Origin of the sequence: Fictibacillus sp. S7, from assembly GCF_004127935.1 — a bacterium.
In the GTDB taxonomy this organism is placed as follows: Bacteria; Bacillota; Bacilli; order Bacillales; family Fictibacillaceae; genus Fictibacillus_C; species Fictibacillus_C enclensis.
Genome location: NZ_QJKL01000001.1, coordinates 4,412,954 through 4,525,109, shown reverse-complemented (window position 1 = coordinate 4,525,109; position 112,156 = coordinate 4,412,954). Strand labels below are relative to the sequence as shown.

Genomic DNA, 112,156 nt, shown 5'->3' with positions numbered 1-112,156 from the left:
AATGGCTTTTATGTCAATAACCGCGTTTGTTTCCACCAGATTCAGGCGGCCCAGGGTAATAATTTCGGTTCCTCCAGAATAATAGACCGGAATCTTTCCTTCACGTTCGAGCTGCTGAAAGAGCCGGACCCCTTCCTCCACCGTTTTGGGCAGGTAATAATCAAAATCATAAGGAAGCATGGGAATGTCCTTCTTTTTGTTTCATTTTCCAGATCTGTTCCGGAATAAGAGGCAATTCGTTCAATTTTACACCCGCGGCCAGGGAAAGGGCGTTTCCAAGAGCAGCAGGCATCCCCATCAGACCATGTTCTCCGGCTCCTCTGGCGCCGTAGGCCGCATCAAGTTGTGGAGTTACAACAAATTCCACGTGATACTCTGGATGTTCCCCATACCGGAGCGGCCGGTAGGTTCTTAATTGCGGATTCAAAACTCTGCCCCATTCATCAAAAACAAAGGTTTCCCTTCCACCAAAGGCAAGCCCCATACTCATCGCCCCCATCACCTGGCCACGTGCTGCTTTTTCATTTAAAACCGTCCCAATATCAACCGCTGAAAATGCACGGACGATTCTGTAGGTGAGATGTTTTTTGTCATATTCAATTTCGACCGCCTGGGCACCGACCGACCATTCCGGCCCCGGCTTTCCTGCTCCCGTCTCTTTATCAAGGTACGTGAGCCTTCTGAGATTGTAATGACCTCTTCCGATGATCTGACCGCCAATTCCATTTCCGTTCGGATAAACATAGCCATAGGCCACATCTTTAATATCAAGGTGAGTTTCCGGTTCATCACGCAAAAATACTTTTCCGTACCCTACCTCCAAATCAGCGGCATGGACCCGCAACACACACGAAGCGATGCTTTTTAACTGCTCAATCAAATCTTCAGCTGCCGCCAGTACAGCACGACCCGCCATAAAGGTGCCCCGGCTGGCCACCGTTTTCCAATGTTCGGGGGTACTTTGTGTGTTTACTTTCATTTGGACATGAACCATCCGTATATCCATTTTTAGCCGTTCGGCCAAAATTTGTGCCAGGATCGTTTTTGTTCCTGTGCCAATTTCGATGACACCAGAAATGAGGTTGATGCTTCCGTCAGGATTGAAGCTCAAGGTCACTCCGGAGCCTGCATCTGATTCAATCGTGGAGGTTTTCCATATACAGCTGACCCCTTTAACCCTTAGTTTATCGTTGCCGAGGTCCTGAATCATGCCCATATCCCAGTCAATCATTTTCTTTAACCGAACAATGCATTCCGGTAAATTTCCTACATTGCTTTTATTCAGCTTCACTTGTGTCGGAGTGGTATCTCCCGGCCGGATCGCATTAATGTATCTAAGCTGTAATCGATCCATTCCGAGCTTGTCGGCGAGCACATCCATGGTCCGTTCCACGGCGAACAGGAGCTCTGAATGGCTGAACCCTCGAAAGGGTGCTGCATACGGATGATTCGTATAAACACAGAGTGAATCACACCATACATGATCAATATCATAGGGACCCGTACAGTCGACTGCTGCAGCCCGGTTTAAATCAGCACCTTTGTCAGAATACGCTCCTCCATCAAACAAAAAAAGAAGCTCTGCCGCCTGAATTTTTCCGTCCCTGGTACTTCCGAGCTTCACGGTGGCATCCAGGCCGATGTGGCATGGCGAAGTCAGCATATCTTGTTCCCTGATATTTAAAATCCGGACTTTTCGCCCTCCCACCGCAATGGACGCGATAAAGGCAAGAAGTTCGAGCTGAATGGACGCCTTACCTCCGTATGCACCTCCTACCAAGGGTGTTTCTACAACGATCTTTCCAATGTCCACGCCAAAATAATCATGGATTAACCGTTTCACCATGAATGGCGCTTGTGACGAGGTCATGATGTATACATTGCCATCGGGATGGATTTCAGCGGTTGAACACCTTGTTTCCATGGCCGCATGATCGGATGGAGAAAATGAAAAGCGCTCTTCCACCACTACCTCTGACAGATTCCATCCTTTCTCCATGCTGCCTTTGCGTATCTTGGTCCGGTTGGCAACGTTGGTTCCTGGCTCAGGATATACCCGATCCTCCTTTTTATAACTGCCGAGCTGTTCATGAACGAGTGGCGCGTTTGGCTTTAAGGCCTCTGTCGGCGAATGTACGACCGGCAATTGTTCGTATTCCACTTCTATCAGTTCGGCTGCCCGTTTGGCCTGTTGCGGAGTATCGGCCACCACAAGAGCAACCGCTTCGCCGTGGTGTCTCACTTTATTTTTCGCCAGCACCGGACGGTCCCTGATTTCTTCACCGGTTAACGGAAAGTGCTCGCCTGTTATAACCGCACGCACACCAAACACCTCTTTGGCTTTTGCTATATGGATGCTCTTGATTACAGCATGAGCATAGGGGCTTACAACAATTTTGGTATGGAGCGAGTCAGTTGCCGGATAATCTGCTGTATATCTGGCCGTACCGGTTACTTTTTCCCAGGCTTCTTTCCGAAACACACTTTTTCCGATCAACCCCAATGCTACCCTCCCCCTTACCTTTTGCTTATATCTGCCGCCTGGTTCCTTGTACGGAAAACGTTGATCATTTCCGCAAGTATGCTTATGGCAATTTCTTGAGGACCTCTCGAACCGATAGAAAGTCCCACCGGCGAATGAATAAAATCCGGCAGTTCTTTTGTTTCCAAAAGCCGTTCTGTACGCTCCCTCGGCCCCAGCACACCAACATAACGAAGCTGGTCCTCCGGCAGACATGACAAAAATTCTTTATCTTTTTGAAAGTTATGAGACATCACGACGATAAAATCTCGTTCATTTACCATACATACCTTACTTAACCCCCCCGATTCACAACAAAATGTCTCTACCGGAAATGAATAGTCCTCTTTGGACAAGAGAGCCGGCCGCCAGTCACACACCATGACCATCCACCCTGTTTTATATGCCAGCTCAGCCACTGTTCTTCCATCAAATCCCGCCCCAAATACGATCAGGCGCGGTTTAGGTTCATAGAGATGGGTATAGACCATTCCTTCATGGTCCATAAACTGAACACCGCTTGAAAACAAAGAAGCGTGGTCCGTATCCTCCACTTTTATAAATTCATTGACTGTTGTGGGGTAAGGCATGAGAGAAATTTCTTTCCGGTGCAAAATCGATTTTCCCTTTTCCAGCATGGACTTCGTATAAAGGAGCTGACGTCTTAATTTATCATCCACCACCTCCAACCAGACATGCAGCACCCCATTGCAGCCGGCTCCCTGTCCCCAGGAAAGATCATCTTCCTCCTTCAGGTTGTATGTAACATATTGGGGGATACTATCTTCCGCAACTCTGCGGGCTCTTTCCATGAGATCAGCCTCTGCGCAGCCGGCACTGATCATTCCTGCCTGTTTCTCCTCCCAGAAAAGCATCATCGCCCCTTCTTTCAAATAGGACGAACCTTCGACTTTAATTAACGTCGCTGCCACACAACCTGCCTGCAACTCTTCCATCTTATGAACCAATTCATAAAAACCAATCATCATGCCCACCCCCAGATGGTCCCGAGCCCATCCCTTCTTTCCGTCAACGGAAATCGCCCATTATCACAATGTATTCAGAGGATGCCTCTGGTTAGAATACCGGATTTCACATGGTCATAAAAAGTTAACAATTGCTTATGAAAAAGTGTGTTGACATCACTAATCCATGCGTATACAATGGGTATCGAATCGATGAAGTGATGAACCAAACGACTATAAAATTGATATAAATTGACTCCAAAGGGGAGTAGCTGACAGTTACGTCGACATCCCGTGATTCCTTGATCATCGGCTTAACTGGCAACATCTAGTTGTAGCGACACCTTTGCCACCTGGTAAAGGTCTTTGTAGATGTTAAAACCTTTACCAGGACAATACAGGTAAAGGTTTTTTACTTGAACAATCACTTTCTTCAATTGGCTATTATCAACTGGAGGTCTGATCACCGTGTTAAAAAAATGTATGAGCTTCTTCAAGCTAGGACAGGCAAGTATAGATTTAGTTTTGGACTCAAACGAGCTGAAGCCCGGTCAAAATGTAAATGGCTATTTCCGCTTGAAAGGCAAATGGATGAAGCAGATTATAAAAAGGCTCGAGTGTGACCTTATCCTTCATAACACTGAAGATAAAACCGAACACATGATTGAGTCTGTAACCACCATCTACATGTCCAAAGAGCTCGCCTCCGATGGCAGTATCGAAATTCCACTAACGTACCAACTGCCGCAAGATCTTCTATCATCCTCATCAACGGTCTCCTACCGTTTTCAAACAAGACTCATCTGTGACAACATGCGTTGTGTGGATCACGATGAAATTACAATATGCAGCTAAACAAAAAACCCAATCGGCATCCGATTGGGTTTTCGTTTCGTTTATCTTCTTTTCATTCTCATTCCGCATTTGCAGCGGACACTGTGTTTTAATTGTTTAATTTCACAGTGGCATCGTGGACATTCAACAGGAACAGGTACATTCATGCTAAAACCTCACTTTATTCGTTATTTTTCTTTTTGCATTCCTGGCAAAGGCCATAAAACTCGAGCGTGTGGCGGTGAACTTTAAATTGTGCCACCTGGGCAGCAGCGTACTCCACTTCATTCAGTAAAGGATAATTAAAATCTGCAATTTGCTGGCACGATTCACAGATCACATGGTAATGACTGGTATCGGCCAATTCATATTTACTGCATGAACTTCCAAACGAAAGCTCGTTGATGAGATTAAGCTCTGCAAAATATTTCAAATTATTATAGACGGTAGCCAGAGTAATGAATGACGGAAGTTCCCTGTGAATCTCCTCAGCGGTTAAATGGCCGTTCATCGCTATAATGTTTTTCAGGATCAGTACACGCTGAGGGGTGATCCGCATTCCGATTTCTTTCAGCCTGGTTTTTGCTGCTTGTTCCGCATCCACGATCAACATCCCTTTTAAACATTTTTTTAAAATACACACTCAGTACGTATTAGTTGCAATACGCACTCAGTACGTATTAGTTGCAATACACACTCTTGCCTATCAATTGAGAAAATTACTTGTAAATGAGAATTAACGAGTTTCTTGAGGAAGCGGTAAGGCTAGACCTTCAGCCACCTTTCTTCCATATTCCGGATCCGCTTTAAAGAAATGCTGAATCTGGCGAAGCTTGATTTCTTCTTTTTCCACAGGCTTCATGGCTCCTACAATATTATTGACAAGCCGTGTACGTTCTTCTTCGGTCATGAGACGATACAGGTCTCCTGCTTGAGTGTAGTGATCGTTGTGATCATAAGCCACACTGTCGGCCACTCCATAAACTGGGTAAGCAGCCTGCTTATTCTCTGGAGACTCTTGCGGTCCTCCAAAACTGTTTGGCTCATAATACACGGACCCACCGCCATTGTTGTCAAATCGCATCTGCCCGTCTCTCTGATAATTCTTCACTTCATTGCGCGGACGGTTGATCGGCAGTGCCTGATGATTGGCGCCTACACGATAGCGGTGTGCGTCAGAGTAGGCAAACAGGCGTCCCTGAAGCATCTTGTCAGGAGAAACGTCAATTCCCGGTACAAGGGTACCTGGTGAGAATGTCGCCTGCTCCACTTCAGCAAAATAGTTTTCAGGATTTCTGTCCAATATCATTTTGCCCACCTCAATTAGCGGATAATCCTTTTGGGACCACACTTTCGTTACATCAAACGGGTCAAAACGATAGGTGTTTGCATCTTCAAGCGGCATGATCTGAACATATAGCTTCCATGCCGGGAAGTCACCCTCTTCAATGGCATTGAACAGATCCTCTGTATGATAATCCGGATTTTCCCCAGCCATTTTAGCGGCCGCATCAGGAGCAAGATTGGCTACGCCTTGTTCTGTTTTAAAGTGATATTTAACCCAGACCCCTTCTCCTTCTTTGTTCACCCACTTGAAAGTGTGGCTTCCAAACCCGTGCATATGACGGAGTGTGGCCGGAATCCCGCGGTCTGACATCAGAATGGTTACCTGATGAAGAGATTCTGGAGAAAGTGACCAGAAGTCCCAAACAGCGGTTGGATTTTTGAGATGAGTTTTCGGATCTCTTTTCTGTGTATGGATAAAATCAGGAAACTTGATGGCATCTCTGATAAAGAACACCGGTGTGTTGTTGCCCACAAGGTCATAGTTTCCTTCTTCGGTGTAAAATTTCACGGCAAACCCACGAGGGTCCCGAACGGTATCTGCAGAGCCGTTTTCTCCTGCAACCGTTGAAAAACGGACAAAAAGCGGTGTACGTTTTCCGACTTCAGATAAAAAATCGGCCTTTGTGTAGTTGGAAACATCATTGGTGACTTCAAAATACCCGTGAGCTCCTGCTCCTTTCGCATGAACAACTCGCTCAGGCACCCGTTCCCGGTTAAAATGTGCGAGTTTATCCAATAGGTGCACATCCTGGATGAGCGTTGGTCCTCTTGAACCTGCAGTCATTGAATTTTGGTTATCTCCAACTGGAGCGCCCCAGCTTGTTGTTAAACGATTCTTGTTCGTCATTCGAATCACCTCGTAAGTTATTTAGAATTATTATAAATATAATGATAACAGCTATTACTATAAAATCAATACTTTTTTATAATAATTATAATTAAATAATTCAACTAGATAACTGAAGTCAACAATTGAAAACCATAATGTTTTCTCCTTTCGCTCATAAACTATATAGAATCGGTCAATTTTGAGAGGATGGAGGAAAGGTTGATGGGGAAAAAAGTGAATTTCGACTGGGCTTCCATTCAAGAAAAAGTGGATGGCGTACTGGGTCATGATTTTTGGCAGGATCTAAACCGGGTTGTCCCCAAACGGACCGCATGCAGCGATTTTTATGAAACAGAAACCGAAGGCCATATTATCGTTGAGCTTCCCGGTTTACACTCCCAGGAAGATCTTCAAATCGAGCTAGAAGCCAACCAGTTGATCCTGCAGGGAAATATCCCTTATCTATATCCTGTTGAAAAAGAAGCGCTCAAAATCAACGAACGGCTGTCCGGCCCCTTTAAAAAGGTCATTTCCATTCCATTCGCATACTTACCGGATGATATAAAAGCAGAATACAAGCACGGCTTGCTGCTAATTACGTTGACAAAAATAAAAAAAACGAAACCGATTACGATTTCGTTTACTGAGGAAGCTAAGCCTGATCCATCATGATTGGGGTTTCTCTTAATTATTCCTGCCGCTAAACAACGAAACAGCTCTGTCCATTCAAGGATAGATTATTCGTAAAAATAAACTTATGCCTTTTTAAAAAAGATATTTACGAACACTTGTTCCTGTGTTATTCTTTAAAAGAAGGCGCGGATGGTAGCCGCACCTCCCCCGAATAACTCTCTTTGGCCAGTTGTTACCTAGCTGGCCGCTTTTTTTACCTTTAATCTGCCACTTTGTGTAGACATTCTACAACCTCATTAAGAAAGCTAATATAAAAAAGCACTGCATGAGCAATGCTTTTAAATAGAAATATCATTTGTTCAAATATCTAAAATTTATGTAATGAACAAGATTTCCTAGCGCTGAGGATTAGCAGTAAACAATTGAGATAAGTAATCATTCAAGTCGAACTTTTCACCTTTAACGAATTCATTGATTTCAACTTTGTTATAATTTAACATCTCGTTCATCTCCTTTAAAGGTATTATGAACTTAATATACCCCGACTATTAAATTTATAATCTATCATTTTTTAAATCCACAATTTAACCTTAACGTTCGCCTTTTCCTCATGTGCAGATTCTTTCACTCCCTCATTAAACAAATTGTATTTGATAAAACAAAAATCCCCTCTCCATGGTGGAGAGGGGGCATAAACGGTTACTTGCTAAATACTTCAGATACAATTTCATAAGAACGAAGCCGGTCTTGATGATCAAATATTTGCGCGTTAATGATCATTTCATCTGCCTTTGTCTCATCCAGGAATTCCTGCAGTTTTGCTTTAACCGTTTCCGGTGTACCGATCATCGTTGTGCGAAGCTGCTGGTCAATGGAAGCTTTTTCGTAAGGAGACCAGATACCTTCCATGCTTTGAACCGGCGGCTTCAGCTTAGAAGGAATTCCGCGCACGAGGTTCAAGAACTGCTGCTGCATGGACGTTGCAAGATAAGCAGCTTTTTCCTCAGTATCCGCCGCAATAACGTTTACGCCGACCATCGCATATGGCTTATCAAGGACCTCTGACGGTTTAAAATTACGTCGGTACACATCCAGCGCAGGCAACGTGTTATCCGGTGAAAAGTGGCTGGCAAACGAGAACGGCAAACCAAGCTGTGCAGAAAGCCTTGCACTAAATCCGCTAGAGCCAAGAAGCCAAATTGGAATATCGAGCCCTTCTCCAGGAATGGCACGAACTCTGTTTCCGCCACCGTCTGCTTTTAAGTACGCACGGAGCTCATCGACCTGTTCAGGGAAATCTTCCCCGTTGCTCATGTTCTCGCTGCGTAAGGCATGAGCCGTGACCTGATCGGTTCCCGGCGCTCTTCCCAGACCGAGATCGATTCTGCCCGGATACAGGGATTCCAGTGTGCCGAACTGCTCGGCAATGACAAGAGGTGCATGGTTTGGCAGCATGATCCCGCCTGAACCCACACGGATTCGTTCGGTTCCGCCTGCCACATGCCCAATTACAACAGAAGTTGCTGAACTGGCGATGCCGGGCATGCTATGATGTTCTGCCAGCCAATAGCGGTTATATCCCCACTTCTCCGCATGCTGGGCCAAGTCCAATGTTTTCTTTAATGAATCTGCAGGAGTTTCCCCCACAATGACTGGAGAAAGATCCAGTACAGAGTAAGGAATTTCATGAAGTTGCTTATTGGACAATTGAATAGTCCCCTTTCTGTATATCACGAAAAATTAGATTATTTTTTACCTTCTTTTTGATTGTAACAAGTAAATGTAAAGCTTCTAAATTTTTTGCTCATGATGGATCCAAGCAAACATTTGAAAGAAGCTCGTAGGAATGAATGCGGTCACGGTTATCATGCGCAATAGTTACAATCATTAATTCATCTGCCCCATAAAGAGATTGCAGCTCCTCGAGACGTCGCTTCACTTCTCCCGGACTGCCCGTAATGGTTCTATTTTTCATCCGCGCAAGGAGTTCCTTTTCCTCTTCGGTCAACGGATAGTCTTTCGCTTCTTGCAATGAAGGAACGCCTTTGCTTCCCTCTCCCTTTTGCAGCTGCAGCTTCCATATATGATTTGGAAGAGCCAGTTCTTCTGCTCTGTCCGCTGTTTCTGCACAAAAGACAGATACAGTTACGATCGTGTACGGATCAGCCATCCAGGAACCGGCTTTATATGTCGAACGGTACTGTTGAAGTATTTCCGAACCTTCTTGATCGCTCATAAACTGCCCGAAAACATAAGGCAATCCATGCTTCGCCGCGAGTAGAGCACTCTTTTTACTCGTTCCCAGCATCCAGGGCAATGGCGCCATTTTCGGAACTGGAGAAGGAGATATCTTTGAAAACATATGGTCTTTCGGAAAATCATTTTTGAAGAAATGAAGCAGCTCTTCAACAGATTCCGGCATCCGGCGAACCTGTTCCAAATAGTTATCCGATAAAGCCATGGTCGCTTCGGCAGAGCCACCCGGAGCACGTCCGATCCCTACATCAATCCTGCCCGGAAACAACGTGGCCAGCAGATTATACGTTTCCGCCACTTTATACGGTTTGTAATGAGGCAGCAAAACAGCACCAGATCCGATTCGGATGGATTCTGTCTGACCTCCGATATACCCCAGCATCACTTCAGGAGCAGGACACGACAACCCCGGAAAATCATGATGTTCAGCAATCCAGTATCGCTCATAGCAGAGCCGATCACCGGCCTGTGCCAGAGCCAGTGAATTTTCCAATGCCTGTTTGGCCGTTCCCCCGCTTGATGCCGGTGACTGGTCAAGAATGCTTAATTTCATATAATGCCTTCTTTCTCTACACTCTTTTTTTACTATCATACCTCTCCCGTAGCAAACCTAAAAAAAAATTGCCTGTTATGATGGCAATTTTTTCAATGAACATATTCCAATTGTAAACTTATTCAAAATAATTACCTTAAAAAACTGCCCTCCATTTGCATGTAACAATGGGAAGGCAGTTTTGACTTTAAGCGTGTTTCTTTTCCGTATGTTCTTTTCGTTCTTTTAGCTTCGGATATCCGATCAAAATGGCAATCACGCCGCAAACGGCGATTAAAATCGGATAAAAAGAGTAAGCGAGCAGGCTCACTGGTGAAATCGAGCCGATTTTGGCCGCCGTCAGCAGTTGGGCACCGTAGGGAATCAAGCCTTGAATAGCGCACGAAAAGATATCAAGAAGACTTGCTGATTTACGCTTATCGATGCCATATCGATCGGATATCTGCTTGGCAAGAGGACCTGCTGTAATAATGGAAATCGTATTGTTGGCGGTGGATTAGTTTTTGGAAAGACGATTTTTGTCCTTCTAATGCCGGACTACTTCTCTCCTGTAAACTTAATGCCTTTCACAAAATAGCGGTTAAAGAAGGCATACAGTATCAAAATCGGCAGAGTAAAGACCATAGAAGCTGCCATAATGTAATTCCAGTAGCTGATAAACTGTCCTTTGAATGAATTTAGCCCTAACGGAAGAGTGAACATGCTTTCATCAGACAGGATGATCAGCGGCCGCATGAAATCATTCCAGAAGGCCATAAAGACAAAGATGGTTTGTGCTGCTAATGCCGGCTTTGCAAGCGGAAGAACAATCCGGAAAAAGGTGCCGAATTTGCCCAGTCCATCTATAGCTGCCGCTTCCTCTACTTCTTTTGGAAAGTTAATAAAGAACTGGCGCATCATGAATATGAAGGTGGCATTGACCGCTCCGGGGATGATCATGCCTTGATACGTATTCAGCCATCCGAATGCTTTTAAAATCAAGAAGTTAGGGATGAGCGTTACCTGAAACGGAATCATCAGCACCGCCAAAATGATAATAAAGATACTTTTTTTGCCCGGAAAGCTGAGACGGGCAAGAGCATAACCGGCCATCGAATTGAAAATCAAATTCAAAAAGGTGCCGACCACCGCAATAAACAAGCTGTTAAACAACCAGCGACCAAAAAGAGGCTCCCTCGTAAAGATCTCCTTATAGTTATCGATGGTAAAGTTTTTTGGTATAAAGTTAATGCTTCCGCTTACGATTTCTCCCAAAGATTTAAAAGAGGATGAAAGAGCCCATAAAAACGGAACAAGGGTGATCACCGCATAGACAATCAAGATTACATACAGAATGGTTTTTCCAATCGGTCGTTTTTTCATGGTACCCTCCTCAATATAGTGATTCTTCCTTGGAAAATTTCCGTTGCAGAAGTGTTGCGATCAAAATAATGATGGCAAGCATGAACGCGAGTGCTGTCGCATAGCCCATGGTGCCTAGTGATTTAAAGGCATATTGATAGATCAGAAGAACAACCGTCAACGTCGAGTTGTTCGGTCCACCCGATCCTCCTGAGAAGATATAGGACTGATCAAACAGCTGGAAGGTTCCAATGAGACCCATGATCACCACAAAGGAAGTCACCGGCCTCAAATTGGGAACCGTAATGTGCCAGAACTTCTGAAGTCCGGTTGCGCCATCGAGTTCCGCAGCTTCATAGTGGCTGTCTGGAATATCCTGAAGGGCCGCCAAGTAAATCACCATAAAAAACGGTGCGGTCGCCCAAATGTTCATAATCATGATGGCCAATAAAGCAACGCTCGGGTCACCAATCCAGTTATAGGTAGGCAGGTGCAGCATGTCCAAAATGTGGTTGATCAGACCGTTTTGATTGTACATCCACATGAAAATCAAAGTAAGCACTGCTGATGAAGTCAGTGTCGGCAAAAAATAAACGATCCGGAAAAACTTCTGACCCTTCATGCCTGCATTCAGGGACGCCGCCAATACAAGCGCAAGCAGCGTCTGGAGCGGCACAACAATCACCACGTAAATGAAGGTATTTTTTAGAGCAATATGCGCCCGGTCATCAAACGTGATCTTCATAAAGTTATCCAGTCCCCTAAATTCCAGGTTCGTGCCGCCAAGCAACTCTACTTTATGAAAAGAAAGGTAGATTGCACAAAGGATGGGAGTGATTACAAAGATTCCAAGAATGATCAGGACCGGTGCCATGAACAGGTACCCCTGCCCCGCTTCCCTTCTCAATTTTTTGGAAGAACTGCTTTTTACCATGTTTCTTCACCTCTCTTTTTTGTTATTCCGCTACCTTAATCTCTTTGTTGGCCTGTTTTTGCGCGTCTTTCAAAGCATCCTTCAGCGGCCGTTCTCCAAGATAGGCACTTAAAAATTGGTTGTTGAAGTTATTCATCACGATCGGCAGCATCGGACCGTCCTGCCAAACAGTCGCATATTTGGCTCCTTTAACAAGGGGTCTACGCAGTGGATCCTTGTCAAAGCCGAGTTCTGCAGCTACTGACTTACGCGTAGGCAAGGCAAAGCCTTTGCTTGTCCATGTTTTCATGCCTTCTTTTCCGGTCAGGTACTTGATTAGTTCCCATGACGCTTTCTTATGCTTGGATTCTGCATTCATGGCATAACCGACGGTAAAGGACATGGTTCCCTTCTTGCCGTTAACCGTTGGCAGCTCGGCGGTTCCATAATCTATTTTAGGAAACGTATCTTCCATGAACGGAATGTTCCAGTTTCCTTCCATCACCATGGCAGCCCTTCCCTGGCCAAACATTTCTCCCCCGGAACCTGATCCAACCTCTGAAGCTTGAGCTGCGGTTTTATCTTTTAGATGCATATCCAATATCGGCTGCAGTGCACGCGCCACACGGTCTTCTGCAAAAGTCGCACGGTCATTTGTGATGACCTGGCCGCCCTGGGACTCAGCCATGTAATACAAACGCTCGATCTGAGGCATTACACCGAATCCATAGACTTTGTTGCCTTTGGTGAGTTTTTTCGCATCTTTCTCCAGCTCTTCCCATGTTTTTGGCGGACCTTCTATCCCCGCTTCCCGAAACATTTTTTTGTTGTAGAAAAGGGCAAGCGTGGAATAGTCCTTTGGAAAGCCGTAAATTTTACCGTTGTCTTTAAACGCATCTAACATCGGCTTTTCAAAATCATTCACATCAAAATCTTTGGTTACATACTTGTCCAGCGGTTCAATTGCACCTGTTTCGATCAGGCCGGGTGCTTCAAACGCATCCAGGTAAAAAACATCGGCTGCTGTTCCCCCAATCAGCCTGGTTTTCAAAACGTCCATGTACTGATCACTGATCTGATTAAACTTTACATCGATGTTCGGGTGGGATTTTTCAAAGTCGTCCAGCACTTCCTCCAAAAGTTTTTTCTCGACCGGATTTCCTCCCCAGCCGCTCAGTGTAATGACCGTTTTGCTGCTGCTTTCTGATTCATCCGGCTGGCTGCATCCTGCAAGCAGAGAAGTAGCCAGCAGGGCAGTTAGCCCCGCTGCTGAAACATATTTTTTCAACTTCATAGAAACCTCTCCCTTCCTATGCGTATTTTACTTATCGGTATGGATCGTATAGCCCGTTGTATTTTCATTTACGGTTAAGAAACTCTTTCCATTTTCCTTGCGAACGCTGACAGACAAGTAGCCGTTTCCAATCTTGATCGATTGTACGGTCAGTTCATTCACTCCTTCCGGAAGCTCAGGAGATACGGAAATCACTTCGTTCAAAGCATCTGGAAACAATCCGAGAACCGTTTGTATAAAGACAAGCGGTGTACCGGCAGCCCATGCCTGAGGTGAACAAGCGACCGGATACTTTACCGCAGGTCCGCCAGAGGCACCATAACCGCAAAACAGTTCCGGCAGCCGGTCATATTCAAAATGCTGAGCTGCGTCCATCAAGCCGTTAATCACCTGGTTGGCCTGCTTCTGATGGTTCAGCTTGCTCATGCCCAGTAAAATCATGCTGTTATCATGCGGCCAAATGCTGCCATCATGGTAGCTCATTGGGTTATAGCCGGCCTCTCCTTCTGCCATCGTGCGTATGCCATAACCGGAAAAGAAAGCCGGTGATACGAGCTTGGACACCGTCTGCTTCGCCTGTTCTTCCTCCAGCATGCCGGAAAACAACACATGACCTGGATTGGAGGTTAACGTTCCCACTTTCTTTTTTTCTTTATCAAGCGCAATGGCATAGAAGGATTGATCCTCCATCCAAAATTGCTCGTGAAACTTGGATTTCAGCTCTTCTGCTTCCTTTAGCAGTCTCACCGCTTCCTCTGCCTTGCCCTGTTTTTCATAGATCGCAGCAATCCCTGTTTTGGCCTGATACACATAGCCTTGAACTTCCGATAGCGCAATCGGGGTATCGGCATAATCGCCGTTTCTGTGCACAACTGAATCTGCGGAGTCCTTCCAGCCCTGGTTGGCGATGCCCTTGCTGGATTCCTGATGATATTCCACAAATCCGTCGCCGTCCCGGTCACCATACTCGTCGATCCATATGAGAGCATTTTCGATCGTTTGCTGAAGCTCTTCTGCCAGACTCAAATCACCGGTCCATTTGGTGTATTCGGTTAAAAGCATTAAAAATAACGGAGTGGCATCAATCGTTCCGTAATAAGGAGTGAACGGTATTTGCCCGGTCCCTGCCAGCTCTCCATAACGGATTTCATGCATGATTTTACCTGGCTGTTCATCGCGCCAAGGATCCACTTTTGTTCCTTGTTGAGAAGCGAGAGTCCGTAGCGTGCCTTTTGCAATCTCCGCATTAAACGGAAGCAGCTGCAGCGCGGCAATCAGGCTGTCTCTGCCAAACGGAACCCCGAACCAGGGAAGGCCTGCCACTGGAAACTGTCCGTACCCGATATCTGTCATTAACACCCTGAGGTCAAGGATTCCTCGGTCAACGAGGCGCTGTAAGCGGGAGGAATCGGTTTGAACACGGGCTGTATTCTTTTCCCAGTTTTCATAAGAGGCCTTAAGGTTCTCAAGAGCTTGTTCTGGTGCCATAATTTCACCGGATACTCCATCCACTTCTGGAGCAATCGTAAAGGTGACTGATTGGATTTCCTCATGATCCAATGAAAAGTGAAAAGCAACCTCGGAATCTGAAGTGTTTATTGCCTCACGGTCCCAGCTTACTCGTGTGGACCGTTTGACTCCGTCGGCTCCTTCGTAATGGTAAGTCAAGCTCTTGTCTGTATGATCGATGCCCGTTCGTTTGCCGGTTTCTCCGGATTGAAAACCGCGGACGATAAACATATCCGTAAAGTCCACATCCAGCTGCATGCTGATATCAAACTCAACTGGCTTAGGATAAAAGCTTTTCACCTGAACAGTTTCATACAACACGCCATCATAGATTAAGCGCTTTCTTTGAATCTCTACTGACTCCCTCCAGAGAATCAATTCTCCGTCCTTTTCCATATGAGGATTCGTCATCAATATGTTGGCGCTGTAATTTTCGTCGGCGGACGAAGAAAGCAGGATCGGGTCTTCATTATTAATTTTTAAATCAAACTTGCTTAAAAACCGTGTATCCTTTGTATATAGTCCCAGTCCGTAATCATTGTTCAAAGGAATGTTTCCTTTATCATCCGTTAATAAAAACAAATCATTTTCCTTAATTACTCGATAATCCAATTTTCTTCCTCCCCATAATTCCGAAACGTTTTGGAAGATGATAAAAAAATATATATTCCAAGATCCGAAACGTTTTCGGTTTTTCTTAAATTAAAACCAACAATCGTTTTATCAAAACGATCAAGTCGTTTTCGTTGAAAACGACCTTGTCGGTTTTAATTTGGTTGATTCACGTTTGACTAATGAGGTTTTCAGCACTTTTTTGTGCGTTCCTTCTTTTCCCTCTAGCATATCAATCAGCAAAATGGCTGATTCAAAGCCGATCTGGTATCGGTCCTGAGCAATGGTTGTCAGGGTTGGTGATGAATAGGATGCTAGCATGATGTTATCAAAGCCGGCCACGGAGAGATCGTCAGGAATTCTTTTGCCCATACGGCGTGCTGCCTTCATCGCACCGAGCGCCATGAGGTCACTTGCACAAAAAACAGCCGTAATCTCCGGATGTGCATGGAGCAGCTTTTCAGCTTGCACTTCCGCCTCTGATTCCAAAAAAGAACCATTAACCACGTATTGCTCCTGATAGTCGATCTTCGCTTGACCCAGTGCTTCCTGATATCCCTGAAGGCGCTGTTTGCTGACAAAGGCTTGCTCGTGCCCATTGATCATGCCGATCTGCCGATGCCCAAGCTCGATGAGATGATCCACCGCCATCTTTGCCCCTTGTTTGTTGTTGGTCGTAACATAACCCACACTGTCGCTTTCGATGGGAATATCGACAAGAACACAGGGAATATCGCTTTCCACAACTTCTTTTAAATAAGGGTCATCTGTTTTAATCCCCTGCAGAATTACACCGTCAACTTTCCGCTCCTGACAAAGCTGATTGTACGTTTTTTGCTGCTGCTGCTCGGAATTGGTGCTGAAGAGAATAAGATCATATCCCCTCTCTCCCGCACAGTCATTGATTCCGCAAAGCACTTCATACGTAAAATTATCCTTGCTGCCTTCGATCCGCATCCCTGAAACAAGCAAACCAATCGTTTTTGTTTTTTTCATGACCAGGCTTCGGGCCAGCAAATTCGGGCTGTACTGAAGTTCCCGGGCCACAGCTTTAATTTTTTCTCTTGTTTTCTCATTCACATCAGAGTATCCGTTTAATGCCCTTGAAACTGTGGTAACAGAGACTCCGGCATGTTTTGCAATATCTTTGATTGTCGCCACATTCAATCCTCCAAAACGTTTCGGAACGTAATGCTTATACTATACTCTTCTGGGAAGGCGCTTTCAACCCCTTTTTTCGTTCGTTTCCCTAAAGTACCCCGAACTCTTCATCCGTCCAATCCGTGATAAACATATGTCCGGGTGAATGGGTAATCACGAGTTTGGGCTTAACGTTCATTACGACTGCCTGAGGAGTTACGCCACAAGCCCAAAAAACAGGTACTTCTCCCTCTTTGATGGTTACTGCATCGCCAAAATCCGGTGTATCAATAGACTCGATCCCAATTGAACGTGGATCACCGATGTGTACAGGCGCTCCGTGCACCGATGGAAATCTGGAGGTCACCTGTACGGCACGTACCACATCTTTTTCGGGAATGGGACGCATGCTCACAACCATCGGACCTTCAAAACGTCCGGCTTTTGTACAGCTTATTGATGTTTTGTACATAGGGACATTGCGGTTCTCTTCGATATGCCTTACAGGAATTTTATTTTGCATAAGAGCTTGTTCAAATGAAAAGCTGCAGCCAATGAGAAAACCCGTCATATCATCCGTCCAGTATGAATGAATATCCTGTACTTCATCGGTAAGGATGCCATTGCGGTATATCCGGTAGCTTGGCAGATCACTTCGCAGATCTGCTGAAGGAGCAGCAAGTGCAGGAACTGAGCAGCCTGGCTCAGTTACATCCAAAACCGGACAAGACTTGGGGTTGCGCTGGCAGAACAATAAAAACTCGAACGCAAGATCCTTGGGAAGGATAACCAGGTTCGCCTGTGTATAGCCGTTGCACATACCCGCGGTAGGACCGTTCCATTGATTTTTCCGGATCATTTTACGTGCTTCTTCGGGGTGTATCAGACTGTTGTTCAGCAAGCTGTTTCCTCCTCATTTTTTTATTCTTCACAAATATTCTAACACTTTTCTCGTTTGGTGCATGTCAGGATAAAAAAGAGACCTTCATGGCCACATGCCATAAAAGTCTCCTTTTTGTTATTTCGCTTTTCTTACATTGAACTGGTCTTCAAGCATGCTCCAGTTTTGCGGGAACGGCTCGCCGAGTACCCAATACGCGATGCCGCGAAGATTATAGTACTTGACTTGATTGAATTTCGCTTGTGCACTTTCTTCATTCTCAAACCAGACAACGTGTTTCTTGCCATGATCATCACTGTAGTTGAAGTACGGAGAGTGTGATTTATTGTCATATTTAATTTCAGCGCCTTCTTTAATCGCCAGTTCGGTTGCTTCCTGTGGCGCAATGCGCTTGGCAAAAGGATTTCCTTTTTTATAGGGCAGAATCCAGTCATACCCGTACAACGGCGCACCCATTACAATTTTTTTGCGCGGAATCACAGATACCGCATAGTCGATGACGTTGCGCACTTGAGGAACAGGTGAAACAGCCATCGGAGGACCGCCAGACCATCCCCACTCATACGTCATGAGAATAACAAAATCAGCAAGCTCTCCATGCCGTTTGTAATCATGGGCGCCATGCCACGGGCCCGATTGCTCATCGCTCGTTTTGGGGGCAAGAGCAGTAGATGTAATGAATCCTTCTTTTTTCACTTTTGGTAAAATCGTTTCAAGGAATCCATTATAAAGATCCCGGTCTTTTGCACGAATATGTTCAAAATCAATATTTAATGCTTTGTAGCCTTTTGCTTTCATGGTCTTGATCACATTATTGATCAGACGATTGGATACGGTTTTATCCGTAAAAATGGTATGTGCCACCTCAGGAGAAAAGTTCCCCTCCGTAAAGTTTGTGAGAACGAGCATCGGGACTGCACCCTGTTTTCTGGCTGCTGCGAGCGCCTGATCATCTTTAATGCCGATCAACGTACCATCCGGTTTTACACGATAGCTAAAAAAAGCAACATACGATAAATGCCGGCCTACATCCTTTACTTCTTTTACAGCCGCCTGGGGATCAACCGGCTCTAAAAACCCAATCGACGTAATTTTGGTTTTCTTATGTTTGGTCTGAGACGGTGTTACTTCCTTCTGTTTGCTGCCATTATACTTTACCTGCTGCAGTCTCGGATGCTCGCTGCCATTTTTCCCGGCATCTGCTGTTCCTTCCTGCTGTCCTTTTACATTTCCGCAACCGGAGAGTACAAGGGAAAACGTGAATAGTAGTGCAAAAATAGTTCTCAACATTCGGTCCCTCCTTTTTTCCTTATGTTTCCTTGCCCCTCATCCCGTTATACAGGAGAGAAACGAGCAAAATTTGGAAGACAAGGCCCCGCGTTTGAGAACTTGTTGATTGTAAGATACGCTAGGAGAGTCTGAACGCTATGGAGGTGTATTTGCTTGAAATGGCCTTATCTTTGGATTGCCGGGGGAGCAGCCTTGTGGGGAACGATCGGCATCTTTATCAAAGAACTATCTTCTATGGGATTCACTCCGATCCAAATTGTTGTTTTACGCGCTTTGAGCGCTGCAGTTTCCTTTTTGATCCTTACTTTCTTTCTAAACCGGTCACTTCTTAAAATACACTTCAGGGACAGCTATTATTTTATCGGTACCGGGCTGCTCAGCATCGCCTTTTTCAATTGGTGTTATTTCAAAACCATGAATGAAGTATCTCTGTCGGTTGCGGCCGTTCTGCTGTATACAGCGCCCGCCTTTGTCCTGATTTTATCGAGGATCTTCTTCCGTGATCTTATTACAAAAAAGAAAGTGGCCGCTCTTTTGGTCACATTTCTCGGGTGTGTGTTTGTCGTGGGCTATTTGCCAGCCTCTAACGGTGGTATAACGTGGACCGGATTGCTCACGGGGCTGGGATCAGGATTCGGCTACTCGTTATACAGCATTTTCGGTAAGGCAGCCTCCGCCAAATACAAAACGTTAACCATCACGACGTATACGTTTGTTTTTGCCGGGTGCGCTCTCTTTCCGATCAGCGGATTATCTCATTCTGCTCACCTTTTTGAAGACACGGAAGTCTGGCTTTATATCATTGGATTGGGTATAGTCCCCACTGTGCTTGCTTATATTTTATATACGGTTGGATTACGCCAGGTAGAGCCCAGCAAGGCAGCGATTGTCGCAACGGTCGAGCCGGTGGTAGCGACTCTGGCCGGTTTTTTTCTTTTTCACGAAAAGCTTACACTTTGGCAATGTGCAGGAATCCTGCTCATCATCTTTTCTGCTGTCCTTGTCCAGGACAAACAAAAGAAGACTCACCTCAACAAAGGGGCTTCACTTACTTAGCGCTCATCAAAAAAGAGGCCCTATTCATAAAACAGGTGCCTCTTTTCCACTTATTTTTTACTGGCCAGCCATACAGCCACATTCTCTGCTTCATCACCATTAATCAAACCGGCAGGCATGCCGCCTCCGCCATTTTTAATTTGCTTTAAAATTTCATCTTTACTGTGCTCTTTTCCAATCTCTTTTAAAGCAGGCCCTGTTCCGCCTTCCAAGTTGTTTCCGTGGCAGCTTGCACAATTTTGCTTAAAAGACTTTTCTGCCGCAGCGGAATCTACCGTGCCTCCGCCCTTTCCGCCTCCGCTGTCGCCTCCTGAAGAACATCCTGCAAGCAGAAAAACCATACCCGTCGCAATTACAATATTTTTTAGCATTATAAAATGCCTCCCATCCAAGATATAAACCGTTTCCACAACGATTAAACCATTAAACCTTTTTCTGATTTAATCACCATTCTAGTGAAATCCATTCATTTTGTATACAATGAATGAGGATACGACATTTGAAGTAAGGAGCATAAAAATGAAAGCACTGACCTTCCATACATTTGGAGGACCTGAAGTCCTTCAGTATCAGGATGTTCCAACTCCGGAACTGAATGCGAATGAAATTTTGGTTGAAATGAAGGCTATTGGACTTAATTTTGCCGACATTTACCGAAGAAAAGGAAACTATCACTTACTGGGGAATCCTCCCTATATTGCAGGCTATGAAGGAGCTGGAGTGGTAAAAAGCGTGGGTTCTTCCGTACAGAATGTGAAAGAAGGCGACCGTGTCGCATTTGCGGATGTTCCATATGCCAATGCCGAATACGTTGCCGTGCCCGAGGATCATCTTATCCCCTTGCCAGAGAAAATATCCTTTGAAACTGCTGCTTCCATCCTTTTGCAAGGCTTGACTGCACAGTTTTTAACAAGGGACAGTTATGCAGTTGGGCAAGGAACCCTTCTTGCCCTTCATGCGGCAGCAGGCGGTGTGGGCCAGCTTCTGATCCAGATTTCCAAAGCGCTCGGAGCAGAAGTCATCGGGCTTGCCTCATCAGAGTCAAAAAAGGAAGCCGCACTCGCTGCAGGTGCTGATCATGTTTTCCTTTATAATGAAGATTGGGTCAATAAAGTAAAACAAGCTTCATCAGGCCTCCAAGGTGTCGATGTGATTTATGATTCTGTCGGGAGCACATTGATGGATAGCTTTGAAGCGGTGAGAACCGGTGGTACTGTTGTTTTTTATGGAATGGCTGGCGGTGACCCTTCTCCGGTAGATCCCCGCATGCTGATGGATACATCGAAAACATTAACCGGAGGCGATCTTTGGAATGTTATTACCTCCCATTGGGAGCGTGTATCACGGTCCCAGGAGCTTTTTGACCTGATTCTGTCCGGTGCGGTAAAAGTACCCGAAATGACCTCCTATCCACTTGAACAGGGAGCAGAAGCTCATCGTTTTTTGGAAAGCAGAAAAAGTACCGGAAAGATTTTACTTATTCCTTAAACAAAAAAGCGGATGGACCCGCATCGGATCCATCCGTTTTTCTATTAACTCATTAATAATCGTAAAGCCTTTAACCGCTCGTCCGTCATGTTAATCAAAAGCTGGTTGTTTAATGTTTCAGCCATCTTGTATGTTAAATTCAAAAAAGCCTCCAGTCCTGCTTTGTACCCTTTATGAAACGCGAGCTCATCACACTTTTTCTCAGAATACAAATCAATATTCCCCTCTGTTACTGGAAATTCCGCATGGCCGATTTCGTGCCAGATAATGGCTTCTTTCATTTCCTGATCTTCACAAAAATAAGAATAATCATATACAACAATGAACCGGTCAAAAGCCGGATCCAATGAATGATAACATAGCGTTAATATCCGGTTATCAATGTTCCAAAGCTGAAGCCAATCTTCCTTTTCAAGGCCAAAGGTTCTCATAATTTCCTGCTTGTCCTCTATAATGGCAATCCGCTCACGATAGATTGCTTGATCCAGTACCTCGCCCAAACAAATCATCAGAATTCCCCTTCCCTTGCCACGTCTGAATTTTTTACTATGATATGTTGGCTGGTATCATTCTATTCACTATCAAAGAGCTTTCCTGAGCCTTTTTTTCTCCCAGCAGGATACTTGTCCCTAACTATCAGACAAGAAGGTGAATAGAGTATTTCAAAGGGGTGAAATAATATGTCAAGAAGAAGAAGAAGAAGTGATTCCTCAAGCAGAAACCGGCGCCGCTCTTCATCAAGCACTGCCCGTTTCGAGTTTGAAATTGAATCATCATCAAGCAGTTCCAGAACTTCCAGCAGCCAGGTGGAAGGGACACAGAATCGACGTCGAAACCGCAATCGTCGTCAGGTTCAGATTGTTCAATGTAATTGCGGCGGTTCTCGACCCTCCAATGAAAATCCGGTGATGGGAGCGATGAATCAACGGCCAACGCAAGTCACTCAAAATTGCAACTGCGGCGGCTCACGACCCACCAATGAATATCCGGTGATGGGAGCGATGAATCAACGGCCAACGCAAGTCACTCAAAATTGCAACTGCGGCGGCTCACGACCCACCAATGAATACCCGGTGATGGGAGCAATGAATGAAAGTCCAAACCGGCGGCCAAGCTGCCGACGCTTCTGTGAAAACGTTTGCCGTTCACAATTCGGCAGTCGCCGAAGGCAATGTATCCAGGATTGTCTTGCCTGCCGTGGCAATACAATGGGTGAGATGGATGACAATGATTGCAACTGGAGGTCTCCTGGCCCGCGAGGCGATGTAATGGGTGTACAAAGCGACATGTATGACGGCCATTACTGGGACTCTGATTATTAATTGAATCAACACAAAAATTCCACTGCCCGCTAAAGGCAGTGGGATTTTTTTTGAAAGGATAGTTTCCATCAAACGCGGGCATTCTTTTGGTATAGCTAATTGGAGGTGGATACATAAATGAGAGCATTTGACCTGGCTCACTTAACAAGTGAACAAAAAGCAAAATTGGATGCCATGGAAAAGGAATTAGATGTCGTCCTGATCGCCTGGGATCAAAAAGAACAAAAAAATTCTCAGGAAAGTATGAATTATGATATTTAGCCAAAAAAGCTCTTCCATGGTGGAAGAGCTTTTTAACGAGTAAACCTTTAGGAAGCTGCCTTGGAAACCCGGAAGGTGACAGGCTTCATGGTTCTTTCAATTCTTTTCATCGTATATCCATTTTTCTTTAAATAATCCAGCAGCTGGGGCAGACTTTCGAGCGTTTCTTTCCGTTCATGCATTAAAATGACAATCGGCTCGGTCTGGTGCTCCATTTTTTTTATTTGACGGATTGAATTTGTCACATATTGCGGGCTTCTATAGGACCAGTCCATGCTGTCAATCGTCCAGTCCCAGAGCTCATAGCCTTTGTCTTTGACCGCCTTTTGGTAATCCGGCTTCATGTATGGAGCACTTCCGTATGGCGTTCGGATCAGCACGGTTCTTTTGCCAGTAATCTTTTGCAGTGCCCGGTTCGCCTGATCCATTTCCTGTACGACGGTTTCCTTCGAGCGATAAATCTTTTTGGCATCATGAGAGACTCCATGCAGCCCCTGACTATGTCCTTCCCGGTCCATCCGTTTCACTTGATCCTGAAACTTCAGCATATTGGGTTCAAGCATAAAGAAGGTTGCTTTCACTTGATACTTCTTGAGCACATCCATTATTCCGTCTGAAACCCTTGAAGGACCATCATCAAAGGTTAAATACACCGTTTTCGCTTGGTTTTGCCAGGCCTGTTTTTTATGTACTGCTGCTGCACCTACGGCTTTTTCCTTGGTCTTTTTTTGTTTTTCCTGAGCTTTTTTAATAGAAACTTTGGAAGTTACTATCTTTTCTTTGCTGTTTTGTTTCTCCTTTTTTCCCAGCTGAAGGGTTTCTTTTGAAGCTCCCTTCAATTTCGGAACGTATTTCTCCTTATGAATTTTCTCGGTATAATGCTTCTCCTCCGAAGTGGTTGCTTTAATCTTATTGGCATGCCATGAACCAAAAATAAAAACCAGACCAATCACGGCCAAAACCAACAAAACCGCAGCTTCTCTTTTTCCTGCATTTTTTCTTGCTTCCCCTATGTAACCTTTCACCTTACCATCACCTTATCTTTACAAAACGTTTATACGCTCTAAGTATAACGGATTTTTTGCAAAAAAAGGTAAAAAAATAGGAAATTTTATGAAAAAATTACGAATTTTGTTTACAATCTTTGGTTTCTCTGCATTACTCTTGCTGATCTGGCGGCAAAAAGGACAGCACCTCTTTTACGATGGCATTGATTTTGTCATCTATAAAGGCACTTCCATATTTACTTTTCGCTTTTTCGATTTCCTCCTGAACCTCTTTTTCAAAGTTGATCAGCGGGATGTCATCCTCCGCTTCGTTATAGAGATCAATCATGGCTTCAAGCCCCTCTTGCATGCGATCAATGGCATCACTGTACAGCTTCTTGCTTTTTTTATTTAGCTTCATGTTATCACCTGTTCTCATTATCTCCTTTTTTCCCAGCCTAAATCCTATTTTATAGACAGGTACCCTTACAGATTGTTAGCACTCATCATAAATTAAGAAGTGAAGCAACAGTCAATAATGATGAGAAAAAGGAGAGAATGCATTATGTATTATGGCTATGGCTGCCACTGCCCGCATGTCATTGTTCATCCCACCCAGTGTTGTGTTCAGCAGCATTATCACACGGAAGAGGTTATCCACGTGCATCCTGTACAAATTCAGCATGTGAACCACGTATTATACCAGCATGTTCATGAATATCCTGTTTCCCAATACGAGACTTGTCAGGTTCATCACCAGAACATCTCCTGTGGTGCACCTCCTTGCTGCTAAACCCGGATTTAGCCTGCATGCCAAAAGAGGCCATGCAGGTTTTTTACATAATTCGGTTTGAAACTCGCTTCAAGGCATGATATATTGATTTCTGGATTCTTAAGCCATTTATTTTCATTATCATAGACATGCAGCCAACCCTGTGCGGTTGGTTTCTTTGCTTGATTTTTTTATTTAGGGGGGTATTACGATGAACAGCGCTGTAAAAGAGTTCACACTCATTATTATTGGATCCTTTTTTTTCGCTCTCGGCGTGAACTGCTTTGCCATACCAAATGAACTTGGAGAAGGCGGGGTCACCGGTGTCTCCATGATTTTATACTATCTTTTCTCCTGGTCGCCCAGTTATACGAACTTCATTATGAATGGGATTTTATTAATCATTGGCTATCGTCTGCTCAATAAGCGGGTAACTCTCTATACGGTTTTTAGCATTGTATTTACTTCTGTATTTCTTCATTTGACCGAAGGGTGGGGCTCACCCGTTAAGGATACAATTCTAGGCACCGTTTTTGCCGGAATCTTTATCGGAATCGGGCTTGGATTGGTGCTTCGTTCTGGAGGAACCACCGGAGGATCAACCATCCTGGCACGGATGGCCAACCAATATTTTGGGTGGAGTATCAGCGGGGCTATGCTTGGCATCGACCTGTTGGTGGTCATGAGCTCTTACTTTGTCATCGGAGCGCAAAATACGATGTACACAGTGATTTCCATTTATATTTCAACCAAAGTTCTTGATTATATTATTGAGGGCTTCGATACACGAAAAGCGGTCACTATCATCTCTCAGCATGCTGAGCAAATTGCCCAAAAGGTGAACAATGATATGGACCGGGGCGTGACTGTTTTTTCTGCCCATGGCAGCTATACGAAGGAATCAAAAGAAATTTTATACGTAGTCATCAATAAACAGGAATTGTTTCAACTTAAAAAGATCGTTCAAAAAATGGATGAAAAAGCGTTTGTGGTCGTCCATGATGTCAGGGATGTCTTCGGTGAAGGGTTTACGTTCCCGAAAACAGAAGCTTCATAAACAAAAAAGGTCTGCCGTTACGCCCAAAAAGGTTACGCCAGCAGGCCATTTTATTTTTACACCAATGCTTGTTTAAGGACAAACTCCCGAATGGCGTGAGCTACACCGTGTGCATCGTTCTCAAGGGTGGTAAAATGACAGATCTCCTTGATTTCAGGGAGCGCATTTCCCATGGCAATAGCCGTACCCGCAGTCTTCATCATAGGCCAGTCGTTCATATTGTCTCCAATGGCAACTGTGTTCTCTTGCGGAATTCCAAAATGGTCAGCCATACCCAGTATCCCATTGCCTTTGTTTGCTTTTTCATCGTTAATTTCAAGGTTGTGCTGAGCGGAACTCGTTACAGACAGATCCTCAAACTGTTTGGCAAAACGGTAGATTTCTTCCAGCTTCTTCTCGGAGTAGGAGAAAGGCAGGATTTTATTGACGGTGAGGTCTTCTGTCCAGATGGACCGAAATGAATCAATGGAAATCTGACCGAATTGCTTTAAATAACCTTGAGCCGCATCCCACAATTCCTCTGCATTTAATTCCGGATTGGCGGATTTCGCCATATCGATTTCCACCTGAATCCCCTCCTGACCAAAGTCAGGTGTATGGATCCCTTTATTGGTATGAAGATGGTAAAATACCTGAAGTTCCTCCAACTTCGTTAAAATGGAAGCAGCATGTTCCTTTTGAAGCGGATGGTGGTCCACCACTTTTCCGTCAGCATAAAGAACGGCTCCATTTGCACCGATGACCGGACATTCTACTCCCGCTTCCTGAAGCAGATTCAGCACGTCTTCCACCGCACGTCCTGTACAAATGGAAACAACATGCCCCATCATCTGAGCTTCTTTTATAGCCTGCGCATTTTCATGACTGATTGAGCCTTTTTTGTTCAACAATGTACCATCCAAATCGATTGCAATTAATTTCATAACTTCCTCCTTTTTATAGTACGATGATTTCGATTTCAAACTGTTCCAGCTGCTTTTTCAGCTTTGGTTCCATTTCCTGATCTGTTACTAGGATGTCGATCTTGTTCCACCCGCATACTTTTTGAAAATAGGTTCGATTGAACTTTGATGAATCAGCAAGCAGTATGACCTGGTCTGAGCGGCTGATCATTTCTTTCAGCAAAAACCCTTCTTCTTCAAAAGGAATGGTCAAGCCATCTGAAGAAATGCCGCAGGCTCCCAAAAACAGCTTGTTGACTTTAAAATCTGCGAGATGCTGTATGGTTCTCGATCCATAGATCGAACGGTGACTGTTATTGAGCAGCCCTCCAAGCAAATGAATGAAAATATCTTCTTTTTTGGATAAAATCCCGGCTATATCTATCGAATTTGTGACAACCACGTTGTCTTTTGTATGAATATTTTCTGCTAAAAATTGAACGGTGGTAGAGGCATCCAACAACAGATGGTCGCCATCCAGAATCAAGCCTGCCGCATATTTACCGATGCGCTTCTTTTCCTCCGAAGCTTTCTGCAGCCGCTCATCATAGTTGGACACATCGTGAAAAAGAGTAGGTGATTTTGCCCCGCCGCGCAGACGTACGATTTTCCCCTCTTCCTCCAGTTTCACCAGGTCGCGTCTGGCAGTATCCCGTGAGACATTATTCATGTTGCAGATGGTTTCCATATCGACCCTTTCGTGCTCTTTTAAGTAATGTAGAATCGCTTCCATACGTTCATCCTGATACATGCCTCATTCGCCCCTTTACTTAAGTGATTATAAGTAATATTAAGCAGTTCTGCAATGAAATATGCATATCTTTACAAAAAATAAGCAAAAGTAAGGATAATTCCTCACCTTTGCTTAAATGGTCTCAATTTATTTTAAAAACAGTTTATTCCAGCGTTTCGCTTCAGCAAGTGCTCTTTCATCTTTTAAAATATCATGTGGTGCGTTGGCTGTTCCAATGATGTATTCAGCAAATGAAACACCCATAAAATCACATATGTATTGAAATTGCTGAATTAAAGGCAGTGCTTTTATTCTCGGCTGATCACCGCCGCATGTAATCACATAGGCCGTCTTTTGGCTCATTTCTTTTTTAAAGGCAAAACGGTCATCACGCAAACTCTGGGACCACCGATCCACAAAATTCTTCATAAGGCCGGACATCCCGTACCAGTATACCGGTGTGGAAAAAAGCAGGATATCATGCTCGAGTACAGTATCGATCACATTCTCATAATCATCAGCGACCGGTTCAAAGCCGCCTGCTGCATGTCTTAAGTCATCGATGGGTATGATCTGTTTTTCTTTTAAAATAATCGGTGTATAGTCTACCCCTTTAAGTGCCAGCTCGGTTAACTGCTGTGTGTTTCCGTCCGCTCTCGAACTTCCGATAATTGCCGCAATTTTCATCGTTGCCCCCCTGTTGTCTTACTATGTGAATCATAACGCATCCTCTGTCTTTTTCCCAACAACCAGCTCTGCAGTTATCGAAAATGTTCCTTTTTTCTAACTTTCTCTTTAAAAGCATGCCATGAATTCTTTGATGCCGAGAAGCTTCCAATTGCTGCATATCCATAAAAAAAGCCCATAAACACACCAGCGATCAAATGATGTCGATGGCTGTACAAAATGGAAAGAAGAAGGCCGAGCAAAAGCGCAACCGAGGGAATTAATGCCTTGGGAACAGGTGTTATCCATTTGATGATTTGTGTCAGCAGGAGAACCAGCGGCACGGCAAGCACTCCATCCCAAAAGTTCGTATGTATGACCGGAAAAACTTCCATGCGTATTCCTCTCTTTTAGCTGGGTTACTCCCAGTATCACCATAATCATGAACTTTTATCATAAAAAAAGAGGCAAAAACCCGCTGATCATGACAGATACGCGTGGTTTTTTTGCCTCTTTTCATTAAAGGTTCAGCAAGCTGTCGACCTTTTGGATCAAATCCTTCAACTCTCCCTGAAAGGATTTCATCTTCTCCATCTTCTGCTGAAGCATCTTCTCCTGCTCTTTTAGCCCTACAGCAATCTCTTCCAATTCCGACTGCTGAATGGTTGTATCTTTCGTCGACTCATATTGATCCTTATGTTCGAGCACCCGTTCTTTAATGCTTAGGAAGTGCTGCAATTCCTGCAAAGAAAAACCGAGTACTTCCTTCGCATCAACCACTCTCTTTAATTGTTTGATGTCTTCATCGGTATACAAACGCACTTGCCCGTCACTTCTCTCCGGAGGCTGAATCAGACCAATCTCTTCATAATAACGGATAGCACGTTTGGTAATTCCCGTAATTTTTGCTGCTTCATCAATTTTAATCCAGTTCACCCGACTCACTCCCTTATTAAAAGTATACCTTTACTATGACGCAAACGTCAAAGGTGTCAGTTTTGCACGGACAATTTAAATAAAAAAAACCGCCACAGAAGCGGCGGCCGCACATTTTTTAATGATTTCGTTTGGTCCACTGGCTGTCGGTGATCTTTTTTGCGATTTCTTTTCCCGATGCATCCTTTGCTTTCACGTCTTTTACATACCAGCCTCGTCCGTTAACACTGGCATCGGTCGTATATAGAAAACGGATAAACTTTGTGCCAGCCGGCAAGGCGGTGGTTTGCTTCTTCCAGCCGTTGCTTTTTCCTGTAAAGGAAGAAGCTGTTTTCTGCCAGTTGACACCATCTGCAGATACTTCAACGGTTCCATTGTCGCTTCCTTTTTCGATCTCAAACCAGGTTTCAAAGCTTACTGTTGAGGCCGGTTTATTTAATTCATAAACCAACGGCCGGGAAACCTTATCACCATATCCCGCAAACCAGGCTTTTTCATGATTAGCCAGAGAAACAGGAATAGCATCTGCCGCAGCACGTGCCACATCGCGGCGAACCGGATTAATTGATGGCATTGTTCGTGTCGGATGTACACGGTTGGTCAATGTTAAAACAACCGTCTGGTTTTTGGGGCTGATGACCATCGTAGTTCCGGTAAATCCTGTATGGCCAAGTGTGGTCGCGTCAGACAGTGCGTCCATGTACCAGCCCTGGTCCAATTCCCAGCCAAGCCCGTGAGAGTCGGAAGGGAATTGAGGAAGCTGATTCTCCTCCAGTAATTTGACGGTTGAAGGTTTTAAAATCCTTGTGTGGCCATACTTTCCATTTTGCAGGAACATGTGGGCGAAGACAGCAAGATCATGAGCCGAAGAAAAAACGCCGGCATGTCCAGCCACTCCATCAAGTGACCATGCGTTTTCATCATGTACTTCTCCCCATACCATGCCCCTGTTAATATAAGGTTCATATTCTGTTGCGGCAATTCTTGGCTTGAAATAGGCCGGAGGGTTATACATTGTATCCCTCATCTTCAACGGGCCAGTTATCACTTCTTTCACATATTCATCCAGACGTTTACCGGAAAGCCGCTCGACCAGCACCCCTAGAGTAATCATGTTCAAGTCACTGTATGTATAGGTAGTGCCGGGCGAATTTTTGAGCGGATAGGTTAAAATAATATGCAGCCGATCTTCCCGGTTTGTTCCCATCTTGTAGACCGGGATAAACGGCTCAAAACCCGATGTATGTGTGAGAAGCTGCCGGATGGTCACCTTTTCTTTTCCGTTTTCCTTAAATTCAGGAATATATTTGTATACAGGGTCATCAAGTTGGAATTTCCCTTGCTCATACAGCTTCATAGCAGCGGTTGTTGTAAAAATTTTGCTGATAGACGCTAAATCAAATATTGTATCTTTCCTCATGGGAACCGGATGCTCCAACTCCGTATACTGATCGTCCGTATAACGAGAAGCATAACCATAAGCATCCCACTTGGCGATGGATCCTTTTCTTGCGATCAAAACCACCCCGCCGGGAAACATCTTCGTTTCCATCGCTTTATTCATGGTCGTGTCAATACTGTTTAACGCATCCGGATAAAGCCCAGCACTTCTTGGTGTGCCTTTGTGAATAACTGGGGATGAGGAGCCAGGATAATTCCAGTCACCCGGTTTGAAGTAGCTGATCGGACTGCTTTGCTCTTGCTTGCCTTGAGCGAAAACCGGTGTCCCTGCTGACAAAATCATACTCAGACCGACGATGACCGCGCCCGGCTGTTTCCATTTTTTCATCATTGCTTCCCTCCGTTTTCAGAAAATTCAATCCTTTATTAAAGAGTAGCAACGATATACTGAAAAAGCCATGGAACGAAGGTCCCGTTCTCATCCTGGTCCTTTCCTATCTTTTGGAAGCTTCCGGTCGGAAAATCTAGTAAACTGTAATCATTACCAAACTTTTTTCCTCCCCACAAATCATCAAAGTATGACTATTGTACCTGTTTTTTTTTAGCTTTCCATACTATAATCTGAGAGTTATTATTTTCTAAATATAGTATAGGAGAAATGGAGGGCGGTTATGATCAGCTGGCTTAAACGGAGAAAAATGAATATTAAGACCCATTCATCACCTGACCTTGCTTCCCGTTCTTCTGCTGCAGCTCATCTGCAAACTAAATCCATTTCACCCGATAAGGAAATCGAACATTACAAAAGCAGACTTTTGCAATTTGGCATTAACATTTACGAGATGCCAAAGTTAACTCCCCAATCGAAGAAAAGCAGACTCGATGCCTACACCATAGCCTCATACATAGCAAACAATACAGAACTTAAATCTCTTTTTCTAACAAAAAAAGGTCTGCCTGCATCCCAGCTTTCAGAAAAGTTTCCAAGCAAGAGCATTAGACGATACACACCTTATATTATCGCTGTTGCTCTCATTATTATTGAAGACTATGAATATCTTAAAGGCTATTTGCCGGAATAGGAGGCCCTTATGATGACAAAAGGAATTGTGGTAGAAGTCAAACGGCACCACATCATCGTTCTATCTGAGGGCGGTGTGTTTCGAAAGGTGAAAAACAATGGACAGCCTTATGCGGTAGGAAGTGATATTCTCCTGCCTAATGAACCGAAACGAAAACCGATGTTCAGCCTTCCAGTATTTAACTGGAAATCTGCAACCGTGTTTACCTTTGCCATCCTCTTATTATTTTTCCAGCTCGCACCCAACACTGGTCAAGGCGTTTACGCCTATGTTGGCATAGAGATGAACCCAAGCATTGAATTGTCCATCGATGATGACATGCGGGTTCAGCACATAACTGCCTATAATTCGGACGGTAAAAAACTGGTTGCTCTTCTTGAAGATTACCATGGGCAGCCTCTTGAGAAAGTGACCGAGGACATTTTCAAGATCTGCCGTGCCAAAGGGTTTATCAAACCCGATCAGGAAGTCATTGTTACCACGACTCTGACAAAGGACGTCAGTAAAGAAACACAGCAGAAAATTGAGCAGAAAATTAATTCCTTAATGGAACAACAAGCGTTGGAAAACAAAATAGATATGACTTCATTGATCATTTCCAACAAAGAAAGAAAACGGGCCAAAAAAAGCGGCCTTCCACCTGCGAAATATGCTATCTTCATGGCGGCAAAAGAAGCAGGAATACCCATTACGCAGAGCGATATCAAGAAAAAAAGCATTCAGGAATTGTCAGATAAGGTTGGCCCGATCAGCGACCTGCTTTCCTCAACGCCTCTTGGAGAATATCAACATGTCTCTGTTTTTGTTCATAACGAACCTTCTTCGGATGACATAAGCCTAACAGAAACCTCATCCACGGTTAATCCGGATCCCGTCCTGATTCTGAAGGATCACGAAGACGTGAAAAGCAGTGAGCCAACGGAAACTGATCAAACCGCTCCAGTAAAGAAAGCAGCAGAAGGCAGTATGAGTAATCCAGCATCTGCCGAATTCCCTGCTCCAATGCAGTCCGGACAATCAGAATCTGGCAATAAAAGCACGAAAAATCAGCCGGTTTCTTTTCCGGTTTCTGATGTGGTGAAGGAACCTGCTGCTGAGCCAGTAAAGCAAAGTGCTCCGTCAACAACACAAGCACCCGAAAAGAAAACGGATAAACCAGCAGCGGCCTCTGCCAATGAAGCATCAAAAGGATCTGACGCTGTTATACCTCCTAAGGAAAATGATAAAGAAGAAAAAACTTCTCTTGCTCCTGTTTCGGTTCCAAAAGAAGAAGCGAAACAGGCAAGCCCTGAAGACCGTGAGGAAAGTAAGAATACGGATAAACCTAAAACGGCAGGGGAATGCAACGTAAAACAACCAGCAAAAAGTGAAGCTGTCGAGCCCTCTCGTGATTCAAAAGATATAGCTGTCCAGACAAAAGAACCTCAAGAAGAAAGGATAGTTCCGGTCAGTGAAAAGCAACAAGACACCACTCTTTCAGAGGCATCAAAGGATTCGGACTGTGCCGGGTTTATTCACAATAAACAAGAACCAGCCGAGGTTGACTCCGCACCTGTTCAGGAAGACTCCCTTCCAGACATGGAACAGGAAAACGAACAGCCCTCAGAAGAAGTCAATACACTTGCAGCAAGTGCAGATGATGCAGCATAAGAAAATCCTGTCTGAACAACATGTTCAGCAGGATTTTTTATTGGAGGCGATGAAGCCGTTTCTTTAAATATTTATTTCTTTTCTTGATGAATGCAAGAATGTATTCTGGCTCCTTATCGAATTTGGACAGAGAGTAGTGCTTATACGGATCTTTAATGATATGCGGCCGTATGGACGCATATAGCTTTTCAATTTTCCATTCCATGGATTCTATGGTGAATGCTTCTTCAAGCAATTGTTCCATCACGTGTCTGTATTGTCTTCGATAATTTCCATGAAGCAGCAAACGTGCTGTCAACGTATTGTACCCTTCGATCGGGACATACTTGTTCTCCATCACATCTCCGTGAATATCCCTTCCCCATGTGGCATCGTAATCCCATGGCATGATTTCAAACTGTCCAGTCTCCCCATTTTTGTAAAGAGAATAGTTGTGAATAAACCCATCAAAATTTTGTGTACAGACGGCACCGCCCAGCCATCGAAAATAACTTTCCAGATTCAGCAGAGGTTCAATTTTTGATGGAAATTCTTTATCCGTAGAAGTCAGCACGCAATTCAGCAGCTTTCTTAAGTGATGAAAGGAATGTTCAGGATCATACTTAATTTCATACCCTGATGTGACTGACCGTTTCGCTTTTCCGGTTGTAGGATTGTACTTTGAGAAATTGGCATTTTCTGAAATGGCATAATAGATACTGCCATCAGGAAGCCCTCTTTTTTTCAAAAAAAGCTGATCGACCGACTCCAATTGAAGATAAACACCTTGATAAAAGCCATTGATGTACAATGTGACATGGTTTGCTTCCGGGGACAATACGCCAATATCGCGAAAAAAGTCAAGGGACAGCTTATTCCTCATTAAGGAAGGATCATTGTACTCGGCATTCATATGAATCCTTTTAGCTCCTGTAAACATCCTGGAAGATGGAAAAACAAAATCATATGATTTTTTGGGAAACTTACGGATGTGTGCTCCTCTATATTTTACAGTGGTTTCATAAGATTGATTTTCGGTTTTTAATGTACCTTTAACCGGCTGGCTGGCCCATCTTCCCTTTTCTATTGACTTGGCCCCTTTAATGGGGACAGAGAGACGATACTCCGGCAACATACCTTTAGACATGATTCTTCAATCTCTCCTTAGGTTGATACTTATCTCTATGTTAAGAAGAAGGTAAGTGTCACAAATCAATGCTAAAAAGGGCCTCCTTTCTGGACGTTTATCCAAGCAGAACGTAAAAACTTACGTACATTATATTTGAAAAGAAATGATACTCCGTTCTTTTCCCATATTAAAGTATTGGAGGTCTACTCATGAGCGTATGGCATAATGATCCATGTGAAGAAAGCTCAAGTTCTAGTTCCAGCTCGAGCTCAAGTTCTAGTTCCAGCTCGAGCTCGAGCTCAAGAAGAAGCAGACGTTCCAGCAAAAGATCTAGCAAACGTTCCAGCAGAAGATCTGGAAAACGTTCTGGCAAAAGATCTGGAAAACGTTCTGGCAAACGTTCCGGTCGTTCTGGTCGTTCTGGTCTTTCCAGTCGCTCTGGACGTACTGGAAGAAGAACTAGAAGAACTAGAAAATCCAGCAGCTCCAGCAGTTCAAGTTCGAGCTCAAGAAGAAAAAGAACCAGAAGAACCAGAAGAACCAGAAGAACACGCCACTCCAGCAGTTCGAGCTAATCAGTTTATCGAGTACTTTTTTGCAGATAGAGCACAGGCTCTATCTGTTTTCATGTCGATTAGGCAAGCGTTGTTTTTCATGGAAAAAGGCGCTTGTACCAGCGCCAAACGATGGTTGTCTACATATATTTTTACTATGCAACAACAAAATCGAATCAACGGTTCTGAAAGGAGAACATGAATGTCTGATTTTCATATCAACTCAATGATTGGCAGAAGGATTAATGTCAATAAAGGAGGTCCCGAAGCCAAAGCTGGCCAACTGCTTCATTCAGGCCATAATTATATAGTTGTCGGAACGGATGAGGGAGCCGTCTATTATGCGGCACGTCACTTAAGAAGTGTCGGAGAAGACCTTCAAAGCGACAACAACGGCGAGAAAAATGGAACAGGGGAATTTTATGACTATCTTACACCGAGCTGTTTTTCCGCCATTATGGACAACATGATTGGCCAAAATGTAAAGATTAATCGCGGTGGCCCCGAATCCAGACAAGGAGTCCTTTTGCTAAGCACATATGATTATATTGCGCTAGCCACCGAGAAGGAAGGTGTCGTTTACTACAAGACCGATCATGTGAAAAGTGTAAGCGTTGTTCAGGAACAGGAAGAAAACGATGCAAATGCGGACGGAAGTGAAAGTGGAAGCCGAACCGGACGCGGTTCTGGTCGTGGGACCGGCAGAGGTACTGGGCGTGGCACTGGCAAAGGTACCGGGCGTGGCACTGGCAAAGGTACCGGGCGTGGCACTGGCAAAGGTACCGGGCGTGGCACTGGCAAAGGTACCGGACGCGGCACTTGCGAAGATACCGGGCGTGGCACTGGACGTGCGACTGGCGGTACTGGGGGATGCACCACTGGACGCATGACAGGCAAAACAACCGGCCATGGTCCAGCCGCTGCCGCAATGGATGTACCGTATTATCGGGAATATGGGTTCAACAATCTTTTTGACCGACTGGCATTGAAAAAGGTTAAAATCAACCGTGGAGGCCCGGATGCCATCGAGGGTGTCCTGACTGAATGTGCCAATGGCTATGTTGTAGTCCTTGCAGACAATGTAATTCACCGCATCCTGACTAAACATGTTAAAAGCATTAGTGCATTATAATTTTACAGTTAACGAGAAAAGAAGCTGCTCTTGTCCGAACAGCTTCTTTTTGCTGGTTTTACTCCGTACATAACCGGGCATAATGGTAAATAAATTGCCCAAGGATGTGCATTATGAAATTTGAGGAGTTTATTTTTTCATATCTTCGTCTGCCGATGCTTATTCGGCTTTTCAGCATCATAGGCTCACTGATGATCTTGTTTGGCATTCTTATTCATTTGTTGGAGCCAGGCAGTTTCCACACTATATTTGAAGGCATTTATTGGTCAGTAATGACCGCTGCGACTGTTGGATTTGGCGACTTTGTTCCAAAAACCTCTTACGGTCGATTTGTAGCCATTATTTTGGTTTTTATTGGAGGCTCCTTTATTGCCTTTTTCACTGTTAATGCAGCCTCAGCAGTCATCCAGGTTCAAAATAAGTACAGAGAGGGGAAACTGATGTTTAAAGGAAACGGGCACCTCATTATTGTAGGATGGAACGAACGTGCCAAAAAAACCATTCTTACCCTGCAAAAGGAAGAGACCGGACAAAAGATCATCCTTGTGGATGCATCTCTTAAACAGAATCCCTTGACTGATGAGGGTGTGCTTTTCGTAAAAGGAGATCCTTCAGCAGATGACACCTGGCAAAAAGCAAACCTGGCCGAAGCCAAAACCGTGCTGCTGACAGCGGACCAAAACTTAAAGGAATCGGATGCGGACATGCACACCATTTTATCCATCATTACGATAAAGGGCATTCATCCTTCGATCCCAGTCGCGGCTGAAATTTTGACATCCGAACAGATGAATAACAGTTTAAGGGCGGGAGCAGATGAATTGATCAAAACCACTTCTTTGGCAGGAGAAACAATGGCTCAAATCTGCCACCGTTCATTGCAAAAGGAGTAAGGATTTCCCCCTACTCCTCCAATAACTGGCTTTCTGCTTTTTCCACTAGTGTTTTGCCAATACTAATCCATTTATCGTCAATGGAGGCGTCAGGGTCCTGGGGCTCGGCGAACTGATTAAAACTTCCTCCCACAGCTCCCGCGTTGGCATGATCGTCGAGTCCGATCTGGTATTTATGCGTCAACAGAAAAGGCTCTCCAAGCGTCACTAAAGAACCTTGCTGGTCAACCTCCTTTTCATAGGAAGTAAAAGGAACTCTTACAAACGTATACCCTACCTCATCGTCCAGTTTATAATCAAAATATCCATGATTATAATCCCAGTTTCCTCCGATGGTAAATCCCAGCCCTTTCAGCTTATCCTCAAGCTCATTGAATGCAAATACCTCATTTTCAAGCTTGCTTTCCAAAGGAATCATGGCTTCGCTCCGTTTCTTTCGGTTTTCGTTTATGTTTATCATCCCCAAAAGAAAAAAAATAAGCCCTGAAAGGAAATGAAAAAAGATGACCCCCCATCGAGGTCATCTCAAAGAATTATAAACGTTTTTCCAGTTCTTCTTTTTCCTTTTCAAAACCTGGCTTGCCAAGTAGTGCAAACATATTCTTCTTATACGCTTCCACTCCAGGCTGGTCGAAAGGATTTACTCCAAGAAGGTATCCGCTGACCGCACAGGCTTTTTCAAAGAAATACACCAGATAGCCAAAATGGTATGGCGTTAATTCCGGAATGTTAACTACCAGGTTAGGAACGCCGCCATCGGTATGAGCAAGAAGTGTTCCTTGAAATGCTTTTTTATTGACAAAGTCCATGGTTTGTCCAGCCAGGAAATTCAGCTTGTCGAGATTTTGCTCGTCCTCTTCAATGGTAATTTCCTCGCGTGCATTCTCCACATTCAGCACGGTTTCAAAAAGGTCGCGTCGTCCTTCTTGAACGTATTGACCCATGGAGTGAAGATCAGTTGAAAAGTCAACGGACGCTGGATAAATACCTTTATTGTCCTTACCTTCACTTTCACCGTACAATTGCTTCCACCATTCGGAAACATAGTGAAGACTTGGTTCGTAGTTCACCATTAATTCAATGGTTTTTCCTTTGTTATACAATGCGTTTCGGGCCGCTGCATACTGGTATGCTTCGTTTTCAGCAAGTTCTGGAGAAGAATATGCCTTGCTCGCATCTGCTGCCCCGCTCATCATTTCTTCAATATTCACACCGCTAACCGCGATTGGAAGAAGTCCTACAGCCGTCAGGACGGAGTAACGTCCCCCCACATCATCAGGGATAACAAAGCTTTCATAGCCTTGTTCATCCGCCAATGTTTTCAAAGCGCCTTTCGCACGGTCTGTTGTCGCATAAATGCGCGTGCGTGCTTCTTCTTTTCCATACTTCTCTTCAAGCAGCTTGCGGAAAATACGGAATGCAATAGCCGGTTCGGTTGTTGTTCCTGATTTTGAAATCACGTTTACAGAAACATCTTTGCCTTCAATCAATTGAAGCAAGTCCTTCATATACGTAGAAGAAATATTTTGTCCGGCAAAGATCACCTGTGGCGCTTTGCGTTCTTCTTTGGAAAGCATGTTAGAGAAAGAATGGTTCAACATTTCAATCGCTGCCCGTGCTCCCAGATAAGAACCGCCAATTCCAATGACGATCAATACATCGGAATCATTTTTAATTTTTTCTGCGCTTTTTTGAATGCGGGCAAATTCTTCTTTGTCGTACTCGGTTGGAAGATCCACCCATCCTAAAAAGTCACTGCCCGCGCCTGTTTTATTATGGATTTGTTCATGTGCGGCTTTCACCAATGCTGACAAATTCGTTACTTCATGGTCTCCTAAAAAAGGTAAAGCTTTGCTGTAATCAAAACGTAGTTTGCTGGCCAATGTACACGCCTCCGTTTTTTGTATTAGTCTTTTTTACTTTACAGAACGAAAAAGTACAAATTAGAAAACCGTTAGAAAAACGGCTCTCCTGATTTGCGTTTAAAAAGTAAAGTGGGTCATCTGTTACTTTCCCTATCCTTTACAGGGACATGCGTAAAATTTCAAGCACATCTTCTTTATTTAATTTTTTAAAATTGCCAAACTCGCCATTAGCCATTGCTTTATCAGCAATAAGGTCAAGCTTCGAGTCATCAATATCATAATCGGCAAGACGGTTCGGAGCACCGATGGAAGTCCAGAAAGCAGACAGCTTATCAATTCCTTCAAGAGCTACTTCACGGTCAGATTTACCTTCAGACTCCACATTGAACACTCGAACAGCCAGCTGCTTTAAGCGAGCAGGGTTTTCATCAAGAACATGTCTAAGCAGGTTCGGGAACAAAATAGCTAATCCTCCGGCATGAGGAATATCGTAAACAGCAGAAACGGCATGCTCAAGGTTATGAGTAGCCCAGTCACCCTGAACGCCCATTGCGATCGTTCCGTTCAATGCCATTGTTCCATTATAAAGGATGGTTTCGCGAAGATCATAGTTCTCAAGATCCTTCACCATTTTTGGTGCTGTTTCAATTACCGTTCTCAAAATGGATTCAGCAAAACGGTCCTGAAGAAGCGCATTTTCTGTATGGTTGAGATACGTTTCAAGCACATGCGACATCATATCAACCATGCCATAGATGGTATGGTCTTTTGGCACAGTAAATGTGTTCACTGGATCAAGAATTGAAAACTTAGGGAACACAAGCGGGCTTCCCCATCCATATTTTTCATTGGTTTCCCAATTGGTAATAACCGATCCAGAGTTCATTTCAGAACCTGTTGCAGCAAGTGTCAGCACAGTTCCAAATGGGACCGCTTCTTTCGGTGTACTTTTCTTCGTGACGAAATCCCAAACGTCGCCATCGTATTTAGCCCCTGCAGCAATTGCCTTGGTACAGTCAATAACACTTCCGCCACCAACGGCCAAAATGAAATTAATATTATTTTCCTTGCAGATTTCTACACCTTTTTTAACGGTAGTTAATCGTGGATTAGGCTCTACTCCGGAAAGTTCATGAACCTCAGCCCCCATTTTTCTCAGTTCACTTGTTACCTGGTCGTACAGGCCGCTGCGCTTAATGCTGCCACCGCCGTAAACAAGCAATACCTTTTTACCATATGGCTCCATTTCAGAGGAGAGCTGGCTGAGTTGTCCTTTCCCGAACACTAATCGAGTTGGGTTATAGTACGTAAATGAATTCATTATTTTACCTCCCAGTGATCCAATACTTCGTTAGTATTATCCATCATGCCGATTTTAAAAGTAAAGAAATTGGCTTGAACCCAATTTAACATGAACAAATATTGAACAATACACTAAACAAAAGTTGAATATTAACAAAAAATGGGTTTGTCCTTCTCGTTCATGTGGAAATGTATAAATGTAACCAAGAGAAGTCATCCTATTACTGCAATTAATTTCATTCTTAAGGAGGCAATACCATGAATGGATTACAACGTACTGCATTAGCTTTAGTCATTATCGGTGCAATCAACTGGGGTCTTATCGGGTTCTTCCAATTCGATCTCGTAGCAGCCATTTTCGGCGGTCAGGATGCAGCACTTTCCCGAATCGTTTATGGATTGGTTGGACTATCCGGTTTATATTGCCTGACTCTTCTTTTCAAACCATCTCATGAAGTTGAACGTGAAGACCGCGTTGAAACCAATCGCGTGTAACAAAACCACAACAATAAAAAAAAAGCTCTTCCCAGGTGGAAGAGCTTTTTTCAATTATTTCTTAAGACGCTTGTTAAGTTGAGCTTGACGGTCTGTAGACTCTTTCAACCATTCTTTAAGCTTTGCTTCAAGTGTGTTGAAGCCTTTGGAAGAATCTTGAGCCGCTTGCTTCTTAGGTGCAGGACGACGTTCTTTTTTAGGAGCTTGGGCTGGTGCTTCCTGAGTTTGACGGATGGAAAGAGAAATCTTTTTTGAATCTTCGTCAACAGAAAGAATTTTTACCTGTACAATATCCCCCACTTTTAATACGTCGTTAATATCTTTAACAAAGCTATGAGAAACCTCAGAGATATGAACCAATCCCTGAACTTCGTCGTTTAAAGCGACGAAAGCACCAAACGGTTTAATTCCAGTTACTTTACCTTCAACGATGCTACCTACTTCAAAATTCATGAAAACACTCCTAACTATTTTTTAACCTATTAAGTATAACACACCCGGGGATAAAAGAAAATGAATGTAACAGGATAACCCATGCCCAATTTCAAGCAAATAGGGCCATAAGTTTGAGTTTCACCTCATGCCCATACCCATATTTGGCGTTATTGGAAACTTTTTCTCGTTAAACCAACCGTTCTGGATTCAGCAATGTTTCTGCCTCTTCTTTTGTAATATATCCTTTTTCAACGGCAATCTCCTTGACCGTCTTACCTGAACTGAAGCTTTCTTTCGCCACTTCTGCGGCTTTTTCATAGCCTGTTTTTGGATTCAGTGCAGTCGCAATAGCCAGGCTCTGCTCCATCAATTCTTTAATCCGCTCTTCATTGGCCTCCAGGCCGCTAAGGCAGCGTTCAGTGAAGGTCCTCATCCCTGAAGAAAGAATCGTAATGGAATGAAGGAGGTTGAGACCAATCACCGGCATCATGACATTGATCTCCAACTGGCTGCCAATTCCCGCGGTTGTCACACACGTATCATTGCCAATAACCTGCGCACAAATCATGTATAAATTTTCAAGAATGACCGGATTCACCTTTCCTGGCATGATCGAAGAACCTGGCTGTACCGCTGGCAGCAGGATTTCTGCAATGCCGGTTCTCGGCCCCGAACTCAGCAATCGTAAGTCCGAAGAGATTTTGATAAGATGAATGGCCAATTCCTTTAAATGCCCGCTGACCTGGATCGCCGCGCCATTATTTTGCATAAAACGGAAGCGGTCGGTTGGCTGTGTAAACGAAAGACCGGTGCGCGTTGCCACTTCGTTAATTGCCTTTTCACTATAATCGGGATGCGCATTGATTCCTGTGCCGACTGCGTTTCCTCCCAGGCCTATTTCAAACAAGAAGGGCTCGCTTTGTTTAAGCGCATCATGCACTTTTTGAAGACTTTCTGCGTATCCTCCAAACGACTGGCCAAGCCTCATTGGAACCGCATCCTGCAGATGGGTCCGGCCGGATCGGATGATGTCATGAAATTCCTCTTGTTTTTTTCGGAGAGCCACAATGGTTTCTTCAAGAGCAGGATACAGCTTAGCATAAAGTTCCTGTGCGGTACTGATGTTGATGGCCACATGAATCGTATCATTCGTGGATTGTGCCATGTTTACGTGGTCATTGGGATGGACGTTGCTCCAATCCCCTTTCTCACCGCCAAGAAGCTCGGATGCACGGCTTGCTATGACTTCATTCGCATTCATGTTCTGTGAAGTACCTGCTCCCGCCTGATAAGCATCAACCACAAATTGATCGGCAAGCTTTCCTTCCATTACTTCCTCCGCTGCCTGAATAATAGCGTTGGCTTTCTTCTCATCCAGTTCTCCGCAGTCCCGGTTTGCGGCGGCTGCGCTCGCTTTAATGATCGCTTGTGCTTTTACAAAAGCAAAAGGAAGCCGTTGCCCGCTGATTGGGAAGTTTTCCACTGCCCGCTGGGTTTGGGCCCCATAATAGGCCTCTTTTGGCACCTGAACTTCTCCAAGCGTATCTTTTGCTGTTCTGTATTCCGTCATCATGCATCTCCTTTCATCACTTTACGGTTAAACCGCATATCCTCATTTTTTTGTATTCCCTCTTTTTTCACATTTTATGGTTTATCTTTTGAGACTCTGTCCATACTGATAAGGCAGCATTCGATATCCCCTTTTTCTTTGCAGGCATGCCACCACATGCCTGCTTTTTTTTTCAAAAAATCAGGCTCGTCTGTTTTTTTATTCCACCAAAAAAAGCCTCTTTGCAAGAGACTTAAGGCTAACTTGATTCAATGGATGCCAGGTCATCCCTTTCCTTATGTAAAGCGATGACCACAGCTGGAGATTTTTTTATTTTTCGGTGTTCTGTCCGGAATCCGGCCTTTTTCTGTTTCATGAAAGTCGCTTTTGAAATGGGACGCGGGCGGGACCAGGAAATAGACTCCGGGTTTCTCCAGGAATCATGGGTAATCAGCTCGGTTTTGTAATAATAACAATTGCCGCTTAAGTATTCTTCACATATATATAATACGGTATGTTTGCTATGCATTCGCCGATCGCTCCATTTTTTTGATACATTATCCCCTTTTTCGCCAGCTTTATTCATAGAAAGAGCCTGAAGCTCGAAACTTCAAGCCCTTCACATCCTTATCTAAAGAACCACCATAAACCTCCAAAGATAAGGAGAAGTATAAATATGATAATCAATACGGCCCAAACCCAGCCGTAACCATAGCCATATCCGCCACCACCGGCTACGCCATAGCCATAACCATAGCCATAGTACGGAAAACCGCCACCATAAGGATATGCCATATTACAAACCTCCTTCATCTGTTACGTCCTCACATAATAAAATATGTCAGACCGGGGTAAAGAGGAAGAGAGGCAAGTGCGGATTTTGTGCCTGTTCGAGGAAATTTTTTCTTTTGGTAAAGAAAACAGGATGGGGCAAAGTAACTAAGACGAAAAGATGATGGAGGAATGCAATGGAAACAAAAAATACGCCGCTGCTTACTCCGGCATTTCGGAAAAAGATCGGCGATGTTACGATTCATTATGAAGATTTTCACCAACCGAACCCTGAGGCACAAGTTCTGATCCTTATTCACGGATTTTTGTCTTCCACCATCAGCTTTCGCCAGCTGATCCCCTATTTGACGGATGACTACCATGTGGTGGCCATCGACCTCCCGGGATTTGGGAAAAGCGAAAAATCAAAGCGCTTTACGTATTCATTGGCCAACTATGGAAAGCTTGTATTATCGTTCATTGAGGAAATGGGCTGGTCCAATGTGGTACTGGTTGGCCACTCGATGGGCGGCCAGGTCGCATTGCATGCCTCACGCCAGGACGGCAAACTAATAGATAAGCTCATTCTTATTGGCTGCTGTGGATATATTAAACGGGCAGGTACTCCCATTATTTGCTGCTCCTATCTTCCTTTCTTTTCCTGGGGGTTGAAGCAATGGGTATTGAAAAAGGACATCAAGAACAATTTAAGCGGCGTGCTTCACAATATGAACCTGGTCACCGATGAGCTGATCAGAGATTACAGGGCGCAATTTTTGGAAGAAGGATTTTTTGACAGTTTAATCCGTCTTCTCCGGCATCGTGAAGGAGATTTGAAGCCGTTTGAACTCAATTCTATTTTGCATCCTATATTGCTGATCCATGGTGACGATGACCAAGTCATTCCGTTAACTACAGGGAAACGGCTAAACGGTGATTTGAAGAATTCCAGACTGATCGTATACAAAGATACGGGGCACTTGATTATGGAAGAAAAACCGAAAGAACTGGCACAGGACATAAAAAACTTCCTTTCACTGCCAGGCAAAAAAAAAGCGATCCAGACTCCGGTCTAAGATCGCTTCTTTGACATTTATTGATTTTCTCTGCTTCTCATCATCTGCTGCCAGACAGAACCGACCGCCTCTTCTCCGCTTTGAATTCGCTCGAGCGCAATTTTCGCCTGCAGCCGAACTTCAAATTCAGGATCGTCTTCTGCCGCTTTTAGAGACGGAACGGCGGTTTCATCTCCTGCTTCAAACAGGAATCGTGCCGCCCGCCATCGAACCAGTTTATTTTTATCCTCCAATGCTTCACACATGGCAGGAATCGCTTTTGGATTTCCCAGGTCTGACAGACAGTCCCCAGCTGTTCGTCTTACTGCTACATTCTTATCTTTTAATCCTGCATATAACAGCGGAAGAACCGCTTCGTCTTCAATCATGCCAAGATATACGACGGCCAGCCGGCGTATGGAAGGCTTTGGATCCTTCAGCGCCTGTTTCAGCACCATAATATCGTCTACTGTTGGATTCATGCGTTCTAAGGCTGCATACCGTGTTTGCCAGTCTTCATCTCTCATTTTTTCAGCTACTTCAGTGGAAGTTACGGTTTCCTCTGGCGCTTTTTTCCCTTCCTCGCTGACAAACGCCTGCTCCACAAGCTTGTGTACCCGTTCTTCATCATAAGCAGCAGAGATTTCATCGACGACTTCCTGACCGATTTGCTCAAAGGTTCCATAACGGACACCTTGTTCTTCCCACTTTCGCTCCATAACGAGGTTATCCGATGCTTTTTGTGCTTCGAGAGCCGCCTTCATGAACCGGTCAGGCAAACCCGCACGGCGCTCTTCCTTGTCTGTTTTTAATTTCACCTGCATCGGCAGTCCTCTGAACATTTGAATCAACACGGTAATTTCGAGATACTCATCGTCCTTGTTCTCTTCAGTGCTATCCTGTTCCAGTGTTGGTTCTGAATCTCCAAATACTTCACGTACGCCAGCAAGTACATCCTCCCAATCGGCACGCGGATGGCGGTCGAGTGCGATAAAGTCTGCCACATGATATACACTTTTAACCCCTTCTACCTGAAAGATTTCTTTAATGTAATCAGGTGCGCCCTCCAGGTTATCCTTTGTATAGTTGTACCTTTTGTTTCCCGGCAGGCTTTCATCCATATTTATTTTCATGGAGTTTGGACTTGGCGTTGGTTCAATGCCTTTAATCTTCATGCTTTCACTCCTTCAAATCAAGTTCTGCTGGGTAATAAAATCCAGCAATTTCTTCTTTTCGGTATCCGTGAATTTATACTCACTGTCTACCCCTTCATCATGGACAATAAAATCCTGTACCTCGCCTTCCAGATCAAACACAACCAATGCGCTCGGGTCGGTCAGATCAGCCGGCAGCATCGTGTCTTTTGAAAATTCGAAAGTCAAATACACATTGATCCAGTGTCCGCTTTTCATGACTTCAGGATATAATGCAGTAAAATTCGCTTCGAAGTAATTTTGAAATCCATACTTGTACATAATGTTCCCCCGTATGACATAAAGCTTCTCTCTTATTATAAACAATCCATGTTCAGGAAACAAAGGTGGCGGGTTGCTTGCTGGTCTTGAAAGTGTTGTTTTCCGTTCCAGGTTCCTCGCTTTTACAGGGCTTCGCAGCGTGCGCTGAGCCCATCAGGCGCAAGCTCCTTTTAAGAAGAAAAAGACACCGGCGCATCGTGCACCAGTGTCCAGGATGATCTATCGGCTTAATACCGCACGAACCGGGCTGCCGTCGCCTTCTTTTAAGGGAAGAGGCAATGCCATGAGATGGTATTCTCCCGGCTCGATAACGTCAAGCACAAGTCCTTCAAGGATATGAATTCCTTTACCATGAAGAGCATGGTGAGCGGGAAGCTCTTTGCTGTCAAGGGGATCCACGGAAGGCACATCTACACCAATCAGACGGACTCCCTTATCAAATAAATAAGGTGCAAGGGATTCATGAAGACAGGTGATGCCTGCCGGAAACACGCTTCGATCCTTCCATGAACCGGTTTTAAGCAGGACCCTCTGAATACCGTCAAGCTGTTCGCTTTCCAAATCTTCCGGCCTTACACAGTCTCTCTCCCTGACATCAACAACCAGCGCTGTTCCGGCGTACAAATCAAGATCTAATTCCAACACCCGTTCTCCTTGGCTGTCAAAGTGAAAGGGAGCATCAATATGGGTGCCTGTATGGGTGCTCATCGTAATTTGTCCAACATTTACAGAACCTGATTCTTCTTTCGTCCATGTCAATTCATAGGCAAATAGCGTATCACCAGGCCAGATGGGAACGGTTGAACTTAGCGGCATGGAAACATCGATCAGTTTTCCCATTATGCAATCACCTCTCTAACATTAGGGAATTTCTCATACTGCTTTTCACTCATGATTTTCTTCAACCGTACGATTGTATCATGCACATCTTGGAATGAAGTATAAAGTGGAACGGGAGCCAGCCGGATGACGTTCGGCGCCCGGAAATCAGGTACAACTTGATTTTCTTTTAATGCTTTGCAGATTCTTGCTGCCTCAGAGTGCTCAAGGCATACATGTCCTCCACGGCGTTCATCTTCTCTTGGATTGCCAATGTGAAAACCAAAGGAAGATAGCTCCGTTTCAATCAATTCCATCATGTAGCGGGTAAGCTGAAGCGATTTCTCCCTTAACCGACCCATTCCTGCTTCTGCAAAAAGTTCGAGCGACCCGATGAGCGGTGCAGTACTTAATACATGAGGAGTCCCCATTTGGAAAGCGCCCGCCGTATCTGACGGAACAAATTCAAGAGACATATCAAACTGCTTTTCTTTGTTTGAACCAAACCAGCCAGCAAGACCGGGTGCTGTTTTAAAATGTTTGCGGTTTACATAGAGTCCGGCAACACTGCCGGGACCTCCGTTCAAATATTTGTAATTGCACCAAAAAGCGAAGTCCACCTCCCAATTGGACAATTCATGAGGAACGGCTCCAATGGAATGACATAAATCAAAGCCGATCAGGATTCCCCTTTTGTGTGCTTCTGCTGTCAGCCGCTGGATATCAAGCAGTTGTCCGCTACGGTAGAGAACAGAAGGAAGCACAATGAGGGCTACCTCCTCTGTCATCGAGGAAATGATATCCTCTTCCTCTATCATTCTGCCATCCTGGCTTTTTACGGATAACAGATGATCAGCGGGGGTTAAAGATTTTAGATGGAGCTGGCTTTTTAGCGCATAAATGTCCGATGGAAACGTCAGTTCATCGGCCAAAATTTTGGTTTTGGTGCCAGCAGGTTGAAAAAAGGTAGATACAAGCTGATGAAGGTTTCCGGTCGTTGAACCAGTGACGATTACCTCGTCTTTATGGGCACCAATAAGCGGAGCCATTTTTCCTCCAAGTTTTTCGCTAAGCGTAAACCAGGGATGTGTACCTGCCATCCAGCCATCAATACCATATTCTTTCCAGTCAGTTAAAACCTCTGCAAGCGTCTTCTCGGCATTTTTCGACAAAAGGCCTAATGAGTTGCCGTCCATATACAAGACACCTTTTTTGACATAAAATTCTTCTTTAAAGTGCTTGAGCCCATCTTTTCCGTCCATTTCAGTCCAATATGCTTGTTTCATTGTTTATGTGCCCCTTTTTTCATTTCTCCTTCTATCTTAAACAATTAAGCGCTTTCTCTCAATGAAACCGTTTTCTTTTCAAATATTACAATTATGTAACAGTCAAATTACGACATAATTTCGGAGGATTCCCATTTATAATAAAAACTATGAAAAACGAACTACTATTTGGAGAAAAATGTATAATAAGCACAACTTGTTTGACTGCTGAAAAATGAGGGTTTTGTTTACCATTGAGAACGCTGGTACTGATTTTAATGGAGAAAGCAGAAAGAGGAGGAATTTATAATGACAAGCAATGAACACTTGGACCAAGAGTGGATTCATTTAATTCTGCAAGCTAAAAAAATGGGATTAAGTATTGAAGAAGTTCGTTTATACCTACGAAAGACCTATATTACTCCTCCTGCAAAAACTTACATAAAAGCGAGATCCTTGTGATGCCGCTTTCCTTCTATTTACATGATGCTGACCTTAATTGTATAATATAATCAAATTCGTAGTAAAAAAGAGGGATAATAGTGATTGGTGAACTTGTAAAAAAGTATCGAAAAGAGAAAGGCCTTTCTTTATCAGCGTTAGCGGAACGAGCAGGTATCGCCAAGTCCTATCTCAGCTCTCTGGAACGAAATATCCAAACCAATCCATCTGTGCAATTGTTGGAAAAATTATCAGCAGTACTCGATATTCCAGTAGAGAAGCTTTTGAATGAAAAATCAGAAGTGAATGAGAATGAACTTGATTATGAATGGGCGGAGCTTGTAAAGGAAGCCATGGATTCAGGAGTCAGCAAGGATCAGTTTAAAGAGTTCCTTGAGTTCAATAAATGGAGAAATAAGCAAAGTTAAGCCGACATTTGTACATGTCGGCTTGTTTAAATAGATACATCAATAATGGGTACAAATTCTTTATATTCATAGTGTTTATAATAAGCGGCTGCCAGCCGTCTTTTTTTCTCTTGTTGATAGAGTTTCTGCCTGACATAATCAAAGGGGGCTATTCCTTCATAAACGTTATTGAGGTAGATTTCACAAACGTTTGCCCCTTTGTAAACAATCTCTACCGTATTTCCCTGTAGCACACTCCGGTAGATTCCATTTTCAAACCGAATCATCTGACATTCCCTTATTTTTGATTTTCCAGCTTTCATAGGCCAAAAACTCTCTGATTTCCTCACGGTCAATCCCAATTTCCTTCGCTTGCACGATCAGCTCTATCCAACCATGATCAAGGGTATATTCATTATTATTCACTAATTTTTCCACCGGTACCTCCAAGGCTCTGGCAACCTTCATAATCATTTGCGCAGATGGATTTGTTTTATGGTTTTCAATACTGCTGACATACCCTTTGGATACGCCGGAGCGTTCTGCTAATTTGGTGATGCTCCATCCCTTTTTTTGCCGCATGCGTTTGATTTTTTTTCCGATGAAATTTTGCAAGTCTTTGACTTCCTTTACTGAAACTAAAAGCTGCTAGCCGCTTTTTCCTCTGGTTGTAAAAAGGAAAGGTGAGAATAAATTCCCACCTTTGCCTCAATCCTTACTTCGCTTCTCCAGCACCTTGTTGTGCATTGAATGTCCATTTCAGAGATAAAGAGTCTCCCTGGAATTTGTTTTGGTCCTGGCCATTATCAACAAATGTGAACATGACAAGCATTTCATCGCTATCCCCTGCTTTTAGGCCTTTTTTCTCGCCCATCCATCCTTTGGCAACCGCATCAGGATTCTTTTGCTTCTTAAGGTCAGCCAACGTTGTGCTGTAGATCACATCATTGTCTTTGTCAGAGTTGTAGAGGAAATCAACTTGGATGTGTCGTCCAAAATCTTCTCCCGCGTTATCTCCTTTAGCATCCGTTACCGTGTAGTTTGTGTTCAAAAGAATTTTTTTGACATCAAGAGTTCCATCATTCTTAAGGTCGAATGAACGAAGGATATAATCTCCCGGCTTCATATTCGAAAGCTCTACAATGGTTGATGGGTCTATATTGATATCCAGTGTACCTGCTGCAAATGTGCTGGAAGCTTCTGCAGAATCACTGAAATATGCATATGTACCTCCACCGATTAAAGACAGCCCCAATGCTGCTGATGCTACACCCAGTCCTAATTTCTTTTTCAAACTCATGTCTAATCCTCCCTCTCCCATATAAATGGGAATATGACATTTTTTATATTGAACCTGCAAAGATAATCAGTGCAGTGAACAATCGGTCCGTGTTTCACATTAGAGAGTACTTTCTTTTTTTGAAATTTCGACTTCCCGAATGGCTTTCCAAATCGTGATGGCAGAGTAAATGAGCAGTAGAATTCCTGGGATAATCATAAGTAACATGGTTCCTTTTTTGGACTGAGCAAATTCCATTCCATACCCGATATAAGGGAAGGTAAAGCCGTTATACTGGGCGACAACATTGGCTGACAGAACCGGTTCTGGATCCGGCGCGTTGTTATTGTCCCCCTTGGTGACATATCTGACGTTGTCACCCTTGCCCTCCACCTTATAAATGCGGTGGGTAATCAATTTATTTTCAGAAGCCTTAAAGGTGATCACATCCCCTTTTTGAAAACGGGTCATGTCTCCACCAGGCTTTACTGCAATGATTGAACCGGTTTGAATACCAGGCTCCATGGAACCGGATAAGACAGTTTTCAGCTGATACCCGTTGAAGGCGGGTTCTCCACCTGAAGCTCTCGATGAAATAACAACGAACAACATAAATAGCAAGGTAATTAAAAGGACACCTGTAATCAGATTACTGATCCATTTTCTTAGGGCTGCCATAAGCTGCACCACTCCTTAGTAAAGGAATAAAGGGGGTTGTTACTGTTCTTCCGTCTCCTCATTCCCTGTTGATTGGTCTTGCTTCCCTTCTTCCTGCTTTTGCTCTTTAGTCTGCACAGATTGGCTGGAAACGGCATCATCAGTCGTTTCGTCTGTTTTTTTATCCGGCTGATCTTCTGGTGTTTTTTCTGATGTCTTTTCCGGGTTTGTTTCCGGATTGGTTTCGGAAGGTGGCTTTGTTTCTGTTGTGGTTTCCTGCTGCTTCTGTGTTTGGACTGCCGGTTTGTCCGGTTGCTTTTTGTCAGTCTGATCCTTATTTTCTGCTGGTTTTTCTGCCTTGCTTTTCACTTCCTGTTTTTTGTCTTTACCGTCCTCTTTCTTATCAGCTGGTTCACCGGCTTTGTCACAGGAGTCTTTTTTGTCGCTTTGTGAAGAAGATTTCTGCTGATCTTTCTCTGTGACACAGTCCGAAGAATCCATCACTTTTGCTGTGATTGTTCCAGTAACTACTTCCGTATCACTGAATGAAGCGTTCGTAGGCGAATATAGATATATAAAAGCGAAAACGATACTATAACAAATGATTGACAGTTTTATTGTCAACCGCAAAAACCAACTGCAGTATGGAGAACGTTTGATGTTCATCTTCCCCCTTACAAACAAAATGTTTATTTTGTTGTTCTCTACTAAGAACAACATTCTTACTGTAGTATGGCATGTTTTATAGGGAGAAGAAAACGTTAATTTAAGGATTTTCGTTCTTTTTAACAGACATAATTTCTATTTTTCTCCATTTATCGCGATTTATCGCAATTTTTTGTAATATCCACAATGAATTTTGTTCATTTTATAGAACAATACGTTAAATTTTTCTTGAAATTCAAACAAAATCCCCTACTATTGTAGGTAGGGGGACATTATATGATGAAAAAAACAACGGTTTATGCAGGAATTGTCGTGATCATTTTGTTGGCCATTTTTTTACCGTTCTATGCCAATAAAACGGAAGCGCCTTCAGTAAATGAAAAAGAACAAACTAGCGGCCAGAAAACAAACACCAACAAACAGGAGGCGCCCTCACGGCCAGAAAAACCAAAAACGATTACTCATGAGGCCACCCTCGGAGCAGTCGGTGATATCCTGATTCACGACCGGGTCTACAATAAAGCTAAGACAAAGGACGGCTCGTATGACTTTAATCCGATGCTAAAAGAGGTTAAGCCTTTTTTGGAAAAACCTGACATTACCGTGGCTAATCAGGAAACAATGATTGGCGGGGAAAAAATAGGGTTATCTTCTTATCCTTCCTTTAATTCGCCACAGGAAGTAGGAGATGCGTTGAAGGAAAATGGCGTGGATTTGGTGACCTTGGCAAACAACCACACTATCGACCGCGGGGAAAAAGCCATCCTCAGTGCGATTGAGCACTGGAACAAAATTAACATGCCTTATACCGGAGCGTTTAAATCCACAGAGGATCAAAAAACCATTCGAACCTTAAAGCGTAATGACATTACGTTTTCATTCTTGAGCTTCACGTTCGGCACAAATGGAATTCCAGTTCCCAAGGATAAACCCTATCTTGTCAATTTGATTGATGAGACTAAAATAAAAGAAGGAATCCAACAGGCGGAAAAGATATCTGATGTTGTCGTGCTGAGTCTGCACTTTGGTAATGAATACGAACGGATGCCCAATGAGGAACAAAAGAAGCTAACCCGTATGGCCGCCAATGCCGGGGCGGATATTATCATCGGCCATCATCCTCATGTCCTGCAGCCGGTCGCCTGGATTAAGAAAAAGAACGGAGAGCGCGCCTTTGTCGCTTATTCTCTTGGCAACTTCTTTTCGGGACAAACCGGTCCCTATAAAAACATAGGAGGCATGATGGAAATTCATGTAAAAAAGGCAGTAACAGGGAAAAAGGAAAAGATTACGTTGGAGAAGCCATCCTTTTTGCCGACCTGGGTTGACCGTTCCTGGCATGTACATCCGATAGAGCAAGTTCCTTCACAGCAACAGAAATACAAAGAAATCAAAAAACATATGAACCAATATGTACCCGAATTGCAATTTTCGCTTTAATACTTATTAAAAAAGGAGGTCCCGACTCATGTGCCGGGCCTCCTTTTTATGCCTCACCTTTTGATTTCGGGCTTTGGGTATCACGTGTTGGCAGGTCATCCACAAACTTGTCATCAGAAAATTCGATGTCGGTCATACTTTCAGTCGGGGTGTGATTATTCTTTGCAGCAGCATCCTTGGACTGTTTTCGTTTAGCCATGATTTCATTTCCTCCTCATTGATCTTGTTTATAGTGTGTGAAAAAAGTGTCTATCTGATTCCTAAAGAAAAAGCATTCCGGTTTGGAATGCTAATCGCCAATGGCTTTACTGACGCAATGGTCGCAAATGGATATTTCTTTTTCTTCCCAGTTCGAAAGCTCATTGTTGCATACCATGCAGTACTCTGACTGGGCATTAAGATGATCGTTCGTGCGGTTTTCTTCATTATTCACAAAATCCATTGAACCCGCCTCCTTCTGTCCTAGTATATTCTAAAAAGAAGACTGTTTATTCTTTACTATTGTTTGATATTTCTGATAAAAACCCTTCTTTCTTTTTACCTAATTTTCATTTTTTCACCAGATTTTGAAAGCGTTTTCTTAAAATGTATTATAAAAGATTTATTGCTCTTAAAACAAGTAGGAAGATTTTAGGTTTTTGTTTGATATTTTTAGGTCGGAAAAAAGGAGGCGAACCAGGAAGTATCGAATTAAGATTTTTTATATAGGAGGAACATATGAATAAATCCGAAATAATATCGTACCTAACCCAGTACATGAGAAACCTCGACAACTTCGACCACTTTAACGGCTGTGTTCTTGCGGCATATCAAGGAGAAGTTCTGCTCTCTAAAGGGTACGGGACCGCCAACCGGACCTTTGAGGTTCCCAACTCGCCCAGCACGCGCTATCCCATCGGTTCGCTGACGAAATCTTTTACGGCTGCTGCTATTCTCAGACTTGAAGAACAGGGTTTGTTAAATATGGAAGATTCGGTAGAATGGCATCTGCCCGGCTGTTCCTCTCTAATAAACGTGACCCTTCACCACCTTCTTTCCAATACTTCCGGAATTCCCGACTTTGCAGCTCAACCGGACTATTGGGAAAAACACATGAGGCTTCCTGCGACCGTTTCCCAGTTGATTGAACGGATTGTCAATCAGCCGCTTCACTTTGAACCCGGCAGTCAATATAGCTATAGCAATTCAAACTACATCATACTCACAGCTATAATAGAAACGGTGAGCGGTCAATCTTATTCTTCATTTATCCAAAAAGAATGGTTGAAGCCACTCGGTCTGCATGACTCTGGTGTTTTAGATGGAAGGACCATTGTGAAAAATCTGGCCACCGGGTATTCCATCGATAAAATGATAATATATAGTGAATATATCGACATGAGTTTTCCATTGGGTGCTTACGGTATGTACTCCACCGTAAAAGACTTGTTTACTTGGACTGAAGCTCTGTTTTCCGGAAGGATGCTTACCGAACGTTCCCTGAAAAAGATGTGTACCCCATATAAAGGGAAATACGGATATGGTTGGGGTTTTGACAAACTTTCAGAAAGAGAAGTAGTCTGCCACTTTGGGGATGTCAATGGCTTTTGCAGTGAGATGCTGAGAAGCCTGGACGGAGACGTAACCGTCATCGTGTTAAGTAATTTCAATATAACACCGGTCACGAGAATAAATCGGGACCTGGCTGCGATCCTGTGCAACGAAAGAGTAGACACCACTCCTTGGATAATGGAAGAACCATTATACGCTTCGTTGCCTTTTGATTTTCAGGGAACCTATTATTCCGAAGATGGTGAAGCCCTCATAACACTGTACAGAGAAGGCAGCACGTACTTTATGACTCTCCCTAAACGATATGGAGTTGTTTACACTCTACCGGTAAAACAAATTTCATCCTCTTCTTCATCGGTTCTAATGATTTCAAGCAACACCCCTGAGAGCATACAAATCATTAAGGAGGATAATAAGCTATTCATTCACCATCATGATTCAGATGGAACAATAAAGACCTTAACAAGAGCAGAGGAATGCAAAAAGAAGCAGCCATAATTCTTTGCTGCTTCTTCTTTAATAGGACCAGCTTTGCTTCATATAATGCTGCTACAACATCATCAGCTCATCCAGCTCCTGGCTGATTTTAACAATGACTGGATCCGAATAATCGGCAGATGTTTCACAAAAGGCATAGATTCGTTCCTTGAGCTTGTCCATCAGTTCGCAAATGGTTTGAAGATATTGATTTAAAGGGACTTCTTTCCTTTGTTCCAGCCCTCGGGCACCTTTGTTTTATTTATCGGTTCCTTTTGTAGATTTCCATGTTTTTCAAAATATTCACCATCTAGTCCCAGCTAAAGCGTTCTTCTTTCCATGGATCTCCATACATATGATATCCATTTTTCTCCCAGAAGCCCGGGGTTTCCAGTGGCAGAAACTCAATTCCACGGAGCCATTTGGCACTTTTCCAAAAATACAAATGTGGAACAACTGCCCGCAAAGGATAGCCATGTTCGGGTGAAAGGGATTCGCCATTATGTGTATGGGCGAGGAGACTGCTTTCCTTCAAGAAATCTTCGAGTGGGAGATTCGTCGTCCACCCCTCTTCCGCATGCAATAAAACGTATTTAGCAGATGGATGGATTCCTACATCTTTAACTATATCCTTTACTGCTACACCTTCCCAAACATTATCAAGCTTTGACCAGCCGGTCACACAATGGATATCGTTCTGTGTAGTGGCTCTTGGCAAAGTAAGAAGTTCATCATATGTAAAAGTCGTTGGTTTCTCCACCATTCCATAGACTTTTAAATCCCAGTCAGTCAGGTCCGGATAGTAGGGAACATTACCAACGTGAAGCACCGGCCATTTCGTTGTGACATTTTGATTTGGCGGTACCCGGTCATTCTCTTTTTTAACTTTGGGTTTTCCAAAAAACATGCTCGTTCCTCCCTCAATTTTCATTTGTTAACCTTTTATAAAATTTAAGTTGACAATAGATATACCCTTCAATTACCATCAGGATAGATTAATTATTTACTTTTGGGGTGAACATTATGAAATTTAAAGCGAGCGATTTAACACTTGCAGCCATGTTTGCGGCATTAATGGCCGTGGGTGCAAACATTACATCATGGATTCCAGCACTGGCTTTCGGATCGGTGCCGATTACGCTGCAAACCTTCTTTTGTATCCTGGCAGGGCTTCTCCTCGGCAGCCGTTTGGGTGCCGTTTCTATGATTGTCTACATGCTGGTCGGACTCGCGGGTGCTCCTGTGTTTGCCAAGTTTTCGGGCGGCATATCCACCGTTTTCAGTCCATCATTCGGCTTTATTTTATCATATATTGTCGCTGCTTATGCTGCAGGCATGGTACTTGAAAAAGCAAAGAAGCCCGGCTTTCCGGTTTTCCTTGCTGCCTCATTTATCGGCTTGATTGTAAACTATGCGGTTGGAACAACCCTCCTTTATGTGGCACTCACCAATTGGGCCGCCATCGAAGGAGTAACGTACCTTGGAACATGGAAGGGGATGCTGATTTTTCTTCCGAAGGATATCCTTCTGACGGCAGTTACAGCCTTTATATCACCACGAATCTATAAAGCTGTCTCGAAAAATCGCAAAAACCGCTTCAATCACAACGCGGCTTAACAAAAAAAGAGGTAAATCCCTTGTAATTAGGGTTTACCTCTTTTTCTATGCTATAACACCATTGCCGCGATAAATCCAATGGTTAACAAGCGGATTTGAAAAATATATTTTATGTCTCGTTGCCCCGCTTTTTGTTGCATTCATTTGGAGAACCTTTCTTTCCTCCTAAAGCCTCTTTACTGCTGCCTCCTCTTTGGAGGACAGCTCTCCAGCTTATTGTATTTGCGGCCGCAGCTGTTGCACTTTATAGCACTGGCTTCCCCTTAATTTCATGGATTTTTATCATCCTATTAAGTATAGTGCTGTTACTCATTCGTTTTTTAAAATCATAGCGAAAAAAACCAGCCAAATACGGCTGGTTTTTCTTTTTTCTATTGAAAGCACGCGCCCACTCCTTGAAAAGCGTTGAGCAAAGCCATCTATTTTCCCTGAAGAAACTGGTTACAAGCCGGTTTCAAGAATATACTGTCCAGTTTGGAAGATTTAATAGCGAGAATTGAAAATGTACTGGCCAAAATCAAACGTTTACTGGCCAGGTAGCTCCCCTAGATCAAAAGATATACCTAAAAATTGCGACAATGGAAAACACAATGATCAAAATCGGAATAAGGAGAATGATCCCCCACAGAATTTGCGCTCCGATGGATTTTTTTTCGTTCATAATTAGCCCCTTTACAGTAAAACGTCTCGTTTTTATTGTAAAGGGAATCATTCCTCTTGTCTAATAAGGTTCTTTTTTCTTTCTACTTCTTCCATGCCATTAAGCCTATAAACAACGTCCCCATCCACAATAAAACAGGTAAATATTCCCTATTCTTTCGACAATTGATAATTAATTCAGGAATACAGCAACCAAATATGGTATTTTTTGAATAATCAAATAAATTATAGAAAGAGGTTGCTGTGCCTATGGTGAGAAAAAAATCCTTTGTTTTGCCCCTCTCTTTTTTCCTGATGATGTCCATTTCTGCCCCTGCCTATGCGGATCAGCCTGGATTAAAAACGTTCCCTGCACCTGTGGACAAGGAGGCTTGGAAGCTTCCCCGTGACATGACCTGGAATGATTATCGCCCTGTACCCGGAATAGACTGGAGAAATTCAGATGTCAAACCGGAAAGGGTACTGAAAGGCGCGTTGATCATCGTTGACTTTCCGGATCGTGAATTTATGCTGAGCCAGCCTGAAGGCTCTGAAATTGCAGGCAATCCCATCAAAACTGGAAATATACCGCGTGATAAAATGGGACAATTTTGGCTCGATTTTCTGAACAAGCCTCAAGCGCTGAATAACTACAGAACGATCAATGAATATTGGAGAGAAAACTCCTTTGGTAAATGGGCTGTTGACCTCGACGCCTTTGGTACATACCGCATGGATTTCAATGAATTTCAATATGGACTGAATGAATTCAACCAGATGCAAAATATGCCTCCAGGTTTTTCAGGAAAAAACCTTCGCTCTGAAGCCATCCAGAAAGCACAGGCAGATATCGAGGCTTCTGGTGAAAAGTACGATTTTAAATTTGTGGTTCACGCCGGCTATGACGAATCGGGAGTGTGGCAGGAGCTTGGCGAAATGATGTTCCAAAATCCAGAAAGTGTGACAGATGCATTCGGCCCTCCTTATCCTGATATGCCAAATTCTGCGAACACCCGCTATGTGCCATGGACGTCCTGGTATGCGGCAAAAGGTATTTGGTCCAGCGCTGGTGGCGGAACGTCCATACAGGGAGAAAATGACGGGATGGGAACGTTCGCCCATGAATTCGGGCATATCATGGCCCTAGGTGACAATTACAACAACCCTTATGGAAAGCCCGTATCCCGTTCATATTCCGGTCCATGGGAGCTGATGAGCCGCGGAAGCTTCAACGGCCCCGGAGGCCCTCACACCCGCTGGATGGTTCCCGGAACTCTTGGTGCCTCGGCTCCCTCCCACCATATGCTCAGGAACAAAATCAAACAGGGATTTTTATCCGAAGATCAGTACTTAAATATCGACCGTGATGAACTTGCACAGACAGGTCCTGTTTTCGCCAATATATTATCCCGGGAAGTGCCAAGCGGAAAGGAATTCAGGAGGCAGGGCTTGTATGGCATCAACATTAAAATGGAAGATTTAACGCCACCAAATTCGCTTGACGATGACTGGCGTGCGGATATGCAGCGGGGAGCCAAATGGTATAACAACTACACCCTCGAAGTCGTTGACCGAGTCGGCTATGACTCCTTTGTGCCAGACTCGGGTGTATTGCTGGCCAAAACAAAAAATACAGAAGCAGCCCCAAATATCTGGGTGGTTGATTCCCATAAAGAGGACATTAATCAAACCGACTTCAAACGGCCCGACGGATCGACAGCCATGCTTTCCAAAGGAGATTTCCAGCAGCTTGCCGACTCCCTCTTTAAAGCAGGAACAGGTGACGGGGTCGTCAGTGAGTATAAAGATTCCTACAACCGCCTGCATTTTTACATCCTGAAAAAGAAAACCGACGGCCAGGGTGCCCTCACCTACCGTGTGGCTGTCAGAAATATGGATGGCTCAGGATCGTACGAACGGGGTGTGAAAGCCCAAAGAGGTCCTTATCAGTTTGCTGCTCCCGGGCGGGTTGCTGAATACAAATATGTTGTAACCAACACTGGAGGAGCAAAAGACCTTATTCGCCTTCATGCCAAAACAGAAGCAGGCTGGGAGGTTCAGTTGCAAAACAACGTCATAGAATTAGCACCGGGAAAAAGCGTACAGGTTCCCGTTTATGTTAAAATTCCAGACGGAAAAGACAACCCAAAACTGACCAGACTCACCTTTACAAGCACATCTGAAACCGACCAAAGCCAAAGCTCTACTGTGGTACAGACCGTGGTCCCGGGAAATAAAAAATAACAAAAAAAGGGTCCTTCACGAAAATGAAGGACTCTTTTTTATGTTTTTTGTGCTTCTAAAAACTGCTTTCCATATTCTCCATGATGGTGGATCGTGGCATGTTCAATCTGGACAGTGGTATGCTTCAGTTTGTACTTTTCTTTCAGCATTTCGTTAACGGCCAGAATGACACAAAACGGCTGAATATGCTCATTAATAAAGACGTGGGCAGTCAGGGAATGGTGATCGGTTGTGACGGTCCATAGGTGCAGCTCATGTACATCCTCTACCCCTTCCACTTTAGCAATATCCGCTCGGATTTCGTCCAAATCCAGCCCTTCCGGAACAGATTCCATCAAGATTAAATAGGACTCTTTTAAAATCTTAAAACCGCCAGTAAAAATGATGGCTCCGACGATCAAGCTGATCAGCGGATCAAAAAAGTAAAAATTGGTCAGTTTTATCAGAAAAGCAGCCAAGATAACACCTATGGAGCTGAGAAGATCCCCGATAAAATGCCAAAGCGCACTTTTTACGTTTAGATTTTCTTCTTCCTTCATGCTGCGGCTCAAAACAATAGTAAGCACAATATTGACAACCAAACCAATGAACGCAATGATGAGCATCAACTGAAAGTTAATGGTTTCCGGATGGATAAACCGCTTGATGCCTTCGATAAAAATCCCAAGAGCAATAACGGCAAGCGCAAGACCATTTAAGAATGAAGCAATAATTTCAAAACGCAAAAAACCAAACGAGAATTTGGCGTTTGGCTGCCTTGTGGCAAGGTAAATGGCGAGCATGCTTAAACTTAATGCAAGTACGTCGGAGACCATGTGGGCTGAATCGGATAAAAGCGCCAGAGAATTGGAGATCAAACCGCCGATCACTTCAACAATGGTGAAAAACAGGGTTAACAGCAAAGTGACCCACAGTGTCTTTTTTGAACGGCTTTGCACTTTTACGTGAGGGAGATGGTGATAATCGTAATCAGCCATAAATGAGTCCCCTTTCTTTATTATTTTAAAATTATTATAAAATGATAATAATTATATTATAGTATAGCCTTATCCTTACCGCAATCTTTTTCTTTGCCCTTATTTTATGTAAAAAAGCATGACAGGTGCCATGCTTTTTAATGGTAACTCCTATTCCTTATCTTGAAAGCTCATCGCTAAACCTGCCAATGTTCTTACCATTACTCCCGTTGCCCCTTTTGGCCCGAGCGCAGATGGTTTGGACGAATAAGCCGTTCCAGCGATATCGAGGTGAACCCACGGAGTTTCACCTGCGAATTCTCCCACAAAAAGACCTCCGGTGATGGCGTGGCCCAGGCGTCCGGTGGAATTATTCAAATCTGCCACATCACTTGAGCGCAGCATTTCTTTAAAATGAGGATGGCTGGGAAGCTGCCAAAGATATTCCCCCTCATGATCAGCTGAAGCCTTCACCTGCTCAAAAAAAGCTTCGTTATTTGTCACTGCTCCTGTCGTGGTATCACCTAAAGCGACCACTACGCCTCCAGTCAGTGTCGCCACATCTACCAGATAATTGGCCCCCATTTCTTTCGCATATGATATGGCATCAGCCAGGATGAGCCTTCCCTCAGCATCCGTATTTCTTACTTCAATCGTTTTACCGCTGAGTGAGGTAAAAACGTCTCCCGGTTTCATCGCTTTCCCGTTAATGAGGTTTTCACTTGAGGGGATGACAAAAAGGATATTGGTTTGCGGTTTTAGCTGTCCGACAATCTCCATGGCGCCGAGGACTGCGGCGCTGCCTCCCATATCACTTTTCATTTCATGCATATTGGATGCTGGCTTGATCGAATACCCTCCCGAATCAAACGTAAGGCCTTTTCCAACCAGGGCCAGCACATGATTCCATGTGTCCCTTCCCTTGTATTTGACCGTAATCAATTTAGGCGGTTCCTCCGATCCTTGTGAAACAGCAAGAAGCGCCCCCATGCCAAGCCGCTCCATATCTTCCCGCTCGAGGATCTCATAGTCCATCCTGTATTTCCTTGCAATCCCCATGGCAGCCTGGGCCAAATCGGTGGGGGTCATCAGATTTCCTGGTGTATTGATGAGGTTGCGTGCCGTATTGATTCCTGTTCCAAAGGCGTAACCGGTCGAAAGCCCATTCCCCGTCCGGCTGTCGGAACTGTAGACCCTGATCTCTGTAAGCTTTTTGTCCCGCTCGTTGGTTCGTTCTTTGTAATTTTCAAATGCGTAGCTGGCCGCAGTGACGGCTTCAGCCAAAGCATGTGCGAGCCTTTCAGGAGCAATCCTCTCATTTTCAAAGGTTTCCATTACAATGGCCGCCTTTTCCCGTTTTTCCCGGGTAAGCTGCCCCACCGCTCTCCCAAAAGCCTCTCTCATCGTTTCATACTTTGCTTCATTCCGGCGCCCTAACCCTATAAAGTAGATCCGCTTGGCTCCGACGATTCCGAATGTATGGACCTTGGTTACAGACTTGGCATGTGTCAGTATATCCCCTTCTCGCAAAAGCTGTGTAATGTGGCCGTTGAACGCTTTATCCAGCTCTGCAGGAATGCCTTCCAATTTTTTATAATCGGCCCAAAGGCCGACAAGCAGCGCTTCCTCTGTATCTGCTTTCTTCCAGTTTTCTTTTATCGTAAACATGCAAATCCTCCTTTGCGAGGTGTGTTAAATTCAGTTTATTCTTCTTCGTTCTCTTTTAGTAGCAGGATCAGCTCCGGCAGGACCGGCAAGGAATCCACCTCTTCAAACGAAACCATGTTTATCTGTTTTGGCATTCTCCTCAAGCACTCTACAATAAAATTATAAACATGCTCCAAATCCAATCCCCAATGAAACGGACGATAGTCTGTTAAATAATGACGGGCTGCCTCCATCATGACTCGGGCTCCCTTTACATTTCCATATTCGTAATGATACACAGCCACTGACATTTGCAGCAGCCCCTTCAAAAAATAATTGCTTTTATCCGTCATCCACATTTCCTCAAGGAGATCATGGCAGGTATAGTAGTCTCCTTCATTGAATGATATAAAAAACTGATAGTACTCCATTGGATAGTTCATTCCCCCACCTGCTTTCATTCCTATCATACCAAATTGCTTCTGCATCACTTTATTTTTTCCCCACTGAACAACAAGATTGCAGACAGAAAAAAAAGGGTATTATGAGAGCATTAGAACAAACTTATCTCTATACTTTGTAGAAAAAAGGCTGCGAGGAGACGATCTATGGACCTGTTTTTTAATTTTCCTTTACTTGCTTCCTTATTAGGAATATTAATGGCTCAATTTTTAAAAATACCAATTACGTACCTGGAGACAAAACAAGTGAGATGGGATTTGTTTATCAGTACAGGAGGGATGCCAAGTTCACACTCTGCCGCAGTTACCGGGCTTGCAACTGGAGTTGCTCTTAGAGAAGGCTTGGGCAGCTCGATATTCGCCGTAGCTTGCATGTTTGCCATCATTGTCATGTATGATGCAAAAGGAATACGGTGGCATGCAGGAGAACAAGCAGCCGTATTGAATAAGTTAGTAACTGATTTTCGCGAGCATGTGGAAGTCAGCCAAGCAATGAAAAAAACCGACGTAAAAGAAAAGCACAAGCAATTAAAGGAGCTTCTTGGACATCAGCCAGACGAAGTATTTTACGGCGCCTTGCTTGGGATTGTCCAAACACTGATTGTATACTGGCTTTTCTTCGTTATTTAAGGGGTGAAGATTCATGAGATTAGTGTCTATCTGTCCGAGCAATACTGAGCTTGTTGATTATTTGGGGTTAACGGAACAGCTGGTGGCTGTTGACGATTTTTCCGACTGGCCGGAACGGGTCCGGACGCTGCCGAAGGTGGGCCCGGACCTGTCGATCAATATGGATATGGTGGAAGAATTAAAGCCGGATCTTGTGATCGCTTCCCTAAGTGTTCCGGGAATGGAAAAAAACATCGCTGAGTTGGAACGGCGCAACATTCCACATGTCGTGTACAACCCAAACACGCTCGAAGACATTGCAGAGGATCTAAACGACCTCGGCCGAAGAACAGGTGTCGAAAAGCGTGCGGATTATCTTGTTTCTCAATATAAAGAATTGATAAATGAATACAAAACGTTCGCTGCGTGTGTTAAAGAAAAGAAGAAGCTTTACTGGGAATGGTGGCCAAAACCTGTATTTACACCAGGAAAGCAAAATTGGCTGACCCAGATCTCCCACTTGGCTGGAGCGGTTAACGTATTTGAGGATATGGAGCAGCCAAGCATCCAGACCACCTGGGAAGACGTAATCAAACGTGATCCTGACGAGATTTGCATTGCTTGGGTAGGTGTAAGAAAACAAAAAGTGAAACCGGAAGTACTGGAAAAACGTCCAGGCTGGTCAGAGCTGCGGGCGGTCAAGGCGAATAAGGTACATATTCTTGATGAGCACCTTTTTTGCCGGCCATCCCCTCGTCTGATCGACGGACTGCAAAAGCTGCATCAAGTATTATGGAAGCGGAAACAGCCCACCCAAACGGCTAATTAAAGCAAAAAGCTTCAAGCCATCGCGCTTGAAGCTTTTTTTAATATAATTGTTTACGATAATGCTGCATGGATTTCTGTTCGTTCCATGTTTTCAGTTCCTTTTCGGTTAGTTTGCCGGACCCTTTTTGGACGACATACACGCTCAAGGTTTTCTTGCCCCACTTTTCATAAACATCCTTAATCGTTTCAAAATACAAATCTATCTTTCTGCCCTTAATGGCTGAACCGGTATCAGCAACCACACCAAAACCGTAGCCCGGTATAAATAGGATGGTGCCAATCGGAAAGATGTTCGTATCCGCTGCGATTGTAGAATAAAGGTCCCGCTTGACCCTGAGTCCTGATTTGGTAATTCCGTAAGCAGGATGTGCTTTGCTTTTACCGGTGGATTCCACTCCGGCAGTATAACCGGTGGCGGTTACTTTAACCGATGGATAAGGTGAAACATCAAATTGATCCAAGGCTGTCTCTTTCGGGGCCAATGACTCCGCATTCACCTTAAATTCATGCCCCCATATGCCGGTAGTCTTTTCCATGGCTTGGGACAAAACTAGAATCGTTTTAGTTCCTGCACGCTCGAAAATATTCTTTTGCGGTTCCTGCAGGCTTACGGCTGCCCAGTGTGAGACATCTGCTGCTTCTACTCCTGATATGGAAGACAAGGTAGCAAGCATTGCCCACACCAATAGCACAGTCATCATTAGCCTTTTGGCACTCTTTATGAGATAACGCAAACCCTCACTCCTCTCTTCACGTAGTATTTTCCAAGAGAAGTAAATTTTATACTGCGATAAGTAGGCATAAAAAAAGAACCTTCCTGTGTAAACAGAAGATTCTAAAACATTTGATATCCTCTTACCCGCAGTATACGGATGGCAACTCCGGCCATCATGGCCCCAATCATCCCGCATGCCAGAATAGCGATATCGACCGCTTGCAAATGAATAAAGTCCTGTCCAAGCTGAGAAAAGCTTTTTGCCGGACTTGAGAAATATGTAAAAAATTTAACATGATCCACAATCATGACAACGACAACGGGATAAATCACAGCCATTACCCATGTCGAGCGCAACAGCATGTTTAAAAGGAAACCGATTCCAAAGAACAGTACAATAAACAAAAGCATGGAAATAAACAACTGCGGTAAATACATTTCTTCACCCCCGTATTCAAAGCTAGTTTACTGAAACAGGCGGTTAAAGTCAATATAAGGATAATAAAAGAGGAGCATCACCTGATTGCTGATGCTCCTTCTTCTTTATTATGCCTTTCTCTTTTTACCGCTGCCGCAGCATTCTTCACAAGTCTCTGAGCCACCTAATAATAGTTGGAAATAGCCTTTCCCTTCACAGTATTGGCACTTCTCTTGTGTTTTTGTACGAGTGGATGTTGTCATTAGACGGCACTCCCTTTGTTTGAATTTTCTGATAATATAACAGGAAACGGAAAACTTGAAAAGGGGGCATTTTCGTTCATATCGCCTATGTAAGCGCAAACATCAATAAATATCTGAATCTTTGTACGATTTTCTTACAATATCACCGGTTATCAAATATTTTATAAGAAGTGTACCCAAAAATATCACCAGGGTTAATGTGCTCCAACAGGGCTGATTCTTTTTCATTTAGAAAATGGTGAACCATAACAGAAGTTGCCGGATCATTCCGCAGTTCCTCAGGACTCAAAAACTGCGCCTCCTGGATTTCTCTATCCTGCGGAATGAGGGATCCTCCTTCAGGTTCAAGAAGAAAAATAACCATGTTGTCACTAATTTCATGATTGATCACACCTGTTCTTACTCCCAGGATTCCGACTGGCCGGCTTGCCATTCCCGTTTCTTCTTTTACCTCTCGGACTGCCGCTTCATCCACTGTCTCTCCGGCATTCACAAACCCTGCCGGAATGGACCACTTTCCTTTAAGCCCGCCGTAATTCTTTTTGACCATCAGCCATTTGCCATCCTGAATGACGAGTCCGGCTGCCGCGAGCCAAACACTGCCTCTGTTTTTCTTATTACTCATGTCCCTACCTCTCCTTCACGATACCTTTATGCTCTATTATATAAAAAAAACAGAGCTCCGAAGGGAACTCTGCTTTACTATGTTGGTTATGCTAATTAAAATAATTTAAGCTTACCTTTTTTAACGACCATTGGTACGCCCCCAAGCAAGAAGAGGTAACGGTTATCAATGACTTTTTTCATTGCTGAAGCAGTGGAACCGAACAACTTCTTGTTTCCGACTACTCCAATCGCTTCACCTTTACCAAGAGAAGCTACTGTACCTTTGTTGTCAAAAGTGAATTCTTCCATCTTTCCTCCGCCATTGATCAACGTTTTCAGGTTGCGCGCGAGGGTATATGCCTGCTGGATTGCAATCTGTGCAGTTGGAGGATAAGGGCGGTTGATCTCTTCATTAATAATTAACGCACAGTCACCAACTACGAAGATATATTCATAACCAGGCATGCGAAGGTCTTTGTCCACTTTTACACGTCCGCGCATGGTTTCAAAGCCAGCTTCTTCCACAAGATGGTTACCGCGCACTCCACCCGTCCAAACAACGGTTGCAGCCTTGATTTCTTCACCAGATGCAAGAAGTACTCCGTCTTCGTTACACTCTTTAATTGGAGTGTTCACAAGGAATTCCACACCACGGCGTTCAAGATTATTAATTGCGTATTCCACAAGTTCTTCATCAAATCCTGGCAGTACATTTGGTGCTGCTTCAATGTTGATGATGCGTACTTTTTCACGTGGAATATCATATTCCTTGCAGAGTTCAGGAACTCGGTCTGCCAATTCACCGACAAACTCGATACCAGTAAAGCCAGCTCCGCCGACAACAATATTGATGAGTTCCTGTTTTTGTCCTTCATTGTTGTAACGGGCAAAATTATAATCGATATGCTCGCGGATCTCACGAACAGAGTTAATGCTTCGAATGCTCATTGCATTTTCCTTAAGTCCTTGGATACCGAATGTTTCAGGGTCAGATCCAAGAGCAATAACAAGGTAATCGTATGTTAATTCACCATTTTGGAGAATGACACGCTTTTCGTCTTTTTTGATTTCAACTACTGTATCTTGTACAAAGTTGATTTTATTTGTATCAATGATGTCATCGATCATGATACGTGTACGGTCATGGTGCAACGTACCGGCTGCGTTTTCGTGCAACCATGTTGTTTGGTAGTGATAGTTGTGCTTGTTTACAAGCGTAATCTCAGCATTGTTCAATCCAAGCTCTTTCTCCAGACGTACAGCGGACATCATACCGCCATATCCTCCACCAATAATCAAAATTTTTGGCTTACTCATATGATCACTTCCACTTCAGATTTTTTTTAGTTTGACCTAACATGGATTGAAATATGAAAGGCCAAAAAAGTTTGTGACGTATTTCACGTAGTAGGATAGATAAAGACGAAAATTGTCACAATTTCACCATATTTTTTCCTCTATAATCTTATTCCTTTTCCGGACAAGTTTCAACCGTTTTTAAGAAAATTTTAATAAACGGAGCGCATAATTTTTAATAAAGGAAGATAAAAGCCCTTTCAAGTCCCATAAGGGTTTTGATGGATTGGCGAATATGGTATTATCCTTTCTTTTCATACACTTTCTATCTATAATGAAGGGAGAGTAAATTACCCCGGGGGTGGAAAAATGACGGAAGAAAATCTGTATGATATTACGATAATCGGCGGCGGTCCCACCGGTATGTTTGCGGCGTTCTATGGTGGAATGCGGCAAATGAAGGTTAAAATTATTGAAAGCATGCCTCAGCTTGGCGGACAGCTTTCCGCGTTATACCCTGAAAAATACATCTATGATGTGGCCGGTTTTCCTAAAGTGCTGGCTCAGGATCTTGTGAATAACCTTAAAGTCCAGGCTGAACAATTTAACCCTGATGTGGTGCTTGAGGAATCGGTTCAGACCGTGGAGAAAAAAGAAGACCACTTCGAACTGACCACAGATAAAGACACGCATTATTCAAAAGCGGTCATCATCACAGCAGGCGTTGGGGCTTTTCAGCCAAGACGAATTGAACTGGAGAACGCGAAACAGTTTGAAGGAAAATCACTCCTTTATTTTGTTAACGACCTCCAAGCTTTTGCCGGCAAAAAAGTTCTCGTGGCCGGCGGCGGTGATTCTGCACTCGATTGGTCTCTTATGCTTGAACCGATTGCCGAAGAGGTGACACTGACCCACAGGCGTGCCAAATTCCGTGCTCACGAGCACAGCGTAGAACAGCTCTTCAATTCATCTGTGAAGGTGAAAACACCCTATCAGATCAAAGAATTGATCCACGATAATGAAAAGATCACCCATGTTCTTTTAGAAAACGAAGATGTGGAAGAAAAAGTCGAAGTGGACGCGGTTATTGTCAACTATGGCTTCGTGTCCTCTCTTGGTCCAATCAAGAACTGGGGCCTTAATATTGAACGCAATTCCATTATTGTCAATTCCAAAATGGAAACAAGTATTCCTGGCATTTACGCCGCCGGTGATATTTGTACCTATGATGGCAAAGTTAAACTGATTGCTGCCGGATTTGGGGAAGCCCCTACTGCTGTGAACAATGCAAAAACGTATATTGATCCAAAAGCAAAAACACAGCCCCAGCACAGCACAAGCTTGTTTTAATTTGCGAGCCGGCTAACGCCGGCTCTTTAATGTGCGAAAAGGAGGAATGAGACGAATTTGAACCGTCAATGGACCGAAGATGAAATTGAGGTGGCTGAGCTGCTTCAGGAGCTACAGCGGAAGACGGCGACTCTTCACATTTCTGATGAATCATTTCTGGAAGATGTGAAAGAAACACTGCCCAAGCTGAAACAGTTGTTGCAGGAAGTCGAGCGCGCACTGGATTGAATTAACAGTTGGTATCACAAAGCGTGTGTGTTATACTAGCTGTAGCAGACAAGTGCTGCTCATAAACCCATAACGATAACCCGGTGTTGGCGCACCGGGTTTTTTTATTGAAAAAGGAGTTTTTCTTTATGAACATCTTCATTATCATCGGTATTGTATTCTTTATACTGGGGACAGGACTCATGATGGCAAGTAGCCGCCATGTTGGCCGGAAAAAGTGGCTGTATGTGGGAGGCTCCATTCTTTCTGACTTGGCGGGCCTTGTTTTTCTTTTATTTTTGGGGAATTAATCATTCACATAGTTTTCATGTAGGTTGTAAGCAATAGGCTGAAAATGGTTTTTTCTTTTTCATTCCTTTTGCGGACAAGGATTTCTTTTTGAAACTGTTCTTCACTGTATGTGAGGGTTTCATAATCCACTTGATCTTCCTGTCCTTTTACATAATCATCATACACCGTTTGAATATAGGCTTCGGCTTCTTCTTGTGTTGGGAACTCGATTTCAACGGTAAGGCCCGGCCTGTTTTTTAATTGTCTTCTCACTTCAACAACATATTTTGTCATTCCCGCTATGCTTCCTCCTTTAATGATACAAAGGTATTCACAGCAGGATTAAAATGTTCGTATAAAAAAACCCCTGACTTGTCAGGGGTTTTACCGTGAATGGCTTATTAGCACTCTTCAGGAGTTCCGGCATTGACGGCTGTACGGAAGGAAGATCCGCATCCGCAGGACGCGATGGCGTTCGGGTTGTCGATGGTGAATCCTCCGCCCATCATGTTTTGCTTGAAGTCAACCGTAGTTCCGTTAAGAATTTTCGCGCTTTCCGCATCAACGACAATTTTAAGCCCGTTGATTTCTTCCTCGTGATCTGTGCTTTGTGTTTCTTTATCAAATCCCATGCCATACGAAAGGCCGCTGCATCCGCCGCCTTTTACACCGACACGGAGAAATAGCCCTGTTTCCTCTTCTGCAGCCATCATTTCTTTGATTTGGCCGATTGCAGCATCAGTAAAGTTTACGATCATTATTATCCACTCTCCTTCATTGAAGGTTTTATACTTATAGTATACAAGTGCTAAAGAAAACTCTCAAGGCATCTGCCTTTATTAATACTGTTTTCCTTGTTCCATCTTTAAGATTAAATTATGTGTTTCATCTATTTTCTGGCTGTAGTTCAATACTTGAGGGTGATTCAGGCCCAAGCTGTTGGCCGTATCAATCATTTGCTGGCGCAGGTGTTCGATCTGTTCATTATATTTATCAAGTCGTTCGACATCCAATAAATTTGTCATGTGCAACACTCCCTGGTTCGTTCCATACCTGGCTGTACCATAATTTTACTCTAAATTCAATATATTGACAATCACCTGGTACCCCTCTGTATTTTGCAATATTTTATCGCATTTGTGGATACTCTTTCCAAAACGTAAACAAGACGTAACCTATGTTACATTCATGTGACATCAAGGGGAAATGGTTCCTTTCTTGTCCTTCCAAATAAATGAGCGTATAATAGACACCGTATTCGCTGACCCAAACCAGGTGGCGGAATACTTCACATGTTTGAGTCAGCAGGTTCAGACCCTGCACAATAAAACATATATACATACCAATAAGAAACGGGGGAAAAGTAATGGCCATCATTACACAGGATACAAGAATCCATGACATTGCTGAAAAAATCCGTCACGGTGAACGTCTTTCAATTGAAGACGGTTTGTTTTTATACGAAACCAACGATATTTTAAGTGTCGCTCAATTGGCAAACGAAGCTAACCTGCAGAAAAACGGTGATCGTGTTTATTTCATTGAAAATATGTATATTAACCCGACCAATGTTTGCGAAGCTTCTTGCAGCTTCTGCGGCTTTAAGCGCAAGCCGGGTGAAGACGGTGCCTACACAATGAATGAAGAACAGCTTCTGGAATATGTAGAAAAACGATGGAACGATAACATCCGAGAATTCCACATTGTAGGCGGCCATAACAATGAAGTTCCATTTGATTATTATTTGGACACCATCCGCGTGCTGAAAAAAAATTATCCAAACGCTACAGTTAAAGCCTATACAGGGGCAGAAATTGAATTCTTTTCCCGAATTTCCGGCCTATCCATGAAAGAAGTTCTCGAAGAGCTTGTCAAAGCCGGACTGGACACCCTGCCTGGAGGCGGAGCTGAGATTCTTACCGAGCGCTACCGTGAGAAAATGAGCCCTGACAAAGCCTCAACCGATCAATGGCTGGAAGCACATGAGCTTGCCCATGGCCTGGGTCTCCGCACACACGCAACAATGCTGTACGGTTCCATTGAATCCAAAGAAGAGCGTTTGATCCATATGGACCGTGTACGCCAGCTTCAAGATAAAACGAATGGATTTATGGTGTTTATCCCGCTTGCCATGCAGCCGAGAACAGCGACTATGGGACTGACACGCCGTACATCTGCTTATGATGATATGCGTACGATAGCCATCAGCCGTTTGATGCTGGATAACTTTGATCACATTAAAGCATACTGGATCAATATTGGCGTACAGTTAACACAAATGGCACTGTCCTTTGGTGCGGATGACATTCACGGAACGCTTATTGAGGAACGAATTTCTCACTCTGTTGGGGCGTTGACTTCCCAGGGAATTACTCGAAAAGAGTTAGTTCACCTCATTAAAACAGCCAACAAAAAACCAGTCGAACGCGACACATTCTACAATGTCATCAAAGAATATTAAGAAGCAAACTGCCGGTCATCCGGCAGTTTTTTTTATGATCTTAACTTCTCCTCTGTCCAAAAATAATCTTCATCAGCGTTAAGTATCGTCAGCTTGCTGTGACAGCAGGGCATAACAAGCAGCTGCTTGATCCCTTCCTTTGCATTATTCAGCTTGTCTTCCGAAAATGTGGTCAGCACATTGGAAGTATGGCAGTAGGGGCATTCATTTATATAAATATCATCCATCATTTTTTCGTAGGGCCAAGAATGTTCAAAGTTTAGCATAACTACTGGCTTTTTCTGAATGAAGCCAGGTTTCCCTCCTTTTATTTTCAAGTGTTCTTCTATTGTATACTACATGCCAACAAAGCTGTGTGATTTCTTTTACCCCAGTCTCACTTAAAAGTAACCTGCTGATTGAAAAATCAACACTAAACTTTTGTAAGTCAAAATGGTTTCCAAAATCTTTTTTCTGCAGTATAATAATCTCAGTATAAAAAAATAGCGATCCATCTTCGGGGCAGGGTGAAATTCCCGACCGGCGGTATTTGAAGATTCCCTCTTCATCAGCCCGTGAGCTGTAAGAAAAGCTGAAACGCCTGTCTAAGCGTTGAAGCTAGACATCTTTGCTTTTCTTATTTGCTGATCTGGTGTAATTCCAGAGCCGACAGTACAGTCTGGATGGGAGAAGATGACGGTGCACGGTTCGGTTGATTTGCAATAAAGTGAGCTATTGCAAAATGACTGAGCCCTCGCTCAGTACGTTTTAAGGAGATACACATCACCTTGAAATGTTTATTTGACGATGCCTGACTACTCTCCCTTAGCGTTCTATCCGCTAAGGGTTTTCTATTGTAGAAGCGTGCACTGCATTTGAAATCAAAGATGGCGCAACAAAGGAGAGATTTCAACATGCACAAGGGAAAAGTGTATAAGATGGTGGCTGTTTCCATGCTAAGCAGCATTGCGTACGTACTACAATTATTAGATTTTCCATTTCCGGGATTGCCTGCCTTTTTGCAGATTGACTTCAGTGAAGTTCCTGCATTGCTTGCAGCAATCGTATTCGGCCCTCTTGCCGGCCTGGCAGTTGAGGGAATTAAAAACGTTCTTCATTATGGGATCGTCGGCAACATGACCGGAGTGCCTGTTGGTGAAATGGCGAATTTTATCGCCGGAACCATCTTCATTGTTCCTGTGTCCTACTTCTACAGAAAGCACCGTTCAACGAAAAGTCTGTCTGCCGGTTTAATTGTCGGTACAGTCATGATGACTTTAATGATGGCATTATTGAATTATGTACTGATTCTTCCTGCCTACACCTGGTTCCTGAACTCCCCGCAAATGTCCGGTGAAGCGATGTTGAACCTTATACTGGTAGGTATTGCGCCGTTTAATGTGATTAAAGGCATGATCATCACAATCCTATTTGTCATCTTGTATTCAAGGCTCCAGCCTTGGCTGAACAAACAATATCAACATTCATCATAAATAAAAACAAAGCTGGCTCGATGAATGAGCCAGCTTTTTATTATGATTAAAACATTGGATTTTCTTCAAGAAATTTATAAACATTTTCTACCAGCTCGTCCGGCGTCTCCCCGCGCACAATATCACCATTGACCAATGCGAATAGAGAACGGGCACACTGACCACAATATCCGAGACAGCCGTATTCAATCACATCGAGATCATAATCCTGTTCCAGTTTTTCAAGTGCACGCTGCGAACCGTTGGCCAGGTTGCTGACACAAAATTCAATAATCGGTCTCATCTTATCACCTCGCCTTACTTTTCTATCGTATATCGCTCCGGCTTGTCCGTCAAACCCTTTTACTTCTTCCTTTTGTTTTTAGGAAAACAGTTGAGAATTTATAGTAAAATGCTATACTAAGAAGTGTTTGAATGTGAAATCGCTTCCTGTGAAGCCTTAAAAACTGCGGTATTATTGCGATTATTGTTGCCATTATTTACACATAGTGCCATAGAAAGAAGGGAAAGACAATGAAACACCTTGTATTGCTTGGCGGAGGATATGGAGGAATGAGAATCTTAAAGCGTCTGTTAAATTCTCCAGAGCTTCCAACCGACGTCCAAATTACCTTAATTGACAAGCAGCCTTATCATTGTTTGAAAACAGAATATTATGCACTGGCGGCTGGAACGATTTCTGACCACCATATTCGTGTTCCTTTCCCGGAACACCCACAGCTTAAAATAAAATACGGAATCGTGACTGAACTTGATTTTAACAACAAACAAGTCCAGCTTGCAGATGACGAACCCGTGGCATATGATGAATTAATCATTGGCCTTGGCTGTGAGGATAAATACCATAATGTCCCTGGAGCGCAAGAATATACATTGAGCATCCAGAGTGTGGACAAGTCTCGTGAAACGTATCAGGTCTTGAACAATCTCCCTCATAATGGGGTTGTAGGTGTGGTAGGCGCCGGCCTAAGCGGCGTGGAGCTTGCCAGTGAACTGCATGAAAGCCGTTCAGACCTTAAAATTATTCTGTTCGACCGTGGCCCAATCATACTTAATGGTTTTAAACCCCGTTTGAGCAACTATGTTCAGAACTGGTTCATTCAGCATGGCGTTGAAGTTGTTAATAATTCCAACATTACTCGTGTGGAAAAGAATGTTCTGTACAACCATGATACAGCCATTGAATGTGATGCGATTGTGTGGACTGCCGGCATTCAGCCCAACAAGCTGGTTCGCGACCTTGATGTGGAAAAAGACCAACAAGGCCGTGTTAAACTGACGAAGTACCACCACCTTCCGAATAACGAAGATGTGTATGTCGTAGGCGACTGTGCCAGCATGGCTTTCTCCCCAAGCGCCCAGCTTGCTGAGGAACAAGCAGAGCAAATTTCAGATATTCTTCTTAAAAAGTGGAAAAATCAGCCGATGCCTGAACTCGAAGAAATTAAACTTAAGGGAGTTATGGGTTCTTTAGGGAAGAAGAGCGGTTTTGGAACCATGGGCGGTGCTTCTCTCATCGGACGTGTGCCTCGTCTTTTGAAATCCGGTATTCTATGGCTTTATAAATATCAAAACTAAAATGATTGTAAAAACCCCGCAGGGCTCATCCCTGCGGGGTTTTCATAGAAGGTAAAGACATTGTCTCAGCCTGCATCCTTATAACCGTTCAGTTCCATGATGGCATAAATATCCTTAAGCCTTGGGTTGCCCTCAGCTACAATTTCATCATTAATAACAACCACAGGATAAAAGAGCTCTTCTTCCACAATTTGATGTGCAAACTTCTGATTCTCCCCTTCAACCGATGAAAAGATATCAATATATTCGATGGTAAAAAGTTGATCAGGATATTTACGTGAAATGGCCGCTTCCAGCCATTCCGCTGTTTCTTTGGAAGATGGCAAATTCACGCAGCTTGCACATTTCTGTTCACCGCCGAATACCTTGATCGTAATCTGTTTCATGTCCATTCGCCTCACCCCAGCTTAAAAGTCCCTGCACGTTTAATTGTAATCGATTCCGGGAAGTTAATAAAGGTGAATACTTTTTAAATGTTGTGATGCACGCACATGGATTTTTTGAATCAAAACCCGTATAATAAGGGTAAGTTGTTTATGAAAGGAGTTTTTTATTATGGCTACTGAAGTTTCTATGCGTGAGCAAGTTGAAGAAGTTCTAGATAAATTACGCCCATTTTTGCTTCGTGACGGCGGAGACGTGGAGCTCGTTGACCTTGAAGATGGAATTGTAAAAGTCCGTCTTATGGGTGCTTGCGGAAGCTGCCCTTCCTCCACTATTACACTAAAAGCTGGTATCGAGCGTGCTTTGCTTGAGGAAGTACCTGGCGTTGTTGAATTGGAACAAGTATTCTAAAAATCGCCAACAAAAAACCCCCGTGCCCAGTGAACTGTGACAGTTCATAGGCACGGGGGTTTTATTTATGCCGGAAGACTAAGCTGCTGGACAAGAACGCCTTTCACATCAGGAGAAACCGCCTTGCATTCATAGCCTTCAAATGCGTTGGCGATCTGTTCGCATACCCTTTCCCCTGAACCAGCAGGTACAAAAGAAACCATGGCAGGTCCCGCACCGCTGATGGCGGACCCGTATGCGCCGGCTTCAGCGGCTTTTTCTTTGATCTCTGTAAAATCGGGAAACCACTGCTGCCGGTATGGCTCGTGAAACCGATCCTTGTTCATCATCTTCCCTGCCCTTTTCCAATCGTCCCTGAGCAGTGAAGCTACCAATACATTGCTGACCGCACTGGCCTGAACAGCCTCCGAGTGCGCCAAACTTGAAGGCAATGCTTCTCTCGCCATGCTCGTAGCAAGCTCAAATGAGGGAATGGTGAGAACCAATTCAACCGATAAATCCGTAACATGAACTGTCTCCACCTGGTTTTCATCATACCAGCTGATCGCCAGTCCACCAATTAATGAAGGCACTACATTATCAGGATGCCCCTCCATCTTGCATGCAAAGAGCGTTTTCTCCTCCTTAGAGAGTGACAGAGAAAGCACACGGTTTGCCCACTCAATCCCTGCCACTATCGCTGCTGCACTGCTTCCCAACCCCCTGGATAAAGGGAGCTCGCTTTCCACCTCAAGTGAACAGCAAGGCATCTCTTTATCATAGGCATCGGCTACCATGGATGCAGCTTGGAGTATCAAATTATCCTTTTCACCATTCAGGCTCTGAAGCTCTTTGCCAAAGTATGTGATCTTCTGCTCGCGCGATGGAAAGACATTGACGGTTAAATACATCGAAAGCGCCATACCCACAGAGTCAAATCCTGGCCCTAAATTAGCCGTACTTCCTGGCACTTGGATGGAAAAAGGAGCAAAGGTCATTGTAATACACAACCCTTCATGGCCTCCCTCAAATCCTCCAGTTGATTAGATACTTTCACAGGATTGACCGTAACTGTGTCCATCGCTGTTTCAGGGTCTTTCAAGCCGTTTCCAGTCAATACCGCCACAACTTTTGTTCCCGGAGCAAGCTGGCCGCTTTTAACAAGTTTCCATACGCCTGCGATGGAAGAACAGGAAGCCGGCTCTGCAAAGACGCCTTCCTTTCTGGCCAACAGATGATAAGCTTCCACAATTTCCTCATCGGAAACGCTATTAACGCCGCCGCTTGACTGCTCTACGGCTTCCAGCGCGAAATTCCAGCTGGCAGGGTTTCCAATACGGATGGCAGTCGCAATGGTTTCAGGGTTCTTCACAACGGCCTTGTTTACAATCGGTGCTGCTCCCTCCGCTTGAAATCCTTGCATTTGAGGAAGCCCGCTTCCTAATTTTTCGTGATATTCCTTGAACCCTTTCCAATACGCTGAAATGTTTCCGGCATTTCCCACAGGAATAGCAAGAACATCCGGAGCAGAGCCAAGCGCATCCACAATTTCAAAGGCTGCAGTCTTCTGGCCCTCCAGACGGAATGGGTTTACTGAATTGACTAGCGTTAATGGTTCTTCTTCACTCAATTTGCGCACCATTTGGAGCGCTTCATCAAAATTCCCTTCGATCTCGAATACTTCAGCACCGTACATTTTTGCCTGCGCCAGCTTGCCAAGGGCAACTTTTCCTGACGGGATAACCACAAGACAGCGAAGTCCCGCTCTCGCCCCATACGCAGCTGCTGCTGCACTTGTATTCCCTGTTGAAGCGCAAATGATCGCTTTGCTGCCTTCTTCTTTGGCTTTGGCCACGGCCATTACCATACCACGGTCTTTAAAGGATCCTGTGGGATTAGCTCCTTCATATTTTACAAAGAGCTCGATTCCCCACTCTTTGGAAAGATGTTCAAGTGGAATAAGCGGTGTATTTCCTTCCTGTAACGAAAGTTCAGGTGTTTTATCTGTAACTGGTAAAAAGTCCTTATATTTATGAATTAATCCTTTGTAGCTCATTGTGCTCCTCCTTCTACGCGATAGTGGCTTTTGATTTGATTGACAACTCCGGAATCCCTGAGCTGCTGATAGATGTTGTCGTTTTGCTGCTTGCTGGTCGTATGGGTCACTAGGACAACCTCAGCCACACCGTTATCTCCAACCGGCTTCTGAAGCAGCTTTTCCAAGCTTACTTCATTATTGGCGAAGATTGATGTCAACGCAGAGAACGTGCCTGCTTCATCCTTCACATGAAGACGGTAAAAATACTTGCCTGTAATTTCATCGTCCTTCTTAAGCTGTTTATCAAATTGGGGAGCTACAACGCTTTTGCCATTGACGCCCAAGCGCATATTCCTTACGACAGCTACTAAGTCTGAGACAATGGAGGTTGCGGTCGGAAGCTGGCCGGCACCCGGGCCGAACAGCATGGTTTCTCCGACGGCCTCGCCATAAATATAAACGGCATTGTATTCATTTTGCACGGATGCAAGGGGGTGTGTATCCGGCAGCAACGTCGGTTCTACACTCACTTCCACCTTGCCATTGTCTTTTTTTGCATTTCCGATGAGCTTCATGGAATAACCGAACTGCCGGGCATATTCCAGGTCTTCGCTTGTGATGCTTGAAATGCCTTTAACCTCTACATCGTCCAGATGAATGTTCATGGAGAAACCGAGAGAAGCCAGGATGGCCATTTTGCGTGCCGCATCAATTCCTTCCACATCAGAAGTGGGATCTGCCTCCGCATAACCAAGTTCCTGTGCTTCTTTTAATACTTCTTTAAAGGTTAAATTTTCCTTGTCCATTTTCGTTAATATATAATTGGTGGTTCCGTTAACGATCCCCATCATTTTTGTTATCCGGTCGGATGCCAGTCCATCCACCAGCGTACGAATAATCGGAATTCCACCGGCCACACTCGCTTCATAAAATAAGTCGCATCCATTTTCTTCAGCTGCTGATAAAAGTTCAGCGCCGTGGAGAGCCATCAGGTCCTTGTTGGCCGTGATTACATGCTTCTTATTGCTAAGTGCCTGCAGAATATATTCTCTGGCCCGCTCAATTCCGCCGATTACTTCGATCACTACATCAATTTCGGGATCACTAACGACCTCATCCGCCGTACTCGTCAACAGCTCGGGGTTGATTTGGCATGACCGCTCCTTGTCGAGATTTTGAACAAGCACTCTTTTTATGTAGACAGGACAGCCTACACGATGGAGCAATTCTTCCTGATGCCCTTCCACCATTCTAACGACACCGCTCCCTACTGTCCCAAGTCCCAATAATCCTACAGATACGTTCTGAACCATTGCCAACACTCCTGTCCTTACTAGAAATACATTTGTTTTTATATTAAGGACAATTGTAGACGTAATTTAAGCTAGGCACAACCAGAATTTTTGTAAAGATTTTGGAAGCGTTTCCAAACACAGAGGAGATAAGGGCAGCTTGAAGTTGAAAGCCACCATTTTACTGCTCCTTACCGGATGAAGCCACCTTCGAAGTGAAGGACTTGCCCATTATGCATCCTGGACGTTTACTGGGGCAGGAGGTGTAAGTCCCTGCAGAACGTTCTCAATATTTTTGCACGCTAACCGGGCCATTTGCATCCGCGTCTCCAGGCTTGCGCTCCCAATATGGGGAAGGGCAACCAGATTGTCATGTTTTAATAGGAAATGTTCCGGATGAATCGGTTCTTCACGAAATACATCGAGCCCTGCCCCTTTGATCCACCCTTTAGTCAAAGCTTTGTCCAACGCATTTTCAACCACAACTCCCCCACGGGACGCGTTGATAAACAAAGCGGATGACTTCATCATTTGAAATGCCTTTTCATCAAACAAATCTTTTGTTTCTTCGGTTAGGGGGGCAAGACAAACCACATAATCCGACGCTTTTAGCAAGTCTTCAAACGAGCGGTAGGACAATCCGAGCTTTCGTTCCGCTTCTTCTTTCCGGCTGCGATTGTGGTACAGGATGTTCATATCAAAACCGGCCGCTCTTTTGGCAACAGCTTCCCCAATGCGACCCATTCCCACAATACCCAATGTTTTGTGATGAATATCTGTCCCTGCAAGCAGCAAAGGACTCCAGCCCGTCCATTTTCCTTCTTTTAAATACTGTGCAGCCTCCGTAATCCTTCTCGCTGTGGCCATCAATAGAGCAAACGTCAAATCCGCGGTTGTATCTGTAAGAACGTCTGGTGTGTTGCAGATGATCATCCCTTTTTTATCAGCATAAGGAATATCGATATTATCATAGCCAACCGCGAGATTGGCAACCACTTTAAGATTTGGCGACTGATCCATCAGCTCTGCATCAATTTTGTCTGAAAGCATGGTAAGCAGGCCGGTTGCTTTTGCTGCTTCTTTAAGCAAACGGTCACGGGGCACTGGCTTCAATTCCTCCTCCCACATGGTCACATCAGCCATCCTCTGTAATTCGTTCAACGATGCTTCAGGAATTTTTCTTGTAATAAATATATACGGTTTCATGCTAGCACTCCAAGCGTTTTTCCTTATTTTCTCATGTTTCTGCTTTCATTTCAAAAGAAAAAAGCGCTCTTTAAATAGAGCACTTACGTCAGTTGGGGATCAGCCAATCCACTACGGGAATCTGCAGACGGTCTGCAGGAAGACCGATCATCGGGAAAAAGGAGCGTAAAAACGCTTCATTCTGTTCTTCCATCAGCAAATACTCCGTAAATTTATGCTGAGACAGTTCTTTGCCAATCTCCCGTTCATTTTTGTAATGGTTTTCGATCATATCAAAATACCAGACAGGAAAAAGAAGCCTTCCATACAGCAATCTCCATCCTTCTCTTTTTAACGGAGTCACCTTTTCATACTCATCCAGGAAGGTTGTGACAATGTCCGGGCTGAAGTTTCTTTGATACACGCATGAGCGAATCCATTCTGCCATATCACGGACAGGGTGATCAAGCACCCAACCAGTAGGAAGTTTTACATAATCGTTGTCAAACTGCAGCCAGGAGTTCTCTTGAAAACGTTCGTGCACTATGGAGGGCCCTTCTTCCTCCCTCATGGAATCCTCCAGGTTGTAATCAATAATGTACTGAATGGCATTCTCGGATAATCCTTCAAAATACGGAAACGTGGTTAAAAACAAGGTATCAAACTCGTTTTTCACCGGCTTGGAAAAAACCTCCTGGTACCATTCCTTTGCCTGATCGACCCGGTTCATCCAAAGCACCGCCCAGCTTCCAAACAAATAACTTTCAGTCGGAACAGGCGGCGGAGGCAGATCCTTACCGTTTCTGTGAAAGAGGGCCAGTTCCTCACCCATTGGCTTTTTTTCAGAAGCATCCCGCTCGGATTGTTCAATCTTAAACAACAGGATGGATTCACCTTCAATATTCGCATTGGGCATGTTGGTCATCGTTGGAAAAAGCCCCGCAATTCCGGTTTCTCCCTTATATCTTAAATAATCGCTGAAGTACACGATCTCTTCGATCCGGTCGATCGTGATCTTTTTTTGCGGAACAACAAGGTACGGTTCCCCGCCAGAAACAAAATACCGGTATCCGCTGATGTTTCGCTTGCCTTCGCAATATAATTGATAATGATGATAAACGTCTCTTTCGAACACAGCCCTCACCCCAAGTTCATCAATAATTATAGTCTATGACCCAACTGCACGGTTGGTTATTAATTTTTGGCTGGACTCATAAGTTAGGTATGGACACATATACTATAAAAACCCAAACGTCGCGGAAGATAAGGAGATTTTTATGAGAGAGAAAAAGGTAGAGAATGTTGAGGAAACGGCCATGCGCCTGCTTACTGAGCGTGGCGTAACATTAAAAGATATCGCAGAGCTTGTTTATTTTCTTCAGGTACCTTACCATCCGGACCTGGAATTGTCCGTCTGTCTGCATAACGTGGAACGGGTAGTTGCCAAGCGGGAGGTACAAAACGCCATACTGACTGGAATACAGCTTGACATGCTCGCCGAAAAAAAGATGCTTGAGGGACCGCTTCAAGAAATTCTGGAACGGGATGAGAGCCTGTACGGTATCGATGAAGTGATTGCATTATCCATTGTTAACATATACGGATCGATCGGTTTTACCAATTACGGATTTATTGATAAACAAAAACCCGGTATACTGGAAAAACTGAATGACAAATCCAGTGGAAAAGTTCACACCTTTCTGGATGATATTGTGGGAGCGATTGCCGCCGCAGCATCGAGCCGTCTTGCCCACCGTGCAGCAAATACAGAATAAAAAACAGCACCTTTTAGGAAAATGCCTCCCATTGTTGAAAAACAACAGGAGTATCCTTCAGGGTGCTGTTTCTTTTATTCAAATGCTTTCCATTCATCCAGGCCATTGACGGTATAGGTCGGCTGAACCTCTACATCTGTGAGATGTTCTTTAAGAGTGACCCCTGTATGGACAAGAAGAGTATCAAGACCGGAACGGACTCCGGCAAGAATATCGGTATCGTAATTGTCACCGATCATTAAGGTTTCCTCTTTGGATGTGCCAAGCTGTTCAAGTGCCATTTCCATAATGACTGCTTCAGGCTTGCCGATAAACACAGGCTCGGTTCGTGTGGAAACAGCAACTACGGAGGTTAGTGAACCGTTGCCAGGCAAAAGACCTCTTTCCGTCGGCAATGCAATGTCTCCATTGGTCGAAATAAAATGGGCGCCGCCTCTTACAGCCAGACAGGCCAGTGCTAATTTTTCGTAATTAATGGAGCGGTCGATTCCCATCACGACAAAGTCAGGCTGTTCAGAGGTCAGAGTGAAGCCTTTCTCTTCAAGAGCCTGGCGAATTCCTTCTTCCCCAATACAATATACGCTTGCATTTGGTTTCAGCTTTTCAATGTAATTGGCCGTTGCCATGCTGGTCGTATATACATGGTCAGATGTTGCGGGAATTTCAAAATTTTGAAGCACTCTTGCCACTTCTTCTTTGGTTTTGGAAGAATTGTTGGTTACAAACAGATATGGCAGCTCTCTGCGGTTTAATTCTTTTACAAATTCCACCGCTTCATCAATTCGTTCTTTTCCTCTGTACATGGTTCCATCCAGATCAATTAAATATCCTTTATAACTTTTCATCATCTTGACTCCTTTTTTATTAACGGCTTTAGTGTACCAAATATAAACGGTTTCTAACAAAGATTGAGATTGGCAAACCAATCATTTTCCTCATCATGTATATTTTTCCATATACTACACATTCTATAAAAAAAGGAGGGCATCATATGGCTGAAAATACAAACCAAACAGTTGTTCAAGGCGTACAAAATGCACTGGATCAAATGAAAATGGAGATTGCAAGAGAATTTGGCGTTAACCTTGGGCCGGATACGGCTGCAAGACAAAATGGATCAGTAGGTGGAGAAATCACAAAACGCCTCATTCAAATGGCAGAACAACAGCTTTCATAGAAAAACAGGAGGGTAACTGGCTTGCCCCTCCTGTTTTTTTCTTTCTTTGTTGGGTATGACGTCTTATTGACCGCTTGGAACAGGGCTGATGACAGCAAGCGCCTGTTCGAGATCATAAATAATATCATCAATCGTTTCAATACCAACCGAAAGCCTTACCATCTCAGGAGCAACTCCTGCTTTGCGTTGCTCTTCCTCAGTCAACTGCTGATGCGTTGTACTCGCCGGGTGGATGATGAGGGATTTTGAATCTCCTACATTGGCAAGGTGGGAGAAAAGTTTCACATTTTCGATGAGTTTGCTTCCTTCTTTGACTCCGCCTTTTACACCAAACGTAAGAATGGCTCCCGCACCTTTTGGCAAATATTTGTTTGCCAGCTCATGGTATTGATTGTCTTCGAGGCCAGGATAGTTGACCCAATCAACTGCAGGATGCTGCTGCAGGAACTTCGCCACTTTCAATGCATTTTCGCAATGGCGTTCTACCCGCAGAGACAGTGTCTCCAGCCCCTGAATGAACAAGAAGGAGTTGAATGGCGATACGCAAGATCCAAGGTCTCTTAAAAGCTGAACACGTGCTTTAATGATATACGCCAATGGTCCGACCGCTTCTGTATAAACTACGCCTCCATAGCTGTTATCCGGTTCTGTCAATCCTGGAAACTTGCCGTTGGTCCAGTCAAATTTTCCGGAATCAATAATCAAGCCACCAATGGACGTACCATGCCCGCCGATAAATTTGGTTGCTGAATGGACCACAATATCGGCTCCATGTTCAATCGGACGGCAAAGATAAGGTGTGGCAAATGTGTTGTCCACAATCAGCGGCACACCCGCTTCGTGTGCAATATCCGCAATCGCTGAAATATCCGCCACATCAATCTTTGGATTTCCGATCGTTTCTATATAAAGGGCTTTTGTTTTTTCTGTGATGGCATCCTTAAAGGATTGCAGGTTATCGAGCTCGGCAAAGTTCACTTTTATCCCAAGCTTTGGCAGCGTATTGGCAAACAGGTTATACGTTCCCCCGTACAAGGAACCTGAGGCAACAACCTCATCTCCGGCACCTGCAATATTTACGATGGAATAGGTAATGGCTGCCTGACCGGACGCAACCGCAAGCGCCCCAACTCCTCCTTCTAGCTTGGCGATGGTCTGCTCAAACGCGTCCTGCGTCGGGTTCATGATCCGGCTGTAGATGTTTCCAAATTCTTTAAGTCCAAACAAATTCGCAGCATGCTCTGTACTGTCAAACTGATAGGATGTTGTCTGGTAGATCGGAACTGCTCTTGCCCCTGTTGTTGGATCCACTTTTTGCCCCTCGTGCAATGAAATCGTTTCAAACCCGTATTCTCTTTCTTCACTCATGTTCCATCTCTCCTTCTTAATATGTATTTGTTCTTTAAGAGCCTAAAAAAAAGACCCCTTCCAAAAGAAGAGGTCGCAGTTTACACCGTCGGCTCTCATCTTTCAGAACATACTGTTCTGCTGAAATTAGCACCATGCATTCCTGCTGGTTGCCGGGTATCATCGGGTCAGTCCCTCCACCTCTCTGGATAAGATACATCTGAATATTAAGTTAGTTTGAATAATACTGAACTTTATCCTTCGTGTCAATTGTTTTTTATTTTTACAGAGTTTTGCCGTGGCGAAAGTTTTTTGTAGCCATCATGTAACCAGCGATTGAATAAAGATAATTTCTGTTTCCTAAACCACCAGGTTAAAAGTATAACTAAAATTCCCGGGAGAGCAGCGATTAATAAAGGTATTCCAACAAACATGAATATGTAAAATAGTAAAAATAAATATTTCTGCCGTTTAACCCGATCTGATGAAAGGGTATTACTTATTAGATGATAGTCATATAAAGGGAGGAATTTCATGTCATTTCAAGCCATCGTTCTCGAGAAAAACAATGATCAGGTCGATATTACAAAAAAGGAGTTATCTCTCGACGATCTTCTAGAAGGCGAAGTCACCATAAGGGTGGCTTATTCAAGCGTCAATTATAAAGATGGACTGGCAGCACAAAATAAAAGTTCCATCGTAACCAACTACCCCATGATTCCCGGAATTGATTTGTCAGGAACCGTTTCCCATTCTTCTTCACCTGACTTTCAGGAAGGGGACGAGGTTCTTGTAACGGGCTATAAGCTCGGTGTTTCCCATTTTGGCGGGTACAGTGAATACGCAAGAGTTCCCGCGGAATGGGTGGTTCCCCTTCCCGAGGGACTCACGTTAAAAGATGCAATGCTTTATGGAACTGCTGGCTTCACTGCTGCACTGTCGGTCCATCGCCTTCAGGAGCACGGAATAACTCCAGAAAGCGGCTCTGTTATAGTGACGGGAGCAACCGGAGGCGTGGGCAGCCAAGCGGTAGCCATGCTTTCCAATCTTGGCTACCGTGTCACAGCAAGTACCGGCAAGGAATCAGAGCACAGGTATTTAAAAGAACTTGGAGCGATTGACATCATTGACCGTGATGAAGTGGTGAAAAAAGATAACAGACCCCTTTATTCCCAGCGCTGGGCAGCAGCTGTTGATCCAGTAGGAGGAAAAACACTTGAATTCCTTCTGAGCTCGATTCAATACGGCGGTTCTGTTGCGGTTTCCGGACTGACAGGGGGAACCGATGTTCATACCACAGTACATCCCTTTATTTTACGAGGGATTAACCTTCTCGGAATCGATTCGGTTTTTTGTCCGGCACCGGTCAGGAATACCATTTGGGAGCGAATTGCCACAGATTTAAAAACTGAGCATGCAGCGGATAAAATGGGACAAGAAGTCACCCTTGATGAGCTTCCGGATATTTTACGCGCTACGGTAGAAGGCAACAACAAAGGACGCGTGATTGTAAAGGTTCAATAATGAATAAAGAAAGGAGCCTGCAGCAAAAAAACAGGCTCCTTTCTTTATTTACTACTAAAAAAGAAACCCTATCGACTGCTCTGCCGATAGGGTATTTAAGCGTTTTACTCTTCAGATATCAAGTATTTGCAATAGGAGCCGCCTTTTGCCAAGCACTGTGTCCGTTCGATCTTCTCTGTGCCAAGCATTTTTTGGAACAGAGACAGTTCACAGGAACAGGCCTGTTGGTATTCATTTGCCACTTTGGCAATAGGACAGTTAAACTCCTTTAATTCAAATTGTCCGTCTTCGGTCTTTTCCCATTCCACCATATAGCCGGCTTCATTTTGGATCGTGGCGAGTTCGGCAACTTTTTCTTCGAAGCTTTTATTCTCCATCCGTTTTTTATACTTTTCATTCAAGCGGTTTTCCCGGCGTACAAACAGTTCTTGGACCGCTTTATCGCCTGCAATTTCCTGAATGTCCTTCATAAACTCCACAGTCAGACCTGAGTAATTGCGGGGAAACTGTTCATCAGCTGCTTCGGATAACTGATACACACTCAGCGGACGGCCCATCGCCTGCCGGACAAGAGTGGATTCAATCAGTCGGTCTCTCTCTAATGTATTTAAATGGCGGCGTACAGCCATTTCGGTAATCCCGAGCTGGCCCGCCATTTCCGTAACGGTTAATTTTCGATAGCGCTTTAATAAATGAATGAGTTCTGAACGGGTAGAGGTGTTATTAGCCATAGCCATAAACCATCACCTTCCTTCCCCCTATCTTACAACATCAATCATCAAAAGTACATTTTAAACAAAAATGTTTAAAAACGCTGCTTATTGTTGATCCTCCGGTAAAAACGCTGAAACAGGACCCAGTTCTTTTTCAATGTAGCTTCGTACTCTGAAAGGGAAGTTGTTCAGTGGGTCTTTGTTGTCTGCCAGTATGGAATGGATGGCATCATGATCCACATTTGAGAACTCCTGCACAAGCATTTTCCTTAGTGATATGACCTGTTTCAACCCTTTTGCGTCTGGCGCGGTGATGACTTTCTCATCTTCCAAAATATCAAGGATGTCATCATAGCTGCCTGGGTCTCTCATAATAAATCCATCAATCATTGCATTCCCCACATCCATCATGCCTTCAATAATGACATGTGCCGAACGCTCCAATGCCAATTTCTCAATGGAAGATCCGCCGCCTGAAAGTTCATCCAGATGCTTCAGCAAAAATTCAAGATATACCAGGTTTTGTTCAATTTTCTTTCTGTCTACAAAATACATAGCATCCACCCTGCCTTGTTAATGTCCTTCCTTTTTAGTTTATCACAAATCGGAATACAAATTGGGTGAGCAGGATGCTATTTGCAACTTTTCAGTTGTCTGCTATGATGAAATGGAAAAGAAGCAACTGGCCGATGGCAAGGAGGTCTGAACATGGCAGAAGAACGTTTTTTTCTATATGACGATACAGAAAAATCAGAAACGCGGTTTGTCAGCTTCATGGGTACAAATACGCGATTTGATCTCGCCATTGTCAAAACAGGAAGACACTATGGCAAGAGCTTAATCCTCGATATGCAAGGCAGCCGTTTCGCTATTATTGGAGAAGATGATTTGGATCAAGAAGGCTATCTGGAGCATGCCTACAATCTGACGGAAGAAGAAGCTCAGGAACTCCGGGAATTTTTATACGAAACCCTATAATGGGAATTTTTTAAAACCTGCACAAAAAAGCCATTCCATGGGCAATGTAAGAAGGATGGAAATTTTCCATCCTGATCCTGCCTGAAGGGAATGGTTGTTTTGTATAACAAGGATGAAGAGACCTATACGGACTTTTCCAATGTTGAAACGGGAAGACGCTATGTTCTTCCAGAAGACCTTCCGGAAGGGCCTTATGGCTCACCTATCAATGCAAAACTCGGAAAGTCGACACCATGGAAGGAAAACCAGCGGTCTTATAGTGCATTTAACTATGAGTACAAAAATCTCCACGAAGGGCTGGAACGTCAATTTCCGGGTGCTCATCCGACGCATGATGATCCGGATGAAAATGCAGAAGAACCATACCAAAACTTTAAGGCGTAAGGCAATGCAAATAACCCCCTATTTACCGGGGGTTATTTTTTTCAGGACAAAATAAGGACAGCCAAAATTGCAGTACTCATAAATGTATTCCGGCAGAGTACTGATCTTTGTGTCATATGTCGCTTTATCATGGCCATCGTCAAAAAAGCCGCGCAGCCGGAGCTGTTCATAGCCAATATCGCCAACCAGATAATCGTATTTATGTAAAATTTCACTATACCTTGACTTCAACTGCTCCTCGTCAAAGGCCTCTTTGTTATTTTCTACCAGTTCGTAGCAATGCTCACCGATACAAATCATGAACTCACCTCACCCTTATAGTTTACCACGTCCGTTAAAAATACAGCCAACAATTTCTTTGTAAAAAGTTCATTATTGTGGTCACCCTAAGGGGAAGGAGGTGAAATCCACATGAAAAAGAAACTTGCTGCTCCTCTGATTTTTTGTATTGCTTTGTTAGCGGCCTGCTCAGATGATGATACAAGAAAAGAAACAACAAGCGGATATAAATTTTCCAATACCAATTATAAAAAGTACAAAAACGATAATGATACGATGGGAACCGACAGAAGATACGGGGACTTTGGCTATGTGCGCCATGAATACAAAGGCGAAAACACCAAACCCCTTTCCGCTAACAAAATACCGAAAATGGACCGCCAAAAATTGGCGGATATGATTACCGACATGGCCGTCCGCCTGCCAAACATCAAGGACATGGCTGTCCTGGTGACCGATGAAGAGGTCCTTATGGCCTATGAAACGACAAGCAAGAACAGAATGGCGATCGCCGACAACGTAAAAAGAACAGCTTTCTCAGTTGTCCCCCGCTATTACCATGTCTATGTGTCCGATAAAAAAGGGATGATCGGGAAGCTTGAACAGTACCGCTCCGTGAACTACGACACAGACAATGCGGAAGGTATTATTGACCGGCTGATCAAAGAGATGAAGCAGTCACCGCAAGGCTACAAAGTGAGTGATGGCGAGAACCCGAATGGTGAAATGAAGGGTGAAAATGAAAATATGTCCAATACGGATATGAACAGAGACAAATAAAAAAAGCCGGATGCAAATCCCGGCTTTTTCTTTAGTTGCTTTGTACTGCTTTATTGGCTGCATTAACCTGCTCATCTGCATGATAGGAAGAGCGCACAAGCGGCCCTGCCTCACAGTGTTTAAACCCTTTGCTAAGCGCAATTTTGCGAAGTTCAGCAAACTCATCAGGGTGATAGTACTTTTGAACTTTCAAATGTTTTTTGGTTGGCTGCAAATACTGCCCTACCGTTACGATATCTACATTGTTGGCACGGAGATCATCAAAGGTTTCAATAATTTCCTCCCACGTTTCTCCAAGTCCAATCATGATGCTCGATTTTGTAGGAATGTTCGCGTTCATTTCTTTTGCACGACGCAAAAATTCGAGTGTTCGGTCATATGTCGCACGTGCACGGACTCTTGGTGTCAAGCGTTTAACGGTTTCAATGTTGTGGTTCATGATATCGGGTTTGGCATCCATCAATGTTTCAAGATTCTCATAAACCCCCATCATGTCAGAAGGCAATACTTCAATAGAGCAAAACGGATTGCGTTTGCGGATGGCCCGTACAGTTTCGGCAAAAACTGTTGCTCCGCCATCTTTCAAATCATCTCGTGCAACCGCTGTAATTACCACGTGTTTTAATCCCATTTGTTCCACGGATTCGGCCACGCGTTCCGGTTCCTGCAAGTCAAGCTCTGTCGGCAGTCCTGTTTTCACCGCACAAAAACGGCATGCACGCGTGCACACATCACCCAGTATCATAAAGGTTGCTGTTTTTCTTACTGCCCAGCATTCATGAATATTGGGACATCGTGCTTCTTCACAAACGGTATGTAACTTCTTCTCGCGCATCATTTTTTTGAGGCCCTTATAGTTATCGTTTGTGTTCAGCTTTATTTTTAGCCATTCCGGTTTCCGGATGTGCTCTTCCTTCTTAGCCAAGATCCTCACTCCAATTCTTCATCATCCAGCACAACAGAATTCAGTTATGCTGTAAAAGTAGAGATACATTAGAACTTTAACATACATGCCAAAAAAACTCCAATCACTGATATTTCCATCATTTATATAAAATGAAATTTCTTATAGCAACCAAACTAAAGATATGATGCAGGAAAGGAGTTGATATACTCACCATGAAAAAATGGCTAAGACTTTTCTTAGTTGCTTCATGCATCGGGTTCATTCTGCCCGTCAAACAAGCACAGGCTGCGGCCCCTTCATACAGTAAAGAAGACGTCCAGCGGCTCGCTCTTTATAAGAAAATGGAAACCATCACAAACATCCCCTGGTACTACTTTGCAGGTGTTGACCAGTACGAACGAAGCGTCCGGCGTGCAAGAACCGACCTGCCCAAAGTTTCAGGGCTAGTGGGCATCTATTTCTCCCCGATTCAGTGGTCCGGGCCTCTTAATCCCAATATGGATGATAAGAACCCTGGTTCCATCCGGATTTTTGGCGGAGCCGGCATGGACGGAAACAACGATGGGATCGCCGATCGTAATAACGATGAAGATTTGCTTTATACCTTTTCAGATTTCATTGGTAAATACGGCTTTGATGAAGAAAATTTTAAAATCGGCTTATGGGACTTTTACCGAAGGGATAAAGCCGTCAGTATCGTTATGGAAAACGCCAAAATCTACAAATCGTATGGAACAGTCGCACTCACCCGCCATTCGTTTGTTGTTCCCCTGCGCTCCAACTACAGCTTCAAAAATACCTGGGGAGACCGAAGGGGATATGGCGGTCTGCGCATTCATGAAGGCACCGACATCTTTGCGGATTACGGGGTTCCTGTGAAAGCGACCTCCTATGGGTTTGTGGAAATGAAAGGATGGAACAGGTTTGGCGGCTGGCGGATCGGAATTCGCGATATCAACAATGTTTATCACTATTTCGCCCACCTTTCCAGCTTTAATAAAGGAATAAAAAAAGGAAGCATTGTTGAACCTGGCATGGTCGTCGGATATGTGGGGAGCTCCGGATACGGACCACCCGGCACCTCCGGTAAGTTTCCACCCCATTTGCATTACGGCATGTACCGCGATAACGGCTATACAGAATGGGCATTTGATCCCTATCCTTACCTGCGTGCCTGGGAAAGGCAGGATCGCATAGCAAGCAGAAAACATTAAAAAATCCACCCGGCATCAGATACCGGGTGGATTTATTTATTCTTTATCGGGATCATTGTTTTTTTTAAACGTAAGAAATTCATGCGGATATTTATTTTTTTCATCAAGAATCCCCGTTGTTCGGTCAATAATGTTCCATTCCGATTCATCATATGCCGGGAAGTAGGTATCGCCGTCAAAAGACTCATCAATACGAGTAACGTACATACGCTCCACATAAGGCATAAACAGACGGAAGACCTCTGATCCTCCAATTACGCAAAGCTCCGTGTCCTGCCTGTCCAGTGCATCCTGGACCGTGTGCAAAACGGTGCACCCCTCCGACTGAAAGGATTCATCTCTTGTTAAGATAATGTTCTCACGGCCGGGCAGAGGTTTTCCAATGGATTCATAAGTCTTTCGGCCCATAAGAATTGGCTTGCCCATGGTTACTTTTTTAAAATGTTTCAAATCTGCGGGCAGATGCCATGGCAAATTATTCTGCTTTCCAATCAAACGGTTCCTGTCCATCGCGAACACGTAGGAAATCATACAGAAACCTCGCCTTTGATTTTAGGATGGTGTTCATAATTCACAAGCTCAAAATCTTCGATCGTGAAATCAAAAATGGACTTCACTTCCGGGTTGAGCTTCATAACCGGCAGCGGTTTTGGATCTCTTGTCAACTGCAGCTTCACCTGATCCAGATGATTTGAGTAAATGTGAGCATCACCAACCGTATGAATAAATTCTCCCGGCTCCAGATCGCAAACCTGCGCAATCATCATGGTTAACAAGGCGTATGACGCAATGTTAAACGGCACCCCAAGAAAAAGATCCGCCGACCGTTGATAAAGCTGGCAGGATAATTTTCCATCTGCAACATAAAATTGAAAAAGGGTATGGCATGGCGGAAGTGCCATATTTGGAACATCAGCCGGGTTCCATGCAGAAACAAGCAGCCTTCTGGAGTCCGGGTTATGTTTGATGTCATGTATCAGATTGGAGATTTGGTCGATCGTTTCCCCGTTTGGTGCCTGCCATGAACGCCATTGATGGCCGTACACCGGCCCTAGATCGCCATTTTCATCTGCCCATTCATCCCATATGGTTACGTTATGTTCACGCAAATAGGCAATGTTAGTATCTCCTTTTAAAAACCAGAGCAGTTCATGTATGATGGAACGCAACGCCAACTTTTTGGTGGTTACTACCGGAAATCCATCCTGAAGGTTGTACCTCATCTGCCGTCCAAAAACCGAGATGGTTCCTGTACCTGTTCGATCTTCTTTTTTTGTTCCATTTTCCAGTGTATCCTGCAGCAAATCCAGATATTGTCTCATTCCAGCCGTGCACCTCTCTTAATCATTCCTATTTCCTCTATCCTACCTTAAATAATACGAGGATTAAAGTCGAAAAAAGTTTGTCTCATTTTAATTACATTTTTGAAATTTTCTCACATTTTGTCTCTATCATTGGTATACTGATAGTGGAGTTAACTAGGTATTGAAATACAGGGGGGATGACCTTGGATTTCAAAAGGCTGTTACAATGGATGTATTACTTGCAGATTGCCTTTTTTGTCAGCGGCATTTATCTTTTGTTTGTGTATATCCTTACCAGCAATACGAAACGGATTCAGGTCATGATAGGCGTCCTGTGCTTTAACCTCATAGCGATAAAATTAATGAAAGACCGCTATAAAATTTAAAAAAACTGTACTCGAAAATGGAGTACAGTTTTTCTTTATACCATTTTTAAAAGTGCGTCCCTGCCGGACATGCCCACTTCTATGCCTATGGCATAAGCTTCGGTTGTAATGGATTCCAACGGTGCGTTTATGAGCTGTTCTATCGTTCGCACACCAACAGCTCTGCCTGCAATAATTTTGCGGTCAGAGAGCTTTTCATTTAGGAGGCCAACATCCAAAGCCCCGCACATGATATAGCCTTTGTCATTGTAGACCGCTAGCAGATTTGTTTTGGGCAGTTGGACGGTTACCGCAGTGAATGGGTTTCCGTCAATGATAACCGGGTTCAATTCAATCACGCTTCCACCCCTTTCCTCCTATACTTTATGTACAAGATGAGAAAGAGTGCGTCCACGTTTTACCCAATCATGGATGCAAGCTTCCATTCCAGCAAATCACGGAGCGTTTCTGGAAGCATAAAGGTTTTATTCTCGTTGCGAGCAATCGCAGGATACAGCTTTCCAAACGTAAACATGTCAATCACGGCAACCCTGTAAACCTCTTCATCTACGATCGGTTCACCGTTCATTTCAATCCGTCTTACATGGAGCTGCCGGTCTTCAAGCAGCTCTTCCTCTGCTGTAATTCCAGAAAAGGCCATGCGCCCCATCACTTTGCCTCGAAAGCCAAATCCCTTCACTTCCCTGTGAATCATTTCCTGGCTCAGACTGGCATTCACAATCTCCTTTATTTCATCACCCGTCAGATCCACCAGACAAGGATTGATCGGATGCGGACAGATCCGGTGCAGGTCTCCTTTTGTTACCGGCCCTGCAGGAAGGCTTTCCAGGATGACGCCGGAATTAATCATGGAATAAGAGGTCTTGCACCATTCTTTCAACGCATCTGCCATCAGCTGGGCAAATGGTGAAGGCTCATACCATGAGATATGGAGAGGGTTCTTTAACGTGCCAACTTCCTGCTTCAGCTCCATCTCACCTTTAATCATCAGTTCGTTTAAAAGCTGCAGCCCTTCCCGATCTTCCTCTTCATCAAAGGGATCGATCAGCACGGCAGATTTAGATGTGATTTTCTTGGTAGACGTATCATATTGAACGTTAACTTCACCCAGATACATGCCGAACTTCCCGGTCTGGGCGATCAGTGTTCCATTGATCTCCTTGCCCTGGGGAAGCACGTGATGCGTATGGGCACCCAGGATAACATCGATCCCTTCGATTTCCTCCGCCATTCTTTCATCAAAATTCAATCCTAGATGTGAAAGCACAATGACAATATCACTGGTCTTTTTCAACTCAGCGACAATCTCCGGCAACAGAAGAAAAGGATCTTTCACCTGCCATCCGAGAGATTCATAGAACGCCTGAAAAGCGATGGTTACGCCAGTGACACCAACCTTCAGGCCATCTTTTGTCGTAAAAACCTCAGACCTTTTCGCCCACGGTGGACGCACCCCTTGTTCGTTGAAAATATTGGCAGCAAGAACCGTGAAGTCCGCTTTGGTATAGAGAGCATCCAGTTCATCTTTAGTCAGTGTAATCCCTTCATTGTTGCCAATGGTCGCTGCAAAGGTTCCTGCCTGGTTTAATAAAAGCGTGTTTCCCTGACCCAGCGTCCCCTCGGTAAGCGGATTCGCCCGGTCCATAAAATCACCGCAGTCAAAATAAAATACGGACTCTTCTTTATCCTGCATTCTTTTTTGTGCCGTTTTTATATGGTGAACGATACGTGTCCAGCTTTCAAAATGGCTGTGAATATCATTTGTATGATAGATGGTTAATGTATTTTGCATAATGCCCCCTGAACCTTAAGAACCTGCCAATGACTCGGCAGGTCAAGCTGTATAGTATTTCGATTATAACGCAAGGCTTCTGTGCTTTAAAACAAATCCAGCTGCCTTGGCGAAAGCCCTTCATAATCCAGATGAAGCATATCAATAAACTGTCTCGCATTATCGGCTGCATCCCCGCCGGAATTATTGTTAAACAGCACTACAATCTCCCTGGACTGCTTCTCTAACGCTTCTACATGTTGTTTCCATTCCAATAGCTCAATTTCATTGTACCGGTACAGATACCGAACTTCTCTCCAGTTAGCTTGTCCATGATTGTTCCATCCATGTACATTTCTCCCATGCAGCCGGATAATCGTTACATCCGAAGACGTGGGTTCCAGAACGGTTGGCACAGAACCTTGCCCTGCCTGCGGCTCATCGCAGATGGTGTGGATCCATTGTTCGTCCCTCATAAAATCAATCGTCTTATCCTTCATTTCATCCGTAAACCAGGATTGGTGCCGGAATTCCAGTGCTACCGGGATTCCTTCCATCATCTCGCGCGTAAACCTGAGCATCTGAACGCTTTCCTTGTTGCATTCAAACCATGGAGGATACTGAAACAGAACCGCCTTCATCTTTCCGGCTTCCATCACCGGCCTGATCGACTCCTTAAAAAGGTCGAACATTTCCTTGGTCGTTTCAAATGGAATCTTCCCCCGGGCGTGTCCGGTCATTCCCTGATAGGCCTTAATAACAAATGAAAAGCGGTCGGGTGTATCCTTAATCCATTTTTGATAATTCTTCAGCGGCTGTATGGCATAAAACGATGCATCCACTTCCACAACGGGAAAATAACCGCTGTACAACTTTAACTTATTGGTAGATTTTGTCCCTTCCGTGTATAAAGACTGGTGATCCCCCCAGCCGGTCACTCCAACTAATATCATTGGGATTCTCCTCTTTGGCCATAAGTTTACTTTTCTATTCCCCAAAATTTCATTATGTAAAAAAGCGAACCCCCTTTGGCGTCCGCTTGTATTCATATCTTCTCATTTAAAAAGAAAAAGAGGGAACAAAACGTACCCGCTTCTTCAATAATTATCTCAAAATTTGAAATCGATATCAAGTATTTGCTTCCCGTCTGCGAAGCAAGGAGGAGCCTGTAATACTCATGGATGCCGCGATGTTTCTTGCCGTTCTTTCCATGTTGTTGCCGGCCTTTTGACCGTTCATCTATTCAAACAAAAAACCAAACCTGAATTCTGGTTTGGTTTACTTACTTGCTTATCGCACATAAAACTCTGGAGGCTCAATTCCGAGCAGACGAAGGTATGTAAAGCCCTGTCCACGATGATGAATTTCATTTTCCAATGCATATTGAAGGCGTGCAAAATGGCTCATTTCCGGTCCAAAGAAGGGATCTTGCATCACCACATTCAATCTTTCCTCATTCATTTCCTCAAACAGCTTTCTCGTTTGATCACGAACTTCCTGGCTGATTTGAAGAAATTCTTCCTTTTTATTTGCCCCTTCAAATACATCCTTGTACTCCCACTTATCCAATGCCACACCGTGCATATAACCGCTTTCGATATTCACAATCTCTTTTATCATTTCGGAAAAGGGGCGAAGCTTTTCATCGGGTGTATACTCAAAAAATTTGTCTTCCGGAAACGCCTCAATAGCTCTTAGAGTCAATCTTCTGTTGCCTTCCATCATTTCAAAATAGTCCTTCTTTGACATAATCATTTTTTTCACTCCTTCAGTGTTTATCGTATTAGATAATTCAACCGAAAGTTTAAAAATCCTGTATCATCTTCGTACTACACGGTATATGATCGTTAAATATCTTCTCTACTTTTATCTGTATAAGAATGAGATTGCCATCAGGATCTTCAATTGTAAGACTTGCTGGGATGTAAAAAATACATTAAGAAAGGAAAACTGTGCAACATCCCTTTGCAGTAAGTAACAATTTGGCAATTGGAATTACAATTTGATTGAAATACAAAACTAACGTTAATACTGTGGTTGAGAAAGGAGTTGGCTCTTTTGGCGGAGGAAAGAAGTGAAAAACCTAATGAAATTACTGACCATATGGATGATGATCAACTATTAATGGTTGTTAAAAAAACCTATGAACATATAAAAGTAATTAAATACCAAGATGATAAATAGTTCCCTATGCATATTTCAGGAAACTGCTAACTTCCTATAAAAAAAAAGAAAGGTCGTTATTTTATGATAGATCAAAAAAAATGCAGGGATTCATTTGTAGTAAAAACGAGCATTGTGTTACCACCGGATACAAACAATCATGGAACGTTGTTTGGTGGAAAACTAATGGCTTATATAGATGATGTAGCTTCAATTGCCGCAATGCGCCATTCCCGTAGAAATACGGTTACAGCTTCGACTGATTCTGTAGACTTCTTACACCCTATTCATGTCAGTCATGCCGTCTGTCTAGAGGCTTTTGTTACATATGCAGGCAGAACTTCTATGGAAGTATTTGTAAAAGTAATAGCAGAGGATTTATTATCAGGAGAACGGAATGTATGCGCACTTTCTTTTTTAACAATGGTCGCAGTTGATCAAGATGGTAAGCCTACCCTCGTTCCAAAAGTAATTCCAGAAACGGATGAGGAAAAAGGATTATTCAATTCTGCAGCTGAGAGAGCAGCGAACCGAAAAAAAAGAAGAAAAGAAAGTGGGAAGCTGGCAAAGGACTTCGGTACCGGTTTGCCATGGTGAAAAGCCCGATCCTTAATTAGAATGCATATTTGCAGCTTTACTGATCTCGTTAAGACTTATGTACATGATTCATGTTGTCATGTAGCAATCCTTTGCGTTCTAACGAGAAGACTGGCTTTTCCTTTGATCTTTTCTACATTTATCTCAAAGTTAATAACCACTGTCAAGATAATGGAATTTTTTGATTTGCAGGTTGATGTATATAGCATAAACGGTTTAATGAATAAAAAGACATGAGCTTCACTTTCACCTTTGGCTACATCCAGACCTACGACTGGAACATAGCTAAACTCAGCCACATTGTAAACATTCTTGGTAAGAAGTGTTGAACCGATTGAAGCCTGCAAAAATCTTATTACCGGGGCAACTAGATTTTAGAAGCACCATTGTCACAATAAATAAAAAAGTGAGAATCATCGACTGAAAACTCGGAGCAGAAAAGGTGAGGTCCGAAGACCATCACCTCAACTTTGAGAATAAGTAACTTTTCTCTTATGCCTGTCGAATGCTGGATTGTTCAGTTTGAGTATTAACCCATTCCTGCTGACGGAACTCTTTTTCCCACTTTGAAACCACAATACAAGCGAGAACATGTCCGGGTGTATTACAGGCAGTACGTGCCATATCCAGCACACGGTCAATGCCTGCGATAATGGCGACGCCTTCTGCAGGAAGCCCTACTGCTGAGGCGGTTGCTAAAAGTACAACCAGCGAGCCGGATGGAACAGCCGCAATTCCTTTTGAGGTTGCAACAAGAACCCCCATTAAAATTAACTGTTGGCCAAAATCCATCGGGATTCCAAATGCTTGTGCTAAGAAAATAGAGCAAACTGAAAGGTACAATGTCGAACCATCACAATTCAATGATAGTCCAGAAGGAATAACAAAAGATACAACACGTTTCGAACAACCATATGCCTCCATTCTACTCATTAACTGCGGAAGAATAGTTTCCGTACTTGTTGTAGAAAATGCGATAAGGAACAAATCCCATATCATTCGAAATAATTTAAAGTAAGATATCTTTAAGAACCAAGCGATCAAAGGAAACAGACCGAAAATAACAATAGCAAGCCCAAGATACACGACCCCAATTAATTTTGCCATAGGGACTAAAAGGGCGATACCAAACTGACCTACAGAGGCTGCCATGAGAGCGAGTACACCAATCGGTGCAGTTACCATGACCATTTGTGTCAGTTTAAACATAATTTTGGCGACTGACTCCATGAACTTTATTGCCGGCTCTGACGCTTTGCCAATGGCTCCAGCAGCCACACCAAATAATATAGCGAAGAATATAACAGCTAATAAATCACTTTTTGCCATCGCATCAACAATGTTGCTTGGGATGATGTTAACTAGCATCGTTTTAAAATCAACAACTTTGGAAACGCCCTCATTTAATGGTGCGATATCATTCTTTGCAAGATGAGACATATTAAGCCCGGCACCTGGCTTTAAAGTGTTAGCAAGTAAAAGACCAATACCTAGAATCAACGTGGTAATGAATTCAAACCAAATAATTGTTTTAAGTCCTAATGAACCCATTTTTTTCATGCTTCCGCCGCCTGATGACCCAATGACAATTGTAGTGAAAACAATAGGCACAACAATCATTTTAATAAGATGAATAAAAGCGTCGCCAACAGGTCTTAAAGCTTGGCCAAGTTCAGGAAAAAAATGTCCGATAAGCGCTCCTATAACCAATGCAATTAACACTTGAAAAGCAAAAAACTTTTTCATAGGCTGTCCTCCCTGAACGAAAAATTAATAGCATCGTCCCATTTTATATTATTTCTTAGATTATTTCTTTCTCTTTTGAACCTTCAATGAGAAAGTAAAAATCGCATCTAAAATTATTTCTACATTTTTCATGGATAACCTCCAATATAAACAATCTTGTGAATAATGTAATATCATATGAAAAGTTCCTAAATCGGAAGATAGTACCAATATTTTACATTTTCCCACAAGTCGATGTGGACTCTTGGGGTGAGATATTTTATCAAGCCTGTTGCTCCATTTTATTACTAAATGTCAAGAATAAGTTTCACTTTTTAGCATAATTGATTATTAACCTAATCTTTAGGAGGTTTTATGTGATACAAGAACTTCGCATTAAGGAATTTAACAACCGATTGGAACGATTATCATTTGCGAGAAAACAGACTTTAAGGGCCAAGGGAACACCTTCTGAAAAAATACATGTAGTATATGTAATGACACATGTGGGTATTTGCGGGGGGGTAAAAGTAATTTTCGAACATGCTAACCGTCTTCAAAAACTCGGAGCCAAGGTGACCATTGTTTCTCATTATCCTATGCCAACTTGGTTTCCAATTGAAGTTCCTTACAATCAAGTTCCGTTTGATTTAGAACTTGCAAAAGGAATACCAGTTTGTGACGTCATTGTCGCAACATATTGGGACCATATTCAGTCTTGCATTGATACGGGTATTGCGCCAGTGGTTTACTTCGAACAAGGGGATTTTCATCTTTTTGATTATTCTTCAATGAATCAAACGTTAAAAAAATTTATTCATCAACAATTAGATATTCCGCAATATATCTACACCGTATCTAAACCGGCATCACTCTTAATAAATGAGATATATGGCAGAGAGGCAACTGTATATCCTAATGCAGTGGATGAGAAAGTGTTTTCAATAGATGGAGAAAAAGAGACAGGGAATCATCCGTATATCCTTATGGTTGGAGGGGAAGCAGCGACTTTCAAAGGTTTAAATGTTATCATCCAAGCTTACGAAAAAGTGAAAGATGAACATCAAATAGACTTATACTGGATTACTCCGGACACTCCTTCTGATGAAGGAAAAGCAAAAGTAACCAAATACTTCGTGAATCCTCCACAAAAGTTAATAGGAGGATTATACCGAGGTGCGACAATGTATGTATGTGGTTCAATTTATGAGAGTTTCTGTCTACCTCCACTAGAAGCTATGGCTTGTGGCTGTCCTGTTGTAACTACGGGTAACAAGGGTTCGTTGGAATATGCCGTGCACAACGAAAATGCCCTTATTTGTAATCTCAATGACCCAGAAGATATGGCCAAACAAATAAGAGAAATCTTTTCAAACCCATCATTAAAGGAACATCTGATAAAAAATGGTCTAGTTACAGCAAGTAATTATAAATGGGAAATCATTATGTTAGACATTCTTGATTACTATAAAAAAATAGCAAGCTATGAAGTTCAGCAGATTCACGACATCGATGAATGGGATCTTTTCATTTCAGACGAACAATTTCTTAATAAAGATGACTATAATAAACTATTGAAATTCATGAAGAATACACCCGCAGATTTAATCCAAGTTCCTATAGTGTACGATATAGAAGGTGACCTTAAATTAGCAAAATGGGAAATAATAGCAAACCGCAAACAGTCAGAAAATGACTATGTAGAAAAATGTTATTGTCCAATTACACCGGTCAATAAACTTAGACTTTATGATATACCGGCTTACAGGTCATTTTTTAAAAAGGAGTATGAAAAAGCGTTAGAGGAATTTCTGAATCTTTATGAACAAGAGGATAAATTGAATACAAAGGCAGTTTATAGCAAGTGGATTATCATAACATTACTGCGTCTACAAAGGAAAAGTGAGGCAAGAAAAAAAATAAAAGCTTTTCTTCAAGAATATCCCCATTATACTGATTTGCACTATATGAATTATCTATTGGATGAAAAAGATAAAGTAAATAACTATTCAATCAATACCATTCACATTTTGGGAGAGGCAACCTCATACTCCGAATATCTATTTAACGTCACAAAGTTGATAACATAAGATTCTAATTGAAAAAAACCTTTTTCACAGGATTTTCAGAGTGTCTACAAGCCCGATTTCCAAATATTCCCACTTGGGGGTTGGGTTTTTTCTTCTATTGTTAAATTATGACCTGGATTTTGCTGGACATGGTTACTTCCATTACAAAAAAAGCTTGTAGAATTGGCCCATATTGATGAACTTTGTCTACAAGCTGAAAAAGATATTTTTTGATCATCAAACCATCACTGCAAGTCATGTCTTAGAATTACCTTCGTCAATGCTGATATGAAACTCACCTATTCCCATTAGCTGATGAGAAAATATTTTAATGTAAAACATACTGATGGCATTGGTTCATGTTAGTCAGTCCCTTTCATATTTCGGTACAATGGTAGATTAAAACAACATGATTGTATAACTTACGACTTATCTCACGCCAATTCCTTTATACATCATACCAAGACTTTTAATGTAATTTTCATCTAAAACATTTCTGCCATCAAGAACTAATTTACAATTCACAAAATTCGAAAATTTAAATTCTTTGTATTCATCGTGAAATGCCTGAAGAATGATGATGTCGATGTCATTTAAAACATCTTTGGAAAACGGGATGACCCCATAAGATGAAATCTCATCTGAGTTAAATAATGGATCATCAACGTATACAGTGGCGCCCTTTTGCTTTAATTCATCCATTAACAACAGTGTGGATGACTTAGTTGGTTCTTTTACATTTCCCCGGAAGGATAATCCTAAGATTAGTATATTACTATGTTTTAAGGAACCAATATTTTCTTCCACTAACTTCACTGCATATTTCGCCATACTGTCATTGATTTTCCTCGCTTCGGTTACCAGACCCTCTACTAGACCATTATTTATAAAGAAATATGGATAAACCGGAATGCAATGACCGCCTACTCCCACTCCTGGAGAATGAAGATGCGATAAAGGTTCGCTATTTGCAGCTTTAATGACTTCTTTAATGTTTACGTCTAACTGATCTGCAAACATTGCTAATTCATTTGCTAAAGCAATGTTGACGTCACGATAGACACACTCTGCAACCTTAGTAAATTCTGCAACTTCTAAGCTGCTTACTTGCAAAACTTCACAATTTAATCCTTTTTTATAAAAAGATGAAGCTAATTCTAGACTAGCCTTGTTAAAACCGCTAACTACCTTTGGATAGTTTGTTAAATCTTGAATAATTCGATTAGAATATACTCTTTCAGGACTATAGGATAAATAAAACTCATCTCCCATGGTTAATCCTGATAATTGCTCTATTTTTTTGCCAAACCGTTTTCTTGTATCGCCCGTAGGCAAAGTTGTTTCAAAGATAACAAGGGTGCCCTTTTTGATGCCTTTTCCTATTTCTTCAACAGCAGAGTCGATATATTGATAGTTAATTTGACCTTTATCTTTAGTTAAAACGGGCACAATCACAATAACGACGTCGGACTTACTTACAGCTTCAGTTGTATTGGTAGTTGCTTCTAGGGTTTTTGATTGATAGGCTTTTCCAAGCAATTTATCTAATCCTGGTTCATTATTTATAGGAGAGAGACCCTTATTCACCGTTTCTACAACAAATTTATTAATATCAGCTCCATACACATGAAAATTCCCGCTATTTGCTAAAATTGCCGCCAATGGCAATCCAATTTTACCTAATCCTACAATCGTGACATTTTTCATACTGTCAGATCCTTTCTGCATATCTTCTTGGTTGATATTATTTTTATATTTCGTTTGAATGGTTATTGAACTTCCCCCATTATTTTATGTACAAATGTTTCCATTGTGAGTAAAAGGATTCTAAGGAGTTCAATAGAGCTAACATGTTCTTTACTTGCGGGTCAAAATTCAAATATCCGTCCTAAAATACTTTGAAGCTCCGGCCTGCAGAACACTATTACTCGCAGAACCGGTGCAGGATATATTGGAACTAGGGTTTGAAGATGGTATTAATTTTGTGGCTTGTGATCAGTCCAATTTTTTAAAAAGCCATGTATTATCTGGAAAACGAAGAGGAACGACCGGATCGACCGGACCAATAAATTCAAATTAATATATGAATAAATTCAAGGTAATCCGCTCGCGTTTAATGGCGGATTTTTTTTTATAAATGTGCATTTTTCTTAAGGCATATCTTTTTTATCTTCATACCATAGAATATGCTATTGAATTTAAGAATTATATTATCAGTTAAAAGTAGCATGCTTTTTTAGATCGTATATGGGAGGGCTATATGGATATCAAGAACAACTTGCAGGATGTGAAACTTGGGGAGAATGTGAAAATTTATGATTTCGTAAATGCATATGGCTGCCAAATCGGAGACGGTACCAAAGTGGGTGCATTTGTTGAAATACAAAAAGGTGTAGTAATAGGAAAAAATTGCAAAATATCTAGTCACTCCTTTCTCTGTGAAGGTGTAAAGATTGAAGACGGGGTATTTATTGGACATGGTGTTATATTTACAAACGACGTGTTTCCAAGAGCGACAAATTCCGATGGCACGATGCAAACTGAAACTGAATGGGCCCTAGTAAAAACAACGGTTAAAGAAAGAGCTTCCATCGGTTCAGGTAGCACAATATTACCTGGGGTTACCATTGGAAATGGTGCAATAGTAGGGGCTGGAAGTGTTGTTACAAAGGATGTACCTAACAATGCTATTGTCGTTGGTAACCCGGCCAGGTTTATTCGTTATATTAATGAATAAATATAGCTACCTTTAGATTGCGAAAGAAAAGATTCAAATATCGGGGGGTAAAATTTAATGTTAAGAGCGGGAGTCATAGGTTGTGGGTATTGGGGACCTAATATAATCCGTAATATAGATGCATTGCCAAATGTGGAACTAGCGTATATAGCAGATTTAGATTCAAATCAACTGGAAAGTATTAAAAAAAAATTCCCATATGTAAACACAACGACAAACTATCGCGATATTATTAAAGATCCATCCATTGATTTAGTCTATATTGTTACTCCTGTAAGCACACATTACAGTTTTGCAAAAGAAGCCTTGGTTAGCGGGAAACATGTATTTGTTGAAAAGCCCTTAACGGACGGTTCAAAAACATCTTTAGAGCTATGTCAACTTGCTGAATCTAAAAACCTTGTATTAATGGTTGGACATACATTTGTTTATTCCAGTGCTGTACGGAAGATGAAGGAAATTATCGATACTGGAGAAATAGGGGACGTGTTGTATATTACTTCGAATCGTTTGAATTTAGGACTATACCAAAAAGATATCAACGTGTTATGGGATTTAGCACCCCACGATATCTCAATTGTCAGTTATCTACTGAATGGAGAAATTATCAATGTAGAAGCTTATGGTCAACGAACAGTCAATCCTAATTTGGTAGATACAGCGTTCCTAAATCTAACATTCTCAAATGGAGAAAAGGTATACATTATGAACAGCTGGTTATATCCCGAAAAAATTCGAAAAATGGTCGTAGTCGGTACAAAAGGAAACATCGTCTATGACGACATGGAGCCTGAAAATAAAGTAAAAGTGTTTAATAAGCACGTAGAATTAACATGTGATGAACATGGTAAATATTCCTATAATTACGTACAAGGAGGGGAATACGCTCCAGAACTAGTTCTAAGAGAAGCATTATTTGTTGAACTGTCGCACTTTGCTGATTGTGTGTTAAATAATCAAGAGCCTCTCACTAGTGGAAGAAAGGGTCTGAACGTTGTAAAAGTGCTGGAAAAAAGTGATACGTTATTAAATTTGTAAGGGGCATATAGAAAGTGACTATTCCATTTTTAGATTTAAAATCTCAATATCTTAGTATTAAGGATGAAGTGATTAATGCTGTAGAAAATATTTGTAACAATACTGCATTTATTGGGGGAAAAGCTGTAGATATATTTGAAGAAAGTTTTGCAAAGTATTGTAATGCCTCTCATTGTATTGGTGTAGGTAATGGTACAGATGCTTTGTGGCTTGCGTTAAAAGCGATAAATATCGGTCCTGGTGATGAAGTTATTGTTCCAGTAAATACTTTTATTGCATCTGTAGAAGCGATTTCAGCCGTGGGAGCTATACCAGTGTTTGTTGATAATGATGTTGATACATATACAATCGACATCGCAAACATTGAAAAATGCATTACACCAAAGTCGAAAGCAATTATTGCAGTGCATTTATATGGACAATCTGCTGATATGGATCCGATTTTAGACATCGCAGCCAAACATGGACTTAAAGTGGTCGAAGATGCAGCTCAAGCACACGGTGCCGAATACAAAGGCCGTCGGATCGGTTCAATTGGGGACGTCGCTTGCTTTAGCTTTTATCCTGGAAAAAATCTTGGCGCTTATGGTGACGGTGGGGCTGTCGTAACAAACAATCAAGAAATTGCAGATATTGTTCGTCTATTGAGTCAACACGGCAGTAAACACAAATACCAACATAAAATAGCAGGATATAACAGCCGTTTGGACGGTATTCAAGCCGCGGTTTTAAATATTAAGATGAAATATATTGAACAGTGGACTGAGGCACGTAGAAAAAATGCTTCTTTATATTGTCAGCTTTTAGAAGGTTCTAATATAATTGTTCCATTCGAAAGGAAAAATTCACGACATGTATATCATCTTTTTGTTGTTCGTTTAAACAATCGCGATGAAGTACAAAAGAGGTTGTTAGAACACGGTATTCAAACAGCTATTCATTATCCAATCCCTATTCATTTAACAGAGGCCTACGTGAAATTAGGAATTCCAAAAGGAACATATCCAGTGAGTGAAACATATGCAAACGAAATTTTATCCCTTCCAATGTACCCAGAGCTTTCAAAAAAACAAATACACGAAATTGTATACGTATTGAGAGAAATAGTTCAATAATACTTTACCGCTCAAGAAAAAAGCAATTTTTCTTAGACATTCCTCCTTATTCTTATTTTTGACAAGACTCGTCCTTTTTCAAATTATCAAAACCTATCCTCTATTTCACGAATCAAAAACCAATGAATCCTTGTAAAGCAATAGTTGAAATCCCGGCCAGTACGCATATTTTCAAACTAGTTCATAGAATACGTTCAATATTCCCAATTATTCTGGAAAACGAATACGTGTATGTTGGAAAACCTGTTAATCGGATGTCTCGATAGAAAAGGACCTCTCATCAGAATTATAAAGTTGGAAGCGGAAGGCCGTAATTTGTTGCCCATTGTAGTTAAACCAACCATGGAATACATTCAAATGAGAATTATACAACGAGAAGGATCCGACTAAAAGTACAATATTGAATACGAAGAAGACGAGCGTATTTAGCTCGTCTTCTTCGTTTCGCATATGAAATTATTGGTATGCCTACTTAATCGCCATTTCGAAACCTTATTAAGCTGAAATCACCCTGAATTAGAGGGGTTGTGTAAACACTCCTGAATATATTTGATTAATTGCAAAGCTCTTGCATCATTTGTATGATGTGTATGAATAAATTGGTACCCATTATCGGTTATTTTTTGTCGTTCTTCTTCGTTTTCCAGATAATACATGGCTTTTTCGTAAAAATCCGACTGATCACAAGCCACAAAATTAATACCATCTTCAAACCCTAGTTCCAATATATCATGCACCGGTTCTGCGAGTAACAGTGTTCTGCAGGCCGGAGCTTCAAAGTATTTTAGGACTGGATATTTAAACACTCCACCACAAGTGAAGAACATTTTAGATCGATTTAGTTCTTTGGAATATTTTTCATTCAGCATGGCATCTGAAGGGGCATCATGTCCAGGATGTGTATGGAATACAAACCCCTCCAAATCTCTCATTTTCACCAAAACTTCTTCCCGGAAAGGATATCTTCCTTTAGGAGTTTTTGTTTTGTTAAGACTTTTGCCCATTCTGTCATACACCTGGCCCATAAGTAAGAAATTAATTTCCTTATTTAACTCCCAATCTTTAAAGATGCATGGGTTAATTGAGAAGGGCCACCACCTAACCTTTTCTTTATAATCGGGAAAAGTTTTCTCAAATGGGGACTTCGTCAGGGAAAAAATCCTATCTATATTGTTTTTTTCAAAGTACTGCTTTCTTATTTCCGGAAAATAATGAATATCAATGACTATACATCCTTTTGGAATGTTAACTTGCCCCAGCCCAGTAATGTTTGGAGAATACGCATACCCCCAAGCAACATCATAATGAAGGATAAAATCCGGATTAAAATTTAATTTGTTAATAATATCTTTAATGTTTCCATCCCTGTACCAATATCTCACTTCCGCATGTTTCTGAATTGCTATTATTGTTTCGAATTTCGGTTTATGTTTAGGAAAATTAATCCAAAAAGGTTTAATTAATATTAATATTTTCACCTTCTCTTGCATTGATACACCTCCTTAAAACTAAGGTTTCCTTCACAACAATATATGAACTCCAGTTAGACATGGTTACCAAGATTGCTACGCTCACTTTTATTTGGCGTTTCGAGCCATCTCATACCCAGAATATCTTATACGTTCAAACAGTCGGAAACGAAATAACTTCCTAGTTCAAGGGATTTATTTATATTTATTAACTCGTTTATCAATTACAGTATGCCCTTTTAACATACCTATAGCTTTAATATTTTGAACTGGAGATTGATACTGAGGATATATCTCTAATGCCTTTAAAAAATGTTTATAGGCTTGATTGTATTGTTTCAAAAATAGCAATCCTTCACCTAGGTAATTTTCATCTAAATGATTTCGATTCTCTATCTTACTAAAGTGATTAACAGCTCGTTGATAATCTCTTTCGACAAGACCCTTCATACCTTCATAGAAGACTCGTTCTCTTTGATTTTTAATTAATGGGATTGCCTCATGAAAAAGATTATAAGCTTCATTCATCATCCATCTTCTGGAGAGAGCAACACCCGCAATCAATTTAGCAGCTAATAAGTTTTGATCGTCTGTTTCATGATTCCAATCTGCTTCGGTCAAATTTTTCAAATCCTCATTACAAATATTCAATTTTACATGCCTTGATAGTACTTCATAATCATTTTGATTGGTTACATTTGTCTGATGTCTTCTATATATATACAATGGCTCTGGAATAATATAAGATACCCATTTTCCTCTTGCTACCTTCAAGATAAAATCAGTGTCAGAACCCACTTTAATTGTTTCATCATATAGGATATCTCTTACTGTTTCTTTTTTAAATAAAATAGTTGGATTGTTGAATGGAGTACCGACATTTAGGAAAAAGGAATAAATATCATCCGGTAAAATATTGCTCGACTGCCAGTAACCAAAAGGTGATCCATTTTCCGTTATTAGTAACATATCAGAATGAGCAAAGCCAATGTCTTCATGACAAAGTATCTCTAACATTCGTTCAAAGCGATGTGGGAGAGAAATGTCATCTGCACCATGAAATGTAACAAAATCTCCTTCTGCATTTAATAATCCTGTATTAAACGCGGCAGCTACTCCCTTATTTTCTTGCTTAAAATACCGTATTCGCTCATCCTTAAATGACATTATGAGTTCTTCACTATTATCAGTAGATCCGTCATTTACAATAATTAACTCTAGATTTTCTTCCGTTTGACGTAATATACTATAAATCGTTTCCTTTAGAAATTTCCCACCATTGTATACTGGTAAAATAACACTAATCATAAAAAACACCTCTCATCAAGAGTGCAAAAATCGTTGAAAAAAGCATTAAGTGTAGTGGTTATAAACCATTTATTTCTTCCTGATTACCCTGCGTCCTGAGAGATACCAATCTAGTAAATGTCCAAAATCAAGTGCCACCTTGTTCTGTTTTGCAATTTGCACACAAATTAAATTAGCCGCCACTCCAGCAGAGACAAAGGCAATATCAAATTCATATTTTTGCACTTCTTGCATAACTTTTTCAACGGAGTTTATTCCAGCAACTAAAACCGTCCCTACAATGGATTTATACCCCTGCTTATTGTAAAAATCCTTTCCATCTTTAGAACGGTTACCAATGAGCAACACCCTAGAATTACTTAATGCATTGTGAATAAATGTGGTTTCTTCATTAAGGCGATAATTGATTAGAGAATTTGTTAAATTCATTTTTTGTAAAGGGAGACGGTATTCCATTGCGACTTGATTAAATAGCCTCTGATAAGTCGGATATCTTGCTTCCGGAATACCAACTATATTTGCCTCTAATAGGTTTTTTGCTAACAAGTCTCTTCTTTCGTGATTCGGAACTGTAAATCCCCCCATACCCTTTAAATGGATGTTTTTGTTAATTTCTTCTGAAGTGACTAAAATGTCATGCGCTAACGCAAGGATTTCCCCATCGCCCAGCCGTATCACACTAAACCCTTGTTTATTTTTCAATGACTGTAAAAGTTGTTTTTCCACTTCGCTAGCTGTTTGTAATTTGATAAGGTCTTTTGATAAACTTTTGATCCCTTCATCTATAATTTCTTCAAGATTGTAAGGTAAATATTGATTTTTCGATAATTTACTTTTAACAATTGCTTCTCCACCTTTATACATCGCTTCTGATGCAAAGGAATTTATATCCCACTGGCCAGGATATCCAAGTCTGAGTAAGTACTCCCACTTTTCGTTAGATAATGAATACGTCAATGAAAAAATCCCCTTTAGAAAAACTTAAATTAATTTGCTAATAATCAAAACAAACTACTTAACAAATTTCCAAAATTAAAAATACTTTCTAAGCGACTATGAAGTCTGGGGTTATAGTCTAAGTTTTATTCTTACTAAGATAGTCTTCGAAAAAACGTTTATTAAATAGCACTTGTGGATCATTCGGACGAAATTCCTCTACTATTTCATTATGTTCAATAGATTTTTCCACATTTCCCAATTCCCAATGACAAACGCAAAGGCTCAAATGAGGATACCAAGTAGAATATGATTCATTATGAAAGCCTTGTGGTGTTTGCGGCTTATTTAGAACCGCTGTATTGTACCAGAAAACGGCAGTTTGAAAATCCTTTTTGGCTTTGAAATGATCTCCTAATCGGCAACAGCTTTCAGATCGTGGGACATCATAAGTAAAAGATTTCAGGAGAATTTCCACCTCTTTGTCTTTATCACCTAAAATGGCGTAGGATTCTGCCATATAAAGACAGGCTCTAATATTATCTTCTATCCAACCTTTCTTGGTTGCTAAGAACTCCCTATAATAAATAATTGCCTTTTTATATTGATTGTTATCTTTTAATTCATTGGCATAATAATATAAGTCACGTGGACTAAAATCCTCGCCTGCTTTAATCCGTTTTTCATAAATCCTAAGGTTTCTTCCTACAGATTGATCACTACCTGCTTTATCGCTTTTTCGATGCACCACTGCTATGTCTGATGAAAATATGTTACCACTCACTTCAAGGTATTCATGCACGGGGCCAATCCATTTAAAGTTATTGATTCGCTTAACAAGGCGATTTCTTCTAAAATAGAACGATGGGTTCCCATATTCATCAAATTCTAAAATGTAATTCATAGAAACAGCATCAACACTTGGATCCAAACTTAATTTTAAAGCTTCTAATTTCTTTTGATCTTCTTCTCGTAGCACATCATCAGCATCTAACCATAGGATATAGTCCATATTAGCCTTACTAAAAGCAAAGTTTCTTGCTGCAGAAAAATCGTCAATCCATTTAAAATCATAAATTTTATCCGTGAATTTTTCAGCAATCTCCTTCGTTTTATCAGTTGACCCCGTATCTACAATTATTATTTCATCACATAAGTGGAAAACGCTATTTAAACATTGCTCTAAAACTTCCTCTTCATTTTTCACAATCATGCAAAGACTTATTGAAACCATCATTACACCTCTAAGATAAAATTTTGTAATCATAATATATGAGAAATTCTCATAAATGCCTTTTTTAAAAAGAAATAAACCGACAGACTTTAACGTAAAGTTTTCTGAAAAAATAAAATTACAAAACACGTTAAAATCAATAACAGGCTAACTTAGATGCTTAAAATGAATTGTCGCTCAGTCACCCGTTACGATAACTAATCACAAACTTTTCAGATACGTATTACACGTTCAACACTGTAGGTCTTTTGAATTTAATCTTCCGAGCTGCAAATTAACGTGCAGGAGCTAAAAAAGGTTCTACGCCATGCTATTCAGAAATTAAGATTTTCGGTACAGAGTTAATAAAACCCGACATTTTACCGTAAACTTACGGGCGTTTTAAATAATACTCAGAATACGATTATATGCATTCAATAGCGTTTCCTTTTACACTTTGAAGTTATCAAATAAAGGACTATTCGGTCATTTATAAAGACAGTAAAAATCGATATGGAATATGAAACCTGTTCATAAAAATCAAAATGAATGAAGGACTTTTTATCTGAACCTTTAACTAATAAATCAAATCGGCGAAATACACAAAAAGGAAGAATTACTTAAAAGTAATCCTTCCCAGTTGCTATAGAAAGAATGTTGCTAATCTGTGTCTAGCTAATTACAATACCTGCACTTGCAAAACCTGTAAGGGAATCGAGAGTAATACTATCTGAGCCTACTAAAGAAAACACCATTATTAGTTTATCTCCTGTACTTACTGGAATTGAAATTGGACTAGCAGTACCAAATGCATTATCTCCAAGGACTACAGTTGGGTCATAGTCTGGTACTAAATCTACAAAAGCGCCTGCTATTGGAGTAAAGGTGCTGCTATTTGGATCAGGTACACCCGCAGTAGTACTCGTCCATAATTGTGCTCTAACAGTTACATCTTCACTAAATATTACTCCCACTGTAGCACTAAAGAATGCAGATATTGATGTCACTATTCCGTCACGAGGAACTACAAATGCGAAGTCAAGAACGCCCAGGACACCTAGAGTAATAGAAGCTCCAGCAATAGAAACGCTATCAATAGAACTCCCGAATCCAATAAGACCTCCAGTTTGAATTGCTCCACCTAGAACATTAGTCAATTCTACTGGGGAGCCCGAAGCAAATGGAATTATTGCACCAGGTCCTGGTAATCCCGGTGGTCCGGTTGGTCCGGTTGGTCCGGTTGGTCCGGTCGGTCCCGTTGGTCCGGTTGGTCCTGTTGGTCCCGTTGGTCCTGTCGGTCCGGTTGGCCCGGTTGGTCCCGTCGGTCCGGTTGGTCCGGTCGGTCCCGTTGGTCCCGTTGGTCCGGTTGGTCCGG

The 112,156-nt window shown here is 42.8% G+C and carries 129 protein-coding genes, 4 pseudogenes and 2 riboswitches (1 of these 135 only partly in view); of the genes and pseudogenes, 47 read left to right on the top strand and 86 right to left on the bottom strand.

The features are described from left to right. The 3 genes in view from DMO16_RS22990 to DMO16_RS22980 are tightly spaced (at most 14 nt apart) and all read right to left on the bottom strand, a layout consistent with a single transcriptional unit that may run on beyond the window. Window positions 1–180, bottom strand: the 5' portion of a protein-coding gene (locus tag DMO16_RS22990) for an FAD binding domain-containing protein (RefSeq protein ID WP_129480162.1). Its footprint begins 657 nt before the window's first position; 180 of the gene's 837 nt are visible here — the first part of the coding sequence; it begins with the start codon at window positions 178–180; its stop codon lies off the left edge, out of view. Continuing rightward, entirely contained in the window at window positions 167–2,503 is a 2,337-nt protein-coding gene (locus DMO16_RS22985; protein ID WP_129480161.1) for a xanthine dehydrogenase family protein molybdopterin-binding subunit, read from the bottom strand. The genes DMO16_RS22990 and DMO16_RS22985 overlap by 14 nt, the downstream gene beginning before the upstream one ends. 14 nt (window positions 2,504–2,517) lie before the next feature. Then, entirely contained in the window at window positions 2,518–3,510 is a 993-nt protein-coding gene (locus DMO16_RS22980; protein ID WP_082635816.1) for an XdhC family protein, read from the bottom strand. A 459-nt stretch (window positions 3,511–3,969) separates the two neighbouring features. Here DMO16_RS22980 and DMO16_RS22975 point away from each other — a divergent pair, with 459 nt between their 5' ends. Further along, on the top strand, window positions 3,970–4,341 hold the full coding sequence (locus tag DMO16_RS22975; protein ID WP_241840638.1) for a sporulation protein: 372 nt from the start codon (window positions 3,970–3,972) through the stop codon (window positions 4,339–4,341). A 160-nt stretch (window positions 4,342–4,501) separates the two neighbouring features. Here DMO16_RS22975 and DMO16_RS22970 read toward each other — a convergent pair whose 3' ends face one another. Together DMO16_RS22970 and katA are read right to left on the bottom strand one after the other, a co-directional pair. Continuing rightward, window positions 4,502–4,933 carry a Fur family transcriptional regulator gene (locus DMO16_RS22970; protein WP_129480160.1) on the bottom strand — a complete coding sequence of 144 codons (432 nt, stop codon included), beginning with the start codon at window positions 4,931–4,933 and terminating at the stop codon, window positions 4,502–4,504. 123 nt (window positions 4,934–5,056) lie between these two features. Beyond that, window positions 5,057–6,514 carry a catalase KatA gene (gene katA / locus DMO16_RS22965; RefSeq protein WP_129480159.1) on the bottom strand — a complete coding sequence of 486 codons (1,458 nt, stop codon included), beginning with the start codon at window positions 6,512–6,514 and terminating at the stop codon, window positions 5,057–5,059. 204 nt (window positions 6,515–6,718) lie between these two features. Here katA and DMO16_RS22960 point away from each other — a divergent pair, with 204 nt between their 5' ends. Continuing rightward, window positions 6,719–7,168, top strand: coding sequence for an Hsp20/alpha crystallin family protein (locus DMO16_RS22960; RefSeq protein ID WP_241840637.1), 450 nt, complete (start codon window positions 6,719–6,721; stop codon window positions 7,166–7,168). A gap of 660 nt (window positions 7,169–7,828) precedes the next feature. On the opposite strand, the gene DMO16_RS22955 is transcribed toward DMO16_RS22960, so the two are convergent. The 10 genes and pseudogenes from DMO16_RS22955 to DMO16_RS22910 all read right to left on the bottom strand — a co-directional run bounded on the left by DMO16_RS22955 (window position 7,829) and on the right by DMO16_RS22910 (window position 18,938). Then, on the bottom strand, window positions 7,829–8,836 hold the full coding sequence (locus DMO16_RS22955; RefSeq protein WP_425590050.1) for an LLM class flavin-dependent oxidoreductase: 1,008 nt from the start codon (window positions 8,834–8,836) through the stop codon (window positions 7,829–7,831). A gap of 97 nt (window positions 8,837–8,933) precedes the next feature. After that, window positions 8,934–9,938 carry an LLM class flavin-dependent oxidoreductase gene (locus DMO16_RS22950; protein WP_129480157.1) on the bottom strand — a complete coding sequence of 335 codons (1,005 nt, stop codon included), beginning with the start codon at window positions 9,936–9,938 and terminating at the stop codon, window positions 8,934–8,936. A gap of 187 nt (window positions 9,939–10,125) precedes the next feature. Continuing rightward, window positions 10,126–10,431, bottom strand: a pseudogene (locus tag DMO16_RS22945) (Na+/H+ antiporter NhaC family protein); the annotation flags it as partial. Window positions 10,432–10,475: 44 nt separating this feature from the next. Next, window positions 10,476–11,300 (bottom strand): carbohydrate ABC transporter permease, encoded by an 825-nt coding sequence (locus DMO16_RS22940; RefSeq protein WP_061972325.1) that lies wholly within the window; start codon window positions 11,298–11,300, stop codon window positions 10,476–10,478. Window positions 11,301–11,310: 10 nt separating this feature from the next. After that, window positions 11,311–12,213, bottom strand: coding sequence for a carbohydrate ABC transporter permease (locus DMO16_RS22935; protein ID WP_129480156.1), 903 nt, complete (start codon window positions 12,211–12,213; stop codon window positions 11,311–11,313). Window positions 12,214–12,235: 22 nt separating this feature from the next. Next, window positions 12,236–13,486 carry an ABC transporter substrate-binding protein gene (locus DMO16_RS22930; protein ID WP_129480155.1) on the bottom strand — a complete coding sequence of 417 codons (1,251 nt, stop codon included), beginning with the start codon at window positions 13,484–13,486 and terminating at the stop codon, window positions 12,236–12,238. 27 nt (window positions 13,487–13,513) lie between these two features. Further along, window positions 13,514–15,607 (bottom strand): amylo-alpha-1,6-glucosidase, encoded by a 2,094-nt coding sequence (locus DMO16_RS22925; RefSeq protein ID WP_129480154.1) that lies wholly within the window; start codon window positions 15,605–15,607, stop codon window positions 13,514–13,516. 120 nt (window positions 15,608–15,727) lie between these two features. Beyond that, window positions 15,728–16,768 (bottom strand): LacI family DNA-binding transcriptional regulator, encoded by a 1,041-nt coding sequence (locus DMO16_RS22920; RefSeq protein WP_129480153.1) that lies wholly within the window; start codon window positions 16,766–16,768, stop codon window positions 15,728–15,730. An 88-nt stretch (window positions 16,769–16,856) separates the two neighbouring features. Beyond that, window positions 16,857–17,645 (bottom strand): putative hydro-lyase, encoded by a 789-nt coding sequence (locus DMO16_RS22915; protein ID WP_176716398.1) that lies wholly within the window; start codon window positions 17,643–17,645, stop codon window positions 16,857–16,859. A 120-nt stretch (window positions 17,646–17,765) separates the two neighbouring features. Beyond that, on the bottom strand, window positions 17,766–18,938 hold the full coding sequence (locus DMO16_RS22910) for a glycosyl hydrolase family 18 protein (protein ID WP_129480152.1): 1,173 nt from the start codon (window positions 18,936–18,938) through the stop codon (window positions 17,766–17,768). A 153-nt stretch (window positions 18,939–19,091) separates the two neighbouring features. Between DMO16_RS22910 and DMO16_RS22905 the strand changes: the two genes are divergently transcribed. Next, the gene (locus DMO16_RS22905; protein WP_347232855.1) at window positions 19,092–19,994 is read left to right on the top strand and encodes a DMT family transporter; all 903 of its coding nucleotides are present in this window, start codon (window positions 19,092–19,094) and stop codon (window positions 19,992–19,994) included. A gap of 50 nt (window positions 19,995–20,044) precedes the next feature. On the opposite strand, the gene DMO16_RS22900 is transcribed toward DMO16_RS22905, so the two are convergent. After that, entirely contained in the window at window positions 20,045–20,365 is a 321-nt protein-coding gene (locus tag DMO16_RS22900) for a c-type cytochrome (protein WP_129480151.1), read from the bottom strand. Between the two features lie 148 nt (window positions 20,366–20,513). Here DMO16_RS22900 and DMO16_RS22895 point away from each other — a divergent pair, with 148 nt between their 5' ends. Beyond that, entirely contained in the window at window positions 20,514–21,482 is a 969-nt protein-coding gene (locus DMO16_RS22895; protein WP_129480150.1) for a quinone oxidoreductase family protein, read from the top strand. Window positions 21,483–21,526: 44 nt separating this feature from the next. Here the strand turns inward: DMO16_RS22895 and DMO16_RS22890 are convergent, their stop codons facing one another. Beyond that, complete coding sequence (locus DMO16_RS22890; protein WP_061972315.1) at window positions 21,527–21,991, bottom strand: hypothetical protein; 465 nt, start codon at window positions 21,989–21,991, stop codon at window positions 21,527–21,529. Between the two features lie 193 nt (window positions 21,992–22,184). On the opposite strand from DMO16_RS22890, the gene DMO16_RS22885 reads away from it, so the two are divergent. The 3 genes from DMO16_RS22885 (at window position 22,185) to DMO16_RS24485 (ending at window position 23,065) form a co-directional block, all read left to right on the top strand. Further along, complete coding sequence (locus DMO16_RS22885; protein WP_061972314.1) at window positions 22,185–22,391, top strand: hypothetical protein; 207 nt, start codon at window positions 22,185–22,187, stop codon at window positions 22,389–22,391. 180 nt (window positions 22,392–22,571) lie between these two features. Beyond that, on the top strand, window positions 22,572–22,751 hold the full coding sequence (locus DMO16_RS22880; protein WP_061972313.1) for a hypothetical protein: 180 nt from the start codon (window positions 22,572–22,574) through the stop codon (window positions 22,749–22,751). 170 nt (window positions 22,752–22,921) lie between these two features. Next, window positions 22,922–23,065, top strand: a complete 144-nt coding sequence (locus DMO16_RS24485; RefSeq protein ID WP_156412579.1) for a hypothetical protein — start codon at window positions 22,922–22,924, stop codon at window positions 23,063–23,065. 47 nt (window positions 23,066–23,112) lie between these two features. On the opposite strand, the gene DMO16_RS22875 is transcribed toward DMO16_RS24485, so the two are convergent. Together DMO16_RS22875 and DMO16_RS22870 are read right to left on the bottom strand one after the other, a co-directional pair. After that, complete coding sequence (locus DMO16_RS22875) at window positions 23,113–24,090, bottom strand: polysaccharide deacetylase family protein (protein WP_129480149.1); 978 nt, start codon at window positions 24,088–24,090, stop codon at window positions 23,113–23,115. 133 nt (window positions 24,091–24,223) lie between these two features. Continuing rightward, a complete protein-coding gene (locus DMO16_RS22870; RefSeq protein ID WP_061972979.1) occupies window positions 24,224–24,472 on the bottom strand; it encodes an atypical membrane-integrating protein (Mistic protein) in 249 nt (82 codons plus the stop codon). Window positions 24,473–24,616: 144 nt separating this feature from the next. On the opposite strand from DMO16_RS22870, the gene DMO16_RS22865 reads away from it, so the two are divergent. Continuing rightward, the gene (locus tag DMO16_RS22865) at window positions 24,617–24,844 is read left to right on the top strand and encodes a CotD family spore coat protein (protein ID WP_074440555.1); all 228 of its coding nucleotides are present in this window, start codon (window positions 24,617–24,619) and stop codon (window positions 24,842–24,844) included. 190 nt (window positions 24,845–25,034) lie between these two features. Next, the gene (locus tag DMO16_RS22860) at window positions 25,035–25,880 is read left to right on the top strand and encodes a YitT family protein (protein WP_129480148.1); all 846 of its coding nucleotides are present in this window, start codon (window positions 25,035–25,037) and stop codon (window positions 25,878–25,880) included. 56 nt (window positions 25,881–25,936) lie between these two features. On the opposite strand, the gene DMO16_RS22855 is transcribed toward DMO16_RS22860, so the two are convergent. From DMO16_RS22855 to DMO16_RS22830, 6 genes are all read right to left on the bottom strand, one after another. After that, complete coding sequence (locus DMO16_RS22855) at window positions 25,937–26,803, bottom strand: Cof-type HAD-IIB family hydrolase (protein ID WP_061972310.1); 867 nt, start codon at window positions 26,801–26,803, stop codon at window positions 25,937–25,939. A gap of 13 nt (window positions 26,804–26,816) precedes the next feature. Beyond that, a complete protein-coding gene (locus DMO16_RS22850; protein ID WP_061972309.1) occupies window positions 26,817–27,572 on the bottom strand; it encodes a DeoR/GlpR family DNA-binding transcription regulator in 756 nt (251 codons plus the stop codon). Between the two features lie 129 nt (window positions 27,573–27,701). Next, a complete protein-coding gene (locus tag DMO16_RS22845) occupies window positions 27,702–28,241 on the bottom strand; it encodes a flavodoxin family protein (RefSeq protein WP_129480147.1) in 540 nt (179 codons plus the stop codon). 74 nt (window positions 28,242–28,315) lie between these two features. Next, entirely contained in the window at window positions 28,316–28,615 is a 300-nt protein-coding gene (locus DMO16_RS22840; RefSeq protein WP_061972307.1) for a hypothetical protein, read from the bottom strand. Window positions 28,616–28,739: 124 nt separating this feature from the next. Continuing rightward, entirely contained in the window at window positions 28,740–29,156 is a 417-nt protein-coding gene (locus DMO16_RS22835) for a MerR family transcriptional regulator (protein ID WP_129480146.1), read from the bottom strand. Window positions 29,157–29,274: 118 nt separating this feature from the next. Continuing rightward, window positions 29,275–30,948 carry a serine hydrolase gene (locus DMO16_RS22830; RefSeq protein ID WP_425590049.1) on the bottom strand — a complete coding sequence of 558 codons (1,674 nt, stop codon included), beginning with the start codon at window positions 30,946–30,948 and terminating at the stop codon, window positions 29,275–29,277. A gap of 280 nt (window positions 30,949–31,228) precedes the next feature. Here DMO16_RS22830 and DMO16_RS22825 point away from each other — a divergent pair, with 280 nt between their 5' ends. Next, window positions 31,229–31,639, top strand: a complete 411-nt coding sequence (locus DMO16_RS22825; protein WP_061972305.1) for a hypothetical protein — start codon at window positions 31,229–31,231, stop codon at window positions 31,637–31,639. A 12-nt stretch (window positions 31,640–31,651) separates the two neighbouring features. After that, window positions 31,652–33,289: an anti-sigma-I factor RsgI family protein gene (locus DMO16_RS22820; protein WP_206738161.1), complete on the top strand. Its 1,638-nt coding sequence runs from the start codon at window positions 31,652–31,654 to the stop codon at window positions 33,287–33,289. Between the two features lie 37 nt (window positions 33,290–33,326). Here the strand turns inward: DMO16_RS22820 and DMO16_RS22815 are convergent, their stop codons facing one another. After that, window positions 33,327–34,415 carry a CotH kinase family protein gene (locus DMO16_RS22815; protein WP_061972303.1) on the bottom strand — a complete coding sequence of 363 codons (1,089 nt, stop codon included), beginning with the start codon at window positions 34,413–34,415 and terminating at the stop codon, window positions 33,327–33,329. A 207-nt stretch (window positions 34,416–34,622) separates the two neighbouring features. Here DMO16_RS22815 and DMO16_RS22810 point away from each other — a divergent pair, with 207 nt between their 5' ends. The 3 genes from DMO16_RS22810 to DMO16_RS22800 all read left to right on the top strand — a co-directional run bounded on the left by DMO16_RS22810 (window position 34,623) and on the right by DMO16_RS22800 (window position 36,976). Further along, a complete protein-coding gene (locus DMO16_RS22810) occupies window positions 34,623–35,153 on the top strand; it encodes a hypothetical protein (RefSeq protein ID WP_164988822.1) in 531 nt (176 codons plus the stop codon). Next, a complete protein-coding gene (locus DMO16_RS22805; protein ID WP_129480143.1) occupies window positions 35,154–36,083 on the top strand; it encodes a hypothetical protein in 930 nt (309 codons plus the stop codon). A gap of 113 nt (window positions 36,084–36,196) precedes the next feature. Next, window positions 36,197–36,976 carry a potassium channel family protein gene (locus tag DMO16_RS22800; protein ID WP_129480142.1) on the top strand — a complete coding sequence of 260 codons (780 nt, stop codon included), beginning with the start codon at window positions 36,197–36,199 and terminating at the stop codon, window positions 36,974–36,976. A gap of 10 nt (window positions 36,977–36,986) precedes the next feature. On the opposite strand, the gene DMO16_RS22795 is transcribed toward DMO16_RS22800, so the two are convergent. The 3 genes from DMO16_RS22795 to DMO16_RS22785 form a co-directional block, all read right to left on the bottom strand. Then, window positions 36,987–37,394 carry a YugN-like family protein gene (locus tag DMO16_RS22795; protein ID WP_129480141.1) on the bottom strand — a complete coding sequence of 136 codons (408 nt, stop codon included), beginning with the start codon at window positions 37,392–37,394 and terminating at the stop codon, window positions 36,987–36,989. A 115-nt stretch (window positions 37,395–37,509) separates the two neighbouring features. Beyond that, window positions 37,510–38,859, bottom strand: a complete 1,350-nt coding sequence (locus DMO16_RS22790; protein WP_129480140.1) for a glucose-6-phosphate isomerase — start codon at window positions 38,857–38,859, stop codon at window positions 37,510–37,512. Window positions 38,860–38,998: 139 nt separating this feature from the next. Beyond that, on the bottom strand, window positions 38,999–40,162 hold the full coding sequence (locus tag DMO16_RS22785) for an iron-containing alcohol dehydrogenase (protein ID WP_129480139.1): 1,164 nt from the start codon (window positions 40,160–40,162) through the stop codon (window positions 38,999–39,001). A 239-nt stretch (window positions 40,163–40,401) separates the two neighbouring features. Between DMO16_RS22785 and DMO16_RS22780 the strand changes: the two genes are divergently transcribed. Further along, window positions 40,402–40,638 carry a DUF378 domain-containing protein gene (locus DMO16_RS22780; RefSeq protein ID WP_061972296.1) on the top strand — a complete coding sequence of 79 codons (237 nt, stop codon included), beginning with the start codon at window positions 40,402–40,404 and terminating at the stop codon, window positions 40,636–40,638. A gap of 54 nt (window positions 40,639–40,692) precedes the next feature. On the opposite strand, the gene yugI is transcribed toward DMO16_RS22780, so the two are convergent. The 4 genes from yugI to DMO16_RS22760 form a co-directional block, all read right to left on the bottom strand. After that, window positions 40,693–41,091 (bottom strand): S1 domain-containing post-transcriptional regulator GSP13, encoded by a 399-nt coding sequence (gene yugI, locus DMO16_RS22775; protein ID WP_061972295.1) that lies wholly within the window; start codon window positions 41,089–41,091, stop codon window positions 40,693–40,695. A 169-nt stretch (window positions 41,092–41,260) separates the two neighbouring features. Further along, on the bottom strand, window positions 41,261–42,643 hold the full coding sequence (locus DMO16_RS22770) for a class II fumarate hydratase (protein ID WP_061972294.1): 1,383 nt from the start codon (window positions 42,641–42,643) through the stop codon (window positions 41,261–41,263). Between the two features lie 238 nt (window positions 42,644–42,881). Further along, the gene (locus tag DMO16_RS22765; RefSeq protein ID WP_061972974.1) at window positions 42,882–43,151 is read right to left on the bottom strand and encodes a hypothetical protein; all 270 of its coding nucleotides are present in this window, start codon (window positions 43,149–43,151) and stop codon (window positions 42,882–42,884) included. A 98-nt stretch (window positions 43,152–43,249) separates the two neighbouring features. Then, window positions 43,250–43,417, bottom strand: a complete 168-nt coding sequence (locus DMO16_RS22760; RefSeq protein ID WP_074440552.1) for a sporulation protein YjcZ — start codon at window positions 43,415–43,417, stop codon at window positions 43,250–43,252. Between the two features lie 173 nt (window positions 43,418–43,590). Here DMO16_RS22760 and DMO16_RS22755 point away from each other — a divergent pair, with 173 nt between their 5' ends. Then, on the top strand, window positions 43,591–44,469 hold the full coding sequence (locus DMO16_RS22755) for an alpha/beta fold hydrolase (protein ID WP_061972293.1): 879 nt from the start codon (window positions 43,591–43,593) through the stop codon (window positions 44,467–44,469). 17 nt (window positions 44,470–44,486) lie between these two features. On the opposite strand, the gene DMO16_RS22750 is transcribed toward DMO16_RS22755, so the two are convergent. The 4 genes from DMO16_RS22750 to kynU form a co-directional block, all read right to left on the bottom strand. Next, complete coding sequence (locus DMO16_RS22750; RefSeq protein WP_129480138.1) at window positions 44,487–45,623, bottom strand: conserved virulence factor C family protein; 1,137 nt, start codon at window positions 45,621–45,623, stop codon at window positions 44,487–44,489. A gap of 12 nt (window positions 45,624–45,635) precedes the next feature. Then, window positions 45,636–45,923 (bottom strand): hypothetical protein, encoded by a 288-nt coding sequence (locus tag DMO16_RS22745; protein ID WP_129480137.1) that lies wholly within the window; start codon window positions 45,921–45,923, stop codon window positions 45,636–45,638. A gap of 219 nt (window positions 45,924–46,142) precedes the next feature. Beyond that, window positions 46,143–46,763: an arylformamidase gene (kynB, locus tag DMO16_RS22740; protein WP_129480136.1), complete on the bottom strand. Its 621-nt coding sequence runs from the start codon at window positions 46,761–46,763 to the stop codon at window positions 46,143–46,145. After that, entirely contained in the window at window positions 46,763–48,028 is a 1,266-nt protein-coding gene (gene kynU / locus DMO16_RS22735) for a kynureninase (protein WP_061972289.1), read from the bottom strand. The genes kynB and kynU overlap by 1 nt, the downstream gene beginning before the upstream one ends. 288 nt (window positions 48,029–48,316) lie before the next feature. Between kynU and DMO16_RS22730 the strand changes: the two genes are divergently transcribed. Both DMO16_RS22730 and DMO16_RS22725 read left to right on the top strand, forming a co-directional pair. Next, window positions 48,317–48,469 (top strand): anti-repressor SinI family protein, encoded by a 153-nt coding sequence (locus tag DMO16_RS22730; RefSeq protein ID WP_129480135.1) that lies wholly within the window; start codon window positions 48,317–48,319, stop codon window positions 48,467–48,469. A gap of 80 nt (window positions 48,470–48,549) precedes the next feature. Next, window positions 48,550–48,876: a helix-turn-helix domain-containing protein gene (locus tag DMO16_RS22725; protein ID WP_061972288.1), complete on the top strand. Its 327-nt coding sequence runs from the start codon at window positions 48,550–48,552 to the stop codon at window positions 48,874–48,876. 26 nt (window positions 48,877–48,902) lie between these two features. Here the strand turns inward: DMO16_RS22725 and DMO16_RS22720 are convergent, their stop codons facing one another. The 6 genes and pseudogenes from DMO16_RS22720 to DMO16_RS25515 form a co-directional block, all read right to left on the bottom strand. Then, complete coding sequence (locus tag DMO16_RS22720; protein ID WP_061972287.1) at window positions 48,903–49,142, bottom strand: hypothetical protein; 240 nt, start codon at window positions 49,140–49,142, stop codon at window positions 48,903–48,905. Further along, window positions 49,129–49,470 (bottom strand): helix-turn-helix domain-containing protein, encoded by a 342-nt coding sequence (locus DMO16_RS22715; protein ID WP_129480134.1) that lies wholly within the window; start codon window positions 49,468–49,470, stop codon window positions 49,129–49,131. Before DMO16_RS22715 ends, DMO16_RS22720 begins: the two co-directional genes overlap by 14 nt. Window positions 49,471–49,570: 100 nt before the next feature. Continuing rightward, on the bottom strand, window positions 49,571–50,155 hold the full coding sequence (locus DMO16_RS22710) for a CalY family protein (protein WP_061972285.1): 585 nt from the start codon (window positions 50,153–50,155) through the stop codon (window positions 49,571–49,573). Window positions 50,156–50,254: 99 nt separating this feature from the next. Further along, window positions 50,255–50,812 carry a signal peptidase I SipW gene (gene sipW, locus DMO16_RS22705; RefSeq protein WP_061972284.1) on the bottom strand — a complete coding sequence of 186 codons (558 nt, stop codon included), beginning with the start codon at window positions 50,810–50,812 and terminating at the stop codon, window positions 50,255–50,257. Between the two features lie 39 nt (window positions 50,813–50,851). Beyond that, the gene (locus DMO16_RS22700) at window positions 50,852–51,295 is read right to left on the bottom strand and encodes a hypothetical protein (RefSeq protein ID WP_241840636.1); all 444 of its coding nucleotides are present in this window, start codon (window positions 51,293–51,295) and stop codon (window positions 50,852–50,854) included. 15 nt (window positions 51,296–51,310) lie between these two features. Further along, window positions 51,311–51,457 (bottom strand): annotated as a pseudogene (locus DMO16_RS25515) (hypothetical protein); the annotation flags it as partial. Between the two features lie 276 nt (window positions 51,458–51,733). On the opposite strand from DMO16_RS25515, the gene DMO16_RS22695 reads away from it, so the two are divergent. Then, window positions 51,734–52,897, top strand: a complete 1,164-nt coding sequence (locus tag DMO16_RS22695) for a CapA family protein (RefSeq protein ID WP_241840635.1) — start codon at window positions 51,734–51,736, stop codon at window positions 52,895–52,897. A 46-nt stretch (window positions 52,898–52,943) separates the two neighbouring features. Here DMO16_RS22695 and DMO16_RS24480 read toward each other — a convergent pair whose 3' ends face one another. Together DMO16_RS24480 and DMO16_RS24475 are read right to left on the bottom strand one after the other, a co-directional pair. Continuing rightward, entirely contained in the window at window positions 52,944–53,096 is a 153-nt protein-coding gene (locus DMO16_RS24480) for a hypothetical protein (RefSeq protein ID WP_156412578.1), read from the bottom strand. 90 nt (window positions 53,097–53,186) lie between these two features. After that, on the bottom strand, window positions 53,187–53,339 hold the full coding sequence (locus DMO16_RS24475) for a hypothetical protein (RefSeq protein WP_156412577.1): 153 nt from the start codon (window positions 53,337–53,339) through the stop codon (window positions 53,187–53,189). A 275-nt stretch (window positions 53,340–53,614) separates the two neighbouring features. Here DMO16_RS24475 and DMO16_RS22690 point away from each other — a divergent pair, with 275 nt between their 5' ends. Continuing rightward, complete coding sequence (locus DMO16_RS22690) at window positions 53,615–54,946, top strand: serine hydrolase domain-containing protein (protein WP_129480132.1); 1,332 nt, start codon at window positions 53,615–53,617, stop codon at window positions 54,944–54,946. A 51-nt stretch (window positions 54,947–54,997) separates the two neighbouring features. Here DMO16_RS22690 and DMO16_RS22685 read toward each other — a convergent pair whose 3' ends face one another. Both DMO16_RS22685 and DMO16_RS22680 read right to left on the bottom strand, forming a co-directional pair. Beyond that, on the bottom strand, window positions 54,998–55,108 hold the full coding sequence (locus tag DMO16_RS22685) for a Spo0E family sporulation regulatory protein-aspartic acid phosphatase (RefSeq protein ID WP_129480131.1): 111 nt from the start codon (window positions 55,106–55,108) through the stop codon (window positions 54,998–55,000). A gap of 127 nt (window positions 55,109–55,235) precedes the next feature. Beyond that, the gene (locus DMO16_RS22680; protein WP_129480130.1) at window positions 55,236–55,832 is read right to left on the bottom strand and encodes a sulfite oxidase-like oxidoreductase; all 597 of its coding nucleotides are present in this window, start codon (window positions 55,830–55,832) and stop codon (window positions 55,236–55,238) included. Window positions 55,833–55,948: 116 nt separating this feature from the next. Here DMO16_RS22680 and DMO16_RS22675 point away from each other — a divergent pair, with 116 nt between their 5' ends. From DMO16_RS22675 to DMO16_RS22665, 3 genes are all read left to right on the top strand, one after another. Next, window positions 55,949–56,542 carry a biotin transporter BioY gene (locus tag DMO16_RS22675; RefSeq protein WP_129480129.1) on the top strand — a complete coding sequence of 198 codons (594 nt, stop codon included), beginning with the start codon at window positions 55,949–55,951 and terminating at the stop codon, window positions 56,540–56,542. A 95-nt stretch (window positions 56,543–56,637) separates the two neighbouring features. Continuing rightward, complete coding sequence (locus DMO16_RS25510; RefSeq protein ID WP_129480128.1) at window positions 56,638–56,874, top strand: DUF2568 domain-containing protein; 237 nt, start codon at window positions 56,638–56,640, stop codon at window positions 56,872–56,874. A gap of 577 nt (window positions 56,875–57,451) precedes the next feature. Further along, window positions 57,452–59,425, top strand: a complete 1,974-nt coding sequence (locus DMO16_RS22665; protein ID WP_241840634.1) for a M6 family metalloprotease domain-containing protein — start codon at window positions 57,452–57,454, stop codon at window positions 59,423–59,425. Between the two features lie 38 nt (window positions 59,426–59,463). Here DMO16_RS22665 and DMO16_RS22660 read toward each other — a convergent pair whose 3' ends face one another. The 3 genes from DMO16_RS22660 to DMO16_RS22650 form a co-directional block, all read right to left on the bottom strand. Continuing rightward, window positions 59,464–60,402 (bottom strand): cation diffusion facilitator family transporter, encoded by a 939-nt coding sequence (locus DMO16_RS22660; RefSeq protein WP_129480127.1) that lies wholly within the window; start codon window positions 60,400–60,402, stop codon window positions 59,464–59,466. A gap of 150 nt (window positions 60,403–60,552) precedes the next feature. After that, complete coding sequence (locus DMO16_RS22655; protein WP_129480126.1) at window positions 60,553–62,049, bottom strand: leucyl aminopeptidase; 1,497 nt, start codon at window positions 62,047–62,049, stop codon at window positions 60,553–60,555. A 35-nt stretch (window positions 62,050–62,084) separates the two neighbouring features. Continuing rightward, on the bottom strand, window positions 62,085–62,489 hold the full coding sequence (locus tag DMO16_RS22650; protein WP_241840633.1) for a DUF309 domain-containing protein: 405 nt from the start codon (window positions 62,487–62,489) through the stop codon (window positions 62,085–62,087). Window positions 62,490–62,636: 147 nt separating this feature from the next. On the opposite strand from DMO16_RS22650, the gene DMO16_RS22645 reads away from it, so the two are divergent. After that, entirely contained in the window at window positions 62,637–63,119 is a 483-nt protein-coding gene (locus tag DMO16_RS22645; RefSeq protein WP_061972275.1) for a divergent PAP2 family protein, read from the top strand. Window positions 63,120–63,132: 13 nt separating this feature from the next. Further along, window positions 63,133–63,927, top strand: coding sequence for a cobalamin-binding protein (locus DMO16_RS22640; protein ID WP_061972274.1), 795 nt, complete (start codon window positions 63,133–63,135; stop codon window positions 63,925–63,927). 37 nt (window positions 63,928–63,964) lie between these two features. Here the strand turns inward: DMO16_RS22640 and DMO16_RS22635 are convergent, their stop codons facing one another. From DMO16_RS22635 to DMO16_RS22620, 5 genes are all read right to left on the bottom strand, one after another. Next, the gene (locus tag DMO16_RS22635) at window positions 63,965–64,627 is read right to left on the bottom strand and encodes a 3D domain-containing protein (protein WP_129480475.1); all 663 of its coding nucleotides are present in this window, start codon (window positions 64,625–64,627) and stop codon (window positions 63,965–63,967) included. Window positions 64,628–64,761: 134 nt separating this feature from the next. Next, window positions 64,762–65,079: a YuiB family protein gene (locus DMO16_RS22630; protein ID WP_129480125.1), complete on the bottom strand. Its 318-nt coding sequence runs from the start codon at window positions 65,077–65,079 to the stop codon at window positions 64,762–64,764. A 108-nt stretch (window positions 65,080–65,187) separates the two neighbouring features. Further along, the gene (locus DMO16_RS24470; protein WP_162264551.1) at window positions 65,188–65,322 is read right to left on the bottom strand and encodes a YuiA family protein; all 135 of its coding nucleotides are present in this window, start codon (window positions 65,320–65,322) and stop codon (window positions 65,188–65,190) included. Window positions 65,323–65,464: 142 nt separating this feature from the next. Next, a complete protein-coding gene (locus DMO16_RS22625) occupies window positions 65,465–65,947 on the bottom strand; it encodes an NUDIX hydrolase (RefSeq protein ID WP_061972272.1) in 483 nt (160 codons plus the stop codon). 95 nt (window positions 65,948–66,042) lie between these two features. Continuing rightward, window positions 66,043–67,245, bottom strand: coding sequence for an NAD(P)/FAD-dependent oxidoreductase (locus tag DMO16_RS22620; protein ID WP_061972271.1), 1,203 nt, complete (start codon window positions 67,243–67,245; stop codon window positions 66,043–66,045). Between the two features lie 348 nt (window positions 67,246–67,593). On the opposite strand from DMO16_RS22620, the gene DMO16_RS22615 reads away from it, so the two are divergent. The 3 genes from DMO16_RS22615 (at window position 67,594) to DMO16_RS24460 (ending at window position 69,092) form a co-directional block, all read left to right on the top strand. Then, complete coding sequence (locus DMO16_RS22615; protein WP_061972270.1) at window positions 67,594–68,574, top strand: NAD(P)/FAD-dependent oxidoreductase; 981 nt, start codon at window positions 67,594–67,596, stop codon at window positions 68,572–68,574. A 57-nt stretch (window positions 68,575–68,631) separates the two neighbouring features. Continuing rightward, window positions 68,632–68,802: a hypothetical protein gene (locus tag DMO16_RS24465; protein WP_164989000.1), complete on the top strand. Its 171-nt coding sequence runs from the start codon at window positions 68,632–68,634 to the stop codon at window positions 68,800–68,802. Window positions 68,803–68,930: 128 nt separating this feature from the next. Further along, window positions 68,931–69,092, top strand: coding sequence for a hypothetical protein (locus tag DMO16_RS24460; RefSeq protein ID WP_156412575.1), 162 nt, complete (start codon window positions 68,931–68,933; stop codon window positions 69,090–69,092). A gap of 4 nt (window positions 69,093–69,096) precedes the next feature. On the opposite strand, the gene DMO16_RS22610 is transcribed toward DMO16_RS24460, so the two are convergent. The 3 genes from DMO16_RS22610 to DMO16_RS22600 form a co-directional block, all read right to left on the bottom strand. Further along, entirely contained in the window at window positions 69,097–69,366 is a 270-nt protein-coding gene (locus tag DMO16_RS22610) for a hypothetical protein (RefSeq protein ID WP_129480124.1), read from the bottom strand. Between the two features lie 107 nt (window positions 69,367–69,473). Continuing rightward, window positions 69,474–69,830, bottom strand: coding sequence for a HesB/IscA family protein (locus tag DMO16_RS22605; RefSeq protein WP_061972247.1), 357 nt, complete (start codon window positions 69,828–69,830; stop codon window positions 69,474–69,476). Window positions 69,831–69,911: 81 nt separating this feature from the next. Further along, the gene (locus DMO16_RS22600) at window positions 69,912–70,097 is read right to left on the bottom strand and encodes an aspartyl-phosphate phosphatase Spo0E family protein (protein WP_061972246.1); all 186 of its coding nucleotides are present in this window, start codon (window positions 70,095–70,097) and stop codon (window positions 69,912–69,914) included. A 341-nt stretch (window positions 70,098–70,438) separates the two neighbouring features. On the opposite strand from DMO16_RS22600, the gene mqnE reads away from it, so the two are divergent. Then, a complete protein-coding gene (gene mqnE / locus DMO16_RS22595; RefSeq protein WP_061972245.1) occupies window positions 70,439–71,533 on the top strand; it encodes an aminofutalosine synthase MqnE in 1,095 nt (364 codons plus the stop codon). A gap of 32 nt (window positions 71,534–71,565) precedes the next feature. Here the strand turns inward: mqnE and DMO16_RS22590 are convergent, their stop codons facing one another. Continuing rightward, the gene (locus DMO16_RS22590; RefSeq protein ID WP_061972244.1) at window positions 71,566–71,799 is read right to left on the bottom strand and encodes a hypothetical protein; all 234 of its coding nucleotides are present in this window, start codon (window positions 71,797–71,799) and stop codon (window positions 71,566–71,568) included. A gap of 222 nt (window positions 71,800–72,021) precedes the next feature. Continuing rightward, window positions 72,022–72,211: riboswitch (FMN riboswitch) on the top strand. Between the two features lie 215 nt (window positions 72,212–72,426). On the opposite strand from DMO16_RS22590, the gene DMO16_RS22585 reads away from it, so the two are divergent. Continuing rightward, window positions 72,427–73,005, top strand: coding sequence for an ECF transporter S component (locus DMO16_RS22585; RefSeq protein WP_129480122.1), 579 nt, complete (start codon window positions 72,427–72,429; stop codon window positions 73,003–73,005). Window positions 73,006–73,051: 46 nt separating this feature from the next. Here DMO16_RS22585 and DMO16_RS22580 read toward each other — a convergent pair whose 3' ends face one another. Next, on the bottom strand, window positions 73,052–73,288 hold the full coding sequence (locus DMO16_RS22580; RefSeq protein WP_061972243.1) for a YuzB family protein: 237 nt from the start codon (window positions 73,286–73,288) through the stop codon (window positions 73,052–73,054). Between the two features lie 230 nt (window positions 73,289–73,518). On the opposite strand from DMO16_RS22580, the gene DMO16_RS22575 reads away from it, so the two are divergent. Further along, window positions 73,519–74,583, top strand: coding sequence for an NAD(P)/FAD-dependent oxidoreductase (locus tag DMO16_RS22575; protein WP_061972242.1), 1,065 nt, complete (start codon window positions 73,519–73,521; stop codon window positions 74,581–74,583). A 65-nt stretch (window positions 74,584–74,648) separates the two neighbouring features. Here the strand turns inward: DMO16_RS22575 and DMO16_RS22570 are convergent, their stop codons facing one another. After that, entirely contained in the window at window positions 74,649–74,975 is a 327-nt protein-coding gene (locus DMO16_RS22570; protein WP_129480121.1) for a YuzD family protein, read from the bottom strand. Between the two features lie 163 nt (window positions 74,976–75,138). Here DMO16_RS22570 and DMO16_RS22565 point away from each other — a divergent pair, with 163 nt between their 5' ends. Continuing rightward, window positions 75,139–75,378 carry a NifU family protein gene (locus DMO16_RS22565; RefSeq protein ID WP_061972240.1) on the top strand — a complete coding sequence of 80 codons (240 nt, stop codon included), beginning with the start codon at window positions 75,139–75,141 and terminating at the stop codon, window positions 75,376–75,378. Between the two features lie 65 nt (window positions 75,379–75,443). Here DMO16_RS22565 and thrB read toward each other — a convergent pair whose 3' ends face one another. The 5 genes from thrB to yutH form a co-directional block, all read right to left on the bottom strand. Then, window positions 75,444–76,367 carry a homoserine kinase gene (thrB, locus tag DMO16_RS22560; RefSeq protein WP_129480120.1) on the bottom strand — a complete coding sequence of 308 codons (924 nt, stop codon included), beginning with the start codon at window positions 76,365–76,367 and terminating at the stop codon, window positions 75,444–75,446. After that, the gene (thrC, locus tag DMO16_RS22555) at window positions 76,352–77,413 is read right to left on the bottom strand and encodes a threonine synthase (protein WP_061972238.1); all 1,062 of its coding nucleotides are present in this window, start codon (window positions 77,411–77,413) and stop codon (window positions 76,352–76,354) included. Before thrC ends, thrB begins: the two co-directional genes overlap by 16 nt. Then, window positions 77,410–78,708: a homoserine dehydrogenase gene (locus tag DMO16_RS22550; protein WP_061972237.1), complete on the bottom strand. Its 1,299-nt coding sequence runs from the start codon at window positions 78,706–78,708 to the stop codon at window positions 77,410–77,412. The genes thrC and DMO16_RS22550 overlap by 4 nt, the downstream gene beginning before the upstream one ends. Before the next feature lie 210 nt (window positions 78,709–78,918). Beyond that, window positions 78,919–79,893 (bottom strand): 2-hydroxyacid dehydrogenase, encoded by a 975-nt coding sequence (locus DMO16_RS22545; RefSeq protein ID WP_061972236.1) that lies wholly within the window; start codon window positions 79,891–79,893, stop codon window positions 78,919–78,921. 88 nt (window positions 79,894–79,981) lie between these two features. Beyond that, the gene (gene yutH, locus DMO16_RS22540) at window positions 79,982–81,007 is read right to left on the bottom strand and encodes a spore coat putative kinase YutH (RefSeq protein WP_164988999.1); all 1,026 of its coding nucleotides are present in this window, start codon (window positions 81,005–81,007) and stop codon (window positions 79,982–79,984) included. A gap of 142 nt (window positions 81,008–81,149) precedes the next feature. Between yutH and DMO16_RS22535 the strand changes: the two genes are divergently transcribed. Beyond that, window positions 81,150–81,647, top strand: coding sequence for a phosphatidylglycerophosphatase A family protein (locus tag DMO16_RS22535; protein ID WP_061972234.1), 498 nt, complete (start codon window positions 81,150–81,152; stop codon window positions 81,645–81,647). A gap of 74 nt (window positions 81,648–81,721) precedes the next feature. Here DMO16_RS22535 and DMO16_RS22530 read toward each other — a convergent pair whose 3' ends face one another. Further along, window positions 81,722–82,492 carry a TIGR01457 family HAD-type hydrolase gene (locus DMO16_RS22530; RefSeq protein ID WP_129480474.1) on the bottom strand — a complete coding sequence of 257 codons (771 nt, stop codon included), beginning with the start codon at window positions 82,490–82,492 and terminating at the stop codon, window positions 81,722–81,724. 146 nt (window positions 82,493–82,638) lie between these two features. Between DMO16_RS22530 and DMO16_RS22525 the strand changes: the two genes are divergently transcribed. Further along, window positions 82,639–82,824 (top strand): alpha/beta-type small acid-soluble spore protein, encoded by a 186-nt coding sequence (locus tag DMO16_RS22525; protein ID WP_061972232.1) that lies wholly within the window; start codon window positions 82,639–82,641, stop codon window positions 82,822–82,824. Window positions 82,825–82,887: 63 nt separating this feature from the next. On the opposite strand, the gene DMO16_RS22520 is transcribed toward DMO16_RS22525, so the two are convergent. Then, window positions 82,888–84,192: a homocysteine synthase gene (locus tag DMO16_RS22520; RefSeq protein ID WP_061972231.1), complete on the bottom strand. Its 1,305-nt coding sequence runs from the start codon at window positions 84,190–84,192 to the stop codon at window positions 82,888–82,890. 92 nt (window positions 84,193–84,284) lie between these two features. Then, window positions 84,285–84,387: riboswitch (SAM riboswitch) on the bottom strand. 318 nt (window positions 84,388–84,705) lie between these two features. Here DMO16_RS22520 and DMO16_RS22515 point away from each other — a divergent pair. After that, complete coding sequence (locus DMO16_RS22515; RefSeq protein WP_129480118.1) at window positions 84,706–85,695, top strand: acryloyl-CoA reductase; 990 nt, start codon at window positions 84,706–84,708, stop codon at window positions 85,693–85,695. A gap of 104 nt (window positions 85,696–85,799) precedes the next feature. On the opposite strand, the gene DMO16_RS22510 is transcribed toward DMO16_RS22515, so the two are convergent. Beyond that, on the bottom strand, window positions 85,800–86,432 hold the full coding sequence (locus DMO16_RS22510; protein WP_129480117.1) for a helix-turn-helix transcriptional regulator: 633 nt from the start codon (window positions 86,430–86,432) through the stop codon (window positions 85,800–85,802). Window positions 86,433–86,513: 81 nt separating this feature from the next. Further along, window positions 86,514–86,963: a DUF86 domain-containing protein gene (locus tag DMO16_RS22505; protein WP_061972229.1), complete on the bottom strand. Its 450-nt coding sequence runs from the start codon at window positions 86,961–86,963 to the stop codon at window positions 86,514–86,516. Between the two features lie 153 nt (window positions 86,964–87,116). On the opposite strand from DMO16_RS22505, the gene DMO16_RS22500 reads away from it, so the two are divergent. Then, window positions 87,117–87,386, top strand: a complete 270-nt coding sequence (locus DMO16_RS22500; RefSeq protein WP_129480116.1) for a DUF3055 domain-containing protein — start codon at window positions 87,117–87,119, stop codon at window positions 87,384–87,386. 90 nt (window positions 87,387–87,476) lie between these two features. Next, window positions 87,477–87,770, top strand: coding sequence for a hypothetical protein (locus DMO16_RS22495; protein WP_206738160.1), 294 nt, complete (start codon window positions 87,477–87,479; stop codon window positions 87,768–87,770). A gap of 18 nt (window positions 87,771–87,788) precedes the next feature. On the opposite strand, the gene DMO16_RS22490 is transcribed toward DMO16_RS22495, so the two are convergent. Beyond that, a complete protein-coding gene (locus DMO16_RS22490) occupies window positions 87,789–88,070 on the bottom strand; it encodes a YutD family protein (RefSeq protein WP_090235343.1) in 282 nt (93 codons plus the stop codon). Window positions 88,071–88,181: 111 nt separating this feature from the next. On the opposite strand from DMO16_RS22490, the gene DMO16_RS22485 reads away from it, so the two are divergent. Beyond that, window positions 88,182–88,829, top strand: coding sequence for a YhcN/YlaJ family sporulation lipoprotein (locus DMO16_RS22485; protein WP_129480114.1), 648 nt, complete (start codon window positions 88,182–88,184; stop codon window positions 88,827–88,829). 31 nt (window positions 88,830–88,860) lie between these two features. On the opposite strand, the gene lipA is transcribed toward DMO16_RS22485, so the two are convergent. Next, on the bottom strand, window positions 88,861–89,754 hold the full coding sequence (lipA, locus tag DMO16_RS22480; RefSeq protein WP_129480113.1) for a lipoyl synthase: 894 nt from the start codon (window positions 89,752–89,754) through the stop codon (window positions 88,861–88,863). A 194-nt stretch (window positions 89,755–89,948) separates the two neighbouring features. Between lipA and DMO16_RS22475 the strand changes: the two genes are divergently transcribed. After that, window positions 89,949–90,950, top strand: coding sequence for a M23 family metallopeptidase (locus DMO16_RS22475; protein WP_061972224.1), 1,002 nt, complete (start codon window positions 89,949–89,951; stop codon window positions 90,948–90,950). A 36-nt stretch (window positions 90,951–90,986) separates the two neighbouring features. Here the strand turns inward: DMO16_RS22475 and DMO16_RS22470 are convergent, their stop codons facing one another. Both DMO16_RS22470 and DMO16_RS22465 read right to left on the bottom strand, forming a co-directional pair. Then, on the bottom strand, window positions 90,987–91,481 hold the full coding sequence (locus tag DMO16_RS22470; RefSeq protein WP_129480112.1) for a dihydrofolate reductase: 495 nt from the start codon (window positions 91,479–91,481) through the stop codon (window positions 90,987–90,989). Further along, a complete protein-coding gene (locus DMO16_RS22465; protein ID WP_061972222.1) occupies window positions 91,478–92,272 on the bottom strand; it encodes a thymidylate synthase in 795 nt (264 codons plus the stop codon). The genes DMO16_RS22470 and DMO16_RS22465 overlap by 4 nt, the downstream gene beginning before the upstream one ends. A 185-nt stretch (window positions 92,273–92,457) precedes the next feature. On the opposite strand from DMO16_RS22465, the gene DMO16_RS22460 reads away from it, so the two are divergent. After that, complete coding sequence (locus DMO16_RS22460; protein ID WP_061972221.1) at window positions 92,458–92,640, top strand: hypothetical protein; 183 nt, start codon at window positions 92,458–92,460, stop codon at window positions 92,638–92,640. Between the two features lie 35 nt (window positions 92,641–92,675). Here DMO16_RS22460 and DMO16_RS22455 read toward each other — a convergent pair whose 3' ends face one another. The 4 genes from DMO16_RS22455 to DMO16_RS22440 all read right to left on the bottom strand — a co-directional run bounded on the left by DMO16_RS22455 (window position 92,676) and on the right by DMO16_RS22440 (window position 96,166). Beyond that, window positions 92,676–92,978, bottom strand: coding sequence for a YunC family protein (locus DMO16_RS22455; RefSeq protein WP_061972220.1), 303 nt, complete (start codon window positions 92,976–92,978; stop codon window positions 92,676–92,678). Between the two features lie 59 nt (window positions 92,979–93,037). Continuing rightward, window positions 93,038–94,432 carry a bifunctional metallophosphatase/5'-nucleotidase gene (locus DMO16_RS22450; protein WP_129480111.1) on the bottom strand — a complete coding sequence of 465 codons (1,395 nt, stop codon included), beginning with the start codon at window positions 94,430–94,432 and terminating at the stop codon, window positions 93,038–93,040. A gap of 86 nt (window positions 94,433–94,518) precedes the next feature. Further along, window positions 94,519–95,364, bottom strand: coding sequence for a DUF72 domain-containing protein (locus DMO16_RS22445; protein ID WP_061972218.1), 846 nt, complete (start codon window positions 95,362–95,364; stop codon window positions 94,519–94,521). 337 nt (window positions 95,365–95,701) lie between these two features. Further along, window positions 95,702–96,166 carry a DinB family protein gene (locus DMO16_RS22440; RefSeq protein WP_129480110.1) on the bottom strand — a complete coding sequence of 155 codons (465 nt, stop codon included), beginning with the start codon at window positions 96,164–96,166 and terminating at the stop codon, window positions 95,702–95,704. 282 nt (window positions 96,167–96,448) lie between these two features. Between DMO16_RS22440 and DMO16_RS24710 the strand changes: the two genes are divergently transcribed. Then, entirely contained in the window at window positions 96,449–96,595 is a 147-nt protein-coding gene (locus tag DMO16_RS24710) for a hypothetical protein (protein ID WP_206738159.1), read from the top strand. A gap of 63 nt (window positions 96,596–96,658) precedes the next feature. Further along, entirely contained in the window at window positions 96,659–97,171 is a 513-nt protein-coding gene (locus DMO16_RS22435; RefSeq protein ID WP_061972214.1) for an acyl-CoA thioesterase, read from the top strand. A 77-nt stretch (window positions 97,172–97,248) separates the two neighbouring features. Here DMO16_RS22435 and DMO16_RS24705 read toward each other — a convergent pair whose 3' ends face one another. Next, complete coding sequence (locus DMO16_RS24705) at window positions 97,249–97,518, bottom strand: hypothetical protein (RefSeq protein WP_206738158.1); 270 nt, start codon at window positions 97,516–97,518, stop codon at window positions 97,249–97,251. A 145-nt stretch (window positions 97,519–97,663) separates the two neighbouring features. Continuing rightward, window positions 97,664–98,917 (bottom strand): dicarboxylate/amino acid:cation symporter, encoded by a 1,254-nt coding sequence (locus tag DMO16_RS22430; RefSeq protein WP_061972210.1) that lies wholly within the window; start codon window positions 98,915–98,917, stop codon window positions 97,664–97,666. A 356-nt stretch (window positions 98,918–99,273) separates the two neighbouring features. Here DMO16_RS22430 and DMO16_RS22425 point away from each other — a divergent pair, with 356 nt between their 5' ends. Next, entirely contained in the window at window positions 99,274–100,986 is a 1,713-nt protein-coding gene (locus DMO16_RS22425; protein WP_129480109.1) for a glycosyltransferase family 4 protein, read from the top strand. 408 nt (window positions 100,987–101,394) lie between these two features. Here the strand turns inward: DMO16_RS22425 and DMO16_RS22420 are convergent, their stop codons facing one another. After that, window positions 101,395–102,672: a nucleotide sugar dehydrogenase gene (locus DMO16_RS22420; RefSeq protein ID WP_129480108.1), complete on the bottom strand. Its 1,278-nt coding sequence runs from the start codon at window positions 102,670–102,672 to the stop codon at window positions 101,395–101,397. A gap of 553 nt (window positions 102,673–103,225) precedes the next feature. Between DMO16_RS22420 and DMO16_RS25505 the strand changes: the two are divergent. The 4 genes and pseudogenes from DMO16_RS25505 to DMO16_RS22400 form a co-directional block, all read left to right on the top strand. Further along, window positions 103,226–103,447: pseudogene (locus tag DMO16_RS25505) on the top strand (DapH/DapD/GlmU-related protein); the annotation flags it as partial. Window positions 103,448–103,498: 51 nt separating this feature from the next. Continuing rightward, a pseudogene (locus DMO16_RS25500) lies at window positions 103,499–103,684 on the top strand (DapH/DapD/GlmU-related protein); the annotation flags it as partial. A gap of 75 nt (window positions 103,685–103,759) precedes the next feature. Further along, window positions 103,760–104,740, top strand: a complete 981-nt coding sequence (locus DMO16_RS22405; protein WP_129480106.1) for a Gfo/Idh/MocA family protein — start codon at window positions 103,760–103,762, stop codon at window positions 104,738–104,740. Window positions 104,741–104,754: 14 nt separating this feature from the next. Next, on the top strand, window positions 104,755–105,855 hold the full coding sequence (locus tag DMO16_RS22400; protein ID WP_129480105.1) for a DegT/DnrJ/EryC1/StrS family aminotransferase: 1,101 nt from the start codon (window positions 104,755–104,757) through the stop codon (window positions 105,853–105,855). 506 nt (window positions 105,856–106,361) lie between these two features. Here the strand turns inward: DMO16_RS22400 and DMO16_RS22395 are convergent. The 5 genes from DMO16_RS22395 to DMO16_RS22375 all read right to left on the bottom strand — a co-directional run bounded on the left by DMO16_RS22395 (window position 106,362) and on the right by DMO16_RS22375 (window position 111,971). Further along, the gene (locus DMO16_RS22395; RefSeq protein ID WP_129480104.1) at window positions 106,362–107,345 is read right to left on the bottom strand and encodes a glycosyltransferase; all 984 of its coding nucleotides are present in this window, start codon (window positions 107,343–107,345) and stop codon (window positions 106,362–106,364) included. Between the two features lie 174 nt (window positions 107,346–107,519). Next, window positions 107,520–108,632 carry a glycosyltransferase gene (locus DMO16_RS22390; RefSeq protein WP_129480103.1) on the bottom strand — a complete coding sequence of 371 codons (1,113 nt, stop codon included), beginning with the start codon at window positions 108,630–108,632 and terminating at the stop codon, window positions 107,520–107,522. A 69-nt stretch (window positions 108,633–108,701) separates the two neighbouring features. After that, a complete protein-coding gene (locus tag DMO16_RS22385; RefSeq protein ID WP_129480102.1) occupies window positions 108,702–109,589 on the bottom strand; it encodes a GT-D fold domain-containing glycosyltransferase in 888 nt (295 codons plus the stop codon). A gap of 118 nt (window positions 109,590–109,707) precedes the next feature. Then, complete coding sequence (locus DMO16_RS22380; protein WP_129480473.1) at window positions 109,708–110,802, bottom strand: tetratricopeptide repeat-containing glycosyltransferase family 2 protein; 1,095 nt, start codon at window positions 110,800–110,802, stop codon at window positions 109,708–109,710. A 650-nt stretch (window positions 110,803–111,452) separates the two neighbouring features. After that, window positions 111,453–111,971 carry an exosporium glycoprotein BclB-related protein gene (locus DMO16_RS22375; RefSeq protein WP_425590081.1) on the bottom strand — a complete coding sequence of 173 codons (519 nt, stop codon included), beginning with the start codon at window positions 111,969–111,971 and terminating at the stop codon, window positions 111,453–111,455. Between the last annotated feature and the right edge of the window lie 185 nt (window positions 111,972–112,156).

Bases quoted from the DNA above. Each gene is read 5' to 3' on its own strand.
- DMO16_RS22720 (WP_061972287.1), bottom strand. From the start codon at position 49,142: ATGATTCGGTTTGAAAATGGAATCTACCGGAGTGTGCTACAGGGAAAT.
- DMO16_RS22665 (WP_241840634.1), top strand. From the start codon at position 57,452: ATGGTGAGAAAAAAATCCTTTGTTTTGCCCCTCTCTTTTTTCCTGATG.
- DMO16_RS22940 (WP_061972325.1), bottom strand. From the start codon at position 11,300: ATGAAAAAACGACCGATTGGAAAAACCATTCTGTATGTAATCTTGATT.
- kynB (WP_129480136.1), bottom strand. From the start codon at position 46,763: ATGGGAAAACTGATCGATGTTTCCATGCCGCTAAGTTCAACCGTTCCC.
- DMO16_RS22935 (WP_129480156.1), bottom strand. From the start codon at position 12,213: ATGGTAAAAAGCAGTTCTTCCAAAAAATTGAGAAGGGAAGCGGGGCAG.
- DMO16_RS22820 (WP_206738161.1), top strand. From the start codon at position 31,652: ATGACAAAAGGAATTGTGGTAGAAGTCAAACGGCACCACATCATCGTT.
- DMO16_RS22510 (WP_129480117.1), bottom strand. From the start codon at position 86,432: ATGGCTATGGCTAATAACACCTCTACCCGTTCAGAACTCATTCATTTA.
- DMO16_RS22910 (WP_129480152.1), bottom strand. From the start codon at position 18,938: ATGTTGAGAACTATTTTTGCACTACTATTCACGTTTTCCCTTGTACTC.
- DMO16_RS22815 (WP_061972303.1), bottom strand. From the start codon at position 34,415: ATGTCTAAAGGTATGTTGCCGGAGTATCGTCTCTCTGTCCCCATTAAA.
- DMO16_RS22590 (WP_061972244.1), bottom strand. From the start codon at position 71,799: ATGCTAAACTTTGAACATTCTTGGCCCTACGAAAAAATGATGGATGAT.
- DMO16_RS24460 (WP_156412575.1), top strand. From the start codon at position 68,931: ATGAACATCTTCATTATCATCGGTATTGTATTCTTTATACTGGGGACA.
- DMO16_RS22755 (WP_061972293.1), top strand. From the start codon at position 43,591: ATGGAAACAAAAAATACGCCGCTGCTTACTCCGGCATTTCGGAAAAAG.
- DMO16_RS22515 (WP_129480118.1), top strand. From the start codon at position 84,706: ATGTCATTTCAAGCCATCGTTCTCGAGAAAAACAATGATCAGGTCGAT.
- DMO16_RS22655 (WP_129480126.1), bottom strand. From the start codon at position 62,049: ATGTTTACGATAAAAGAAAACTGGAAGAAAGCAGATACAGAGGAAGCG.
- DMO16_RS22430 (WP_061972210.1), bottom strand. From the start codon at position 98,917: ATGAAAAAGTTTTTTGCTTTTCAAGTGTTAATTGCATTGGTTATAGGA.
- DMO16_RS22675 (WP_129480129.1), top strand. From the start codon at position 55,949: ATGAAATTTAAAGCGAGCGATTTAACACTTGCAGCCATGTTTGCGGCA.
- DMO16_RS22450 (WP_129480111.1), bottom strand. From the start codon at position 94,432: ATGCAAAATACATTAACCATCTATCATACAAATGATATTCACAGCCAT.
- DMO16_RS22850 (WP_061972309.1), bottom strand. From the start codon at position 27,572: ATGTATCAGGATGAACGTATGGAAGCGATTCTACATTACTTAAAAGAG.
- DMO16_RS22970 (WP_129480160.1), bottom strand. From the start codon at position 4,933: ATGTTGATCGTGGATGCGGAACAAGCAGCAAAAACCAGGCTGAAAGAA.
- DMO16_RS22570 (WP_129480121.1), bottom strand. From the start codon at position 74,975: ATGGACATGAAACAGATTACGATCAAGGTATTCGGCGGTGAACAGAAA.
- DMO16_RS22605 (WP_061972247.1), bottom strand. From the start codon at position 69,830: ATGATCGTAAACTTTACTGATGCTGCAATCGGCCAAATCAAAGAAATG.
- DMO16_RS22500 (WP_129480116.1), top strand. From the start codon at position 87,117: ATGGCAGAAGAACGTTTTTTTCTATATGACGATACAGAAAAATCAGAA.
- DMO16_RS22770 (WP_061972294.1), bottom strand. From the start codon at position 42,643: ATGACGGAATACAGAACAGCAAAAGATACGCTTGGAGAAGTTCAGGTG.
- DMO16_RS22440 (WP_129480110.1), bottom strand. From the start codon at position 96,166: ATGATTATGTCAAAGAAGGACTATTTTGAAATGATGGAAGGCAACAGA.
- DMO16_RS22545 (WP_061972236.1), bottom strand. From the start codon at position 79,893: ATGAAACCGTATATATTTATTACAAGAAAAATTCCTGAAGCATCGTTG.
- DMO16_RS22485 (WP_129480114.1), top strand. From the start codon at position 88,182: ATGAAAAAGAAACTTGCTGCTCCTCTGATTTTTTGTATTGCTTTGTTA.
- DMO16_RS22470 (WP_129480112.1), bottom strand. From the start codon at position 91,481: ATGATTTCCTACGTGTTCGCGATGGACAGGAACCGTTTGATTGGAAAG.
- DMO16_RS22565 (WP_061972240.1), top strand. From the start codon at position 75,139: ATGGCTACTGAAGTTTCTATGCGTGAGCAAGTTGAAGAAGTTCTAGAT.
- DMO16_RS22690 (WP_129480132.1), top strand. From the start codon at position 53,615: ATGAATAAATCCGAAATAATATCGTACCTAACCCAGTACATGAGAAAC.
- DMO16_RS22855 (WP_061972310.1), bottom strand. From the start codon at position 26,803: ATGAAATTAATTGCAATCGATTTGGATGGTACATTGTTGAACAAAAAA.
- DMO16_RS24470 (WP_162264551.1), bottom strand. From the start codon at position 65,322: ATGACAACATCCACTCGTACAAAAACACAAGAGAAGTGCCAATACTGT.
- katA (WP_129480159.1), bottom strand. From the start codon at position 6,514: ATGACGAACAAGAATCGTTTAACAACAAGCTGGGGCGCTCCAGTTGGA.
- DMO16_RS22380 (WP_129480473.1), bottom strand. From the start codon at position 110,802: ATGGTTTCAATAAGTCTTTGCATGATTGTGAAAAATGAAGAGGAAGTT.
- DMO16_RS22530 (WP_129480474.1), bottom strand. From the start codon at position 82,492: ATGAAAAGTTATAAAGGATATTTAATTGATCTGGATGGAACCATGTAC.
- DMO16_RS22625 (WP_061972272.1), bottom strand. From the start codon at position 65,947: ATGAGTAATAAGAAAAACAGAGGCAGTGTTTGGCTCGCGGCAGCCGGA.
- DMO16_RS24480 (WP_156412578.1), bottom strand. From the start codon at position 53,096: ATGGCTAAACGAAAACAGTCCAAGGATGCTGCTGCAAAGAATAATCAC.
- DMO16_RS22805 (WP_129480143.1), top strand. From the start codon at position 35,154: ATGTCTGATTTTCATATCAACTCAATGATTGGCAGAAGGATTAATGTC.
- DMO16_RS22620 (WP_061972271.1), bottom strand. From the start codon at position 67,245: ATGAGTAAGCCAAAAATTTTGATTATTGGTGGAGGATATGGCGGTATG.
- DMO16_RS22930 (WP_129480155.1), bottom strand. From the start codon at position 13,486: ATGAAGTTGAAAAAATATGTTTCAGCAGCGGGGCTAACTGCCCTGCTG.
- DMO16_RS22580 (WP_061972243.1), bottom strand. From the start codon at position 73,288: ATGAGACCGATTATTGAATTTTGTGTCAGCAACCTGGCCAACGGTTCG.
- DMO16_RS22575 (WP_061972242.1), top strand. From the start codon at position 73,519: ATGAAACACCTTGTATTGCTTGGCGGAGGATATGGAGGAATGAGAATC.
- thrC (WP_061972238.1), bottom strand. From the start codon at position 77,413: ATGAGCTACAAAGGATTAATTCATAAATATAAGGACTTTTTACCAGTT.
- DMO16_RS22980 (WP_082635816.1), bottom strand. From the start codon at position 3,510: ATGATGATTGGTTTTTATGAATTGGTTCATAAGATGGAAGAGTTGCAG.
- DMO16_RS22635 (WP_129480475.1), bottom strand. From the start codon at position 64,627: ATGATGACTGTGCTATTGGTGTGGGCAATGCTTGCTACCTTGTCTTCC.
- DMO16_RS22800 (WP_129480142.1), top strand. From the start codon at position 36,197: ATGAAATTTGAGGAGTTTATTTTTTCATATCTTCGTCTGCCGATGCTT.
- DMO16_RS24485 (WP_156412579.1), top strand. From the start codon at position 22,922: ATGAGAGCATTTGACCTGGCTCACTTAACAAGTGAACAAAAAGCAAAA.
- DMO16_RS22865 (WP_074440555.1), top strand. From the start codon at position 24,617: ATGTATTATGGCTATGGCTGCCACTGCCCGCATGTCATTGTTCATCCC.
- DMO16_RS22870 (WP_061972979.1), bottom strand. From the start codon at position 24,472: ATGAAGCTAAATAAAAAAAGCAAGAAGCTGTACAGTGATGCCATTGAT.
- DMO16_RS22900 (WP_129480151.1), bottom strand. From the start codon at position 20,365: ATGCTAAAAAATATTGTAATTGCGACGGGTATGGTTTTTCTGCTTGCA.
- DMO16_RS22765 (WP_061972974.1), bottom strand. From the start codon at position 43,151: ATGCATAGCAAACATACCGTATTATATATATGTGAAGAATACTTAAGC.
- DMO16_RS22890 (WP_061972315.1), bottom strand. From the start codon at position 21,991: ATGATTTGTTTGGGCGAGGTACTGGATCAAGCAATCTATCGTGAGCGG.
- DMO16_RS24475 (WP_156412577.1), bottom strand. From the start codon at position 53,339: ATGGATTTTGTGAATAATGAAGAAAACCGCACGAACGATCATCTTAAT.
- DMO16_RS22585 (WP_129480122.1), top strand. From the start codon at position 72,427: ATGCACAAGGGAAAAGTGTATAAGATGGTGGCTGTTTCCATGCTAAGC.
- DMO16_RS22495 (WP_206738160.1), top strand. From the start codon at position 87,477: ATGGTTGTTTTGTATAACAAGGATGAAGAGACCTATACGGACTTTTCC.
- DMO16_RS22975 (WP_241840638.1), top strand. From the start codon at position 3,970: ATGAGCTTCTTCAAGCTAGGACAGGCAAGTATAGATTTAGTTTTGGAC.
- DMO16_RS22405 (WP_129480106.1), top strand. From the start codon at position 103,760: ATGTTAAGAGCGGGAGTCATAGGTTGTGGGTATTGGGGACCTAATATA.
- DMO16_RS22950 (WP_129480157.1), bottom strand. From the start codon at position 9,938: ATGAAATTAAGCATTCTTGACCAGTCACCGGCATCAAGCGGGGGAACG.
- DMO16_RS22550 (WP_061972237.1), bottom strand. From the start codon at position 78,708: ATGGTTCAGAACGTATCTGTAGGATTATTGGGACTTGGGACAGTAGGG.
- DMO16_RS22390 (WP_129480103.1), bottom strand. From the start codon at position 108,632: ATGATTAGTGTTATTTTACCAGTATACAATGGTGGGAAATTTCTAAAG.
- DMO16_RS22750 (WP_129480138.1), bottom strand. From the start codon at position 45,623: ATGAAGATTAAAGGCATTGAACCAACGCCAAGTCCAAACTCCATGAAA.
- DMO16_RS22645 (WP_061972275.1), top strand. From the start codon at position 62,637: ATGGACCTGTTTTTTAATTTTCCTTTACTTGCTTCCTTATTAGGAATA.
- DMO16_RS22960 (WP_241840637.1), top strand. From the start codon at position 6,719: ATGGGGAAAAAAGTGAATTTCGACTGGGCTTCCATTCAAGAAAAAGTG.
- DMO16_RS22810 (WP_164988822.1), top strand. From the start codon at position 34,623: ATGATCCATGTGAAGAAAGCTCAAGTTCTAGTTCCAGCTCGAGCTCAA.
- DMO16_RS22650 (WP_241840633.1), bottom strand. From the start codon at position 62,489: ATGAAAGCAGGTGGGGGAATGAACTATCCAATGGAGTACTATCAGTTT.
- DMO16_RS22840 (WP_061972307.1), bottom strand. From the start codon at position 28,615: ATGGAAGTTTTTCCGGTCATACATACGAACTTTTGGGATGGAGTGCTT.
- DMO16_RS22615 (WP_061972270.1), top strand. From the start codon at position 67,594: ATGACGGAAGAAAATCTGTATGATATTACGATAATCGGCGGCGGTCCC.
- DMO16_RS22475 (WP_061972224.1), top strand. From the start codon at position 89,949: ATGAAAAAATGGCTAAGACTTTTCTTAGTTGCTTCATGCATCGGGTTC.
- DMO16_RS22830 (WP_425590049.1), bottom strand. From the start codon at position 30,948: ATGATGAAAAAATGGAAACAGCCGGGCGCGGTCATCGTCGGTCTGAGT.
- DMO16_RS22435 (WP_061972214.1), top strand. From the start codon at position 96,659: ATGATAGATCAAAAAAAATGCAGGGATTCATTTGTAGTAAAAACGAGC.
- DMO16_RS22680 (WP_129480130.1), bottom strand. From the start codon at position 55,832: ATGTTTTTTGGAAAACCCAAAGTTAAAAAAGAGAATGACCGGGTACCG.
- DMO16_RS22490 (WP_090235343.1), bottom strand. From the start codon at position 88,070: ATGATTTGTATCGGTGAGCATTGCTACGAACTGGTAGAAAATAACAAA.
- DMO16_RS22520 (WP_061972231.1), bottom strand. From the start codon at position 84,192: ATGAGTGAAGAAAGAGAATACGGGTTTGAAACGATTTCATTGCACGAG.
- DMO16_RS22730 (WP_129480135.1), top strand. From the start codon at position 48,317: ATGACAAGCAATGAACACTTGGACCAAGAGTGGATTCATTTAATTCTG.
- DMO16_RS22465 (WP_061972222.1), bottom strand. From the start codon at position 92,272: ATGAGACAATATCTGGATTTGCTGCAGGATACACTGGAAAATGGAACA.
- DMO16_RS22895 (WP_129480150.1), top strand. From the start codon at position 20,514: ATGAAAGCACTGACCTTCCATACATTTGGAGGACCTGAAGTCCTTCAG.
- DMO16_RS22420 (WP_129480108.1), bottom strand. From the start codon at position 102,672: ATGAAAAATGTCACGATTGTAGGATTAGGTAAAATTGGATTGCCATTG.
- DMO16_RS22860 (WP_129480148.1), top strand. From the start codon at position 25,035: ATGAACAGCGCTGTAAAAGAGTTCACACTCATTATTATTGGATCCTTT.
- DMO16_RS22600 (WP_061972246.1), bottom strand. From the start codon at position 70,097: ATGACAAATTTATTGGATGTCGAACGACTTGATAAATATAATGAACAG.
- DMO16_RS22845 (WP_129480147.1), bottom strand. From the start codon at position 28,241: ATGAAAATTGCGGCAATTATCGGAAGTTCGAGAGCGGACGGAAACACA.
- DMO16_RS22505 (WP_061972229.1), bottom strand. From the start codon at position 86,963: ATGTATTTTGTAGACAGAAAGAAAATTGAACAAAACCTGGTATATCTT.
- DMO16_RS22640 (WP_061972274.1), top strand. From the start codon at position 63,133: ATGAGATTAGTGTCTATCTGTCCGAGCAATACTGAGCTTGTTGATTAT.
- DMO16_RS22610 (WP_129480124.1), bottom strand. From the start codon at position 69,366: ATGACAAAATATGTTGTTGAAGTGAGAAGACAATTAAAAAACAGGCCG.
- DMO16_RS22685 (WP_129480131.1), bottom strand. From the start codon at position 55,108: ATGGACAAGCTCAAGGAACGAATCTATGCCTTTTGTGAAACATCTGCC.
- DMO16_RS22745 (WP_129480137.1), bottom strand. From the start codon at position 45,923: ATGTACAAGTATGGATTTCAAAATTACTTCGAAGCGAATTTTACTGCA.
- yugI (WP_061972295.1), bottom strand. From the start codon at position 41,091: ATGAATTTTGAAGTAGGTAGCATCGTTGAAGGTAAAGTAACTGGAATT.
- DMO16_RS22795 (WP_129480141.1), bottom strand. From the start codon at position 37,394: ATGATTCCTTTGGAAAGCAAGCTTGAAAATGAGGTATTTGCATTCAAT.
- DMO16_RS22780 (WP_061972296.1), top strand. From the start codon at position 40,402: ATGAATGGATTACAACGTACTGCATTAGCTTTAGTCATTATCGGTGCA.
- sipW (WP_061972284.1), bottom strand. From the start codon at position 50,812: ATGGCAGCCCTAAGAAAATGGATCAGTAATCTGATTACAGGTGTCCTT.
- DMO16_RS22695 (WP_241840635.1), top strand. From the start codon at position 51,734: ATGATGAAAAAAACAACGGTTTATGCAGGAATTGTCGTGATCATTTTG.
- DMO16_RS22630 (WP_129480125.1), bottom strand. From the start codon at position 65,079: ATGTATTTACCGCAGTTGTTTATTTCCATGCTTTTGTTTATTGTACTG.
- DMO16_RS22535 (WP_061972234.1), top strand. From the start codon at position 81,150: ATGAGAGAGAAAAAGGTAGAGAATGTTGAGGAAACGGCCATGCGCCTG.
- kynU (WP_061972289.1), bottom strand. From the start codon at position 48,028: ATGAAACAAGCATATTGGACTGAAATGGACGGAAAAGATGGGCTCAAG.
- mqnE (WP_061972245.1), top strand. From the start codon at position 70,439: ATGGCCATCATTACACAGGATACAAGAATCCATGACATTGCTGAAAAA.
- DMO16_RS22395 (WP_129480104.1), bottom strand. From the start codon at position 107,345: ATGCAAGAGAAGGTGAAAATATTAATATTAATTAAACCTTTTTGGATT.
- DMO16_RS22660 (WP_129480127.1), bottom strand. From the start codon at position 60,402: ATGGCTGATTACGATTATCACCATCTCCCTCACGTAAAAGTGCAAAGC.
- DMO16_RS22880 (WP_061972313.1), top strand. From the start codon at position 22,572: ATGAAAGTCCAAACCGGCGGCCAAGCTGCCGACGCTTCTGTGAAAACG.
- DMO16_RS22710 (WP_061972285.1), bottom strand. From the start codon at position 50,155: ATGAGTTTGAAAAAGAAATTAGGACTGGGTGTAGCATCAGCAGCATTG.
- DMO16_RS22525 (WP_061972232.1), top strand. From the start codon at position 82,639: ATGGCTGAAAATACAAACCAAACAGTTGTTCAAGGCGTACAAAATGCA.
- DMO16_RS22445 (WP_061972218.1), bottom strand. From the start codon at position 95,364: ATGATATTAGTTGGAGTGACCGGCTGGGGGGATCACCAGTCTTTATAC.
- DMO16_RS22785 (WP_129480139.1), bottom strand. From the start codon at position 40,162: ATGAATTCATTTACGTACTATAACCCAACTCGATTAGTGTTCGGGAAA.
- DMO16_RS22760 (WP_074440552.1), bottom strand. From the start codon at position 43,417: ATGGCATATCCTTATGGTGGCGGTTTTCCGTACTATGGCTATGGTTAT.
- DMO16_RS22825 (WP_061972305.1), top strand. From the start codon at position 31,229: ATGATCAGCTGGCTTAAACGGAGAAAAATGAATATTAAGACCCATTCA.